The sequence below is a fragment of the Streptomyces sp. NPDC048514 genome, from assembly GCF_043199955.1.
GTDB lineage: Bacteria > Actinomycetota > Actinomycetes > Streptomycetales > Streptomycetaceae > Streptomyces.
In genome coordinates, this window is sequence record NZ_JBICWT010000011.1 from 285859 (window position 1) to 395903 (window position 110045).

The 110045-nt window shown below is 72.3% G+C and carries 89 protein-coding genes, 11 tRNA genes, 1 other RNA gene and 1 riboswitch (1 of these 102 running past the window's edge); of the genes, 51 read left to right on the forward strand and 50 right to left on the reverse strand.

The features are described 5' to 3' along the window. Both ACGFT2_RS25415 and ACGFT2_RS25420 read right to left on the reverse strand, forming a co-directional pair. Window positions 1-563, reverse strand: the 5' portion of a protein-coding gene (locus tag ACGFT2_RS25415) for a hypothetical protein (protein WP_393282047.1). 58 nt of this gene lie to the left of the window's left edge; the window shows 563 of its 621 coding nt (coding positions 1-563); the start codon lies at window positions 561-563; its stop codon lies off the left edge, out of view. Window positions 564-1103: 540 nt separating this feature from the next. Continuing rightward, complete coding sequence (locus ACGFT2_RS25420) at window positions 1104-1595, reverse strand: MarR family transcriptional regulator (RefSeq protein WP_393282049.1); 492 nt, start codon at window positions 1593-1595, stop codon at window positions 1104-1106. Window positions 1596-1677: 82 nt separating this feature from the next. Here ACGFT2_RS25420 and ACGFT2_RS25425 point away from each other — a divergent pair, with 82 nt between their 5' ends. From ACGFT2_RS25425 to ACGFT2_RS25460, 8 genes are all read left to right on the forward strand, one after another. After that, entirely contained in the window at window positions 1678-2052 is a 375-nt protein-coding gene (locus ACGFT2_RS25425) for an HGxxPAAW family protein (protein ID WP_393282050.1), read from the forward strand. A gap of 190 nt (window positions 2053-2242) precedes the next feature. Then, entirely contained in the window at window positions 2243-3145 is a 903-nt protein-coding gene (locus tag ACGFT2_RS25430) for a DUF2797 domain-containing protein (RefSeq protein ID WP_393282052.1), read from the forward strand. 278 nt (window positions 3146-3423) lie between these two features. Continuing rightward, entirely contained in the window at window positions 3424-4164 is a 741-nt protein-coding gene (locus ACGFT2_RS25435) for a response regulator transcription factor (protein ID WP_393282054.1), read from the forward strand. After that, window positions 4161-6032, forward strand: coding sequence for an ATP-binding protein (locus ACGFT2_RS25440; RefSeq protein WP_393282056.1), 1872 nt, complete (start codon window positions 4161-4163; stop codon window positions 6030-6032). The genes ACGFT2_RS25435 and ACGFT2_RS25440 overlap by 4 nt, the downstream gene beginning before the upstream one ends. Before the next feature lie 14 nt (window positions 6033-6046). Next, window positions 6047-7462 carry a glycosyltransferase gene (locus tag ACGFT2_RS25445; RefSeq protein WP_393282057.1) on the forward strand — a complete coding sequence of 472 codons (1416 nt, stop codon included), beginning with the start codon at window positions 6047-6049 and terminating at the stop codon, window positions 7460-7462. Further along, entirely contained in the window at window positions 7459-9873 is a 2415-nt protein-coding gene (locus ACGFT2_RS25450) for an ArnT family glycosyltransferase (protein ID WP_393282059.1), read from the forward strand. Before ACGFT2_RS25445 ends, ACGFT2_RS25450 begins: the two co-directional genes overlap by 4 nt. 210 nt (window positions 9874-10083) lie before the next feature. Continuing rightward, complete coding sequence (locus ACGFT2_RS25455; RefSeq protein ID WP_393282060.1) at window positions 10084-11469, forward strand: MFS transporter; 1386 nt, start codon at window positions 10084-10086, stop codon at window positions 11467-11469. Between the two features lie 155 nt (window positions 11470-11624). Next, window positions 11625-12383 (forward strand): TetR/AcrR family transcriptional regulator, encoded by a 759-nt coding sequence (locus tag ACGFT2_RS25460; RefSeq protein ID WP_393282061.1) that lies wholly within the window; start codon window positions 11625-11627, stop codon window positions 12381-12383. 136 nt (window positions 12384-12519) lie between these two features. Here the strand turns inward: ACGFT2_RS25460 and ACGFT2_RS25465 are convergent, their stop codons facing one another. Continuing rightward, window positions 12520-12990: a PPOX class F420-dependent oxidoreductase gene (locus ACGFT2_RS25465; protein WP_393282063.1), complete on the reverse strand. Its 471-nt coding sequence runs from the start codon at window positions 12988-12990 to the stop codon at window positions 12520-12522. A gap of 259 nt (window positions 12991-13249) precedes the next feature. Between ACGFT2_RS25465 and ACGFT2_RS25470 the strand changes: the two genes are divergently transcribed. Next, window positions 13250-13900 carry a GAF and ANTAR domain-containing protein gene (locus ACGFT2_RS25470; RefSeq protein ID WP_393282064.1) on the forward strand — a complete coding sequence of 217 codons (651 nt, stop codon included), beginning with the start codon at window positions 13250-13252 and terminating at the stop codon, window positions 13898-13900. On the opposite strand, the gene ACGFT2_RS25475 is transcribed toward ACGFT2_RS25470, so the two are convergent. From ACGFT2_RS25475 to ACGFT2_RS25485, 3 genes are all read right to left on the reverse strand, one after another. After that, window positions 13897-14718, reverse strand: a complete 822-nt coding sequence (locus ACGFT2_RS25475; protein WP_393282065.1) for a YceI family protein — start codon at window positions 14716-14718, stop codon at window positions 13897-13899. The two genes, ACGFT2_RS25470 and ACGFT2_RS25475, sit on opposite strands and share 4 nt — an antisense overlap. Before the next feature lie 103 nt (window positions 14719-14821). Beyond that, entirely contained in the window at window positions 14822-17365 is a 2544-nt protein-coding gene (locus ACGFT2_RS25480; protein ID WP_393282066.1) for an MFS transporter, read from the reverse strand. Between the two features lie 13 nt (window positions 17366-17378). Further along, a complete protein-coding gene (locus ACGFT2_RS25485; RefSeq protein WP_393282067.1) occupies window positions 17379-17882 on the reverse strand; it encodes a MarR family winged helix-turn-helix transcriptional regulator in 504 nt (167 codons plus the stop codon). A 205-nt stretch (window positions 17883-18087) separates the two neighbouring features. Between ACGFT2_RS25485 and ACGFT2_RS25490 the strand changes: the two genes are divergently transcribed. After that, the gene (locus tag ACGFT2_RS25490) at window positions 18088-18288 is read left to right on the forward strand and encodes a hypothetical protein (RefSeq protein ID WP_393282069.1); all 201 of its coding nucleotides are present in this window, start codon (window positions 18088-18090) and stop codon (window positions 18286-18288) included. Window positions 18289-18306: 18 nt separating this feature from the next. On the opposite strand, the gene ACGFT2_RS25495 is transcribed toward ACGFT2_RS25490, so the two are convergent. The 9 genes from ACGFT2_RS25495 to ACGFT2_RS25535 form a co-directional block, all read right to left on the reverse strand. Next, window positions 18307-19083 (reverse strand): hypothetical protein, encoded by a 777-nt coding sequence (locus ACGFT2_RS25495; protein WP_393282071.1) that lies wholly within the window; start codon window positions 19081-19083, stop codon window positions 18307-18309. 113 nt (window positions 19084-19196) lie between these two features. Beyond that, window positions 19197-20138, reverse strand: a complete 942-nt coding sequence (locus ACGFT2_RS25500; RefSeq protein WP_393282073.1) for an RNA polymerase sigma factor SigF — start codon at window positions 20136-20138, stop codon at window positions 19197-19199. A gap of 368 nt (window positions 20139-20506) precedes the next feature. Continuing rightward, a complete protein-coding gene (locus ACGFT2_RS25505; RefSeq protein ID WP_393282220.1) occupies window positions 20507-21367 on the reverse strand; it encodes an RNA polymerase sigma factor SigF in 861 nt (286 codons plus the stop codon). 174 nt (window positions 21368-21541) lie between these two features. Further along, window positions 21542-21835, reverse strand: coding sequence for a Dabb family protein (locus ACGFT2_RS25510; protein ID WP_393282075.1), 294 nt, complete (start codon window positions 21833-21835; stop codon window positions 21542-21544). Window positions 21836-21845: 10 nt separating this feature from the next. Next, window positions 21846-22025, reverse strand: coding sequence for a hypothetical protein (locus tag ACGFT2_RS25515; RefSeq protein ID WP_393282077.1), 180 nt, complete (start codon window positions 22023-22025; stop codon window positions 21846-21848). 311 nt (window positions 22026-22336) lie between these two features. Beyond that, window positions 22337-22421 (reverse strand) — tRNA-Ser (locus tag ACGFT2_RS25520). Between the two features lie 45 nt (window positions 22422-22466). Then, on the reverse strand, window positions 22467-22898 hold the full coding sequence (tadA, locus tag ACGFT2_RS25525; protein ID WP_393282222.1) for a tRNA adenosine(34) deaminase TadA: 432 nt from the start codon (window positions 22896-22898) through the stop codon (window positions 22467-22469). 65 nt (window positions 22899-22963) lie between these two features. After that, a complete protein-coding gene (locus ACGFT2_RS25530) occupies window positions 22964-23497 on the reverse strand; it encodes a hypothetical protein (protein WP_393282079.1) in 534 nt (177 codons plus the stop codon). Window positions 23498-23821: 324 nt separating this feature from the next. Next, a complete protein-coding gene (locus ACGFT2_RS25535) occupies window positions 23822-24004 on the reverse strand; it encodes a hypothetical protein (protein ID WP_393282223.1) in 183 nt (60 codons plus the stop codon). 177 nt (window positions 24005-24181) lie between these two features. Between ACGFT2_RS25535 and upp the strand changes: the two genes are divergently transcribed. Beyond that, a complete protein-coding gene (gene upp, locus ACGFT2_RS25540) occupies window positions 24182-24817 on the forward strand; it encodes a uracil phosphoribosyltransferase (protein ID WP_393282081.1) in 636 nt (211 codons plus the stop codon). 115 nt (window positions 24818-24932) lie between these two features. Here the strand turns inward: upp and ACGFT2_RS25545 are convergent, their stop codons facing one another. Together ACGFT2_RS25545 and ACGFT2_RS25550 are read right to left on the reverse strand one after the other, a co-directional pair. Next, window positions 24933-25580 carry a LytR C-terminal domain-containing protein gene (locus tag ACGFT2_RS25545; protein WP_393282083.1) on the reverse strand — a complete coding sequence of 216 codons (648 nt, stop codon included), beginning with the start codon at window positions 25578-25580 and terminating at the stop codon, window positions 24933-24935. 98 nt (window positions 25581-25678) lie between these two features. Next, complete coding sequence (locus ACGFT2_RS25550) at window positions 25679-25975, reverse strand: type II toxin-antitoxin system VapB family antitoxin (protein WP_003986294.1); 297 nt, start codon at window positions 25973-25975, stop codon at window positions 25679-25681. Window positions 25976-26089: 114 nt separating this feature from the next. Here ACGFT2_RS25550 and ACGFT2_RS25555 point away from each other — a divergent pair, with 114 nt between their 5' ends. After that, entirely contained in the window at window positions 26090-27652 is a 1563-nt protein-coding gene (locus tag ACGFT2_RS25555; protein WP_393282085.1) for a helicase HerA-like domain-containing protein, read from the forward strand. Between the two features lie 27 nt (window positions 27653-27679). Here ACGFT2_RS25555 and ACGFT2_RS25560 read toward each other — a convergent pair whose 3' ends face one another. The 5 genes from ACGFT2_RS25560 to ACGFT2_RS25580 form a co-directional block, all read right to left on the reverse strand. Further along, window positions 27680-27805, reverse strand: coding sequence for a hypothetical protein (locus ACGFT2_RS25560; RefSeq protein WP_393282087.1), 126 nt, complete (start codon window positions 27803-27805; stop codon window positions 27680-27682). Window positions 27806-27855: 50 nt separating this feature from the next. Further along, complete coding sequence (locus ACGFT2_RS25565; RefSeq protein ID WP_393282089.1) at window positions 27856-28176, reverse strand: hypothetical protein; 321 nt, start codon at window positions 28174-28176, stop codon at window positions 27856-27858. Window positions 28177-28307: 131 nt separating this feature from the next. Continuing rightward, the gene (locus tag ACGFT2_RS25570) at window positions 28308-29048 is read right to left on the reverse strand and encodes an HdeD family acid-resistance protein (protein WP_393282090.1); all 741 of its coding nucleotides are present in this window, start codon (window positions 29046-29048) and stop codon (window positions 28308-28310) included. A gap of 65 nt (window positions 29049-29113) precedes the next feature. Beyond that, on the reverse strand, window positions 29114-29707 hold the full coding sequence (locus ACGFT2_RS25575; protein ID WP_393282092.1) for an HhH-GPD-type base excision DNA repair protein: 594 nt from the start codon (window positions 29705-29707) through the stop codon (window positions 29114-29116). A 151-nt stretch (window positions 29708-29858) separates the two neighbouring features. After that, a complete protein-coding gene (locus ACGFT2_RS25580; RefSeq protein ID WP_393282094.1) occupies window positions 29859-30137 on the reverse strand; it encodes an SIP domain-containing protein in 279 nt (92 codons plus the stop codon). Window positions 30138-30216: 79 nt separating this feature from the next. Here ACGFT2_RS25580 and ACGFT2_RS25585 point away from each other — a divergent pair, with 79 nt between their 5' ends. The 8 genes from ACGFT2_RS25585 to ACGFT2_RS25620 all read left to right on the forward strand — a co-directional run bounded on the left by ACGFT2_RS25585 (window position 30217) and on the right by ACGFT2_RS25620 (window position 39658). Next, entirely contained in the window at window positions 30217-32391 is a 2175-nt protein-coding gene (locus ACGFT2_RS25585) for a penicillin acylase family protein (protein WP_393282096.1), read from the forward strand. After that, a complete protein-coding gene (locus tag ACGFT2_RS25590; RefSeq protein WP_393282098.1) occupies window positions 32384-32998 on the forward strand; it encodes a GNAT family N-acetyltransferase in 615 nt (204 codons plus the stop codon). Before ACGFT2_RS25585 ends, ACGFT2_RS25590 begins: the two co-directional genes overlap by 8 nt. Window positions 32999-33161: 163 nt before the next feature. Next, a complete protein-coding gene (locus ACGFT2_RS25595; protein WP_393282100.1) occupies window positions 33162-33647 on the forward strand; it encodes a cupin domain-containing protein in 486 nt (161 codons plus the stop codon). Continuing rightward, on the forward strand, window positions 33644-34405 hold the full coding sequence (locus tag ACGFT2_RS25600; RefSeq protein ID WP_393282102.1) for an SDR family NAD(P)-dependent oxidoreductase: 762 nt from the start codon (window positions 33644-33646) through the stop codon (window positions 34403-34405). The genes ACGFT2_RS25595 and ACGFT2_RS25600 overlap by 4 nt, the downstream gene beginning before the upstream one ends. 150 nt (window positions 34406-34555) lie before the next feature. Continuing rightward, a complete protein-coding gene (locus tag ACGFT2_RS25605) occupies window positions 34556-36589 on the forward strand; it encodes a copper resistance protein CopC (RefSeq protein ID WP_393282104.1) in 2034 nt (677 codons plus the stop codon). A 391-nt stretch (window positions 36590-36980) separates the two neighbouring features. Then, window positions 36981-37808, forward strand: coding sequence for an alpha/beta fold hydrolase (locus tag ACGFT2_RS25610; RefSeq protein WP_393282105.1), 828 nt, complete (start codon window positions 36981-36983; stop codon window positions 37806-37808). 133 nt (window positions 37809-37941) lie between these two features. After that, a complete protein-coding gene (locus tag ACGFT2_RS25615; RefSeq protein WP_393282107.1) occupies window positions 37942-39282 on the forward strand; it encodes a DUF1254 domain-containing protein in 1341 nt (446 codons plus the stop codon). A gap of 28 nt (window positions 39283-39310) precedes the next feature. After that, window positions 39311-39658 (forward strand): YidH family protein, encoded by a 348-nt coding sequence (locus ACGFT2_RS25620; RefSeq protein WP_393282108.1) that lies wholly within the window; start codon window positions 39311-39313, stop codon window positions 39656-39658. Window positions 39659-41089: 1431 nt separating this feature from the next. Here the strand turns inward: ACGFT2_RS25620 and ACGFT2_RS25625 are convergent. After that, window positions 41090-41177, reverse strand: a tRNA-Ser gene (locus ACGFT2_RS25625). Between the two features lie 96 nt (window positions 41178-41273). Between ACGFT2_RS25625 and ffs the strand changes: the two genes are divergently transcribed. The 6 genes from ffs (at window position 41274) to ACGFT2_RS25655 (ending at window position 50578) form a co-directional block, all read left to right on the forward strand. Further along, window positions 41274-41372: signal recognition particle sRNA small type (ffs, locus tag ACGFT2_RS25630), an RNA gene on the forward strand. Between the two features lie 68 nt (window positions 41373-41440). Continuing rightward, entirely contained in the window at window positions 41441-43834 is a 2394-nt protein-coding gene (locus ACGFT2_RS25635; RefSeq protein ID WP_393282110.1) for a DNA polymerase III subunit gamma and tau, read from the forward strand. Between the two features lie 403 nt (window positions 43835-44237). After that, window positions 44238-45488: a phosphoribosylamine--glycine ligase gene (gene purD / locus ACGFT2_RS25640; RefSeq protein ID WP_393282112.1), complete on the forward strand. Its 1251-nt coding sequence runs from the start codon at window positions 44238-44240 to the stop codon at window positions 45486-45488. Window positions 45489-45787: 299 nt separating this feature from the next. Then, complete coding sequence (locus ACGFT2_RS25645; RefSeq protein WP_393282114.1) at window positions 45788-47815, forward strand: hypothetical protein; 2028 nt, start codon at window positions 45788-45790, stop codon at window positions 47813-47815. A gap of 268 nt (window positions 47816-48083) precedes the next feature. Beyond that, window positions 48084-49586: a N,N-dimethylformamidase beta subunit family domain-containing protein gene (locus ACGFT2_RS25650; RefSeq protein ID WP_393282116.1), complete on the forward strand. Its 1503-nt coding sequence runs from the start codon at window positions 48084-48086 to the stop codon at window positions 49584-49586. Between the two features lie 92 nt (window positions 49587-49678). Continuing rightward, window positions 49679-50578: a phosphoribosylaminoimidazolesuccinocarboxamide synthase gene (locus ACGFT2_RS25655; protein ID WP_393282118.1), complete on the forward strand. Its 900-nt coding sequence runs from the start codon at window positions 49679-49681 to the stop codon at window positions 50576-50578. A gap of 42 nt (window positions 50579-50620) precedes the next feature. Here the strand turns inward: ACGFT2_RS25655 and ACGFT2_RS25660 are convergent. From ACGFT2_RS25660 to ACGFT2_RS25695, 8 genes are all read right to left on the reverse strand, one after another. Continuing rightward, window positions 50621-50696 (reverse strand) — tRNA-Gly (locus tag ACGFT2_RS25660). 23 nt (window positions 50697-50719) lie between these two features. Beyond that, the gene (locus tag ACGFT2_RS25665) at window positions 50720-51334 is read right to left on the reverse strand and encodes a response regulator (protein ID WP_393282120.1); all 615 of its coding nucleotides are present in this window, start codon (window positions 51332-51334) and stop codon (window positions 50720-50722) included. After that, window positions 51331-52740 (reverse strand): sensor histidine kinase, encoded by a 1410-nt coding sequence (locus tag ACGFT2_RS25670; RefSeq protein ID WP_393282225.1) that lies wholly within the window; start codon window positions 52738-52740, stop codon window positions 51331-51333. The genes ACGFT2_RS25665 and ACGFT2_RS25670 overlap by 4 nt, the downstream gene beginning before the upstream one ends. A 17-nt stretch (window positions 52741-52757) precedes the next feature. Beyond that, window positions 52758-53567: an ABC transporter permease gene (locus ACGFT2_RS25675; protein WP_393282122.1), complete on the reverse strand. Its 810-nt coding sequence runs from the start codon at window positions 53565-53567 to the stop codon at window positions 52758-52760. Between the two features lie 215 nt (window positions 53568-53782). After that, window positions 53783-54721, reverse strand: coding sequence for an ABC transporter ATP-binding protein (locus ACGFT2_RS25680; protein WP_393282123.1), 939 nt, complete (start codon window positions 54719-54721; stop codon window positions 53783-53785). A 127-nt stretch (window positions 54722-54848) separates the two neighbouring features. Further along, window positions 54849-54921, reverse strand: a tRNA-Gly gene (locus ACGFT2_RS25685). A gap of 79 nt (window positions 54922-55000) precedes the next feature. Further along, window positions 55001-55072: transfer RNA gene (locus tag ACGFT2_RS25690), tRNA-Gly, on the reverse strand. A gap of 166 nt (window positions 55073-55238) precedes the next feature. Next, the gene (locus tag ACGFT2_RS25695) at window positions 55239-55556 is read right to left on the reverse strand and encodes an Lsr2 family protein (protein WP_145488531.1); all 318 of its coding nucleotides are present in this window, start codon (window positions 55554-55556) and stop codon (window positions 55239-55241) included. A gap of 310 nt (window positions 55557-55866) precedes the next feature. On the opposite strand from ACGFT2_RS25695, the gene purS reads away from it, so the two are divergent. The 7 genes from purS to purM all read left to right on the forward strand — a co-directional run bounded on the left by purS (window position 55867) and on the right by purM (window position 63424). After that, the gene (gene purS / locus ACGFT2_RS25700) at window positions 55867-56139 is read left to right on the forward strand and encodes a phosphoribosylformylglycinamidine synthase subunit PurS (protein ID WP_067056252.1); all 273 of its coding nucleotides are present in this window, start codon (window positions 55867-55869) and stop codon (window positions 56137-56139) included. Then, a complete protein-coding gene (purQ, locus tag ACGFT2_RS25705) occupies window positions 56136-56816 on the forward strand; it encodes a phosphoribosylformylglycinamidine synthase subunit PurQ (protein WP_393282126.1) in 681 nt (226 codons plus the stop codon). The genes purS and purQ overlap by 4 nt, the downstream gene beginning before the upstream one ends. Then, a complete protein-coding gene (gene purL, locus ACGFT2_RS25710) occupies window positions 56813-59071 on the forward strand; it encodes a phosphoribosylformylglycinamidine synthase subunit PurL (protein ID WP_393282128.1) in 2259 nt (752 codons plus the stop codon). The genes purQ and purL overlap by 4 nt, the downstream gene beginning before the upstream one ends. A 195-nt stretch (window positions 59072-59266) precedes the next feature. Next, window positions 59267-60064: a sterol carrier family protein gene (locus ACGFT2_RS25715; protein WP_393282130.1), complete on the forward strand. Its 798-nt coding sequence runs from the start codon at window positions 59267-59269 to the stop codon at window positions 60062-60064. A gap of 35 nt (window positions 60065-60099) precedes the next feature. Continuing rightward, window positions 60100-60552: an META domain-containing protein gene (locus ACGFT2_RS25720; RefSeq protein WP_393282132.1), complete on the forward strand. Its 453-nt coding sequence runs from the start codon at window positions 60100-60102 to the stop codon at window positions 60550-60552. A 202-nt stretch (window positions 60553-60754) separates the two neighbouring features. Beyond that, window positions 60755-62284 carry an amidophosphoribosyltransferase gene (purF, locus tag ACGFT2_RS25725; protein WP_393282134.1) on the forward strand — a complete coding sequence of 510 codons (1530 nt, stop codon included), beginning with the start codon at window positions 60755-60757 and terminating at the stop codon, window positions 62282-62284. A gap of 42 nt (window positions 62285-62326) precedes the next feature. Then, window positions 62327-63424, forward strand: coding sequence for a phosphoribosylformylglycinamidine cyclo-ligase (purM, locus tag ACGFT2_RS25730; protein WP_393282136.1), 1098 nt, complete (start codon window positions 62327-62329; stop codon window positions 63422-63424). Window positions 63425-63490: 66 nt separating this feature from the next. Here purM and ACGFT2_RS25735 read toward each other — a convergent pair whose 3' ends face one another. Together ACGFT2_RS25735 and ACGFT2_RS25740 are read right to left on the reverse strand one after the other, a co-directional pair. Next, a complete protein-coding gene (locus tag ACGFT2_RS25735) occupies window positions 63491-63745 on the reverse strand; it encodes a DUF3073 domain-containing protein (RefSeq protein WP_393282138.1) in 255 nt (84 codons plus the stop codon). 290 nt (window positions 63746-64035) lie between these two features. Then, window positions 64036-65142 carry a Leu/Phe/Val dehydrogenase gene (locus ACGFT2_RS25740; RefSeq protein WP_393282139.1) on the reverse strand — a complete coding sequence of 369 codons (1107 nt, stop codon included), beginning with the start codon at window positions 65140-65142 and terminating at the stop codon, window positions 64036-64038. Between the two features lie 223 nt (window positions 65143-65365). Here ACGFT2_RS25740 and ACGFT2_RS25745 point away from each other — a divergent pair, with 223 nt between their 5' ends. Both ACGFT2_RS25745 and bldC read left to right on the forward strand, forming a co-directional pair. Then, window positions 65366-66208, forward strand: coding sequence for a hypothetical protein (locus tag ACGFT2_RS25745; RefSeq protein ID WP_393282141.1), 843 nt, complete (start codon window positions 65366-65368; stop codon window positions 66206-66208). A gap of 561 nt (window positions 66209-66769) precedes the next feature. Then, complete coding sequence (gene bldC / locus ACGFT2_RS25750; RefSeq protein WP_003949541.1) at window positions 66770-66976, forward strand: developmental transcriptional regulator BldC; 207 nt, start codon at window positions 66770-66772, stop codon at window positions 66974-66976. 459 nt (window positions 66977-67435) lie between these two features. On the opposite strand, the gene ACGFT2_RS25755 is transcribed toward bldC, so the two are convergent. From ACGFT2_RS25755 to hrpA, 3 genes are all read right to left on the reverse strand, one after another. Then, the gene (locus ACGFT2_RS25755; protein WP_393282143.1) at window positions 67436-67624 is read right to left on the reverse strand and encodes a DUF6274 family protein; all 189 of its coding nucleotides are present in this window, start codon (window positions 67622-67624) and stop codon (window positions 67436-67438) included. Between the two features lie 518 nt (window positions 67625-68142). Continuing rightward, window positions 68143-68217, reverse strand: a tRNA-Asp gene (locus ACGFT2_RS25760). A 96-nt stretch (window positions 68218-68313) separates the two neighbouring features. Next, a complete protein-coding gene (gene hrpA / locus ACGFT2_RS25765; RefSeq protein ID WP_393282145.1) occupies window positions 68314-72279 on the reverse strand; it encodes an ATP-dependent RNA helicase HrpA in 3966 nt (1321 codons plus the stop codon). Between the two features lie 169 nt (window positions 72280-72448). On the opposite strand from hrpA, the gene ACGFT2_RS25770 reads away from it, so the two are divergent. Continuing rightward, window positions 72449-73546, forward strand: coding sequence for an ABC transporter permease (locus ACGFT2_RS25770; RefSeq protein WP_393282147.1), 1098 nt, complete (start codon window positions 72449-72451; stop codon window positions 73544-73546). 230 nt (window positions 73547-73776) lie between these two features. Here the strand turns inward: ACGFT2_RS25770 and ACGFT2_RS25775 are convergent. From ACGFT2_RS25775 to ACGFT2_RS25790, 4 genes are all read right to left on the reverse strand, one after another. Further along, a tRNA-Phe gene (locus ACGFT2_RS25775) sits at window positions 73777-73850 on the reverse strand. Window positions 73851-73874: 24 nt separating this feature from the next. Further along, window positions 73875-73949: transfer RNA gene (locus tag ACGFT2_RS25780), tRNA-Asp, on the reverse strand. Between the two features lie 36 nt (window positions 73950-73985). Continuing rightward, window positions 73986-74058 (reverse strand) — tRNA-Glu (locus ACGFT2_RS25785). An 80-nt stretch (window positions 74059-74138) separates the two neighbouring features. Then, window positions 74139-75710 carry a metallophosphoesterase gene (locus ACGFT2_RS25790; protein ID WP_393282149.1) on the reverse strand — a complete coding sequence of 524 codons (1572 nt, stop codon included), beginning with the start codon at window positions 75708-75710 and terminating at the stop codon, window positions 74139-74141. A 114-nt stretch (window positions 75711-75824) separates the two neighbouring features. Between ACGFT2_RS25790 and ACGFT2_RS25795 the strand changes: the two genes are divergently transcribed. From ACGFT2_RS25795 to ACGFT2_RS25815, 5 genes are all read left to right on the forward strand, one after another. Beyond that, window positions 75825-76175: a metallopeptidase family protein gene (locus ACGFT2_RS25795; protein ID WP_393282151.1), complete on the forward strand. Its 351-nt coding sequence runs from the start codon at window positions 75825-75827 to the stop codon at window positions 76173-76175. 88 nt (window positions 76176-76263) lie between these two features. After that, window positions 76264-76779 (forward strand): hypothetical protein, encoded by a 516-nt coding sequence (locus ACGFT2_RS25800; protein ID WP_393282153.1) that lies wholly within the window; start codon window positions 76264-76266, stop codon window positions 76777-76779. Between the two features lie 369 nt (window positions 76780-77148). Beyond that, window positions 77149-79338, forward strand: a complete 2190-nt coding sequence (locus ACGFT2_RS25805; RefSeq protein ID WP_393282154.1) for a DEAD/DEAH box helicase — start codon at window positions 77149-77151, stop codon at window positions 79336-79338. 315 nt (window positions 79339-79653) lie between these two features. Next, a complete protein-coding gene (locus ACGFT2_RS25810) occupies window positions 79654-81159 on the forward strand; it encodes an amino acid permease (protein WP_393282156.1) in 1506 nt (501 codons plus the stop codon). Window positions 81160-81258: 99 nt separating this feature from the next. Continuing rightward, a tRNA-Lys gene (locus tag ACGFT2_RS25815) sits at window positions 81259-81331 on the forward strand. A gap of 94 nt (window positions 81332-81425) precedes the next feature. Here ACGFT2_RS25815 and ACGFT2_RS25820 read toward each other — a convergent pair. The 3 genes from ACGFT2_RS25820 to ACGFT2_RS25830 form a co-directional block, all read right to left on the reverse strand. Further along, complete coding sequence (locus ACGFT2_RS25820) at window positions 81426-82025, reverse strand: TetR/AcrR family transcriptional regulator (RefSeq protein WP_393282158.1); 600 nt, start codon at window positions 82023-82025, stop codon at window positions 81426-81428. 136 nt (window positions 82026-82161) lie between these two features. Then, a complete protein-coding gene (gene ribA / locus ACGFT2_RS25825) occupies window positions 82162-82833 on the reverse strand; it encodes a GTP cyclohydrolase II (protein ID WP_393282160.1) in 672 nt (223 codons plus the stop codon). A 130-nt stretch (window positions 82834-82963) separates the two neighbouring features. After that, entirely contained in the window at window positions 82964-83494 is a 531-nt protein-coding gene (locus ACGFT2_RS25830; protein ID WP_393282162.1) for a MarR family winged helix-turn-helix transcriptional regulator, read from the reverse strand. A gap of 76 nt (window positions 83495-83570) precedes the next feature. Between ACGFT2_RS25830 and ACGFT2_RS25835 the strand changes: the two genes are divergently transcribed. From ACGFT2_RS25835 to ACGFT2_RS25855, 5 genes are all read left to right on the forward strand, one after another. After that, window positions 83571-84704, forward strand: coding sequence for a dihydrofolate reductase family protein (locus ACGFT2_RS25835; protein WP_393282163.1), 1134 nt, complete (start codon window positions 83571-83573; stop codon window positions 84702-84704). Between the two features lie 89 nt (window positions 84705-84793). After that, window positions 84794-84867, forward strand: a tRNA-Met gene (locus ACGFT2_RS25840). Window positions 84868-85068: 201 nt separating this feature from the next. Next, on the forward strand, window positions 85069-86250 hold the full coding sequence (locus ACGFT2_RS25845) for a PP2C family protein-serine/threonine phosphatase (protein ID WP_393282164.1): 1182 nt from the start codon (window positions 85069-85071) through the stop codon (window positions 86248-86250). A gap of 258 nt (window positions 86251-86508) precedes the next feature. Next, window positions 86509-86678: riboswitch (cyclic di-AMP (ydaO/yuaA leader) on the forward strand. 7 nt (window positions 86679-86685) lie between these two features. Next, entirely contained in the window at window positions 86686-87717 is a 1032-nt protein-coding gene (locus ACGFT2_RS25850; RefSeq protein WP_393282165.1) for a M23 family metallopeptidase, read from the forward strand. Window positions 87718-87915: 198 nt separating this feature from the next. After that, on the forward strand, window positions 87916-88860 hold the full coding sequence (locus tag ACGFT2_RS25855) for an aldo/keto reductase (protein ID WP_393282167.1): 945 nt from the start codon (window positions 87916-87918) through the stop codon (window positions 88858-88860). Between the two features lie 99 nt (window positions 88861-88959). Here ACGFT2_RS25855 and ACGFT2_RS25860 read toward each other — a convergent pair whose 3' ends face one another. The 4 genes from ACGFT2_RS25860 to ACGFT2_RS25875 form a co-directional block, all read right to left on the reverse strand. Next, complete coding sequence (locus ACGFT2_RS25860) at window positions 88960-90273, reverse strand: PrsW family intramembrane metalloprotease (protein ID WP_393282168.1); 1314 nt, start codon at window positions 90271-90273, stop codon at window positions 88960-88962. A 42-nt stretch (window positions 90274-90315) separates the two neighbouring features. Continuing rightward, window positions 90316-91176, reverse strand: coding sequence for a tRNA (guanosine(46)-N7)-methyltransferase TrmB (trmB, locus tag ACGFT2_RS25865; protein ID WP_393282169.1), 861 nt, complete (start codon window positions 91174-91176; stop codon window positions 90316-90318). A 267-nt stretch (window positions 91177-91443) separates the two neighbouring features. Then, window positions 91444-92661, reverse strand: coding sequence for an L-2-hydroxyglutarate oxidase (gene lhgO, locus ACGFT2_RS25870; protein ID WP_393282171.1), 1218 nt, complete (start codon window positions 92659-92661; stop codon window positions 91444-91446). Window positions 92662-92795: 134 nt separating this feature from the next. Continuing rightward, complete coding sequence (locus tag ACGFT2_RS25875) at window positions 92796-94220, reverse strand: MFS transporter (protein WP_393282173.1); 1425 nt, start codon at window positions 94218-94220, stop codon at window positions 92796-92798. A gap of 779 nt (window positions 94221-94999) precedes the next feature. Between ACGFT2_RS25875 and ACGFT2_RS25880 the strand changes: the two genes are divergently transcribed. After that, window positions 95000-97078, forward strand: coding sequence for an asparagine synthase-related protein (locus ACGFT2_RS25880; RefSeq protein ID WP_393282174.1), 2079 nt, complete (start codon window positions 95000-95002; stop codon window positions 97076-97078). A gap of 310 nt (window positions 97079-97388) precedes the next feature. Continuing rightward, the gene (locus ACGFT2_RS25885; RefSeq protein WP_393282176.1) at window positions 97389-100847 is read left to right on the forward strand and encodes a BTAD domain-containing putative transcriptional regulator; all 3459 of its coding nucleotides are present in this window, start codon (window positions 97389-97391) and stop codon (window positions 100845-100847) included. A 7-nt stretch (window positions 100848-100854) separates the two neighbouring features. On the opposite strand, the gene ACGFT2_RS25890 is transcribed toward ACGFT2_RS25885, so the two are convergent. Beyond that, on the reverse strand, window positions 100855-102795 hold the full coding sequence (locus ACGFT2_RS25890; protein WP_393282178.1) for a sigma-70 family RNA polymerase sigma factor: 1941 nt from the start codon (window positions 102793-102795) through the stop codon (window positions 100855-100857). Window positions 102796-103168: 373 nt separating this feature from the next. Then, the gene (locus ACGFT2_RS25895) at window positions 103169-103969 is read right to left on the reverse strand and encodes a TetR/AcrR family transcriptional regulator (RefSeq protein WP_393282180.1); all 801 of its coding nucleotides are present in this window, start codon (window positions 103967-103969) and stop codon (window positions 103169-103171) included. 376 nt (window positions 103970-104345) lie between these two features. Between ACGFT2_RS25895 and ACGFT2_RS25900 the strand changes: the two genes are divergently transcribed. Together ACGFT2_RS25900 and ACGFT2_RS25905 are read left to right on the forward strand one after the other, a co-directional pair. Next, window positions 104346-105725 carry an NAD(P)/FAD-dependent oxidoreductase gene (locus tag ACGFT2_RS25900; RefSeq protein WP_393282181.1) on the forward strand — a complete coding sequence of 460 codons (1380 nt, stop codon included), beginning with the start codon at window positions 104346-104348 and terminating at the stop codon, window positions 105723-105725. Window positions 105726-105855: 130 nt separating this feature from the next. Continuing rightward, complete coding sequence (locus tag ACGFT2_RS25905) at window positions 105856-107520, forward strand: SpoIIE family protein phosphatase (protein WP_393282226.1); 1665 nt, start codon at window positions 105856-105858, stop codon at window positions 107518-107520. 61 nt (window positions 107521-107581) lie between these two features. On the opposite strand, the gene ACGFT2_RS25910 is transcribed toward ACGFT2_RS25905, so the two are convergent. Further along, window positions 107582-108868 carry an MFS transporter gene (locus ACGFT2_RS25910; RefSeq protein WP_393282183.1) on the reverse strand — a complete coding sequence of 429 codons (1287 nt, stop codon included), beginning with the start codon at window positions 108866-108868 and terminating at the stop codon, window positions 107582-107584. Between the two features lie 110 nt (window positions 108869-108978). Between ACGFT2_RS25910 and ACGFT2_RS25915 the strand changes: the two genes are divergently transcribed. Further along, window positions 108979-109527, forward strand: a complete 549-nt coding sequence (locus ACGFT2_RS25915; protein WP_393282185.1) for a MarR family winged helix-turn-helix transcriptional regulator — start codon at window positions 108979-108981, stop codon at window positions 109525-109527. The last annotated feature ends 518 nt before the right edge of the window (window positions 109528-110045 follow it).

The window sequence follows — 110045 nt, forward strand, 5'->3', positions numbered from 1 at the left end:
TCGATGTGGATCTGCTCGCCTGCGGAGATCCGCTGCCGGACCACCGACTGATCACAAGGCACCTTGGCCGGTGTGCCGTTACCCGTCGGCTTGAACCTCAGCTGCGCTGCACCGTGGCCGACGCAGACCAGTCTGAGCTCGTAGGTCTTGCCCGCGTGCAGGCTGGGTTCGGTGTGGATGCCGTCCGTCAGCCGTTCCGCGCCGGACTCGACCGATCTCCCGGATCGAGCGGCGGCGAGGGCAGTCTGGGCCTGCTCGGTCAGGCGCTTCTCCGATGACTCGCCTGCCGTCCGGGCCGAACTCGGAGAGGGCCTCGAGGATGTCCTGGCCGTCTTTCCGTCACCGGCGTCGGACGTGCACGAAGCGAGGAGGAACACCGATGCGGTCACGGTGCATCCAGCGATCCATCGCCGTGCGGTCGCGCGCGTCATGACGAGGTCTCCCAGTACTTCCAGCCGGTCTCGGTCGTGGGAAGCGTGGCGTTTCCATGAGCGAGTTCGACGCGGGTGCCGCAACTCCTGCCGCCAGACCGGTACTTCTTTCAGGTTGTCTTGTAACCCCATGAACCGTACTGCAGGTGGCCGTACTTGTTCCGGGAAATGTTGTGACTGTATTCGTGTCCGGTTGTGACGGTCACACTGCCTTCCGCCTTGACCCTGATAGTGGTCTTGGCCTTTGCCGGGATTGCACCCGTTGACCACTCTCCACTTCCCGCAACCTCAAGCGAGATGGTCCCGCCCTTGGTGACGGAGACCTTTATGGTGCCGCCTATGGCTGCGCGCTTTGGCCGGAACTCCTTGAGTTGGGGGAACTGGTCCAGTGCGGTCGCCGGATCGGTTGTCGCGGTCAGCGAGTAGGGCAGATCAGGGTCTGGGGAATCGTTCTGGAATGCGGCGCTGGGAGTTGATCGCGTCGGCGGAGATGTTCGGGCGGTTCGCCCGGCCCATGGGTCGGCGGGTTGCCGGTTCGGGCTCTGCCGAGTGCGTATCGATCGAATGGCCCGGAGAGATCCGGGGCCCCGGTATGCGGAGGGGTGATCGGGTTCCGGGTTGCGGGGGCAAGACGGTTCCCAGCTCGGGGGGTTGTGGGGTGAGGTCGACGGCTCAGCAGTCCTCTTGCGGGTCGTTCCGGTTCAGTTTCTCCAGATACTCGTGGGCCAGGGACGTGGCCCGGGTGAACCAGTCCGTGATGATCGCCAGCTCCGGCGCGGAGTAGTCGGCGAACAGGGCCGTCAGGCGTGCGTAGTGGCCGGAGTAGACCGCCTCGACGCGCGTGACGGCGTCGGGTACGGCGGCCACCCGCACACGGCGGCGATCGCGGGGATCGGGGCGGCGGGTGACGTATCCGGCGCGCTCCAGGCGGTTGAGGATGCCGGTCACCGCGCCCGTCGTGACGTGGGCGCGGGCCGCGAGGTCGCCGGCCGTGAGCAGATCGTCCCCCGCCTCCAGGACGAAGGCGAAACACGTGAGGTCGGTGACGTTCAGGCCCAACCGCCGGGCCAGCTCCTGCTGGCCGATCAGATGGGCGGCGATGAGGTGGTCCATCGCCGTCAGCGCCTGAGCCGGCGTGGCGGGCGGTCGCGGCGTGCCGTGCATCTTTCGGAATCCCTTAGCTTGTGAGATATTCGGCTTGCAAACTTCTTAGCTCGTGAGGGAATCTGTCCCAGGAGGCGCTTCCATGAGTCTGTACGACGAGGGTCACACGATCGCCGGCTGGACCGGAGTCGGTATCACGGCCGTCGGGGGCAGCGTGGCGGGATGGGGGGTGTGCGTGTCCTCGCCATCCCTGATCGCGACGGGTCTGGCGGTCGTGGCCATGAGCGCCCTAGTGACGTGGGTGCTGCATCTGACCGGCTGGGGCAAGCCGCCGGGAGTGCGGCCCCGGGAGGAGTGGGGGATGCGGGTCCGGGACACGTGGGCCCGGGAGGGGCATCCGGGGTGTGTGGGTTGCCGGCTCGCGGGGCGCGGCCGGCGCGTGTCCACCGTCCCGGAGGCGTCCTCGCCGGCCGGTGACGCGGATGCCGAATCCCGGCTGCTGTCGCCGGTCAAGTGATGCCTGCGGGTGACGCCATGAGTGATGCCTGCGGGTGACGCCGCGGGTGATGGCGGCGAGTGACGCCCTGTGCGTGAGCCCTGTGCGTGACCCCCTGTGCGTGAGTCTGGTGCGTGAGTGTGGTGCGTGACGTCCCGTGCGTGACCTCACCGACCGGCGTTGTCGGACCCGGGTCGTACCCTCGGCGGTGATGGCACGGACATGGAAGTGCTCGGGGCTGCGGTGGTCGTCGGACGGTCCCGTGCTGGTGTGGGACGGCGGGCGGCGCAGCGAGCTGTCCCGGGGGAAGCGGATCGCCTTCGCGGTGCCGGACGGGGGTGCGCGGACCTGCGTGGGGGCGCGAGGGAATCCCTGCCCGGTGCGGGCCCCTGTGCCGGGACGCGGTACGGGCGCCCGGTGCGAGGAGTGCGCGCGGCTGGACCGGGCGCATTCCGTGGCCGCCGACACGATCGCCGACGACCCCCGGCCCTACCACGTGTACGTGGCCTGGTTCGGGCCCGGCATGGTCAAGGTCGGCATCACCGCCGTCGAGCGGGGCTCGGCCCGGCTGCTCGAGCAGGGCGCCGTCTGTTTCAGCTGGCTCGGCAGCGGTCCGCTGATGGCCGCGCGGCGCACCGAGGAACTGCTGCGGGCCGCGCTGCGGGTGCCCGACCGGATTCCGTATGCCGAGAAGCGGGCGGTGCGGTCGCTGCTGTCGGGCACCGAGGCGGAGCGCGCCGCCGAGGTGCGCGAGCTGCACGCGCGGGCCGCGGCGCTCACCGGCTGGCCGGAGTCCCTGCGGCCGGAGCCGTGCCGGGTGACCGACCATGTGGCGGCGTTCGGGCTCACGGGGAGCCCGGCGGCGCTCGGTTACGTCGTGGAACTCGTGCCGGGCGGCACCGTGAGCGGCGAGCTGGTCGCGGCGGCCGGACCCGACCTGCATCTGTCGGCCGGCGTAGGCGGGGACGGCGGCGCAGGCGGGGTGGTCGTCCTCGACACGCGGCTGATGACCGGCTGGGAGCTGTTGCCCGCGGCACCGGACGACGACGGGTTCACCGTGCCGGTGCGAACGTTCAGGCGAGAGGGGGAGAGGGAGCAGGAGGGCCTCTTCTGAGGGGCCGTCGAGAGACCGGGCGTGTTCCGCCGAGCCGGGGCCGCGCCGCCGCCCCCGTCGAACGCTCCGCGCGTTCTCGTGTTCACCCGCGTGACGTGAGCCGCGCCGCCGCCTTCGCCGAACGCGCCCACCGCATCGTCGAGTTCACCTTCGCGGATGGTGCCGGCGGCCCCCCGGCGCGATGCCCAGGCCCTCCCTGAGAGGCGCCTGTGCCTTTCTCAGGGAAATCACAGAGTTCGGCAAGTGTCTTCTCAGAGGGCCCCGAAAGGGTGTCCGGTATGACCACGACCTCGCCCCAGGGGCGTACCGAACTGCTGAGGCCGGACGGGAGCCCCGTCCGGGTGCTTGTGGTGGACGACGAGTTGTCGATCACCGAACTGCTCAGCATGGCCCTGCGGTACGAGGGCTGGCAGATCCGCAGTGCGGGTGACGGGCAGGGGGCGATCCGGACGGCCCGTGAGTTCCGGCCGGACGCCGTCGTGCTCGACATGATGCTGCCCGACATGGACGGGCTCTCCGTCCTCGGCCGGCTGCGCCGCGAACTGCCGGACGTGCCGGTGCTGTTCCTGACCGCCAAGGACGCGGTGGAGGACCGGATCGCCGGGCTCACCGCCGGCGGCGACGACTACGTCACCAAGCCGTTCAGCCTGGAGGAGGTCGTGGCGCGGCTGCGGGGGCTCATCCGCCGCTCCGGCGCCGCCGACCGGCGGTCGGAGTCCGTGCTCGTCGTGGGTGATCTGACGCTCGACGAGGACAGCCACGAGGTCTGGCGGGCCGGGGACTCGATCCACCTCACCGCCACCGAGTTCGAACTGCTGCGCTTTCTGATGCGCAACCCGCGCCGCGTGCTCAGCAAGGCGCAGATCCTGGACCGCGTCTGGTCGTACGACTTCGGCGGACAGGCCAACGTCGTCGAGCTGTACATCTCCTACCTGCGGCGGAAGATCGACGCGGGCCGGGAGCCGATGATCCACACCCGGCGCGGGGCCGGTTATCTGATCAAGCCTGCCGTGTCATGACCGGGCGACGCCGGCCGTGGCCAAGGAGGCGGCGGCCGGGGGAGCCGGGTCCGTGGCCATGGAGGCGGCGGGCGGGGGAGCCGGGTCCGTGGCCCAGGAGGCGGCGGGCGGGACAGCCGCGCACCCTGCGAACCCGGCTCGTCGTCGCCTCGGTGGCGCTGATCGCCGTGGTCTGCGCGGTGATCGGCACCGTGACCACGCTCGCGCTGCGCACCCATCTGTACGACCAGCTGGACGACAAGGTGACCGACATCGCCATGCGGGCGACGGGCGGCCGCCTGCCGAACCCGGGCGGCAGATCACCCGACACCCCCGCCGAACCCGCCTCGCCGTCACCGTCAGAGGGACAGGGGCAGGGGCGCGCACGTAGCAGTGGCACGGCCGCCGAGAAGGTCGGGCGACTCCTCACCACCGGCCCGACACAGGCCGACACCGTCGCGGCGTACCTGGAGCAGGGCTCGGTCACGGCGGCCGCCAAGGCCGTTCAGCTGAGGAACAGTTACGGCGGCTTCCGCACGATGGCCACCGCCGGCCTCGACGCCGCGCAGCGAAGGGCGCTCGCCACGGTTCCCAAGGACGGTGCCGCGCACACGGTGCGGCTGCCCGGTCTCGGCAGCTACCTCGCCAAGTACCGGGCGGGCCCCGACGGCGCCTACTACGTCGCCCTGCCCACCAAGGACGTCGACGACAACATCGACACCCTGATCCTCGTCGAGATCTGTGTCACCGCCGCCGGCCTGATCGCGGCCGGCCTCGCCGGTACCGTCATCGTCGGCATCGCCACCCGCCCGCTCCGCAAGGTCGCCCACACCGCCACCCGGGTCTCCGAACTCCCGCTGCACACGGGCGAGGTCGAGCTGAGCGAGCGGGTCCCGGAGTCCGAGTGCGACCCGCACACCGAGGTCGGCCAGGTCGGCGCCGCGCTCAACCGCATGCTCGACCACGTCCACGGCGCCCTGCACGCCCGTCAGCAGAGCGAGACGCGGGTGCGCCGGTTCGTGGCCGACGCCAGCCACGAGCTGCGTACGCCCCTCGCCTCCATCCGCGGGTACGCCGAGCTGACCAGGCGTGGCCGGGAGCAGGTCGGCCCCGACACCCGGCACGCCCTCGGGCGCATCGAGTCCGAGGCCGGCCGGATGTCCCTGCTGGTCGAGGACCTGTTGCTGCTCGCCCGGCTCGACGCCGGACGGCCCCTGCAGTTCGAGCAGACCGATCTTCTCCCGCTCGTCGTGGACACGGTCAGCGACGCCCGCGCGGCCGGCCTGGACCACAACTGGCGGCTGCACCTGCCCGACGAGCCCGCGCTCGTCTCCGCGGACGCCACCCGGTTGCAGCAGGTGCTGGTCAACCTGCTGGGCAACGCCCGCAACCACACGCCACCCGGTACGACCGTCACCGCGCGCGTGCACCGGCGCGGGCCGTGGACGTGCGTCGACGTCGAGGACAACGGGCCGGGCGTTCCGCCGGAGCTGCTGCCGTGCGTCTTCGAACGGTTCGCGCGGGGCGATTTGGCGCGTTCCCGGGCCACCGGGTCCACCGGCCTCGGGCTCGCCATCGTGCAGGCCGTCGTGACCGCGCACGGCGGTGCCGTGACCGTGGACAGCGTGCCGGGGCGGACCGTGTTCACAGTGCACCTGCCCACGTTGTCCACCACGCACCTGCCCGGGGTCTCCGCCACGCACCTGCCCGGGACGTCCACCGTGCACCTGCCCGGGGTGTCCACCACGCACCTGCCCGGGGTGTCCGCCACGCACCTGCCCGCGCTCGTCCCGGGCGCCGCGCCGTCCGCCTCCGGGACCGGACCGGGACCGGGACCGCACTCACAGGCACAGCACAGGGCCACCACACGGCCGGGACAGGGCGCCTGACGAGAGTCGGTGCCATGCCAACCGACTCTTCTCCCGGCACCCTGCCGGCGCGGGAGCACCTCCCGGCCGGCGATGCCGGTACGCCTGTCCTGGACGTAGTGATCCCGGTCCACAACGAGGAGAAGGACCTCCAGCCGTGCGTCCGCAGACTGCACGAGCACCTCACGCGTACGTTCCCGTACGCGTTCCGCATCACCGTCGCGGACAACGCCTCCACGGACGCCACCCCGCTGGTGGCGGCGCGGCTGGCGGCGGAGCTGCCCGAGGTCACCGGCCTCCGCCTGGAGCAGAAGGGCCGGGGTCGCGCCCTGCGGGCCGTGTGGTCCGCGTCCGAGGCGCCGATCCTCGCCTACATGGACGTCGACCTGTCCACCGATCTCAACGCCCTGCTGCCGCTGGTGGCGCCGCTGATCTCCGGTCACTCGGACCTCGCGATCGGCTCCCGGCTCACCCGTAGCTCCCGGGTGGTGCGCGGCCCCAAGCGTGAGTTCATCAGCCGGACCTACAACCTGATCCTGCGCGGCTCCCTCCAGGCCCGCTTCTCGGACGCCCAGTGCGGCTTCAAGGCGATCCGGCGGGAGGTGGCGCAGGAGCTGCTGCCACTGGTGGAGGACACCGGATGGTTCTTCGACACCGAGATGCTGGTGCTCGCCGAGCGGGCCGGTCTGCGGATCCACGAGGTGCCGGTGGACTGGGTCGACGACCCCGACTCCGCCGTGCACATCGTGAAGACCGCCACCGACGACCTCAGGGGCGTGTGGCGGGTGGGCAGGGCACTGGCCACCGGTTCGCTGCCACTGGACCGGCTGACCCGGCCCTTCGGGGACGATCCGCGCGACCGTGAACTGGCCGGCGTGCCCAGCGGGCTGGCCCGCCAGCTCCTCGGCTTCTGTGTGGTCGGCGCCCTGTCGACCCTCTTCTACCTGCTGCTCTACGGCCTCTTCAGACAGTTCACCGGCCCACAGGTGGCCAACGCGCTCGCCCTGCTGGTCTCCGCGACGGCCAACACCGCCGCCAACCGTCGGCTCACCTTCGGAGTGCGCGGCCGGGGTGGCGCCGTCCGGCACCAGGCACAGGGCCTGGTCGTCTTCGGTATCGGGCTCGCCCTGACCAGCGGCTCCCTGGCCGCCCTCGGCGCGGCGACCGACCACCCCGCGCACTCCACCGAGCTGGCGGTGCTCATCGCCGCCAACCTCGCGGCGACGGTCCTGCGGTTCCTGCTCCTGCGCGCCTGGGTCTTCCCGGACCGGCCGTCGTCCGAGCAGGCCCACCCACACCAACAGCCGCACCCTCAGCAGCGGCCGTATCGGCGGCTGTACCCGAACACCCAGGTCCGCGCCGGTGAAGCCGCGGACGGCGACCGGAGGGACGTCACCCTGCACCTGCAGCCGGTACTCCCTCACGACACCGACCCGGGGGACCCCCGATGACCACCCAGCACGACCCGTCGGCACAGCAGAGCGGCACCGGCGAGCAGAGCGGCAGCGGCGGCGGTGCGGCCGACTGGGACCCGCCCCAGGCCACTCCCCAGGCCCCTCCGCAGGCCACTCCCCAGGCCCCTTCGCAAGCCACTCCCCCGTCCCCGGCCGCCACCGCCCCCGTCACCGCGGCGGCGACCGCCGCTCCGGCCGCTCCCTCCGCCCCCGGGGCCGGTGAGCCTCGGCTGCCGTTCGTGCGCAGACCGTGGCGCGGCCGTGCCGAGGACCCGCGCTGGGTGCGCCCGGCCTTCCTCGGCCTGCTGGCCGCCACCCTGCTGCTCTACCTGTACAACCTGAGCGCCTCCGGTTACGCCAACTCCTTCTATTCGGCGGCCGTGCAGGCGGGCAGCACGTCGTGGAAGGCGTTCTTCTTCGGCTCGCTGGACGCGGGCAACGCCATCACCGTCGACAAGCCACCGGCCTCGCTGTGGCCGATGGAGCTGTCGGTGCGGATCTTCGGGCTCCACTCGTGGGCGATCCTGGCGCCCGAGGTGCTGATGGGCGTGGCGGCCGTTGCCGTCGTCTACGCAGGTGTGCGCCGCCGGTTCAGCCCCGCGGCCGGTCTGATCGCGGGCGGGGTGCTCGCGCTCACCCCGGTCGCGGCGCTGATGTTCCGGTTCGACAACCCGGACGCGATGCTCGCGTTGCTGATGGCCGTGGCCTGCCACCTGGTGGTCCGGGCCGTGGAGGACGGGCGTACGAGGTGGCTGGTGTGGGCCGGGGTCGCGATCGGCTTCGCGTTCCTCGCCAAGACTCTCCAGGCGTTCCTGATCCTGCCGCCGCTCGCGCTGGTGTACGCGGTCTGCGCTCCGGTGCCGCTGAGGAAGCGCTTCGGGCAGCTGGCGGCGGCGACGCTGGCGCTGGTCGTCTCGGGCGGCTGGTGGGTCGCGGTCGTGGAGCTGTGGCCGGCTTCCTCCCGCCCGTACATCGGCGGATCGCAGAACAACAGCTTCCTGGAGCTGACCTTCGGCTACAACGGGTTCGGCCGCCTGAACGGCGACGAGACCGGCAGCGTCGGCGGTGGCGCCGGTCGTGGCGGTGGCGGCACCGGGATGTGGGGCGAGACCGGCTGGGACCGGATGTTCAACCCCGAGATCGGCGGCCAGATCTCCTGGCTGCTGCCGGCCGCGCTGATCCTGCTGGTGGCGGGTCTGGTGGCCACCCGCAAGTTCGGGCGGACGTCCGTCACCCGTGCCTCGTTCCTGGTCTGGGGCGGCTCGCTGCTGATCACCATGGCCGTCTTCAGCTATATGGCCGGCATCTTCCACCAGTACTACACGGTGGCCCTCGCCCCCTACCTCGCCGCCGTGACCGGCATGGGCGCCGGGACGCTGTGGGAGAGGCGGCGCGAGCTGTGGGCGGCGATCACCGTCGCCGCCGCCGTGGTCGCCGCGGCGGCCTGGGGTTACGTCCTGCTCAACCGCACCCCCGACTACCTGCCCTGGCTGAGGTGGCTGGTCCTGGTCGGCGGTCTGGCGGCGGCGCTCGGCCTGATCTTCGCCGGCCGGCTGCCCCGGCGGGCTGCCCTCGGGGCGGCGGCGGTGGGCCTCGTGGCCGCGCTGGCCGGCCCGACCGCGTACACGCTGAGCACGCTTCAGCAGGGCCATGCCGGTTCGATCGTCACGGCCGGTCCGGCGGGCGCGAGCGTGATGGGCGGCCGGGGCGGCGGTCCCAGTGGCGGCATGCGCGGCGGCTTCGGCGGCGGCATGCCGGGCGGCCAGGGCCCGCAGAACGGCAACGGAGGAGGCACCCAGGGCCAGAACCAGCAGGGGCAGCAGAATCGGCAGGGACAGCAGGGACAGCAGGGACAGCAGGGACAGCAGGGACAGCAGAACGGCAACGGCTTCCCGGGCGGCGGCGGCTTCGGCGGGGGTCTGCCGGGTCAGCAGAACGGCAACGGAAACACCCGCAACCAGCAGAACGGCAAGGGCTTCCCCGGCGGCGGACGCGCGGGTGAGGGCGGTTGGGGCGGCGGCGGTGGCGCCGGCGGCCTGCTGAACGGCGCGAGCGTGTCCGCCGAGGCCGAGAAGCTGCTGGAGAAGAACGCGTCCGCCTACACCTGGGTCGCCGCGTCCGTCGGCTCCCAGAACGCGGCCGGCTACCAGCTCGCCACCGGCGACCCGGTGATGGCCGTCGGCGGCTTCAACGGCACCGATCCGTCTCCGACACTGGCGCGGTTCAAGCAGTACGTGGCGGCGGGACGCATCCACTACTTCATCGCCGGCGGTGGTATGGGCGGCGGAATGGGCGGAGCGGACAGCGGCACGTCCGCGCAGATCAGCTCATGGGTCCAGAGCAACTTCAAAGAGGTGACGGCCGGTTCGGCCACCTTCTACGACCTCACACGGAAGACGAGCGGCTGAGGAGCGAGCCGCGGAAAGGCGTGCGCCGGGGAGGGTGCGGACGGATCGACGAGTACCGGAGAGACGAGGGCCGCTCGCCTCTCCACCGCTCACCATCTGACGCGCGCTCTTCTGGCGCGCGGCCTTCTGACGCACGGCCTTCTGGCGCGCGAGCCGCTGAGCCGAGAACCGCGTTGTACACCGTATAGCCATCGCTATACGGTGTACGGCATGTCCTCCTCCCACGGTCATCCGCGACGCTGGCTGATCCTCGGCGTCATCTGCCTCGCCCAGCTCACCGTGCTGCTCGACAACACGATCCTGAACGTGGCCATCCCCTCGCTGACGCGCGAGCTGCACGCGGCCACCTCCGACGTCCAGTGGATGATCAACGCGTACTCCCTGGTGCAGTCCGGCCTGCTGCTCACCGCGGGCAGTTCCGCCGACCGCTACGGCCGTAAGAAGATGCTGATGGCCGGGCTCGCGCTGTTCGGCGTCGGTTCGCTCGCGGCGGGGCTCGCCGACGGCACCGGCCAGTTGATAGCCGCCCGGGCCGGCATGGGCATAGGCGGCGCGCTGCTGCTGACCACCACGCTGGCCGTTGCCATGCAGATCTTCGCGCCCGAGGAACAGCCGAAGGCGATCGGCATCTGGAGTGCGGTCAACGCGCTGGGCTTCGCGGGCGGCCCGCTGATCGGGGGCTTCGTGCTCGACCACTTCTGGTGGGGCGCGATCTTCCTGATCAACATCCCGGTCGCGGTGCTGGGCCTGCTCGCGGTCGCGGCCCTGGTGCCCGAGTCCAAGGCTCCCCGTGGCGACCGCCCTGATCTGCTCGGCGCGCTGCTGTCCACGATCGGCATGGCCTCGCTCGTGTACGCGATCATCTCCGGCCCGCACCACGGCTGGACCTCGGGGCGCGTGCTCGGCACGGCGGCCGTGGCGCTCGTGGCGCTCGCAGCCTTCGCGTGGTGGGAGAGCCGGATCGAGGAGCCGATGCTCGACCTGCACTTCTTCCGCAACCGGCGGTTCACCGGCGCGGTCGCCGGGGCCGTGCTCATCACGTTCGGCATGGGCGGGGCGCTCTTCCTGCTGACCCAGCACCTCCAGTTCGTCCTCGGCTACGGGCCGTTGGAGGCCGGCCTGCGGATCGCTCCGCTGGCGTTGACCGTGGTGGCGCTCAACTTCACGGGCCTCGCGGCGAAGTGGTCCGCGCGTCTGGGCACGCCGGTGTCGATAGCGCTCGGGATGGTGGTGATGTCGGCGGGGCTGGTGTCCCTCGCCCGGCTCGACACCGAGGGATACGCCGGCACGCTGCTGGGGCTGGTGCTGATCGGTGTGGGATGCGCGGTCGCCAACCCGGCCATGGCGCACGCCGTCATGAGCGCGATCCCCCCGGAGCGGGCCGGGGTGGGCGCGGGGATCAACGGTACGTTGGCCGAGTTCGGCAACGGGCTCGGTGTGGCCGTGCTCGGCGCCGTGCTCAGCTCGTCCGTGGCCTCGGGGCGGACGCTGTCCGCCGGGCTCGGCGCCGGACAGCTGGTGGGGGCGGTCGCCGTGCTGGCCGGCGGGCTGCTGGCGGCGGGACTGCTGCGCCGGGCGGAGCGGGTGGTCGCTTAGCGGTCCGGGGGGTATGGGTATGCGTGCGACCGCGGGCGGGCCGGGGCCGTGCCGTCCTCGTGGAGGCGGCCGCGCGGTGACCCGGAGCCGTGCTCGCCGGATCGCGGCGGTCCTGGCATCTTGATCAGTGGGCGGAATTCGAGGAAGGTGCGCCGATGACGGAGACGGCGGGTCGGTCGGCGCGCAGCAGCGTGTGGCTGGAGGGCAAGGGCCGCCGCGGCGGGCGCGCGGGGCAGCCCTCCGGGCTAGACCGGGAGCGGATCACCGAGGTGTCCGTGCGGCTGCTGGACGCCGAGGGGCTCGAGAAGTTCTCCATGCGGCGGCTGGCCGGTGAACTGAACGTCACCGCGATGTCCCTGTACTGGTACGTCGACACCAAGGACGACCTGCTCGAACTCGCCCTCGACGCGGCCTTCGGCGAGCTGGGGCTGCCGGATCCGGGCGACGCGCGGGAGGACTGGCGGGAGCAGCTGCGGGCGCTGGCCACCGACTACCGGGCGCTGCTGGTGCGCCACCCCTGGCTGTCGCCGCTGGCCGGGCGGTACCTCAACATCGGCCCGAACTCGCTCGCCTTCTCCCGTGTGGTCCAGCGAGTGGTCCGCCGGGCGGGGCTGCCCGCGCACGGGGTGATGGGGGCGATCGCGGCCGTCTTCCAGTTCGTGTACGGCTACGGCACGATCGAGGGCCACTTCTCGGCACGGATCGAGAGCACCGGGCTGAGCCCGGACGAGTACTTCGAGCAGGCCATGACGCTGGCGTCGGAGGATCCGGGGGCCGCCGAGGTCATGGCGGAGTCCAAGGAGCTCATGGCGGCCCGCGGCGGGGACACCGTCGCGGAGATGCTGGAGCGGGACTTCACCTTCGCCCTGGACCTGCTGATCGCCGGCATCGAGGCGATGGTCGCCCGCGGCTGACCGACGGCCGCCGGAGCGAGGCGATCCCGCCCCGGCCGACCGCGAGCCGCCGGTCCCGGGCCGCCGCCCGCCCGCCCGGCTATCGGCCCGGCGCCCGGCTACGGGCCCTCCGCCCGGCTACCGGCCCTCCGCCCGGTTACCGGCCCGGCGCCAGGTGGGCCGGGAAGCCGCCCGTGGCCACCGGGCCCCAGCGTTCCGGGGTCACGCGGATGATCGACTTTCCCTGCTCGGTCATGGCCCGCCGGTACTCGTCCCAGTCGGGGTGCTCGCCGGCGATGTTGCGGTAGTACTCCACGAGCGGTTCCACGGAGTCCGGGATGTCGAGGACCTCGGCCGAGCCGTCGATCTGCACCCAGGGTCCGTTCCACTCGTCGCTCAGGACGACGAGGCCGACCCGGTGGTCCCGCTTGGCGTTACGGGTCTTGGCGCGCTCGGGGTAGGTGGAGACCACGATGCGGCCGGAGTCGTCCACGCCACAGGTCAGCGGGGAGGCCTGCGGGCTGCCGTCGGCGCGCCGGGTGATCAGCAGGGCACGGTGCCGGGGGCGTACGAACTCCAGCAGCTCGTCCAGCGATACACGGGTGTTGGTCGCGATGTTCGGTGCCATGAACGCAGCCTAGGGTCGACGCCGTGCGTTCGGCGTCACCCCGCCGGGCGCGGGCTCACCCGTGTCCGCGCCCGCGGGATCGCCGTTGGTGCCGTCTGCCGGTCATGGCTCAGCCGAAGGTCACTTCACCGCAATAGAGCAGCTAAAGTGCTGATGTCCTGTGCTCGCAGTCGGGAATGTGCTGCGGAGCTCTCCTGTGCACGGCCATACGGTCGTGCCATCCGAGAGGTTCGTGGTGGATACGTCCGAATTTTCCGATGTGACCGGGTTCCCGGTCGGCTTCGAGCTGGCCGAAGCGCTCACGGCAGCGGCGCGTGAACTGCACGAGTCGACGACCTTGGACGCCACCCTGGACGCGGCCGTCCGGCTGGCGGTGCATCTGCTGCCCGGCGCCGAGCACGCCGGCGTCTTCGAGATCGAGGGCGGTGACTCGCCGCGCACGGTAGCCTGGACCGACGACATCGTGCGCGAGGCCGAGACCGCGGACCGGCCGCACTGGCAGCGGCTGTGGACGTCACCGGTGGTGCGCGTGACCGACAGCGACGGCGAGGACGGTGCGCGGCCGGAGCTGCGCTCGGTGCTGTCCATGCGGCTGCGGGCCGACAAACGCCGGCTGACCGTGCTGACGGCCTACGCCCGCGCGCCGCACGCCTTCGACGAACAGGCCGCCCGGCTCGGCCGGCTGTTCACCGCGCATGTGAGCCTCGCCCTGAACTCGGTGACCGTACGCGAGCAGTTGACGGAGGCCATGCGCACCCGGGACCTGATCGGACAGGCCACGGGCGTCCTGATGGAGCGCCTCGACATCGATGCGGCGGCGGCCTTCGCGAGCCTGGTCCGTGCCTCCCAGCGGGAGAACATCAAGCTCCGCGACCTGGCCCGCCGCATCGTCGGATCCGTCGAGGACTAGACGGCGGGCAGCGCGTCGCCCTGGACCGCCTGGATGTCCAGCTCCACCTTCAGGGTCGTGCCGACGGCGGCGATGCCCGCCTGGAGGACCTGGTTGTAGTTCATCGCGAAGTCCTCGCGGTGCAGTTCCGCGGTGGCCCGGAACGCGGCCCGGGTGCCGCCCCACGGGTCGGCGCCGCTGCCGAGGTAGGCCAGGTCCAGATCGACCGGCCGTACCACTCCGTGCATCGCCAGCTCGCCGTGGACCGTCCAGCGGTCCGGACCGGCCTGGACCAGACCCGTCGAGCGGTAGGTGATCTCCGGGTGCCGCTCGACGTCCAGGAAGTCACCGGACTTCAGGTGCGTGTCGCGCATGCCGTTGCCCGTGTCGATGGAGGCGGCCCGGATGACCGCTTCCACACGGGACTTGGCGACGTCGTCCGGCGCGATCTCGATCGTCCCGCCGAACTCCGTGAACCGGCCGTGCACGCTGGAGATCCCCAGGTGCTGGGCGACCGCGGCGACGGAGGAGTGCACCGGGTCGATGGTCCAGGGGCCGGGCGGCGGCAGTTCGGTGCCGCCCTGCCGGGCCAGCGTGACCGTGCCGACCTCGGCCCGGCCGCTCGCGGTGACGATCGCGCTGGACGCGGCGGGCGCGTACCCGACGGCCGTCACGATCACGGTGTACGCCCCGGGCGTCAGCTCCGTGGCATCCCGTACGGCCCCCTCGGCGTCCGTCTCGGCGCGCAGCACCTGCGTACCGGTCATGTCGGTCACCGTGACGACCGCGTGCGAAACGGCCCATCCGTCCCGCGTACGGATCTTCGCGGTCAGTCCCATCCCGTTTTCTCCCTGGAAAGCCTTACAAAATGGTCGTATGGAACCGGCCCGTGGGGCGCGCCGCACCTGTGGGAGCGGCGCGCGCCACGGGCCGTGGGTCGAGCTACTCGCCGGGGTGGGCGAGCGTGATGTCGTGGCCGTCGGCTCCGGCGCCGGAGACGGTCAGGGCCGTCGCCACCGGCGGGTAGCCCGTCGCGATGACGGTGTACTCGCCGCTGTCCAGGTCGGTGAAGGCGTACGCCCCGTCCGAGCCGGTGGTGGCCGTGCCGACCACGTTGCCGGCCTGGTCGACCAGCGTCACCCGGGCGTCGGCCAGCGCACCGTGCGGGGCCCGCACGACACCCTGCAGCCGGGCACCGGCGTCCAGGTCGACCTCGATCCGGGTGACCCCGGTGGCGCCGACCTCGACCGGCAGCGCCCGCGGCCGGAAGCCGCTCGCGTTGACCGCGACGGTCACCACGCCGGGCACCAGCTCGGTGAAGGCGAACTCGCCCTGCTCCCCGGTGGCGGCGGTGGCCAGCAGGTCACCGCGCACGTCGGTGACGATCACCATCGCGTCCTTGACCGGCAGCGCGCTGCCCACGGCCCGCACCACACCGGTCAGCCCGCTGGTGCCGCTGAGCAGGATGTCGTAGGACAGCGGCTCCTCGCCCACCACGACGGTGGAGGCCTGCGGCTGGTAGCCGTCGGCGGACGCGATCAGGACGTACGACCCGGTGCCCGGGGCGGCCAGCGCGTAGGAGCCGTCGGCCTGGGCGACCGAGCGGCCCAGCTGGCGGCCGGACAGCGAGATCAGGGTGACCGCGGCCTGCGGGACCGGGGCGCTCTCGGCGCCTCGGACGAAGCCGTGCACCGGGGTGCCGCCACCGGTGCCGGGCTCGGCGGCCGTGGCGACGGCCGTCACCGGCAGGGTCGCCGTGGCCGTGCCGCCGGACGTCGTGCCCTCGGACAGCGGGGCGGCGGCGACCGCGGCCGGGACCGGCTCGGCGGCCGGGGCCTGCGCCTCGGCGACGGCGGGAGCGGCGGCCGGATCGGTCACGGGGGCCTCACCCTCGGCGCTCTGCGCGAGCGCGCCCTTGGTCTTCAGCGGGACCTCCTTGATGAACAGCGTGATCAGGAAGGCGAGGGCGGCGAGGCAGCCGGCGATGAAGAAGACGTCGGCGATGCCGTGGCCGTAGGCGCTCTCCAGAAGCGTCCGGATCGGGGCCGGCAGCTTGTCCATGTCCGGGATGCTGTCGGTGGAGCCGGAGCCCCCGGCCAGGGCGGCCTGGTACTTGGGGCTGAGGGTGGAGACGCCGTCCTCGACGTAGTCGGTGATCTTGTGGGACATCACGGCGCCGAGCGCGGAGACGCCGACCGCACCGCCGAGGGAGCGGAAGAACGTGACCGTGGAGCTGGCCGAGCCGAGGTCGGAGGGCGCCACCTGGTTCTGCGTGGCGAGCACCAGGTTCTGCATCATCATGCCGATGCCGAGACCCAGCAGGGCCATGTAGATGGCCATCTTCCAGTAGTCGGTGTCGTACCGGATGCCGCCGAGCAGCAGCAGGCCGGCCGTCACCAGGACGCCACCGCTGACCAGCCACGCCTTCCAGCGGCCGGTGCGGGTGATGAACTGACCCGAGACGGTCGAGGAGACGAACAGACCGCCGATCATCGGGATGGTCATGACGCCCGACATGGTCGGGGACTTGTCGCGGGCCAGCTGGAAGTACTGGCTGAAGAAGACGGTGCCGGAGAACATCGCGACACCGACGAACAGCGAGGCGAGCGACGCGAGCGTGATCGTGCGGTTCCTGAACAGGCGCAGCGGGATGATCGGCTCGCTCGCCTTGGACTCGACGAGCACGAAGAGCAGGCCGAGGACGATCGAGCCGCCGACCATCGCGTACGTCTGCCACGACACCCAGTCGTACTTGTCACCGGCGAAGGTGACCCAGACCAGCAGCAGGGAGACGGCGGCGGATATGAGGGTCGCGCCGCCCCAGTCGACCTTGACCTCCCGCTTGACCACGGGCAGGTGCAGGGTCTTCTGCAGCACGATCAGCGCGATGATGGCGAAGGGGACACCGACGTAGAAGCACCAGCGCCAGCCCAGCCAGGAGGTGTCGGTGATGACACCGCCGAGCAGCGGGCCGCCGACGGTGGCGACGGCGAACGTGGCGCCCAGGTAGCCGGAGTAACGGCCGCGCTCGCGCGGGGAGATCATCGCGGCCATGACGATCTGCGCCAGGGCGGACAGACCGCCGACGCCGATGCCCTGGAACACCCGGAAGGTGATCAGCATGCCCGGGTTCTGCGACAGGCCGGCCGCCATCGAGGCGACGACGTAGATGATCAGGGCTATCTGGACGAGAGCCTTCTTGCTGTACAGGTCGGCGAGCTTGCCCCACAGGGGAGTGGCCGCGGTCATCGACAGCAGGGCGGCCGTGACCACCCAGGTGTAGGCGGACTGGCCGCCGCCCAGGTCCCCGATGATGTGCGGCAGGGCGTTGGAGACGATCGTGGACGACAGGATCGCCACGAACATGCCGAGCAGCAGCCCGGACAGGGCCTCCATGATCTGCCGGTGGGTCATCGGGGCGTCGCCGTGGGAGCCTCCCCCGTGCTTGGCGTGAGCCCGCACACCGGCTGGTGTGGTCGTTGCCATGGGCTTCCTTTTCTTACGTGCTTGCGGGTGTACGGGTGGTCTCTTCGAATGCGGGGGCGGGCACCGCGGCCTGCCGGACCGGGGCGGAGCGGCAGTCGCCGAAGGACGCGCGCAGGCGGGACATCAGCCCGATCAGCTGGCCGACCTCGTCGTCGGTCCAGTCGCCCAGCCGCTCGGCGAGCAGCTGCGAGGTCCGCCGGGACAGCTCGTCGAGCTGCCGGATCCCCTCGGGCGTCAGGCGCAGGATGCGCGAGCGCTTGTCGGCGGGGTCCGGGGACCGTTCGATCCAGCCGCGGTCCGCCACGTGCGCGACATGCCGGCTGGTCACCGACATGTCCACGGCGAGCAGCTCCGCGAGCTTGCTCATGCGCATGTCGCCGTGGCGCCCGAGCAGGGTCAGCACGGCGGCCGAGCCGGCCGGGCAGTCGGGTGGCAGGATCCGCCCCATGTCCCGTTTCACGGCGCCGACGGCACTGAGCTGACGCGCCAGCTCTTCGAACTGCGCCTGCTCGGCCATCACACCTCCCGTATTCGTTGCTTGGGGCAACCATACGGGTGTTTGGTTGCTGCAGGCAAACAACTGGGGCTCCGGCAGCGCAAAAACTTGGCAAAGGCAAGTATTGCGAATGTAAATACGCAGGTGGTCGCGGGTGGCGTGCCCCCGTCTGTCCCGGTGGCCCCGCACTTGGGTCGGCCACCCGGATTCGCTAGGGTCTCGGGACATGGCTAACACCCAGGGCCCGCAGGGCAATTACGACCCCGCCGGCAGCACCCAGATGTTCCGCGCGTTCGTGGACGAGGCTCCCCAGGGACGGCAGCAGCAGGCCGCCCCCTCCTCCTCCGGTCCGCGCGTCGGCCTGATCATCGGCGTCATCGTGGCCCTCGCCGTGGTGGCGGGAGTCGCCTGGCTGGCGCTCAAGTAGGCGCCGCCCGGGCAGGCTCTACTTCCAGCGGACGGACACGTCCCGCGTCTCGATGTGCATGCCGAGCGGTACGCGCCAGGCGTCCACGCACACCGTCCAGGCGTGGTCCGTGCGGGCCCCCGCCGCGATCGGCACCGGCAGCTCCCCGGTCGTCTCGACCGTCGCCCAGTCGATGCCGAGCGCGCCGATGACGTGCGTCCCGAAGGTCACCGCTCCCGAACGCACCGGCTGCCCGCCGGAGTTGCGGAAGGAGACGGTGACCTTCTGACACCAGCGGCGGTCCGTGCCCTCGGTCGCCGGGCCGCCCCAGGAGAGGTCGGCCGGCGAGGCCGGAGGGGCCGTGCCGCGGCCGGGGGGCGTGGTGGGCGGGACGGGCCTCGTGGTGGAGCCGGGCTGGCCGCCGCCCGCGTCACCCGAAGGAGATCCGGCATCGGAAGGGTCCGCGGTGCCGGGAGGGCCCGCGGTGCCGGAAGGACCCGCGGTGCCCGGGGAGGCGGCCTCGCCCGGCCCCGAGGCATGGCCCGGCGCGGACCGCCCCGCGCCGCCGGACCGCGCGTGCCCGTCGGCGGGTCCGGTGCCGGCCGTCGTGGACCCGCCACCGTCCCGGCCGCCGACCGCCGGCCGCCCGCCGTCCAGGGGGGTCAGGCTCACCGGCCCCGTCGGAGCGGTGGCCGTGGGGCCGCGCCCCGGGCCGTCCCCGGCGCCGACCGCTGCGTAGCCGCCGCCCGGACCGCCGCCCGCGCACGCGGCCAGCGCCCCGCCCAGACAGACGACGGCCGCCGACGCTGCCGTCACGGCGCCTCGGCGGCCACGAGTCCAGGTCGTGCGCGTCGCCCCTGCGGTCCTGTTCCGCCCCGTCGCTCGCAGCATCGGGCCAGTGTCGCTGACGGAGTGTCAGAACAGAACCCTCAGTCCGAGATCAGGCCCTCCCGTAGCTGGGCCAGCGTCCGGGTCAGCAGCCGGGAGACGTGCATCTGGGAGATGCCGACCTCCTCGCCGATCTGCGACTGGGTCATGTTGGCGAAGAAGCGCAGCATGATGATCCGGCGCTCCCGGGGCGGGAGTTTGGCCAGCAGCGGCTTGAGGGACTCGCGGTACTCCACGCCCTCCAGCGCGGTGTCCTCGTAGCCGAGGCGGTCGGCCAGCGAGCCCTCGCCGCCGTCGTCCTCGGGGGCCGGGGAGTCCAGGGAGGACGCGGTGTAGGCGTTGCCGACCGCGAGGCCGTCGACCACGTCCTCCTCGGAGACGCCGAGCACCGCGGCCAGTTCCGTCACCGTCGGGGAGCGGTCCAGCTTCTGGGAGAGTTCGTCACTGGCCTTGGTGAGGGCCAGGCGCAGTTCCTGCAGCCGGCGGGGGACCCGCACCGACCACGAGGTGTCGCGGAAGAACCGCTTGATCTCGCCGACGACCGTGGGCATCGCGAAGGTCGGGAACTCCACGCCCCGTTCGCAGTCGAAGCGGTCGATCGCCTTGATCAGGCCGATGGTGCCGACCTGGACGATGTCCTCCATCGGTTCGTTGCGGGAGCGGAACCGCGCGGCCGCGTAGCGGACCAGCGGCAGGTTCAGCTCGATCAGCGTGTCCCGGACGTAGGCCCGCTCGGGACTGTCCTCGCCGAGGGTGGCGAGCCGCAGGAAGAGGGAACGGGACAGGGTACGGGTGTCGATGTCCGCCGGTGCCGGCAGGGCCACGACGGCCTCCGCGGGCACGGCGGCGGCGGCGTCGGCCGGGGCCGGCACGGCGTCGAGGGCCGTGACGTCGTCGAGGACGTCGAGAGCGTCGAGCTCTTTGGGCGCTGCCTCGCTCAGCGTGGGCGTCAGCACCTTCGAGCTGCCCTGGTCTGCGGACATGCCACCCCCTTTGGGTCGCGGGACGGTCGCGGCGGTGCTGCCTTTCGAGCAACGCAGCCTTCACCTGAATACCGGAGCCGGAGCCACGGCAAACGCGCTTCCCGCAGAATGTCACATGTCGGCAACGCGCTGTAGTGACATGTCGACATGCAAGATGCGAATCGGCCCTGCAAAGACGGGGTCTGACGCTATTTCGGGCGCAACTTACGGGAACGGCGCTGGTGAGCGATTCGCTCGTGCCGGTTAACGATCGCTCGGGCTTGCGATGCAGTGCTGTTCGGGCCGTGCTTCCGTGCGCCCGCTATGCATCGGGCGAACGCCCGCTGTGCATCGTTGCGGCTTGCGGCTTGCGGCTTGCGGCCGTGGGGTTATGCGTCGATCCGATTCGCGGAGCGCAGCCGCTGGAAGCTTCGGGCGAGCAGCCGCGAGACGTGCATCTGGGAGACCCCGAGTTCCGCGCTGATCTGAGACTGGGTGAGATTGCTGTAGTAGCGCAGCAGAAGGATTCGCTGTTCGCGCTCGGGGAGTTGGACGAGGAGGTGGCGGACCAGATCGCGGTGTTCCACGCCGTCCAGGGCCGGGTCCTCGTAGCCGATCCGGTCCAGCAGCCCGGGCAGCCCGTCGCCCTCCTGAGCCGCCTCCAGCGAGGTGGCGTGGTACGACCGCCCCGCCTCGATGCAGGACAGCACCTCCTCCTCGCTGATCCGCAGCCGCTCGGCGATCTCGGAGGTCGTCGGTGAGCGGCCGAAGGCGGTGGTGAGGTCCTCGGTCGCGCTGTTGACCTGCACCCACAGCTCGTGCAGCCGGCGCGGCACGTGGACCGTGCGGACGTTGTCCCGGAAGTACCGCTTGATCTCGCCCACCACGGTCGGCATGGCGAAGGTCGGGAACTGCACGCCCCGCTCCGGGTCGAAGCGGTCGATGGCGTTGATCAGGCCGATCGTGCCGACCTGGACCACGTCCTCCATCGGCTCGTTGCGGGAGCGGAAGCGGGCGGCCGCGTAGCGCACGAGCGGGAGGTTCGCCTCGATCAGCGCCCCCCGTACCCGGTTGTGCTCCGGCGTGCCCGGCGTGAGCTGCTTCAGCTCGGCGAAGAGCACCTGGGTCAGGGCTCTGGTGTCGGCGCCGCGGCGCCGCTCGGGAGCCGGAGGAGCCTCGGCGGGCGCCTCGGTGGGTGCTTCCGCGGGTGCCTCCTCCTGGGGCGGCGCAGTACTGGCCGACACGGTCAACGCCACCTCTTCATCGGTCAATCATCCGTCAAAAGCGGTCATAGCATCACAAGACATGTGCACTGTGTGCAAGCACCGCATAACACCGTGTTGTACTCAAACGTCGACAAGTTGGGGCCCAAGTCACACGAAAGCCCCCCGCCGTTGCGGCGGGGGGCTGCTGAGCGGAGGGGCTCAGAACTCGTAGTCGGCGATCACCCACGTGGCGAACTCGCGCCACAGTGCGACACCGGCCTGGTGGGCCGGATGCTCCAGATAGCGCTTCAGGGCGTCCGGGTCCTCGACGGCCGAGTTGATCGCGAAATCGTAGGCGACCGGCCGGTCGCTGATGTTCCAGGCGCACTCCCAGAAGCGCAGCTCCTCGATCCGGCCGCCGAGGGCGCGGAAGGCCTCCACGCCCGCCACGACCCGCGGATCGTCGCGCTCGACGCCCTCGTTGAGCTTGAACAGGACCAAGTGGCGGATCATGGGGTGTACCTCAGTTCTTTCCTCCGTTGGCGACCCAGGTCATGAAGTCGCCGATGGCCTTGGCGGCGTCCGATATGCCCTCGAAGCCTATCTGGACGTAGTCGGCCGCCTTGGCCGGATCCGTGATGATCAAGTACAGCGCGAAGACCACGAGCACGTATACGGCGATCTTCTTGGCGTTCACCGCCACCGCGGCCTCCCCTGTGCCTCTGCCTCGTGATCCCTGCTGCCGGCGGCGAGTGTAACCTTCACGTCTTTTACCGGGACCAACGGCCCGCCGCCCCGGGCCCTTTGCCGGGTCCGTGCAAGCGGCGCCGGGCGCGGGGCGAAAAGCGCACATGGCGGATACGGCGGGGATCCGCGGGGCGCGGAAGGCTCGCGACGGCGGAGTGCGCGCCGTGGCATCCGCCCGTGGCGGGCGCGCACTTGGGGGGCCTTCCCCGCATGCGTCCCCGAGGATGCACGAAAGGGCCCCATCCTGAGACGGGGCCCTTTCCAGAGCGGTAGCGGAGGGATTTGAACCCTCGGTGACTTGCGCCACACTCGCTTTCGAGGCGAGCTCCTTCGGCCGCTCGGACACGCTACCGAGGGAGACCTTACAGCACGGTGGGGCAGGGTTCTAAATCGGTATTCAGCGGTCCCGGAAAAACTCCGTGAGGAGCCGGGCGCAGTCCGCCGCGAGAACGCCCTCGACGACCTCCGGCCGGTGGTTGAGCCGGCGATCGCGGATCACGTCCCACAGGGAGCCCGCCGCGCCCGCCTTGTCGTCCCGGGCGCCGTAGACCACCCGGTCGACCCGGGACTGCACGATCGCGCCCGCGCACATCGTGCACGGTTCCAGGGTGACCACCAGTGTGCAGCCGGTCAGCCGCCACTCCCCGAGCCGCGCGGCGGCCCGCCGGATCGCGAGCACCTCCGCGTGGGCCGTGGGGTCGCCGGTGGCCTCGCGCTCGTTGTGCCCGGCCGCGAGCACCGTCGTGCCGTCCGGGGACAGTACGACGGCGCCGACGGGGACGTCGCCGCCCCGGCCGGCCCGTTCCGCCTCGGCCAGGGCGAGCCGCATCGCGTCTCGCCAGCGGTCGCGCACGGGGTCCGGAGGGCCGGCCGTGCCGCCGGTGTCCCCGGCGGTCAGCGGACGGTCTCCAGCACCTCCGAGGCGCCCAGCGCCTCGGCGATCGAGTTGAGCGCGTCGTCGGCGTCCAGGGCGCGCAGCTCCTTCACGCCGATGCCGAGGTCGTCGAGGATCTGGCTGTCACCCACCGGGCTGTGCGGCACCGCGTCGTCCTCGGCGCCGTCCTCCTCGTCCTCGTCCTCGGACTCACCGTCCTCCGTGCCGTCGAGGTCCAGCGCGTCCAGGTCCGGGCCGTCGTCGGCGCCGGGCTCCCGGCCGAGCAGTTCGTCGGTGAGCAGCAGCTCACCGTAGGCGCTGCGGGCTGCGGCGGCGGCGTCCGAGACGTAGATGCGGGGGTCCTCCTCGCCGTCCACGCGGACGACGCCGAACCAGGAGTCCTCCTGCTCGATCAGCACGAGCACCGTGTCCTCGTCGGGAGAGGCTTCCCGGGCCAGGTCGGCCAGATCCGACAGGGTCTCCACATCGTCGAGCTCTGTGTCGCTCGCTTCCCACCCGTCTTCGGTGCGCGCGAGCAGTGCGGCGAAGTACACCGTGACTCTCCCACTGGTCTTAGGCGTGCCGGTTGGGGGTCCCCCCGGCGGAGGTACGTGGGCGGAGAGAGCCTGGGCTCCGAGTCCCACCCACTCGGAATCGTGGCAGAAACAAGGCGTTCAGGGGACGTCTTCGGCTCCCTGTGTCTGGCTGTTTCGATCGTGGATCGGTCATCGACCCAGCAGCGCGCTCGTTGCCGCCACGTGCGGATCGTACGCGGCTTTTCGCGGCGTCCACGCACGCCCCACCTGGCCAACACCGGCACGCGCGTGGATCTTCCCGGTCGCCTGCTCGCTCACCAAGTGCTGCTCACAGCCGCCTCCCTACGAGCGGAACGTTCGCATCCGCATAGCGCGGCGCAGCCGTGCGGCCTTGGCGCGTCGCGGCTGGACGCGGGCGCGCAACGCACGGGCCTCGGCGAGTTCGCGCAGGAACTGGGCGCGCCGCCGGCGGCGCTCCGCGTCCGTCTCGGGGGGCGGCGGAGCGGCGGCCGCGGAACCGGCCACGGCGGACTCGGCCGGGACCCCGGCGCCCTCGGGCGCGTCCTCGGCGTCCTTGGGAAGGTCAGGAAGGTCAGGCAGGTCAGGCACGTCACACCCCCAGTCCGTCCTTACCGCCTTCCCCCGGACGGGCGGTTTGACGCCAGCACCGAGTTGGTGCGGAGCGCAGGTACGGTTATGGGCATGCGTCTCCACGTCGTCGACCACCCCCTGGTCGCCCACAAGCTCACCACGCTGCGCGACCGGCGCACGGACTCCCCGACCTTCCGCAGGCTCGCCGACGAACTGGTCACCCTGCTCGCCTACGAGGCCACGCGGGACGTGCGCACCGAGGCGGTCGACATCCAGACTCCGGTGGCCGCCACCACCGGCGTCAAGCTCGCCCGGCCCCGGCCGCTGGTCGTGCCGATCCTGCGGGCCGGCCTCGGCATGCTGGACGGCATGGTGCGGCTGCTGCCGACGGCCGAGGTGGGCTTCCTGGGCATGATCCGCAACGAGGAGACCCTGGAGGCCTCCACGTACGCCACCCGTATGCCCGAGGACCTCTCGGGGCGCCAGGTGTACGTCCTGGACCCGATGCTGGCCACGGGCGGCACGTTGGTCGCGGCGATCCGTGAGCTGATCAAGCGCGGTGCCGACGACGTGACCGCCGTGGTCCTGCTGGCCGCCCCCGAGGGCGTCGCGGTCATGGAGCGCGAGCTGGCGGGTACTCCGGTGACCGTCGTCACCGCGGCGGTGGACGACCACCTCAACGAGCACGGCTACATCATCCCGGGCCTCGGCGACGCGGGCGACCGCCTGTACGGCGCGGCGGAGTAACCCCCGGAGGGCCGACGCCCCGAGGCCGGAACCCCCGGGGCCCGGCGCCCCGTCAGGGGCGCGGGGAACCGCGCGACCGGCCACAGACCGTCCGGCGCCCGGCACCGGCGCCGGCTCAGCAACCCTTCTGCGGGGCATCCGCCGAAGGCGACGGCGCCGGCGCGCTCAGCGCGCTGAGGGCCCGTGCGGCGGTGGCCGGCTGGGCCAGCCCCTTGAACCCGTCACCGATGATCAGATCGACGTCGGCCCCCTTGCGCCCCGCGTCGGTGCGGCGCTCGGCCCCGCCCAGCTGGGTGGCGAGCACCGGCAGCGAGCTGTCCAGCGCGGTGGCCGGACCGAGCAGCACCCCGGTCCCCTTGACCTTCTTGTCGAAGTCCTTGGACGCGTTGCCGACCGCACCGATCCGGAAGCCGCGCTTCTTCAGCTCGTCCGCGGTCTGCTTGGCCAGCCCGCCGCGCTTCGTGGCGTTGTAGACGTTCACGGTGATCCGGCCCGGCGCGGGCACGTTCTTCGCCCGGGCCACGGTGGCGGCGGCCTGGGTCCGGCAGTGCGCCTTGCGGCCGGCCGCCGTGGTCTTCATGCCGCCACCGGTGAAGACGTCGATGAGCTGCAGGGTTCCCCAGCCGACGAGGCCGAGCACGGCGACGGAGGCCACTACGGCGGCCACGAGCCTGGCACGGCGCCGGGGCGGTCGCATCCGAGGGTATTTGTCCCCCGTGATCCGGTACTTGCCGCCCATGCCCGGGGGAGTCAGCATGCTCATGGGCGCAGCGTAGTGCGCCCGAGCGGCGATGCCTATCAGATGATCAGCTGATGCCGCTCAGCGGAACCCGAAAGGGTCAACGATCGTGTCGCGCCGGGTCAGCCGAGTTCGAGCACGCGCGCGTGCAGCACCTGGCGCTGCTGCAGGGCCGCGCGGACCGCGCGGTGCAGGCCGTCCTCCAGGTACAGGTCGCCCTGCCACTTCACGACGTGCGCGAAGAGGTCGCCGTAGAACGTCGAGTCCTCCGCCAGCAGCGTCTCGAGATCGAGCTGCTGCTTGGTGGTCACGAGCTGATCGAGGCGGACCGGGCGCGGCGCGACGTCCGCCCACTGCCGGGTGCTTTCCCGGCCGTGGTCGGGGTACGGCCGGCCGTTTCCGATGCGCTTGAAGATCACACGGAAAGCCTACCGGCCCAGACGTTCCGGGCGCAGCCATGGCGGCGGAGTGCGACGCTTGAAAAGGTGCCATGAAACGCCCATATGGGCTATTACAGCGAACAGGGGCCGGAGATGAGCGACAGCGAGACCGTGCCGTCCACCGCACCTCAGGGGCCTGACGCGCTCCCCGGCGAGGCGCAGAAGATCGCCTCCGGCTACGCCTTCACCGGCCCCGCGCTCGACCTGGGCGCCCTGCTGTGGGACGGGCGGTGCCACGCCGACGCGCCGGTGCGCATCCCGCTTCCCATGCTCAACCGGCACGGCCTGGTCGCGGGCGCCACCGGCACCGGCAAGACCAAGACCCTCCAGCTGATCGCCGAGCAGTTGTCGGCGCAGGGCGTGCCGGTGTTCCTCGCGGACGTGAAAGGGGACCTGTCCGGCATCGCGCGCCCCGGACGGCCGGACGACCGGGTGCGGGGGCGGGCCGCCGAGGTGGGCCAGCGGTGGGACCCGGCCGGCTTCCCGGCGGAGTTCTACGCGCTCGGCGGTCTCGGGCACGGCATCCCGGTCCGCGCCACCGTCACCAGCTTCGGCCCGGTGCTGCTGTCCAAGGTGCTCGGCCTCAACCAGACCCAGGAGCAGTCGCTCGGGCTGATCTTCCACTACGCCGACACCAAGGGCCTGGAGCTGATCGACCTGAAGGACCTCCGGGCGGTCGTCGCCTTCCTCACCTCCGACGAGGGCAAGGCGGAGCTGAAGAACATCGGCGGCCTGTCCGGTGCCACGGCCGGGGTGATCCTGCGCTCGCTCACGGCCTTCGAGACACAGGGCATGGCGGACTTCTTCGGCGAGCCGGAGTTCGACACGGCGGACCTCCTGCGGACGGCCGGGGACGGCCGCGGAATCGTCTCCGTCCTCGAACTCCCCGCCGTACAGGACCGGCCGCTGCTGTTCTCCACGTTCCTGATGTGGCTGCTGGCCGACCTCTTCCACGACCTGCCCGAGGTGGGCGACGCCGACAGGCCGAAGCTGGTGTTCTTCTTCGACGAGGCGCATCTGCTGTTCGACGACGCGTCCAAGGCGTTCCTGGAATCGATCACGCAGACCGTGCGGCTGATCCGCTCCAAGGGGGTCGGCGTCTTCTTCGTCACCCAGACCCCGAAGGACGTGCCCGCCGACGTGCTCGGCCAGCTCGGCAACCGCGTCCAGCACGCCCTGCGCGCCTTCACCCCGGAGGATCAGAAGGCTCTGCAGGCCACCGTGCGGACCTTCCCGAGGTCGGCGTACGACCTGGAGGAGCTGCTGACCGGCCTCGGCACCGGGGAGGCCGTGGTGACCGTGCTCAGCGAGAACGGCGCGCCCACCCCGGTCGCCGCCACCCGGCTGCGTGCCCCGCGGTCCCTGATGGGGCCGGTGGACGCGGCCGAACTGGACCGGGCGGTCGCCGATTCCCCGCTCCACGGCCGTTATGCACAGGCTGTGGACCGCGAGTCGGCGTACGAGAGGCTGAGTGCGCGGCCCGCGGAGCGGCCCGCCCGGCAGGAACCGGCCGGCAGGGCGCCCGAGGGGGAGCCCTCACTGGTCGAACAGGTCGTGGGCAGCGGGATGTTCAGGTCCCTGGCCCGCTCGGTCGGCACCCAGCTCGGTCGCGAGATCACCCGCTCCCTGTTCGGTACGGCCCGGCGGAGACGGTAGCGCGCCCCCGCCGGTTCCGCTTCCGGTTCAGCGTTCCCACTCCTCGGGTGGCCGTGGCGGCTGCGGGCGTCGATGGTCCGGCTTCGTCGCCGCACCGCGCCGGGCCTCCGCGCGCAGCAGGGCGCGCAGGACGGCGTACGGGTCCATGGGCATGGGTGTGCTCCTTGCGTCGTGCCGACTGACCTGTGCGGGGCGCGGGTCTGTCAGCAGCGCAGGACCACCGTGCGCGGCACGGGCGGGGCGTACGGCGCCCTCGGCGCGGCGAGGCTCGGGTGGGGCGCCGGCGTGCCGGACGCCGGGTCGGGCAGGGGAGCGGGCCGCTCGGGTACGTCGGCCCGGTGCAGGGTGCGGGAGGGCGGCCGCAGGGCGGTGTCGAGGCCGTCGTGCTCGGCGGTCTCACCGGCCGCGGTCAGGGCGGGGGCCACGTCGGCCTGGACATGGGCGCCGGGCACCCACAGGGCGACGAGCAGCACGAGCACCCGCAGCCAGGTACGGCCCCGGAGGATGCTCGTGGTCCCGCTCACGGCAGGTCTCTGCCCGGGACGGACGGGGAACGCAGCACATGCGACCCGAGATTCCCCTGCTCGGCCGAGCCGTGGTCCCCGCAGCCGACGCCGGCCCCGTGTCCGGTGACGTGGGTGCGCGCCGTCGGCACTCACACCGTCCGCGGGAGCCGATCGGCCCGGCCGCGGACGCGGAACGCGGTGATGATCTCCACGATCCCCACCGCGATCAGCCAGATGCCGCCGACGAGGGTCAGCACGGCGACGGACTCGAAGGGCGAGTCGATGAGCACGATGCCGGCGATGAAGGTGAGGATCCCGAGGAAGATCTGCCAGCCCCGGGCGGGCATCCGGGGGTCGTGCACGGCGGCCAGCGTCTGGGTGATCCCGCGGATCAGCCAGCCGATGCCGATCCACAGGGCGAGCAGCAGGATCGACTGCATGGGCCCGCGGAAGCAGAACAGGCCCAGCACGATCGACAGGGCGCCGCTGATGAAGGCGAGGACGCGCAGCGAGGTCGTCCGGTGCGTGCCGAAGGCGGAGGCCAACTGGAAGACGCCGCTGATGAGCAGGTAGAGGCCGAACAGCACACCGGCCGCGCGCAGGGAGGCGCCGGGCCAGACCAGCACCAGGACGCCGAGGATCAGCGACGCGATCCCGGTGAGCAGGACGGTCTGCCAGGCGGCCTTGGACAGGCTGTGCAGGGGGCCTTCGAACGGCGGCTCGGGTTCGTGGGCACCGGCCGGCCGGGCGGCAGGCGCCCGGGTGCCCGGCGGTTCGATGCCCGGCGGCTCCGCGCCCGATGGACGCGTGCCGGGCGGCTGGGCCGCATGGGCGTGCCGGTCGTCGTACGCACGGTCCCGTTCGGGGCCGCTGTTCGGTGCCTCGGTCATGGTCCATGCTGGGAACGCGGCATCCGGCCGCGCCACCCGGGTGGGCCGCCCGGGGGTATGCGCCCTCAGGCGCCCGCGGCCTTGGCGGCCTTCGCCGCGGCCTTCGCCTCCTGCTTGTGGGCGCGCACCTTGGCCAGGGACTCCGGGCCGGTGATGTCGGCGACGGACCGGAAGGACTGCGCCTCGCCGTACGCGCCCGCGGCCTCACGCCATCCCCGGGGCGCGACCCCGAGCTGCTTTCCCAGCAGCGCGAGGAAGATCTGCGCCTTCTGCCGGCCGAACCCGGGCAGGTCCTGGAGCCGCTTCAGCAGCTCGGCACCACTGCCGACGCCCCGCCAGACGGCTTCCGCGTCCCCGTCGTAGTGCTCGGCGAGGTACTGGCACAGCTGCTGGACGCGCTTGGCCATCGAACCCGGGTAGCGGTGCACGGCGGGCTTGTCGGAGAGCAGCGCGGCGAAGGACTCGGGGTCCATGGCCGCGATCTCGTGCGCGTCCAGGTCCTCGGCGCCGAGCCGGTCGGCGATGGTCCGGGGCCCCTTGAACGCCCACTCCATCGGCACCTGCTGGTCGAGCAGCATTCCCACCAGCGCGGCCAGCGGAGAGCGCCCGAGCAGCGCGTCGGCCTGTGGGTCCTGGGCCAGATGCAGAGTGACGTCCATACGCCGATGATCCCGCGCCCCCATCCGCCGCGCGCGCCCACCCACGCACCACCCGGCCCGCCCACGCACCACCCGGCCCGCCACGGCCCACGCCCGTGCGCCGCGACCACGGCGCGCCCCAGGACCGTCCGCACGTCCCGTGCGGGTCCGCTCAGTCCGCGCGCCAGTAGCCCAGGGCGTGCATGCGCTGTTTCGGTACGCCGAGTTCCTTGCGGACGTAGCACGCGAGTGCCCGGGTGGTCGCCGTGTCGCAGGCGATCCAGACGCAGGGGTCGGGGACGCCGTCGAGCACGGCGGGCAGTTCGCCGTCGCTCAGCCGCAGCCTCCGGTAGTGCGGGGTGACGTCCTCGGCCCCGGTCACGGTGAACACGAAATCCCTGGCGCGCAGCAGCCTGAGGACCGCGCCCTCCCAACCCCGGCCCCGTCCCAAGACCCCTCCCCCGTTCGCGTACGATTCCTGGACCAAAGACTTAGGCAAGGCTAACCTAAAACGAGAGGGGCTCCCGCGGGTGACCACCGAGACCTACCGTGACGCCTGGGGCGTCCCCCATCTTCGCGCGTCCACCGCCCGCGAACTCGCCCACGCCCAGGGCCGGGTGACCGCCCACGACCGGGCCTGGCAGCTGGAGGTCGAACGCCACCGCGCGCAGGGCACCTCGGCGGCCTTCCTCGGCGCCGGCGCCCTCTCCTGGGACGTCCTCGTCCGCCGGGCCCGCCTCGACGACACCGCCCGCCGCTGCTTCGCCGCACTGGAACGCCGGGACCCCGAGACCGCCGACTGGGTCCGCGCGTACGCCGAGGGCGTCGACGCGGGCCTGGCCGCCGGCGCGCGCCGGGCACCCGAGTTCGCCCGTGCAGGCCTCACCCCCGGCCGCTGGCAGCCCTGGACACCGCTCGGCGTCTGGCTCTCCACCCACATCCTCTTCGCGGGATTCCCCGCCAAGCTCTGGCGCGAGCAGGCGGTACGGCACCTCGGACCCGACGCCGTCGGCCTGTTCGCCACCGACGGCCCCGGCTCCGCCGGCAGCAACGGCTGGCTCGTCGGCGGCGACCGGACCGAGAGCGGACACGCCCTCATCGCGGGCGATCCGCACCGCTACATCGAGGACCCCGGCGTCTATCAGCAGATCCGCCTCGCCTGCCCCGAGTTCGACGTCGTCGGCCTCGCCGTGCCCGGTGTCCCGGGCATCGCCCACTTCGGCCACACCGGCACGGTCGCCTGGGCCATCACCAACGCCATGGCCGACTACCAGGACCTCTACCGGGAGCGGCTGCGCCGTACCGGCGCCGGCGTCGAGGCACTCGGCCCGGACGGCGCCTGGCACCGCGCCACCCGGCACACCGAGACGGTGGAGGTCGCCGGCGAGCCGCCGGTCGAGATCGAGGTCATCGAGACCGGGCGGGGCCCGGTGATCGCCGGCGGCCCGGAGGGCCTGGAGGCGGGAGTCGTGGAGGGGGGCACGGGGGCACTGAGGCCCCGGCGGCTCGCCCCCGAGGACGAACCGCAGGCCGCCGACAACACGGCCCTGGCCCTGCGTCACCCGCCACGCGTCACGGAAGACCTCGGCTTCGGCGCGCTGCTCCCCCTCCTGCGCGCCCGCACGGTCGCCGACGTCGACCGCGCCCTGGACGCCTGGACCGAGCCGGTCAACGTCGTACAGGCCGCCGACACCGCCGGCGGCACCCTGCACCGCGTCGCAGGCCGCGTTCCGATCCGCGCCGAGGCCAACCGCATCCACCCGGTCCCCGCCTGGGAACCCGGCCACGAGTGGCACGGCATGCACGAGACGCCGTACGCCGGCGTGACCGACGGCATCGCGGTGATGGCCAACCAGCGCGGCCCCGCAGCCTCGCTGGGCGTCGAGTTCGCCCCGCCGCACCGGGCCGCCCGCATCCGCGCCCTGCTGGACGCGCGCCGCACCTGGACCGCGGACGGCATGCCCGCGATCCACACCGACACCCGACTCGCCTCCGCGGGCCCCCTCCTGGACCACGTCGCCGGTCTCGACGGCCTGAGCCCGCAGGCCTCCCACCTGCGCGCTCGCCTGCTCGCCTGGGACCGCCACATGGACGCCGACAGCACCGAAGCGGCCGTCTACGCGGCGGTGCGCGGCGCGGTCGTACGCCACCTCGCCGCCCAGCCGGTGTTCGCCCCGCTCACCGAGCCCCCGGCCTACCCCGATGTCCTGCTGCCCTGGCTGGGCCTCGTCCCGCGCATCGGGTTCGCCCTCGAACACCTGCTGCGGGCCCAGCAGTTGTGGGGCATCGACCGCGCGGAGATCGTCCGTACGGCCCTGGAGGAGGTGGCCGCCGAGCCGCCCGCCGGCCCCTGGTCGGACACCCACCGGCTGGCGGCGTGGCGGGCCTTTCCGGACCGGCCGGGGGAGTCGTACGCCGAACACGGCCTGGACGCCGAACCCGGCCTGGCCGGCGACCACGACTGCGTGCTGTGCACCTCGGCGGTCCCCGGCCTCACCGACCGCGCCGCCCGTGGACCGGCCGCGCGCTACGTCTGGGACCTCGCCGACCGCGCGCGCAGCGGCTGGGCGGTCCCGTTCGGCGCCGACGGTGTGCCCGGCGCCCCGCACCACCACGACCAGCTGCCTCTGTGGCTCAAGGGCGAGCTGGCGCCCGTCGTCACCGACTGGACCTTGCTGGAACGCACGGAGGAGTCCGATGACTGACCTGTACGAGGAGCACGTTCCCGACTACGGCACCGTGCGGGTGCGCCCCCTGGACCCGGAGGCGGACGCGGACGTGATCCACGCCTGGGCGAGCGAGGAGCGCGCCGTGTTCTGGGGCATGTACGGCCGTACCAGGGACGAGATCGCCGGGATCTACGCCCACCTGGCCACCCTCGACACCCACCACGCCCACCTGGTCACCAAGGACGGCGAACCGGCCGCCCTGCTCCAGACGTACGAACCCGCCGCCGACCGGGTGGGGGAGTGCTACGACGTGCGTCCCGGCGACCTCGGCCTCCACCTCCTGCTCGCCCCCGCCGGTACCGAGGGCCACCGTCCGGGATGGACCGGCAAACTGCTGACGGCGATCGCCTCGTACGCGCTGATCGCCCTGGACCGGCGCCGGATCGTGGTCGACCCGGACGTCGCCAACACCAGGGCGATCGCCCGCTTCGAACGCCAGGGCTTCCGGTGCGGTCCGGTGGTCGTCCTGCCCGAGGTGGTCCTGCCCGAGGTCCACCTGCCCGAGAAGCACGCTCAACTGGCTTTCCTGGACCGGGAGGTAGCCTTCGCGGGTGACGAGGCACGACGACACATCGACGCCTGACGGAACTGCGCCCGCCGGATCCGCCGCCGACCCGACGGGGCCCGGTGGGTCCGAAGTCGATGCGACGGGGCCCGGTGGGTCCGAAGCCGACGGGGCGGTGGGTGGCGGGTTCGAAGCCGACGGGGCGGTGGGTGGCGGGTCCGCTTCGGCAGCCGGTGTGACGGTGCCCGACGGGACGACGCCGCAGGAGCTGATCGACCACTTCGGGCTCGAACCCATCCTGCGCGAGGGCGGTCTCTTCCGGCGCACCTGGGTGGGGCCCGAGCGGCCGGACGGCCGGCCCGAGGGCTCCGCCATCGTCGCGCTGCTCACCGCCGGCGACTTCTCCGCCCTGCACCGCCTGCCCACCGACGAGGTGTGGCACCACTACCGGGGCGACCCGCTCCACCTGCTGCTCCTCGCCCAGGACGGCACCACCCGTACCGCCGTCCTGGGCCCCGACCTGCGGCACGGTCAGCACGTCCAGCTGACCGTGCCCGCCCGCACCTGGATGGGCGCGCGCGTGGCCCCGGGCGGCGGCTGGACGTTGTTCGGCTGCACGATGGCACCCGGATTCACCTACGCGGACTACGAACACGGGAACGCCGAGGACCTCACGGCGCGTTACCCGTCACGGGCCGCCCTGATCCGGGAACTGTGCCGCCCATGAGCCTGCTCGACGGACAGACCGCCCTGGTGACCGGCGCGGGCGGTGGCATCGGCCGCGCCATCGCCCTGCGCTTCGCCCAGGAGGGCGCGACGGTGGCCCTGCACTGCCGTACGGCGTTCGACGCGGCCGGGGAGACCGCCGAGCGCATCCGCGGTCTGGGTGGCGAAGCGGTCGTCCTGCGGGCGGACCTGACCGACGAGGACGCCTGCCACCGCCTGGTCCGCGAGACCGTCGACTGGTCCGGCGGCCGCCTCACCGCCCTCGTCGACAACGCGGCCGTCCAGCCGGTCCAGCCCCTGCCGGACATGACGGCCGCCGAATGGCGCACGGTGGTCGACACCAACCTCACCAGCGTGTTCGCCTGCACCCAGGCCGCCGCGGCGCACATGAGCGCGCACGGCGGCGGCACCATCACCCACATCGCCTCCGTCGAGGCCACCCACCCCGCCCCCGGGCATGCCCACTACAGCGCGGCCAAGGCGGCGGTGGTCGTGCACGCCCGCGCGGCGGCCCTCGAATACGGTCCGGCCGGCATCCGCGTCAACACGGTCTCGCCCGGCCTCATCGAGCGGGAGGGCCTGGCGGAGGCCTGGCCGGAGGGCGTGCGCCGGTGGCTCGCCGCGGCCCCCGCCGGCCGCCTCGGCCGCCCGGAGGACGTGGCCGACGCCTGTGTCTTCCTGGCCTCACCGCTGGCCTCCTGGATCACCGGCCACGACCTCGTGGTGGACGGCGGGGTGACGGCCCGCCCGACGTGGTGAGCGGGGTCGCCGCTGGGCCCCCGTGGTGAGCGTGGTGGCGGGGTCCCCGTCGTGGTGAGAGCGCGGTGGTGGGTGTCCGTCGTGGTGAGCGTGGTTGTCTCCGTCGTGGTGAGAGCGCGGTGGTGGGTCCCCGTCCTGGTGAGTGCCGTGATGGATCCCCGTCGTGGTGAGCGCGGTGGCCGCTCTGTCCGTACGTATACGGAGGACCGCGGGCCGGCGCCGTACCCGGAGCCGGTGCGCGGGGCCGGCGGGCCCGCTCCCGAGCGGGGCGCGAGGTTCCGCGGCGGGCGGTGGATCGGGAGGGGCGAGGTGCGCGACGGACACCGATGGCAGCGGCGGCTCACGCTGCTCGGCGCGGGCCTGCTGCTGGCGCTGTTCGGTGCGGCGGCCCCGGCCTCCGCCCACGCCGCCCTGCGCGAGACCGATCCAGGCGACGGAACCGTCCTCAGGACGGCGCCCCGGCACGTGACCCTCACCTTCACCGAATCGGTCGGCCTGCTCACCGACTCCTTCCGGGTCTACGACCCCGACAACCACCGCGTCCGCACGGGCACCGCCGACCACGCCCCCGGCCGCTCCGACACGGCCCGCGTCGCCCTCCCCGCCAAGCTCGCCCGGGGCACCTACACGGTCGCCTGGCGCGTGGTGTCGGCCGACAGCCACCCGGTGTCCGGCGCGCTCACCTTCTCGGTCGGCGAACGGACGGCCGGCACGGCGAGCCCGGTCCCGGACCGCACGGAGAACCCCGTCACGACGGCCCTGTACAACATCGCGCGCTATCTCGCCTATCTCTCCGTGGCCCTGCTCCTGGGAGCGGCGGCGTTCGTGGCGTACTGCCGCCCGCCCTCGGCGGCTCCGCTGCGCACGCCCGCCCTGGCCGCCGCGGGCACGCTCGCCGTCTCCTCGGCGGCCCTGATGCTGCTGCGCGCCCCGTACGAGGAGGGGACCTCCCCCGCCGGCGCCCTCTCCCGCTCCGCGCTGGCCCACACAGCGACGACCCGCACCGGCGAACTGCTGCTGCTCCGCCTGGCGTTGCTGCTGACGGCCGGCGCCCTCGCGGTGCTGCTGCACAAGCGCCGCACGACTCTGCCCCGGCGTGCCACCCTGGCGATGGCCGGGATCCTCTCCGTGGCCCTCTGCCTGACCTGGGCGGCGGCCGAGCACGCCTCGGTGGGCATCCAGGTCCCGCTGGCGATCACCTCGGCCACCCTGCATCTGCTGGCCATGGCCGCCTGGCTCGGCGGGCTGGCCGCCCTGCTGCGCACGCTGCGCCGCACCTCGCCCGCCTCCACCCCCGTTCCCATCCCCGTCACCGTCCTCACCCGCTTCTCCCGCCTGGCCTTCGCCTCCGTGACGGTGCTGGTGCTGACCGGCGTCTACCAGTCCTGGCGGGGTCTCGGCTCCTGGCAGGCGCTGACGGACACGACGTACGGCCGCACGCTGCTGGCCAAGCTGGCGGCGGTGGCCGCGCTGCTGCTGGCGGCGGCCTGCTCGCGCACCTGGACAGGCCGCCTGGCCCGGGCGGGCGCGACCAGGACGGCGACCCCCGTCCGCGTCCCCGAGCCGGCCACCGGCCCTCCGCTCCCGCCGGAGCCGTCCCCGCCGCCGGCGCCGGAAGCGTCCTCGCCGCTCCCACCGGAGGAGTCCCGCCCACTCCCACCGGGGGCGTTCCCGCCGCCGGCCCCCACGGCCTCGCTCCACCTGCTGCGCCGCACGGTGCTGGCGGAGGCGGCGGTGAGCGTGCTGGTCCTGGCCCTGACGACGCTGCTGACCAGCACGCCGCCCGGCCGTGCCGCCACCGAGGCGGTGGACTCCGGCACGGCGGCGGCTGCCGGCATCCCGACGACGTCCGTCACCACCGTCCCGTTCGCCGTCGGCACCCCCGGTGACCGCGGCAAGGTCCAGATCACCCTGGACCCGGGCCGGGTCGGCCGTAACTCCGTCCAGGCGGTGGTCTACGGCCCCGACGGCGGCCTGGCCGCGGTCCCCGAACTCCGTGTCTCCCTCATCCTGCCCGCGCAGCGGATCGGCCCCCTGGACACCAAAATCACCGACCGCGGCGGCTATTGGGCCGCCGACTCCCTCGACCTGCCCATCCCGGGGACCTGGACGATGAAGGTGACGGTACGGCTGTCCGAGGTGGACCAGGTGACGGTGTCGACGCCGCTGCGGGTGACGCGGTGAGGCGCGGCGCCCGCGACCGCCACGCCCCGGACGACCGCTGCCGTCGCCCTGAAGTGACGCTCGCCGAACCGCCGTACATGATCGGCGCCCTGAAGTGACGCTCGCCGAACCGCCGTACATGATCGGCGCCCTGAAGTGACGCCTGCCGAACCCGCCGTGCATGATCGGCGCGCTGAAGTGGCGCTCGCCGCGTAGCGTGGAACGCACGACGTGCTCATCGGCCGCACGTGCGCTGCCGGCCTGCGGCCTCCGGCGCTGCGTCGACCTCCGTCGACCTCCGTCGACGTTCCCGCGTGTCCGCCGCCGGTCGTGGCGCGACCTTCCCACCGCGGCCGGGGCACCGGGTTTTCGCCGCACGCGGATTTCCGGACTAGTGCTAGAGGGGCGAAATATGGCCTTTGCCACTACCAAGGACGGCACACGGATCTACTTCAAGGACTGGGGCTCGGGCCAGCCGGTGGTCTTCTCCCACGGCTGGCCGCTGACCGCGGACGCGTGGGACCCGCAGCTGAAGCTGATGGCGGACAACGGCTTCCGCGCCATCGCCCACGACCGGCGCGGGGGCGGCCGCTCCGACCAGCCCTGGGAGGGAAACGACCTGGACACCTACGCCGACGACCTGGCGGCGGTCGTGGAGGCTCTCGATCTCCACGACGCCATTCTGGTCGGCCATTCGACCGGCGGCGGAGAGGTCACGCGCTACATCGGCCGGCACGGGTCCGGCCGTGTCGCCAAGGTCGTTCTCCTCGGCGCGATCCCCCCGCTGATGCTCAAGACGGAGGCTAACCCGGAGGGGCTGCCGGTCGACGTCTTCGACGAGATCCGCAAAGGCGTGCTGACCGACCGCTCCCAGTACTACAAAGACCTCAGCGCCTCCTTCTACGGTGCCAACCGGGAAGGCTCGACCGTCTCCCAGGGGACCCGCGACGAGTTCTGGCTCTGGAGCATGACGGTAGGCATCAAAGGCGCTCACGACTGCGTCAAGGCCTTCTCCGAGACCGACCTCACCGAGGACCTGAAGAAGTTCGACGTGCCCACGCTGATCGTGCACGGCGACGACGACCAGATCGTGCCCATCGTGGCCGCCGGGGAGAAATCATCGAAGATCGTCGAGGACGCGGTCTTCAAGGTCTATCAGGGGGCTCCGCACGGCCTCTCGATGGTCCCCGAGTACGCGGACCGCTTCAACGCCGACCTCCTCGACTTCGCCCGCGGCTGACGCGGCTGACGCGGCTGACCGCGGGGGTGTGCGGGGGACGCGGGAAGAGCGGGCAAGCGGTGCTGCGATGCGGCGGAGGTGGCCGGACCGCAGCGAGGACGTGGGGGTTCTTCGACCACCGAGGGAGAGTCCGATGACGACCCAATCACTCGAGCAACTGGCCGCGGAAGCCTGGATCTACGGGTATCCGTTGGTGACGGCTGCCGTGACCAAGGAACACATGACGGCGGTCCCGGCACGCGACGACGACCGGCGCGCGGCACCGGTCAACCAGTTCGTCTACATGCGCCGCACCCCGGACGCCTCCTTCACCGAAGTGGTCTCCCCCAACGCCGACACCCTCTACTCCAGTGCGTGGCTGGACCTCTCCGAAGGACCGCTCGTGCTGACCCTGCCGGACTTCGGTGACCGGTTCTGGATGGTTCCCATCCTCACCGCCTGGTCCGATGTCTTCGCGGTTCCCGGCAAGCGTCACAACGGTTCGACCGCCGGCCCGTTCCTGATCGCCGGGCCGTCCTGGTCGGAGCCGACCCCGCCCGGACTGACGTTGCTGCAGTCGCCCACCGCCGTGAACTGGATCGTCGCCAGGTACGCGACCAGCGGTCCGGCCGACTTCCCGGCGGTCCACCGGCTTCAGGACCAGACCCGCCTCATCCCCCTCTCCCAATGGACCGGCGATCCCGACGACTACACCCCGCCCACCGACGTCCCCGTCGCCACCGACGTCGACACCTCGGTCTCGCCCGTCGAGAGAGTCGACTCCATGAGCGGCGAGGAGTACTTCAGCCGTCTCAACCAGCTTCTGTCGGAGAACCCGCCGCACCCGGCGGACGCCGCGTTCCTGGAGCGCCTGGCCACCATCGGTGTCGCGCCGGGGGCGAGCCTCGAAGGGCTGGCACCCGAGACACTGGCCGCCCTGGAAACGGGTGCCACCCACGGCCCGCAGGCCCTGGCCGCCATGATGACGAAGGCGGAATCCGAATCCGAGAACGGCGGCAGCGGATGGACCGTGCACCGCGGTCTCGGTGACTACGGCACCGACTACGCGAAGCGCGCGATCATCGCCCGGTTCGGATACGGCGCCAATCTCGACGCCGACGCCCTCTACCCGCATGCCACCACGGACGCGGACGGCAGGCCCCTGGACGGCACGCACCACTATGTCCTGCACTTCGACGCCGGACAGACACCCCCGGCCAAGGGATTCTGGTCGCTGACGATGATGAACGACGACCAGTTGTTCGTCGACAACCCCCTGGACCGATACGCGATCGGCGACCGCAGCGGCATGCAGCTCAACCCGGACGGCTCCCTGGACATCTACATCCAGCCCGACAGCCCCGGCTCCGACCACGAGAGCAACTGGCTGCCGGCGCCCTCCGACAGCTTCAACGTCTTCCTGCGCCTGTACTGGCCCGATGAGAAGGCCCTCACCGGCGCCTGGACCCCACCGCCCCTCCACCGGACGGACTGACCGCGCACCGCCACCCCGGGAGGGGCATGTGCCTGCGAAGATCCCCCCGGATGCCACCCCGAACACCGGCAGCCGCGCCCGGGACCACCTGGCCAACGAGCGCACCTACCTCGCCTGGCTGCGTACCGGCATCAGCATGGCGGCCCTGGGTGTGGCGGTTGCGAAGTTCGCCCCGCACCGAGGCGTGCACGCGGTGGTCTCCGGTGGCATCCTGCTCCTCGCCGGCCTCCTCATCACCGCCTACGGCACCGCCAGGTACCGCTCCGTGGGCCGGCAACTGGACGCCGACGTCTACGCCCCCGCCCGCTTCGGCCTGATCACGGCGGCCGGCCTGATCACACTCCTCGCCCTGATAGCCGTCCTCGTCCTGCTCTGATCCGGCACGGGTCCGATCAGTGCGAGCAGGGGGCTGCACCCTCTTGAACGGTGAGGGCCGCAGCTGAATGAGACGGAAACTGAGACGAAGGGGATCTGCGATCAGCTGGTGATGCGCTGGAAGCAGGCAGGCAAGCTAGTAAGGAGATTCATGGGATCTCCCAGGGCGCCAAGAACGCAGGTAGTGAAGTCGCCGATCCCGCGCGGGGCGGGCTGGGGCGCGATTGTGGCCGGATCGGCCGTCGCCGGACCGGCTGAAAGGCCGAACAGGACGACAGCGCTGACGGCAATAGCTGTAAGGCGACGCAAGAGATCTCCCCTGCTGGAGGTTCAGTTGAAAGGTGACCGACGCTGATCATGGGCGGTTAACCCGATCTTTCACCGGGCTTCGCAGTGGCGGCCATGCAGATAGTCGGTACACCGAGGAAGATCCCATTCCGGGCGAGTCCTGACCGCCGCAAGCAGCCTAATCACCCGCAGCAGTGACAGATTGCGTCTCAGTAGCCGGTGGTACATCGAGCTGCCGATGCCGAGGACCCTCACCCTCCCTCGCTCCCATCCCGTACGCCGTCGACCCACACATCCGCAACGACGGACCCGCAGCCGGCGACGGCGCCCCCTCCATCCCGGTGCCGGCCGATCCCTCGCCGGAGGCACTGTTGTGACCGCGGCTTGTTGTCCAGGTCTCGACTCGGGGCCGTAGCATGCTGCGGCCCCAGGGTTCGGCCTCCTGCGCCGAAGGCGTGTGGGGGGCCGGGCTCAGGGGCCAGCCCGCGCCTTGCGCGAGCACTTGATGAGGTAGAGAAACCTGCAACGGCTCTAGCTGGCGTGGCTGAGAGCGGTCAGGTGATCGAGGTACTCGCGGCCAGTCGGCTCGGCATGCGAAATCCCGGTTGACGATGGCTGCAAGCTCGCGGCTGACCATGAGCAGGGACGGCAGAGACTGCCGGTCCCCCTCAAGGCCCACTCGCCATAGTTCACCGCCTGGTCCAGGTCGCCCTGGCGGGCAGCAACCACGCCGAGAGTGATCCGTGCCTCCGCCATGCGCATCGGTGACCGTTCGGATCCATCGAAGTCGGTGCCCGCGCGCTGAGCCCGAACACGGACTTCCATGTCTGGAAGCGGCTTCTCCGGGACACGGGCGTACGAGACGGCCGACTCCACGACGCTCGCCACACCGCCGCGGCCGTCCTCCTGATCCTCGGCGTCCCGGATGTCGTGATCGACGCGATCACGGGTTGGGAGCCTGGGGAGCGGCGAGGATGCGGGCCCGGTCATGTGACAGGAGTCATGCTCCGCAAGGTCGCTCAGCAAGTCGGAGACGCGCTCTGGGAGCTGCCCGGCGCCGAAGAAAAATCCGACTGAGACGGACAACGTCGAAGGGCCCCACTGCGAACAGTGGGGCCCTTCGACATCGTGCCCGGTGAGGCACTGGCGGAGGATACGAGATTCGAACTCGTGAGGGGTTGCCCCCAACACGCTTTCCAAGCGTGCGCCCTAGGCCTCTAGGCGAATCCTCCGCTGGGAACATTACATGACCGAGGGGAGTGCTCGCGAACTCGTTCCCGCAGGCCCGGATCGGTTGCTGTCCACCGGTCGCCATCGGGTACTGTGGGCGCAGCCCCTCACGCGGCGCTATCTGACTGAACTCCCCCAGGGCCGGAAGGCAGCAAGGGTAGGTCGGCTCTGGCGGGTGCGTGGGGGGCGCTTGCGTTCCCGGGGTCCAGGGCCCCGCGTCCGAGTGCGGAGCCCGTTGTCGGTGGGCGCCATTAACCTCGTATGCGTGTCGTCTCTCGCGCTGTACCGCCGCTATCGCCCGGAGACCTTTGCGGAGGTCATCGGGCAGGAGCATGTCACCGACCCGCTGCAGCAGGCGCTGCGGAACAACCGGGTCAATCACGCGTACCTGTTCAGCGGGCCGCGTGGCTGCGGGAAGACCACCAGTGCGCGCATCCTGGCCCGCTGTCTGAACTGTGAGCAGGGTCCCACCCCGACGCCGTGCGGGGAGTGCCAGTCCTGCCTGGACCTGGCCAGGAACGGCCCGGGCTCGATCGACGTCATCGAGATCGACGCCGCTTCCCACGGCGGTGTGGACGACGCCCGTGAGCTGCGTGAGAAGGCCTTCTTCGGCCCGGCGAGCAGCCGGTACAAGATCTACATCATCGACGAGGCCCACATGGTCACGTCGGCCGGCTTCAACGCGCTGCTCAAGGTCGTCGAGGAGCCGCCCGAGCACCTCAAGTTCATCTTCGCGACCACCGAGCCCGAGAAGGTCATCGGGACCATCCGGTCGCGGACCCACCACTACCCCTTCCGGCTGGTGCCGCCGGGCACCCTGCGGGACTACCTCGCCCAGGTCTGCGGCCGCGAGGACATCCCGGTCGACGAGGGCGTGCTGCCGCTCGTCGTGCGGGCGGGCGCCGGCTCCGTGCGTGACTCCATGTCCGTCATGGACCAGCTCCTCGCCGGCGCCAAGGAGGAGGGTGTGACGTATGCCATGGCCACCTCTCTCCTCGGCTACACCGACGGCTCTCTCCTCGACCCCGTCGTCGAGGCCTTCGCCACCGGTGACGGGGCCGCGGCCTTCGAGGTCGTCGACCGTGTCATCGAGGGCGGCAACGACCCCCGGCGGTTCGTCGCCGACCTGCTGGAGCGGCTGCGGGACCTGGTGATCCTGGCCGCCGTGCCGGACGCCGTGGACAAGGGGCTCATCGACGCCCCCGCCGACGTCCTGGACCGCATGCAGGCCCAGGCCTCGACCTTCGGCGCCGCCGAGCTGAGCCGCGCCGCCGACCTGGTCAACGACGGCCTGACCGAGATGCGCGGCGCCACCTCGCCCCGCCTGCAGCTCGAACTGATCTGCGCGCGCGTGATGCTCCCCGCCGCCTACGGCGACGAGCGGTCGGTGATGGCCCGCCTCGACCGTCTCGAGCGCGGCGTCGGCTTCTCGGCCAGCGGCGGCGCGCCCGCCATGGGCTACGTCCCCGGCCCCGAGGCACACGGCGGCACCCCCGTGGCCCCCGCGGTCGGCCCCGGCCCCGGTGCTCCCGGCGGCGGCGGCCCCGCTGCGGCTCGCGCGGCGGTGCGATCCGCGGGCGGCTCGGGCGGCTCGGGCGGTGGAGCGGCCGGTCCCGGCGGTGGCGCGACTGGTCCCGGCGGTGGATCCGGTGGCCCGGCCGGGGCGGGAAGCCCCGACGCTCCGGCCGTCCCGGTCCCCTCCCCCGGGGCGTCGACGGCCCCCGTGGCCCCGGCGACCCCCGCGGCGCCGACGGCCCCTGCCGCACCGGTGCCCGCTCCGGCCGCCTCGGCTCCCGCCCCCGACGCGCCTGCCACCCCCGCTGCCCCCACTTCGGCCCCGGCGGCCCCCGCCTCCGCCGCCCCCGGCGCCTGGCCCACCGCCGCTCCCGCCGGTGGCGCACGGCGTCCCGGCGGCTGGCCCACGGCCGCTCCGGCCGGTGCCCAGCAGGGTCAGGCCCAGAGCCAGGCCCCGGCTCCGGCCCAGCCGCAGTCCCAGGCGGCCCCCGCTCCGACCTCGCCCGCGGCACCGGCGCAGGCCGCTCCCCCCGGCGGACCCGACCCCCGCGCGCTCTGGCCCAACATCCTGGAAGCCGTCAAGAACCGCCGCCGCTTCACCTGGATCCTGCTCAGCCAGAACGCCCAGGTGACGGGGTTCGACGGCACCACCCTCCAGGTCGGCTTCGTCAACGCCGGTGCCCGTGACAACTTCGCCAGCAGCGGCAGCGAGGACGTGCTGCGACAGGCGCTGGCCGAGCAGTTCAACGTGCAGTGGAAGATCGAGGCGGTCGTCGACCCGTCCGGCGGGGGGCCGGCTCCGGCGCCGGGTGGCCCGCCCGGCTTCGGAGCCGGCGGCGTGGCCGGAGGCGGCGCTCCCGGCGGCGGCTACGGCGGCGGTGGCTACGGCGCCCCGGCCGCACCCCGCCCCGCGGCACCCCAGTCGGCCCCGCGGACGCCCGCCACCTCGCAGGGCGGCCCCGCTGCCGGCCCTGCCGCCCCCGCGCACCGGCCTCCGGCCGCCCCCGAGCCGTCCCCGGTCGCCCCCGAGGACGACATCCCCGAGGACGACGACCCGGACCTGGACGAGTCGGCGCTGTCCGGCCACGAACTGATCGTGCGGGAGCTGGGGGCGACGGTGATGGAGGAGTTCTCCAACGAGTAGGCCGCGGCGACACCGCCCCGCCGCGAAGGGGGGCCGCGCCCGGGCCCGCCCCGTACGCGACCTGTCCGTGGGCCCTCTTCGAGCATGCCGCGGCGACACAGCTCCGCCGTGGACGGAGCTGCGCCCGGCTTGGGACCGCGGCACCCCCGTTCGCGGCGACACCACCCCGCCGTCGACGGAGCTGCGCCCGGGTTCCTGCCGCGGCATCCCCGTTCGCTGCGACACCGCTCGGCCGTGGACGGAGCTGTGCCCGGGTTCGTACCGCGGCACCCTCCCCCCCCCCCGCGAAGGGGAGCCGCGCTCGGGTTCGAGCCGTACGTGGCCCGGCCACGGGTGTCTTCGTAGGAAAGCCCGAGAAGCCCGGCCCCCGGTCTTCGGCGACCTTGCCAGTAGGCTGGCCCCCGTGAAGGTCCTCGTCATCGGCAGCGGCGCCCGCGAACACGCCCTGTGCCGCTCCCTGTCCCTCGATCCCGACGTCACCGCGCTGTACTGCGCTCCCGGCAACGCCGGCATCGCCGAGGTCGCCGAGCTGCACCAGGTCGACGCGCTCGACGGCGCGGCGGTGGCCCGGCTGGCCACCGAACTCGGCGCCGACCTGGCCGTCGTCGGCCCGGAGGCCCCGCTGGTCGCCGGTGTGGCCGACGCCGTGCGCGCGGCGGGCATCCCGGTGTTCGGCCCGTCCGGGGAGGCCGCCCGGATCGAGGGCTCCAAGGCCTTCGCCAAGGACGTCATGGCCGCGGCCGCGGTGCCGACCGCCCGTTCCTACGTCTGCACCACCGCCGAGGAGGTCGCCCACGCCCTCGACGCCTTCGGCGCTCCCTACGTCGTCAAGGACGACGGACTCGCCGCCGGCAAGGGTGTCGTGGTGACCTCCGACCTGGAGGCCGCCAAGGCGCACGCCGCCGCGTGCGAGCGGGTGGTGATCGAGGAGTTCCTCGACGGCCCCGAGGTGTCGCTGTTCGCCGTCACCGACGGCGAGACGGTCGTCCCGTTGCAGCCGGCCCAGGACTTCAAGCGCGCCCTGGACGGCGACGAGGGCCCGAACACCGGCGGTATGGGCGCGTACTCGCCCTTGCCGTGGGCCGACCCGAAGCTGGTCGACGAGGTGCGGGAGACCGTGCTGCAGCCGACCGTGGACGAGATGCGCCGCCGCGGCACCCCCTTCTCCGGGCTGCTCTACGCCGGGCTCGCGATCACCTCGCGCGGTGTCCGGGTGATCGAGTTCAACGCCCGTTTCGGTGACCCGGAGACCCAGGTCGTGCTGGCCCGTCTGCAGACGCCGCTGGCCGGTGTCCTGATGGCCGCCGCCACCGGCAACCTCGCCGATCTGGAGCCCCTGCGCTGGAGTGAGGACGCGGCCGTCACCGTCGTCGTCGCCTCCCACGACTACCCGGCCGCCCCGCGCACCGGCGACCCGATCACCGGACTGGCCGAGGTGGCCGCCGAGGACGCCCCGCACGCGTATGTGCTGCACGCCGGGACCCGTCGGGACGGTGACGCGGTCGTCAGCGCCGGTGGCCGGGTGCTGTCCGTCACGGCCAGCGGCAAGGATCTCGCCGAGGCGCGCGAGCGGGCGTACCGGGCGGTGGGCCGGATCGGTCTGGACGGTTCGCAGCATCGCAGCGACATCGCGGAGAAGGCGGCGCAGGCGTAGGACGACAGCGGCGGCACACTCAGGAAAGTGCCGGTCGCGCGCACCCTCGCACCTCATCGGGCCCCGGACGGAATCCGGGGCCCGATCTTTGCTGTCTGTCACCCACCTCTGACCAAAGCCATTCCATCGAGTGAGCAATCGCCCATCCGGCTGACGGGGACCGAGGCCCCAACTAGGGTGCCGCGCAAGCGTTCCGGCACTTGGCCCTCCGGCATTGCGATGTCAGTGGCGGGTGCCACAGTGGGGAGTGACAGGACCAGGACGGCACGGCATCGGCAGGGAGGGGGTGAGGTCACCAGGTGAGCGGAATCGGTGTGGAGCTGGGCGCGCAGGCCGCGCGCTCCCGGGCCTTGGCGGTGCTGCGGGTCCGGGCCCGGGCGCTGGCCGTGGCCCTGCTGCCCGCGGGCGCCGCGGTGATCCTGCTGACCGGCGTCCCGACCGGCCATTTCGTCGGCGGGGGCTGGGACGCGGCCCGCTGGATCGTCGGCGTCCTCGCCGTGCTGGTGCTGCTGGCCGCCGCGGGCGTCTCCCTGGTCGTGGCCCGGGCCCGCCCCGCCGTGACGCCCACGGTGCCGGTCCCGGAGGAGTCCGCCCCGGATCTGTACCGGATGGTGCGCGATCTCGCCGACCGGCTGGACGTGCCGGCGCCCTCGGCCATAGCGCTCACCCCGGACTGCGACAGCTGGCTGGAGGACCGCACCCACGTGGCGCACGGTCCGCCACCGCGACCGGCACCCGACGAGATAGCGGGCCCCGGCGTCCGCGCCCAGGGCCGCACCCCCGTGGCACCGGTCCTCGTCATCGGCTCCCCGTTCCTGTGGTGGATGCGGGTCGGCGAGCTGCGCGCGGTCCTCGCCCCGGTCATCGCGGGTACGGGGCCCTCGGCGCACCCCGACATAGCGGCCGCCCGCCGCTTCGTCCGTGGACTGGACGCCGCGGTGGCCGTCGCGTCGGCGCCCGGCAGGCGCCCGCTGAGCCGCGGGTTCCGCGCGGTCCTCGGCTGGGTGGCCCGGCTGCTGCTACGGGGCTGCCGCGAGCACGCGACGCTGATGGAGCGTGGGGTCGCGGCGGCGGCGGCCGAGCGGGCGCAGACGGTGGACTACGGCCTGCGGATCGTCGCCCAGGAGCAGGTCGGCCTCGCCTACGCCGGCTGGGACCGGCTGCTGACCAGGGTGGCGCTGCCCGCCTGGCGCATGGGCCGCTGGCCCTCCCGGCTGGACGCGGGCGTGGTGGCGGCGCTCACCGAGCTGTCCCGGCGCGACCGGCTGGCCGAGGGCTTCGCCTCCCGGCTCGGCGAGCGCCCCGCCTGCGACCTGCTGGAGGAACCGGGCGTGGTGGACGAGGCGGCCTCGCTCCTCGCCGCGCGCCTCTTCCACGGGGGGCCGGCCGAGACCGGCCCCGACTGGGCGCCGGTGGACTGGCAGGCGTATCCGGAGGAGGTGGTGGACCGCACCTGGCGCGCGAACGCCGCCCGGCTGCACCGCGTGCTGGACTTCCTCGGCGTCCGCCCCTCCCTCGACCCCGCCACCCCCGACCACGGCGGCGCCACCCTGGCCCGCGTCATGGACCACCTGACGGTCCCCACCGGAACCGACGCCACGACCCCGGCGGACACGGTTACGACCCCGGCGGACACGGTTACGACCCCGGCGGACACCGCCACGACCCCGGCGGTGACCGGCATCGGGGACACGGTTCCCGGCCCTGCAGTAGCGGCCCCCGACACCGAGGCCAGGGTTCCCAGCCCCGAAGGCACGGCCTCCGGCACCGAGGGCACGGCCTCCGGCACCGAGGGCACGGCCCCCGGCACCGAGGGCACGGCCTCCGGCGCCGAGGGCACGGCCCCCGGCACCGAGGAAGTGGTCACCGGTACCGCCACCACCGACCCGGCCGACGCCTACGACGACGGCGAGGACCCCGATCCCGGGACCGAGCGCAGCGCCGCGCTCGCCGCCGGGCTGAGCGCCGAGCTGGCCCGCGAGGAGGCCCTCGTGCCGAGTGCCGCGAGCACGGCCGGACAGGGCCACGGCAGCGCCCTGTGGGACGGCTGCGACCTGCCCCTGTTCCCGCTGCAGCCGCCCCGCACCGGCCGTGAACTGCTCGCCGACCACGTCACGGCGATGGTGTGCTGCGCGGCCGTCGACACCGCCGGCGCGCTCCCCGCCCTGGACTGGCTGGACGGACCGTCCCTGCTGCTGGGCGGCGAGCGGGCCGCCGATCTGACGCCGCGGGTCCTCAGCCTGATCGAGAGCGGCGACCCCCGCCCGCTGCGCGACTGGCTGACCGCGTCCGGGATACGCCCGGAGAAGCCCGTACGGCTCGTGTGACCCGCGGAGCGCCGCCCCCGGCCTCCGGCCCCGAACCGCCATAACGGAGAGGCGACTTCCACTTCAGGTCAATTCGCAACGACTAGTGACCGGGCCCGTGCGTTATGTGATGTGCTGGGACCGACCACGCCTTTGGCAAAGGCTTGCGACATACGACACCAAGACCCGGGACAGCGCCTTGACCGGACGCTCCGGGCCCGACACGACCGCCGAGCACGCCGAGCACCACCGAGACAGGGACACGGGGGGACCAGGGAGGGGAGCGATCATGGCCTCGGACCACATCCGCCGCTGGGAGTCCGGAGCACTCGCGCACGCCGTCACGGACCCCTTCGGGCAGGGCCCGGTGCCCTGGCTGCGCGGCAGTGAGAACTACTTCGACGACACGGGGCACGTCGTGCCGTGGTACGTCGACCCGAGTCCGCAGCCGCTGACCCCCGCGGGGGGTAAGGGGCGCGTCCCGGCGCCGCGTTCGGGCGGTTCCGGGCCCCGCTCGGCGGACGACGTGCACCGCCAGATCAAGGGCTTCGCCTCCACCGGCGCCGTCACGCCCGGCGAGGCGATCGACTTCCACGTCACGGTCGACCCGCCACAGGAGTTCAGCGTCGACATCTACCGGATCGGCCACTACGGAGGCGACGGCGCGGCCAAGATCACCACGAGCCCGCGCCTGTCCGGCATCGTCCAGCCCCGGCCGCTGACCGCCGACCGCACGGTCTCCTGCCACCACTGGTGGCTGTCCTGGCGCCTGCAGGTGCCCGCCCACTGGAGCATCGGCGCCTACGTGGCCGTCCTGACCACCGCCGACGGCTATCGCTCCCACGTGCCGTTCACGGTCCGCGACGACCATCCCGCCGACCTGCTCCTGCTGCTGCCCGACGTCACCTGGCAGGCGTACAACCTCTATCCGGAGGACGGCCACACCGGCGCCAGCCTCTATCACGCCTGGGACGAGAAGGGCCGGCTGCTCGGCGAGGCCGACGCGGCCACCACGGTCTCCTTCGACCGCCCCTACGCGGGCGCGGGCCTGCCCCTGCACGTCGGCCACGCCTACGACTTCATCCGCTGGGCCGAGCGCTACGGCTACGACCTCGCCTACGCCGACGCCCGCGACCTGCACGCCGGCCGGGTCGATCCCAGCCGCTACCGGGGCCTGGTCTTCCCCGGGCACGACGAGTACTGGTCGGTGCCGATGCGCCGCGCCGTCGAGGACGCCCGGGACCGCGGCACCTCGCTGGTCTTCCTCTCCGCCAACACCATGTACTGGCAGGTGGAGCTGGGGCCCTCCCCGTCGGGCGTGCCGGACCGGCTGCTGACCTGCCGCAAGCGCAAGGGGCCGGGAAAGCCGGTGCTGTGGCGGGAGATCGACCGCCCCGAGCAGCAACTGGTCGGCATCCAGTACGCGGGCCGGGTGCCCGAACCGCACCCGCTGATCGTCCGCAACGCCGGGCACTGGCTGTGGGAGGCGACCGGCGCGCAGGAGGGCGACGAGATCGAGGGCCTGGTCGCCGGCGAGGCCGACCGGTACTTCCCGCGCACCCCGCTGCCCGAGCACGAAGAGCGCATCCTGCTCGCCCACTCCCCGTACACCGACAACGACGGTGCCGTCCGCCACCAGGAGACCTCCCTCTACCGATCCCCCTCCGGGGCCTGGGTGTTCGCCTCCGGCACCTTCGCCTGGTCCCCCGCCCTGGACCGCCCGGGCCATGTGGACCCCCGTGTCCAGCGCGCCACGGCGAACCTGCTGGACCGCATCTGCAAGCGCGACTGACCGCCGAGGACCCCGGCGCTGACCCCTGGCCGAATCCGATCGCCCGGATAAGGGAGAATCGAGGCACTTGGACAGAACCACGGGGAGGAACCGTGTCCGGATTCGTAGAAAAGCCCGAGCCGATCCAGGTTCCGGGCCTGGTGCACCTGCACACCGGAAAGGTGCGCGAGCTGTACCGGAACGAGGCGGGCGATCTCGTGATGGTCGCCAGCGACCGCATGTCCGCCTATGACTGGGTGCTGCCGACCGAGATCCCCGACAAGGGCCGGGTCCTCACCCGGCTCTCCCTGTGGTGGTTCGACCAGCTGCGCGACCTGGCGCCCAACCATGTGATCAGCACCGAGCTGCCCGCGGGAGCCCCGGCCGACTGGGCGGGCCGGACGCTGGTGTGCAAGTCGCTGAAGATGGTTCCGGTGGAGTGCGTGGCCCGCGGCTACCTCACCGGCTCCGGCCTGCTCGAGTACGAGGAGTCCCGGACCGTCTGCGGCCTCGCCCTTCCCGAGGGCCTCGTCGACGGTTCGCAGCTGCCCGGCCCGATCTTCACCCCGGCCACCAAGGCGGAGGTCGGCGAGCACGACGAGAACGTCTCCTACGAGGAGGTGGCCCGCCAGGTCGGCGCGGAGACCGCCGCCCTGCTGCGCCAGGCCACCCTCGCCGTGTACTCCCGCGCCCGGGACATCGCCCGCGAGCGGGGGATCATCCTGGCCGACACCAAGTTCGAGTTCGGCTTCGACGGGGACACCCTGATCCTCGCCGACGAGGTGCTCACCCCGGACTCCTCCCGCTTCTGGCCGGCCGACCGGTGGCAGCCGGGCCGCGCGCAGCCGTCGTACGACAAGCAGTTCGTGCGGGACTGGCTGACCTCCGCCGAGTCCGGCTGGGACCGCAAGAGCGAGCAGCCCCCGCCGCCGCTGCCGCAGAAGGTCGTGGAGGCGACACGGGCGAAGTACGTGGAGGCGTACGAGCGGCTGACGGGCGCCGGCTGGTCCTAGAGACCGAAAAGGCCCCCGGTGGGAACCGGGGGCCTTTCGCCGTGGAGCGGACGACGAGGCTCGAACTCGCGACCTCAACCTTGGCAAGGTTGCGCTCTACCAACTGAGCTACGTCCGCATTGCGCCGTGGCGCGAGAGCAACTATACCCAACCTCGCTCCCGCGCGAGACGCACCGCCGCGTGACGGTTCTCCGCCCCGAGCTTCGTGACCGCCGAGGAGAGGTAGTTCCGCACGGTCCCGGGGGACAGCGCGGCCCGCTCGGCGATCTCCGCGACCGGCGCCCCCTCGGCGGCCAGTTCCAGCACCTCGGCCTCCCGCGCGGTCAGCGGCGAGTCCCCGGCGGAGATCGCGTCGGCGGCCAACTCCGGGTCGATGTAGCGGTTTCCCGCATGCACGGTCCGGATGATCTCGGCGAGGCGCTGGGCGCTGACCGTCTTCGGGACGAATCCGCGCACTCCGGCCGCGAGCGCTCGTTTCAGGTGTCCGGGCCGCCCGTGACCGGTGACGATCAGCACCTGGCAGCCGGGCAGTTCGGCGCGCAGCGAAGTGGCGACCCTCACACCGTCGGCGCCCGGCATCTGGAGATCGAGCACGGCCACGTCAGGTTCGTGCGCCCGGGCCATCGCGAGCGCCTCGGGACCGGTCGCCGCCTCCGCGACGACCCGCAGATCGTCCTCCAGGGAGAGCAGCGCGGCCAGCGCGCCCCGGATCAGATGCTCGTCGTCGGCGAGCAACAGCCGTACCGGACCGGTCATGAGGTGACGTCACTCACTTTCCTCCCCGCGAGCGGCTCCCCGCCGTCGCCCAGCGGCACCTGCGCGACGACCCGGAACCGGCCCCCGCCGACGATCCCGGCCTCCAGGCTGCCGTCCACTGCGGCCAGCCGTTCCCGCAGACCGGCGAGTCCCGAGCCACCGCCGGAGCCCCCGCCCGAACCCCCGCCGGAGCCACCGCCCGAACCGCCGCCGGAGCCCTTGCCCGGGTTGCCGCCAGGGCCGCCGCCGGAGCCGCCGCGAGGGCCACCTGGACCGCCGTCCGGGCCCGCCGTCCGGTCGGCTGTGGGGCCGCCGGGCCCGGTCACCCCGTCGTTCTCCACCGTCAGCACCACGTGCCCCTCCCGCATCCGAAGTCCCACCGCGCACCGGCTCGCGTCGCCGTGCCGCAGTACGTTGGTGGTCGCCTCGCGCACCACCCAGCCGAGCGCGGACTGCACCTGCGCGGGCAGCCCGGTGGTCTCCGCCCGGACCTCGCACTCGATGCCGGCCGCCGTCAACACACCCCGGGCGCCGGCGAGTTCCGCACCGAGGTCGGCCTCCCGATAGCCGCGTACGACGGCTCGCACCTCCCGCTGGGACTCCTGCGCGATGCGCTGCACCTCGATCATCTGCTCCACGGCCTCCGGCCGTCCGCGCCGCGCCAGTTGTACGGCCAGCTCGCTCTTGAGGGAGATCACGGACAGGTTCCGGCCCAGCACGTCGTGCAGATCACGCCCGAACCGCAGCCGCTCCTCCGCGACGGCGAGCCGGGCCTCGATCTCCCGGGCGCGTTCCGCCTCCCAGAGCACGGAGAGGGTCCAGGCGCCGCAGCGGGTGGCGAGCAGGGAGAAGACGGCGGCGAAGACGACGAACGCCCCGGTGGCGAACATGACGGGGCCGCTCGGGCGCACGGCCCCGAACGCGGCCGTGATCAGCACGGCGAGCACCGCCGACCGGCGCAGGAACACCCGGATCGGCACGAGGAACGCGTACGGGAGCCCGAGGGGCAGGAGCGCGGCGGCGACCACGAGCCGGATGCTGAACGGTTCGGCTCCGCCGACGGCCGCGAGCGCCACGGTCAGCGCGAGGGTGAGGCCGAACAGGCACACGGCGGGGCACAGGGCGCGGGCCGGCAGTTCGGCGCGGCCGAGGTAGTGGTCGAGAGCCGGCCGCAGCAGCCGGCCCGCGGCCGCGCACTGCAGCAGGTTCACGGCGATGACCAGTCCGCCGACCACCAGGGGAGTGGGGCGCCGGTCGAGGCCGCCGACGAGCGGCAGCATCAGCCAGCTCAGGGAGAACGTCCAGATGCTGACGTGCCAGGTGATCAGGCTCTGCAGTTCCACCCGCTCGGCCTTGCTCCGCTCCTGCCAGTGCCGCCGCTGCCACCGCCGTACCCGCTCCAGCATCCGCGCGTACTCCTTCCTCAGCGTCGCGGCTCCCACCGGAACCACCGGCGTACAGCAAACACCGCCACGATCGTCCAGGCCAGCGCGGTCGCGAGCGCGCCCAGCGACTCGTACGCGCCCAACTGGCCCGTCCAGCCGGCCCGGACGAGCCGGATCGCGGGGGACAGCGGCAGGAGTTCGCAGACGGAGGCGAGCCGGTCCGGCATGACTTCGGTGGGCACCGTGATCCCGGAGCCGACCATCGACACGAACACCAGGGGCAGCGCGGTCACCTGGGCGCTCTCGACGGTGCGGGTGAAGGAAGCGGTGAGCGCGGCGAGCGCGGCACTGACCACAAGCCCGGCGAGCAGCCCGGGCAGCAGCAGATACGGCGCCTTCGGCGCTCCGGTGTGCAGCAGTGCGGCGCAGCCGGCGCACAGCACGGCGGCCTGGGCGAGGCCCGTGACGGCCGCCGGCAGGGCGGTGCCGGCGAGGATCTCGGGGTCGGAGAGTTCGCCGGTGCGCAGCCGCTTGAGGACGAGTTCCTCGCGGCGGGCGACGTAGGCGCTGACCAGGGAGGTGTAGACGGCGAAGAGGAAGGAGAAGCCGATCGCGGCCGTCAGCAGGGTCGTGCCGACGCTCAGCCCTTCCTTCGCCAGTTCCAGCCGGTCGAGAGCGGGCCGGATGCTGAACGGCAGGGCGAGCGGTACGACCAGCGCCGTGAACACGGCCCCGCGATTGCGCCCGAGAAGGGTCAGCTCGGCCCGAGCCAACGCCCGAACCCGCCGCCCCGCGCCCGCACTCCCGCTCCGGCTCGCACTTCGGCTTCCGCCCGCGGGCCCACCCACGTCCGTGCGTCCGGCGCCACCTACGCGTCCGGCGCCACCTACGCGTCCGGCGCCACCCACGTGTCCGGCGCCACCCACGCGTCCGGTGCCGCTCCCGCTCCCGCCGGCGCTCCCGCCCGCGCCTTTGCTCCCGTGCGCCCCGCCCGGGCCGGACGTGCCGGTGTTCGTCGTGTGGTCTCGGGTCACGGTCCGGACCGCCTTCCGCTCGATTCCGGTCATGCCGCCGTCTCCCGCTCCCGCGCGATGCCGAGGAACGCCTCCTCCAGTGAGGCCGATCGCACGTCCAGGCCGCGCAGCTCGACGCCGGTCCGCTCGGCCCAGGTCAGCACCCCGGTGGCGGTGCGCTGCAGGTGCGTCGTGAGCAGCCGTACGACGCCGCCCTCGCTCTCGTGCCCGCAGACGCCGAGTTCGGGGAGGGAGGGCAGGTCGCCGAGGAGGTAGCCGGCGGGCAGCTCGAAGGACATCCGGGAGGGGCGGCCGGCGGTGACCTCGGCCGGGGTCCCGGACGCGGCGATGCGGCCCTCGTGCAGGATGGCCAGCCGGTCGGCGAGACCCTCGGCCTCCTCCAGGTAGTGCGTGGTGAGCAGCACGGTCGTACCGGCGTCGCGCAGCGCCCGTACCAACTGCCAGGTGTCCCTGCGGCCTTCCGCGTCGAGTCCGGTCGTCGGTTCGTCGAGGAAGAGCACCTCGGGGTCGCCGAGCAGGGCGAGCGCCAGGTCCAGGCGGCGCCGCTCCCCGCCGGACAGCTGCTTGACCCGTACCCCGTGTTTGTCCGCGAGCCCGACCAGCTCCAGCGCCTCTTCCCGCGGACGCGCCCCGCTCGTGCAGTCCGCCCACATGCGGGCGGTCTCGGCGACGGTGAGTTCGGAGGGGAAGCCGCCTTCCTGGAGCATCACACCGGTGCGGGGGCGTACGGCGGCCCGCTCCAGGCAGGGGTCGTGGCCGAGGATCCGGACCCGGCCCCCGGCCGGTGCGGCGAGCCCCTCCAGCAGTTCCACCGTGGAGGTCTTGCCGGCGCCGTTGGTGCCCAGCAGGGCGAAGATCTCCCCACGCGCCACGGAGAAGGTGATTCCGCGTACCGCTTCGAACCCGTCCCCGTAGACACGCCTGAGGTCGGCGACCTCGATCACGTGCTCGTGTTCGTCGTTGTCCATGCCTCCAGCGTCCCGGCGGCCCGGGCGGCGGGGCAGTGCGCGGTGTCATCGCTCGGCATGACAAATGTCAGAGCGGTGTCGGGCAGACGAAAAGACCCCGGTCCAGTGGACCGGGGTCTCATTCCCGAGCGGACGACGAGGCTCGAACTCGCGACCTCAACCTTGGCAAGGTTGCGCTCTACCAACTGAGCTACGTCCGCACTGCTCCCGATCGGCTCCCACCGATCGGTGCGAGCACCAGCCTACCTGATCCACAACAGTGGTCATGACCGGTGCCAGAGCGGGTGACAGGAATTGCACACTGCGCCTTCCCCCTGGAAGGGGGATGTTCTACTACTGAACTACACCCGCACGATCCTCGGGATCCGGCCCTTCGGCCTCGCCCCTCGGCGTGTCCCAGACATTAGCTGATCGGCAGGGGGGTAGCGCAAGTCGGTTCCCCCGGGGCTCCGAAATGCCCCAAGTGCACGGTTCCCAGGGCCCGCTGACGAGCCCTGGGAACCGCCCCTTCGCGGGCTCACTGCGCGGAGCTGAACGCCTCGTAGACCTTCTTGGGGATGCGTCCGCGGGCCGGCACGTCCATCTTGTTGGCCTGGGCCCAGGCGCGGACGGCCGCCGGGTCGGGGGCGACCTCCGTCTGCTTGTACGCCTTGCCGGATCGCGACCTCTTGCGGCCGGCCTCCACGTAGGGCGCGAGCGCCTTGCGCAGTTTCTTGGCGTTGGTTTCGTTCAGGTCGATCTCGTACGACTTGCCGTCGAGTCCGAAGGCGATCGTTTCCGCCGCTTCCGAGCCGTCGATGTCGTCAAAGAGAGTGACCACGACCTTTTGCGCCACGAATATCGGTCCCTTCGTGCGGCACGTCGATACAGCTCAACGGCGATGACGTGCCGAGTATCGGCTATTGCCAATTCATTTGTACAGTGCCCGGCAATGCAAAGTGAAGCCCGACTAAATCCGTCCGCGTGTCCGGGCGCAATAGGGGTTGCGGGCGGTCTCCCGAACTTTCCCAGAACTTTTCACGACGGTCCGGCTTCGACACCCTATCGTGATGCGGCTCACGTACTTTCCTACAACTCTACCCGCGTAGAAATTTTGTGCGGGTAGTCTGAAGGAACCTGCTCAGCACCACACACCGGGAGTGCCAGTGGCACGCGTCGTAGTCGACGTCATGCTCAAGCCGGAGATCCTCGACCCCCAGGGCCAGGCGGTCCAGCGTGCGCTGCCGCGCCTGGGTTTCGAGGGGATCTCGGACGTACGTCAGGGAAAGCGTTTCGAACTGGAAGTTGACGGGCCGGTCGACGAGGCCGCACTCGCCCGCATCCACGATCTTGCGGAATCCTTCCTCGCCAACACGGTGATCGAGGACTTCACCGTCAAGGTGGAAGAGGCGGCGGAAGTCGCGGAGGCCGCGAAGTGACCGCTCGTATTGGCGTCGTCACTTTCCCGGGCAGCCTCGACGACCGGGACACGCAGCGTGCGATCCGTATCGCCGGTGCCGAACCCGTCGCCCTCTGGCACAAGGACAAGGACCTCAAGCAGGTCGACGCCGTCGTGCTGTGCGGTGGTTTCTCCTACGGTGACTACCTGCGGGCCGGTGCCATCGCCCGTTTCTCGCCGGTGATGGACCCGATCGTCGAGCAGGCGAAGGCCGGTCTTCCGGTCCTCGGCATCTGCAACGGTTTCCAGATCCTCACCGAGGCCCATCTCCTCCCGGGCGCGATGCTGGGCAACGACCACCTCCACTTCATCTGCCGCGACCAGAAGCTGCGGGTGGAGAACGCGGAGACCTCCTGGACCGGTGACTACCGCGCGGGCCAGGAGATCCACATCCCGCTGAAGAACATGGACGGCCGGTACGTCGCCGACGACCACACGCTGGACAAGCTGGAAGCCGAGGGCCGGGTCGCGTTCCGGTACGTGGGCTTCAATCCGAACGGCTCGCAGCGGGACATCGCCGGTATCACCAACGAGGCCGGGAACGTCGTCGGCCTCATGCCCCACCCGGAGCACGCCGTCGAGCCGCTGATCGGTACGGGCCGTACCGACGGCCTGCCGTTCTTCACCTCGATTCTCAAGAAGCTGGTCAACGCATGAGCCGGACGCCTCTGGACACGGTCGAGCACGCGGCCGCGACCCCCGACGTCGAGCTGCCCTGGGCCGAACTCGGTCTGAAGAAGGACGAGTACGAGCGGGTGGTGGAGATCCTCGGCCGCCGCCCCACCGGCGCCGAACTCGCCATGTACTCGGTCATGTGGTCCGAGCACTGCTCCTACAAGTCCTCCAAGGTGCACCTGCGCCAGTTCGGCGAGAAGGCGCCCGAGTCGGACGCCCTGCTCGTCGGCATCGGTGAGAACGCCGGTGTGGTGGACGTCGGCCAGGGCTACGCGGTCACCTTCAAGGTGGAGTCGCACAACCACCCCTCCTACGTGGAGCCCTACCAGGGCGCGGCCACCGGTGTCGGCGGCATCGTCCGCGACATCATCGCGATGGGCGCGCGCCCGGTCGCGGTCGTGGACCCGCTGCGCTTCGGCGCCGCCGACCACCCCGACACCAAGCGCGTCCTGCCGGGCGTCGTCGCGGGCATCGGCGGCTACGGCAACTGCCTGGGGCTGCCCAACATCGGCGGCGAGGTCGTCTTCGACGCCTGCTACCAGGGCAACCCGCTGGTCAACGCCGGTGCCATCGGTGTGATGCGGCACGAGGACATCCACCTCGCCAAGGCCTCCGGCGCCGGCAACAAGGTCATCCTGTACGGCGCCCGCACCGGCGGCGACGGCATCGGCGGCGCGTCGATCCTCGCCTCCGAGACCTTCGACGACGCGAAGCCCTCGAAGCGTCCCGCCGTCCAGGTCGGCGACCCCTTCCAGGAGAAGCTCCTCATCGAGTGCACCCTGGAGGCCTTCCGGGAGAAGCTGGTCGTCGGCATCCAGGACCTCGGTGCCGCCGGCCTCTCCTGCGCCACCTCCGAGCTGGCCTCGAACGGCTCGGGTGGCATGCGCGTCACGCTGGACGACGTCCCGCTGCGCGACTCGACCCTGTCTCCTGAGGAGATCCTCATGAGCGAGTCGCAGGAGCGCATGTGCGCGGTCGTGGAGCCGGAGAAGGTCGACCGCTTCCTGGAGATCTGCGAGAAGTGGGACGTCATCGCCACCGTCATCGGTGAGGTCACCGACGGCGACCGGCTGGAGATCTTCTGGCACGGCGGGAAGATCGTCGACGTCGACCCGCGCACGGTCGCCCACGACGGCCCGGTCTACGAGCGCCCCTACGCCCGCCCCGAGTGGCAGGACGCCCTCCAGGCCGACGACGCGAACAAGCTGCCCCGCCCGGGGACCGGCGAGGAGCTGAAGGACCAGGTCCTGAAGCTGGTGGCCTCCCCCAACCAGGCCTCCAAGAAGTGGATCACCTCGCAGTACGACCACTTCGTGCAGGGCAACACCGTCCTCGCCCAGCCGGAGGACTCCGGCATGATCCGCGTGGACGAGGAGAGCGGCCTCGGCGTCGCCATCGCCACGGACGGCAACGGCCGTTACGCCAAGCTGGACCCGTACACGGGCGCCCAGCTGGCCCTGGCCGAGGCGTACCGGAACGTGGCGACCACCGGCGCCAAGCCGCTGGCCGTGTCCGACTGCCTGAACTTCGGCTCGCCCGAGGACCCGGCGGTGATGTGGCAGTTCGCCGAGGCCGTGCGCGGTCTGGCCGACGGCTGTCTGCAGCTGGGCACCCCGGTGACCGGCGGCAACGTCTCCCTCTACAACCAGACGGGCGAGGCGGCCATCCACCCGACCCCGGTGGTCGCCGTCCTCGGTGTCATCGACGACGTGGCCCGCCGCACCCCGGTCGCCTTCCAGGAGGAGGGCCAGCTGCTCTACCTCCTCGGCGACACGCGCGAGGAGTTCGGCGGCTCGGCCTGGTCCCAGGTCGTCCACGACCACCTCGGCGGCCTGCCCCCGCGGGTCGACCTCGAGCGTGAGCGGCTGCTGGCCGAGATCCTGATCTCCGCCTCCCGCGACGGCATGATCGACTCCGCGCACGACCTGTCCGACGGCGGTCTGGTCCAGGCGGTCGTGGAGTCCGCGCTGCTCGGCGGCAAGGGCGCGCGGCTGATCGTCCCGGATGGTCTGGACGCGTTCACCTTCCTGTTCTCCGAGTCGGCCGGCCGCGCGATCGTCGCCGTGCCCCGCTCGGAGGAGGTCCGCTTCAACGACATGTGCGGCGCGCGCGGGCTGCCTGCCACCCGCGTCGGCGTCGTGGACGGCGAGTCGGTGGAGGTCCAGGGCGAGTTCTCCCTGCCCCTCACCGAGCTGCGCGAGGCGCACGAGGGCACGATCCCGGCGCTGCTGGCGTAGCGGCCGACGGCTGTGCGAAGGCCCTGTCCGCGAGGTCGGACGGGGCCTTCGCGCGTGCTGACTTCGGTCCCTGTCCGCCGTGTCCGGCGGCCTGGCCGGCGGCTGGGGGGCCGTGGCTCGAGCCGCGGGACCCTCCCGACCGGACGACGAGCCGGGAGCGGATCGCCAAGGCCCGGTGGGCATAAGGTCGCTTCCATGCCATCGGCCAGGAAGCGCGCCCGCAGCTACGACCCCGCCAGGACCCGCGCAGCGGTCCTCGCCCAGTTCGGAAACGTCCGGGAGGCCGTCCGGGGGCTCACCCCCGAGCAGCTCGCGGTGCCCACCCGGCTCGGCGAGTGGACGGTACGCGAGCTGGTCGCCCACATCGGGATGGCGCTCACGGCCGTGCACCGCGCCCTGGACCTGCCCGCACCGCCCGCACAGGACGTCACCCCGGTCGAGTGGCCCTTCGCGACCGGGCGCCGCGCCCGCGACATCGACGAGTTCACCCGGGGTCTCGGCGCCGCCCACCCCGACCTCGACGCCTACCTCACCGGCGTCGACGACGGCCTGCGCGCCCTGCTCGCCGAGCATCCCGGCAGCCGGCTGCTGGAGACCGGCGCGGGCGCGCTGCCCCTGGACGACTACCTCGTCACCCGGGCCGTCGAACTCGTCGTCCACACCGACGATCTGAACGCCGCCGTCGAGGGTCTCGAGGTCCCGTACGACCGCCAGGCCCTGGCCGCCGCCACCCGGCTGCTCGCCGACGCCCTCGCCGTGAAGGCGCCCGGCGGCTCCACCGAGGTGCGCGTGCCGCCGTACGCCGTCGTGCAGTGCGTCGAGGGGCCCCGGCACACCCGCGGCACCCCGCCCAACGTCGTGGAGACCGACCCGCTGACCTGGGTTCGGCTCGCCACCGGACGCGTGGCCTGGAAGGACGCCGTGGCGCAGGCGAAGGTCAGCGCGAGCGGGGAGCGGGCGGACATCGGGGATCTGCTGCCGCTGATGACATAGCGGAACCGGTCGTACCGCTGGTCCGTCGAACCCGTATGAACCGGCACAAGCAGCGCATGACCCTGATGGTGGCCGCCGCGCTCGTCCCGTTCGCGGTGGCCTGTGGCGGCGGGAAGGCGGAGAGTGGTGCGGTGAGCGTCCAGCAGCCGGTGACCGGGATCGACTGGCGGGTCGACGGTGTCACCGTCGGTGGTACGACCCGGCACGCCCCCGCCACCGCCCGCCTGCGCATCGACGAGGACGGCAGGGCGGCCGGAAACCTCGGCTGCAACCAGTTCAGCGCCCGGGCCACCGTGCACGGCGACCGGATCACCTTCGGTGACCTGCGGACGACCAGGATGGCCTGCGCCCCGGAGCGAATGGACTTCGAGCGCGCCCTCGCCCGCACCCTGACCACCGGGACCCTCCTCGCCGAGGCCGGCAAGGCGAAATTGACCCTCACCGACGGCGAAGGTGACCGCGTCCACCTCAGCCGCGCACCCGATTGATGTGCGACACCTCACTCAGGTACACGGCCAAAGCGGGCCCATGAGGCCCTGCACCGCCGGCCCGAAAGCCGCAGCAGCCCCTAACAAACCGCTCTGACCTCGGGAAACGCGGAATCCACCAAGGTGATCGCCTACACCCGGTCCGGTGGGGGCGCGTATCCCCAATTCGGACCAGTGGTCGATCTCGCCTACACTCGGTGGCGTGCCACGTGGTGACGGTCGACTCAATCACGATCTGCTTCCCGGCGAAAAGGGCCCCCAGGACGCTTGCGGCGTCTTCGGCGTCTGGGCTCCGGGTGAAGAGGTCGCAAAGCTCACGTACTTCGGGCTGTACGCCCTCCAGCACCGGGGCCAGGAATCCGCGGGAATCGCGGTCAGCAACGGCTCCCAGATCCTCGTCTTCAAGGACATGGGCCTGGTCTCCCAGGTCTTCGACGAGACCTCGCTCGGTTCGCTCCAGGGTCATATCGCGGTCGGACACGCCCGCTACTCGACCACCGGCGCCTCCGTGTGGGAGAACGCCCAGCCCACATTCCGTGCCACCGCGCACGGCTCCATCGCGCTCGGCCACAACGGCAACCTGGTCAACACGGCGCAGCTCGCCGAGATGGTCGCCGAACTGCCGAACGACAACAACAGCCGCTCCACCAGGGTCGCGGCCACCAACGACACCGACCTGCTGACGGCGCTGCTGGCCGCCCAGGTCGACGAGGACGGCAAGCCGCTGACCATCGAGGAGGCCGCGCACGCGGTGCTCCCGAAGGTGAAGGGCGCGTTCTCCCTCGTCTTCATGGACGAAGGCACCCTCTACGCCGCCCGCGACCCGCAGGGCATCCGCCCGCTGGTCCTCGGCCGGCTGGAGCGCGGCTGGGTCGTCGCCTCCGAGTCCGCCGCCCTCGACATCTGCGGCGCCGCCTACGTCCGCGAGATCGAGCCGGGCGAGTTCATCGCCGTCGACGAGAACGGGCTGCGTACCTCGCGATTCGCGGAAGCGAAGCCCAAGGGCTGCGTCTTCGAGTACGTGTACCTGGCCCGCCCGGACACCGACATCGCCGGCCGCAACGTGTACCTGTCCCGCGTGGAGATGGGCCGCCGCCTGGCGAAGGAAGCCCCCGTCGAGGCCGACCTGGTCATAGCGACCCCGGAGTCCGGCACGCCGGCCGCCATCGGCTACGCGGAGGCGTCCGGCATCCCCTTCGGTGCCGGCCTGGTGAAGAACGCCTACGTCGGGCGCACCTTCATCCAGCCCTCGCAGACCATCCGCCAGCTGGGTATCCGCCTGAAGCTGAACCCGCTGAAGGAAGTCATCAAGGGCAAGCGGCTGGTCGTCGTGGACGACTCGATCGTCCGCGGCAACACCCAGCGGGCCCTGGTCCGCATGCTCCGCGAGGCGGGCGCCGCCGAGGTCCACATCCGGATCTCCTCGCCACCCGTGAAGTGGCCCTGCTTCTTCGGGATCGACTTCGCCACCCGCGCGGAGCTGATCGCCAACGGGATGACCATCGAGGAGATCGGCACGAGCCTCGGCGCCGACTCCCTGGCCTACATCTCCATCGACGGCATGATCGAGGCGACCACGATCGCCAAGCCGAACCTGTGCCGCGCCTGCTTCGACGGCGAGTACCCGATGGAGCTGCCGGACCCCGAGCTGCTCGGCAAGCAGCTGCTGGAGACCGAGCTGGCCGCCGGGCCCGCCGCGACGGCCGCCGCCGACGCGATCCGTCGCCCGTAATTCCCGCTGTTCACGCGGTACGACACGAAAGTTCTCAAGGTCATGTCTTCTGCCGATTTTGATCAGCGTGCCCCGCACACGGGTACCGGTGCCAGCTACGCGAGCGCGGGCGTCGACATCGAGGCGGGCGACCGCGCGGTCGAGCTGATGAAGGAGTGGGTGAAGAAGACCCGGCGGCCCGAGGTCCTGGGCGGCCTCGGCGGCTTCGCCGGGCTCTTCGACGCTTCCGCCCTCAAGCGCTACGAGCGCCCGCTGCTCGCCTCCGCCACGGACGGCGTCGGCACGAAGGTCGACGTCGCGCGCCGGATGGGCGTCTACGACACCATCGGCCACGACCTGGTCGCCATGGTCATGGACGACATCGTGGTGTGCGGTGCCGAGCCGCTCTTCATGACGGACTACATCTGCGTCGGCAAGGTCCACCCCGAGCGTGTCGCGGCCATCGTCAAGGGCATCGCGGAGGGCTGTGTGCTGGCCGGCTGCGCCCTGGTGGGCGGCGAGACCGCCGAGCACCCCGGCCTGCTGGGCGAGGACGACTTCGACGTCGCGGGCGCCGGTACCGGTGTCGTGGAGGCCGACCGGCTGCTGGGCGCGGATCGCATCCGCAAGGGTGACGCGGTGATCGCCATGGCGGCCTCCGGTCTTCACTCCAACGGGTACTCCCTGGTCCGCCACGTCCTGCTGGACCGCGCGGGCCTGGCCCTGGAGACGGAGATCGCGGAGCTGGGCCGCACCCTCGGCGAGGAGCTGCTGGAGCCCACGAAGATCTACTCGCTGGACTGCCTGGCGCTGACCCACACGGCCGAGGTGCACGCCTTCAGCCACATCACGGGCGGCGGGCTCGCGGCCAACCTGGCCCGGGTGATCCCGGACGGCCTGCACGCCGTGGTCGACCGGACCACCTGGACCCCGGGCGCGATCTTCGACCTGGTCGGGAAGACCGGGAACGTGGAGCGCCTGGAGCTGGAGAAGACCCTCAACATGGGCGTCGGCATGATGGCGATCGTCCCGGAGGAGTCCACCGAGGTGGCCCTCGCGACCCTGGCCGACCGCGGCGTCGACGCCTGGGTGGCCGGCGAGATCACGGACCGGGACGGCAAGGAGACCGGCGCGGAGCTGGTGGGGGACTACGCCCTCTGACCGTGCTGACAGCACAGAAGCCGGTCGGTGGCTGTGCCACCGACCGGATATGTGTTCAGTACAAGGTCAAGCGCCGCGACGGTGTTGTGAGGGACGACCTTCGTCCTCATCCTCGTCGTCGTCCTCATAGAGGTCGGCGTATCGAGAGTAAAGATCGTCCTCATCGTTCTCATCGTCCTCGAACGGCTCGCCGTTCGGCGGCTGGTTCGAAGTCGATGCGCCCAGTTCACTGGCCAGACGTGACAGGTCAGTCCCACCGCTGTTGTACTTCAGCTGGCGGGCGACCTTTGTCTGCTTGGCCTTGGCCCGGCCGCGCCCCATGGCTCGACCCCCTCGGTGACGGGGCTCGGTGGCCCCAGAGTCTGACACGCGTTCATGATCCGGAACGGACCCTCCGCAGAGAGGCCGGTCCGTAGGGCTTCCACGGTACCTGAGCCCGCGCCCATACGGTACGTCGCCCGCAGCACGCGCGTGTGCACAGGACCCTCGAGGCGCCCCGTCCTCGCTGGTCAGTGGCGATTTTAACCACTTATCGGGGTGCGACCCGCCGGTGGAAGTGAGAGTTCTCTCGAAGTTCCCACCGGCGGGTACCGCTCAGGTGCGCGATCGGTTCACCGCGCCGCGTGCCCGGCGCGGGCTTCGGCCATCCGCTGCTCGGCGATCCGGTCGGCCGCCGCGGCCGGCGGAATCCCGTCTTCCTTCGCACGTGCGAATATGGCCAGCGTGGTGTCGAAGATCCTCGCCGCCTTCGCCTTGCACCGCTCGAAGTCGAACCCGTGCAGCTCGTCCGCCACCTGGATGACCCCGCCGGCGTTCACCACGTAGTCCGGCGCGTAGAGGATCCCGCGGTCGGCGAGGTCCTTCTCCACGCCCGGATGGGCGAGCTGGTTGTTGGCCGCGCCGCACACCACGCGGGCGGTGAGCACCGGCACGCTGAGATCGTTCAGGGCACCGCCGAGGGCGCAGGGGGCGTAGACGTCGAGCCCCTCGAACCGGATCAGCGCCTCGGTGTCGGCGACGGCCGTCACGCCTTCGGGGTGCTGGTCGAGGATGCGCCGGACGGCGTCCTCGCGCACGTCCGTGATCACGACCTCGGCGCCCTCGTCCAGCAGATGCCGGACCAGGTGGTGACCGACCTTGCCGACGCCGGCGATGCCGACCTTGCGGCCCCGCAGCAGCGGGTCGCCCCACAGGTGCTGGGCGGAGGCCCGCATGCCCTGGTAGACACCGAAGGCGGTGAGCACGGAGGAGTCGCCGGCGCCGCCGTGTTCGGGGGAGCGGCCGGTGGTCCAGCGGCACTCGCGGGCCACCACGTCCATGTCGGCGACATAGGTGCCGACGTCGCACGCGGTGACGTAACGCCCGCCGAGGGAGGCCACCATGCGCCCGTAGGCGAGCAGCAGTTCCTCGGTCTTGTCGCGCTCCGGGTGGCCGATGATCACGGCCTTGCCACCGCCGTGGTCCAGCCCGGCCATGGCGTTCTTGTACGACATCCCGCGCGCGAGGTTGAGCGCGTCGCCGACGGCCTCGGCCTCGGTCGCGTACGGATAGAAGCGAGTGCCGCCGAGGGCAGGACCCAGGGCGGTGGAGTGGATGGCGATCACGGCCTTCAGGCCGGTCACGCGGTCCTGACAGAGCACGACCTGCTCATGGCCGCCCTGGTCCGAGTGGAACAGGGTGTGCAGGACATCAGCAGGTGCGCCGGTTACGTCGGTCACTGTGGTGACTCCTGTGTAAATAGCGGCGGGTGGGACGGGCCCCCTGAGGGTCCTCCCACGCTTGTGGCAGGGAGGGCGGCGGGGCGCTGGCATGAGCGTAGAGCCTGTCCCCCGCCACCATCTGTGCAGTGTTCAGGATCACTCTCGCGCGCCTCTCGTGCACGCATGACCGTGGGACGATTTGCCGTGGTTTCGAGCCGGGTCCGATGGGGAGTGAGCAGGCGTGTCCAAGGTGTCCTCCGTGGTCGTCCCTTACGCCGCGTATCTGCGCGTGTACGAGCCGCTGGGCGCCTTCCCGGAGCCTGAGCGCGAGCACTGGGCGCGGTACGCCCGCCGTCCCGAACGCCCGTCCTATCAGGACGAACTGCGCCGTTCGCTCGCCGACCTGCTGCCCACCCCGCCGATCGCGGTGCCGGTGCACGAGAGCGGGGACGCCTTCGTGCTGGAGATCGACGGGGTCACCTGCGTGTGCCCCTGGCGGACCCGGCTGCGCGGCTGGCGGGCCCTCGGCGAGATCGAGGGGGAGCTGCCCCCGACCGTGCTGGACGCGGTGCTGCCGCCGGTGGTGCGCGACCAGGCCGCCCAGGACTACGAGCGCTGGCTCGCCCGCAACCCCGACGCCCGCCCCTGGATCCGCACGGCGACCTGGCAGGTGCCGCTGAACTGGTTCGTGCTGGTCTCGGACGAGGAGCGGCGGTACGACAAGGGGACCGCGGAGGTCCCGCCCGTGCTGCGCTACCGCACGCCGATGGTGCAGGCCAGGCGCCGGGTGGCGCGGGCGCTGCGCACACTGAAGGACACCGTCGAGGAGAGCCCGCTGATCGACGGCCTGGTGGACGTCGGCCGCTGGCTGGAGGAGTTCCACCCGCGCTCCCTGGTGGAGCTGGACTACGGCGGACTGGTGCATGTGCTGCCGGCCGGTGAGCTGGAGGGCGATCACTCGGCGGCGGACGTGGCCGGCGGCATCGAGGCGCTGCGCCGGGGCGACGGAGCGGCGGCCGGAGCGGCCTACGGCCGGCTCGTGGAGCGCTGGCGGTCGGTTCGGGACCGGCGATCGGCCAACTGACGAACTGACGTTTCAACAGAAACGCCGAGATAGTGACCTGGCTCACGGCTGAGATGTCGTCGAACAGCGTACGGTCAAGGGCACTTCACCAGCTGATGGGACGTTGGTCCCGATCCGGGCTTTTGTGTCAAGGATGGCTGAAGCGTGATGGACCGCACGTACTGGGCCCTTGCGCCTCTTGCCCCTCCTCGTGCCAAAATAGGACAAGGAGTCCGGGGAGGACTCTGTTCGCCCAACTGTGTTGCAGTGTGGGCGAAATCTCAGCATTGCACGCTTTGGGGGGTCTGGTGACTCCTGATCGCCCTGTGACTGATCGTCACAGTGGCGTGACTGTCCGCTATGGCATGGTCCATCGGCATCCGTCGCTGATGAACACCTGGGAGGGCAATTCCATCGGTTTGGCCGACGCGGCTGGACAGATGGTGTAGTTGTAGTGCCGAGGACAAGCCGTTCGTCCTATAACCGACTCGACTCGCGTCCGCCATTTCGGGCAACGCGGGTCAAGGTGCAGAATTTAGAGGAAAGAACCGAGAAGGTTCGGTTCTCCCGAGGAGGCCGCTCATGACCGCTCGCACCCCTGATGCCGAGCCGCTGCTGACCCCGGCTGAGGTCGCCACCATGTTCCGTGTCGACCCCAAGACGGTGACGCGGTGGGCGAAGGCCGGCAAGCTCACGTCCATCCGTACGCTCGGCGGGCACCGCCGCTACCGCGAGGCGGAGGTCCGTGCTCTGCTCGCGGGCATCCCGCAGCAGCGCAGCGAGGCCTGAACAACCGAATATCGGGCGAAACGGCTGGTCCCCCAACCTGCCGAGGCGCCCGGACCCTAGCTCCGAGCGACGCGGGACCTGCCCCAACAGGGCCCACGCCCAAGCCGAAGAGAACGTTGTAGGCAGCGACACAGGGTGCGTCGTAGATCGCGCTGGACTCCGCCGGGTCCAGCGCGATCTTTTTTGTGCGCTCGTCGCGGCTGTGCGGGTGCCTGCGTGAGCGGGCCTGTCGGAGTCTGGGGAGGGGTGTCGGAAGAGCCCTGCATGACCTCTGGTCGAAGTGCAATTGCACATATTAAATTGACCAGTTGTATGACCGGGGTAAGTGCCGCACTTTCAAAAATCCATGCGGTGACTCCCGTCACACACGGAGCGCCTTGTTGCCCTCGGCACCGGTGAGTTATTGGACCTGCGCGCTCCAGCGTGCCACGCCTCGGCCGGCGTAGGCGTGGGCATCGGTCACGCGCTGCGGGGACTTTGGTCCTGTGCTCCGCCGCTCGTGTCCTCGGGCCGGGGGCCGGTGTCCATCGCCAGCCGCAGCAGGCGATGACAGATGGGGCAGTGGCGGGTGAGGTGCCGATACCCCGAGGCGGCCGACAGGTGGGCCCGCAGGAGCGCCCGCGTCTCATGCCTCGCCGATGCCGCCATACGCCACCTCCGGAGCCGCACAGGGGAAACGGGCCCTGCAATCTGGGTACCGAGCGGATGTGACGTCGTCAAGGGCGCGGGGGCTCACACGAGCCGAACGGGCGGCGCGGAGGCCCGGACGCCGCACAGGAAGGCGCACCCTCGTTCTGCACCGTGGTGCGGATGAGGCACACGTCCCTCACGGGCGCGGCCTTCGGTCTGTGGCGGAGGGTGGGGGTACGACTGAGGCCCGCTGCCTCTCACGGGCGCGGGCCTCACTCGTACTGCGGTCCTGACGGGATTTGCCGTGTCTGATTGCGGCTTCGCCGCGGGCGCGGCCTTCGGTCTGTGGCGGAGGGTGGGGGTACGACTGAGGCCCGCTGCCTCTCACGGGCGCGGGCCTCACTCAACTGCGGTCCTGACGGGATTTGCCGTGTCTGATTGCGGCTTCGCCGCGGGCGCGGCCTTCGGTCTGTGGCGGGGGGTGGGGGTACGACTGAGGCCCGCTGCCTCTCACGGGCGCGGGCCTCACTCAACTGCGGTCCTGACGGGATTTGAACCCGCGGCCTCCACCTTGACAGGGTGGCGAGCACTCCAAACTGCTCCACAGGACCAGGTTTCGCGGCGTTCGACTTGCCGTCTTGCGCTGCGAGAAGGACTGTACAGGAGGTGAGCCCGCCTGGTCGAACTCACCCTCCGTGCACGGGTGATTACGGTGCGACGGCGTCGATCGCCTTCACGATCCGCTTGTCGGAGACGGGGTACGCGGTGCCCAGCGCGTGGGCGAAATAGCTCACCCGCAGCTCCTCGATCATCCAGCGGATGTCCAGTACCGCGGCGGGGACCGGGCGGCCCTGGGGGAGCTGTTCCAGGAGCCAGGCGTACTCGTCCTGCATCTCGTGGACCTTCTCCATCCGCGTGGTGTCCCGCTGGACGCCCGTCGGCATCTGCTGCAGGCGCCGGTCGGCGGCCACGAGGTAGCGCACGAGGTCGGGCAGGCGCCGTATCCCCGCCCAGGTGATGAATCCGGGCTTCACGAGGGCGTCCAGCTGCTTGCGGACGTCCGTCAGGTTGGCGAGCAGCACGGGGCTGCGCACGCCCTTCAGGCGCCGCTCACAGGCCTGCCAGGCCGCGAGGACCTGCTGGGCCTGGCCGACCGTGCGGACCGTCGTGTCCACGATCTCCGCGCGCACCTTGTCGTACAGCTTCCGGTACGACTCCTCGTCCCACGCCGGTCCGCCGAAGTCGCCGATCAGTTTGTCGGCCGCGGCCATCGCGCAGTCGTCGAACAGGGCCTGGACGGAGCCGTGCGGGTTCGCCGACAGGCCCAGCTTCTGCTGGTTCGTCAGCTTCTCCGATGCGAACTTCGCCGGGTTCACCGGGATGTTCCGCAGGATGAGCCGCCGCGTGCCCTTCCACATGGCTTCCGCCTGCTCGGCCTCCGTGTCGAAGAGCCGGACGGAGACCGTGTCGCCGTCGTCCACCAGCGCCGGGTACGCCTTGACCGGCTGGCCGGCCCGGCGGGTCTCGAACACGCGGGTGAGCGAGCCGATCGTCCAGTCGGTGAGGCCGCTCCGTTCCAGGGACTCGCCGCCCTCCCGGGACGCGGTCGCGGCGGCCGCCTGGGAGAGGGCCTGGCGCGCCTTCGGCTTCAGGCGCAGCTTCAGCGCCTCGAGGTCCTTGTCCTCGGCCAGCTTGCGGCGCCGCTCGTCCACGATCCTGAAGGTGATCTTCAGGTGGTCCGGGAGCCTGTCCCGGTCGAAGTCCTCCGCCTCGAAGGGCACGCCGACCATGCGCTTCAGCTCGCGGGCCATGGTGACCGTCAGCGGCTCCTGCTGGGGCACCGCACGCTCCAGGAAGGCCTTCGCGTAGTTCGGCGCGGGCACGTAGTGGCGGCGGATCGGTTTCGGGAGCGTGCGGATCAGCTCCGTCACGACCTCCCCGCGCAGGCCCGGGATCTGCCAGTCGAAGCCCTCGTCGGTGACCTGGTTGAGGACCTGGAGGGGGATGTGCACGGTCACGCCGTCGGCGTCGGCACCGGGCTCGAACTGGTAGGTCACCCGGAACTTGAGCTGCCCCTGCCGCCAGGTGTCCGGGTAGTCGGCCTTGGTGACCGCCTCCGCCGACTCCCGGATGAGCATCTCCCGCTCGAAGTCCAGGTGGTCCGGCTGCTCGTGCCGCTTGTGCTTCCACCAGGAGTCGAAGTGCGCACCGGAGACGACGTGTTCGGGCACCCGCTGGTCGTAGAAGTCGAACAGCGTCTCGTCGTCGACCACGATGTCCCGGCGCCGGGCGCGGTGCTCCAGCTCCTCGACCTCGCTGAGGAGCCTGCGGTTGTCGCCGAAGAACTTGTGGTGGGTGCGCCAGTCACCCTCGACCAGCGCGTTGCGGATGAACAGCTCGCGGCTGACCTCGGCGTCGATCCGGCCGTAGTTCACCTTCCGCTGGGCGACGATCGGGACGCCGTACAGCGTGACCTTCTCGTACGCCATCACGGCCGCCTGGTCCTTCTCCCAGTGCGGTTCGCTGTACGTCCGCTTCAGCAGGTGCCCGGCGAGCGGTTCGACCCACTCGGGCTCGATTTTGGCGTTGACCCTGGCCCACAGCCGGGAGGTCTCCACCAGCTCGGCCGACATCACGAACTTCGGCTGCTTCTTGAACAGCGCCGAGCCCGGGAAGATCGCGAACTTGGCGCTGCGGGCGCCCAGGTACTCGTTCTTGTTGCCGTCCTTCACGTCCTTCATCCCGATGTGGGAGAGCAGGCCGGCGAGGAGGGAGACGTGGACGCGGTCGGCTGGGGCGTCACTGCCCTCGGAAGGCTCCCCGAGGTGGATGCCCATCTGCTTGGCGACCGTGCGCAGCTGGGAGTAGATGTCCTGCCATTCGCGAATGCGCAGGAAGTTCAGGTACTCCTGCTTGCACATCCGGCGGAAGGAGCTGGAGCCGCGCTCCTTCTGCTGCTCGCGGACGTACCGCCACAGGTTCAGGTAGGCCAGGAAGTCGCTGGTCTCGTCCTTGAAGCGGGCGTGCTGCTGGTCGGCCTGGGCCTGCTTCTCCGCCGGGCGCTCGCGCGGGTCCTGGATGGACAGCGCGGCGGCGATGACCATGACCTCGCGGACGCAGCCGTTCTTGTCGGCCTCCAGGACCATCCGGGCCAGGCGCGGGTCGACGGGCAGCTGGGCCAGCTTGCGGCCGGTGTCGGTGAGGCGCTTGCGGGCGTCCTTGGCCGCCGGGTCCAGCGCGCCCAGCTCCTGCAGCAGCTGCACACCGTCGCGGATGTTGCGGTGGTCCGGCGGGTCGATGAAGGGGAACTTCTCGATGTCGCCGAGGCCGGCCGCGGTCATCTGCAGGATGACGGAGGCCAGGTTGGTGCGGAGGATCTCCGCGTCCGTGAACTCCGGCCGGGCGAGGAAGTCGTCCTCGCTGTACAGCCGGATGCAGACGCCGTCGGACGTACGGCCGCAGCGGCCCTTGCGCTGATTGGCGCTGGCCTGGGAGATCGGCTCGATGGGCAGCCGCTGGACCTTGGTGCGGTGGCTGTAGCGGCTGATCCGGGCGAAGCCGGGATCGATGACGTACTTGATGCCGGGCACGGTGAGGGAGGTCTCGGCGACGTTGGTCGCCAGAACGATCCTGCGTCCGGTGTGCGGCTGGAAGACGCGGTGCTGCTCGGCGTGCGAGAGGCGTGCGTACAGCGGCAGCACCTCGGTGAATCTGTACTTCTTCTTCTCCAGCGCGTCGGCCGTGTCGCGGATCTCCCGCTCACCGGAGAGGAAGACGAGGATGTCGCCCTTCCCCTCGCCCATCAGCTCGTCGACGGCGTCGGTGATGGCGGTGATCTGGTCGCGGTCGGCGTCCGCCGAGTCGTCGGAGGCCTCCTCCAGCAGCGGCCGGTAGCGCACCTCCACCGGATAGGTGCGGCCGCTGACCTCGACGATGGGGGCGTCGCCGAAGTGCCGGGAGAAGCGCTCGGGGTCGATGGTCGCCGAGGTGATGACGACCTTCAGGTCCGGCCGCTTCGGCAGCAGCTGGGCCAGGTAGCCGAGCAGGAAGTCGATGTTGAGGGACCGCTCGTGGGCCTCGTCGATGATGATCGTGTCGTAGGCGCGCAGCTCGCGGTCGGTCTGGATCTCGGCGAGCAGGATGCCGTCCGTCATCAGCTTGACGAAGGTCGCGTCCTGGTTCACCTGGTCGGTGAAGCGGACCTTCCAGCCCACGGCCTCGCCGAGCGGGGACTTCAGCTCCTCCGCGACCCGCTCGGCGACGGTGCGGGCGGCGATGCGCCGGGGCTGGGTGTGGCCGATCATGCCGCGGACGCCGCGGCCCAGCTCCAGACAGATCTTCGGGATCTGGGTCGTCTTTCCGGAACCGGTCTCGCCGGCGACGATGACGACCTGGTGATCGCGGATGGCGGCCGCGATCTCGTCCTTCTTCTGGCTGACGGGAAGTTGCTCGGGGTAGGTGACCACGGGCACGCGGGCGTGCCGCTCGGCCATCCGGGCCTCGGCCTTGCCGATCTCGGCGTCGATCTCGGAGAGGACGGCGGCGCGGGCTTCCGGCTTGCGGATCTTGCGCGCGCCCTCGAGCCGCCGGCCGAGCCGCTGCGCGTCGCGCAGTGACAGTTCGGTCAGGCGGGGGGCGAGGGTGCCGAGGGCGGGGGCGGGATGCGTAGACATACGCGATCCAGGATCTCACCCCCCGCGAAAAACGCGCGAACGATTTGACTGCGGGCCCCGCCCGCGAAAACGCGCGAACGATCTGACTGCGGGCGCCGCGGCCGGTGATGCGCTCCCCCGGGTGCCTATAACGAGAGCGGTGTGCACTTATTGATCTAGCGTGACCTCTATGTCCGATTCGCCGCACGGAGAGCACGGCCGGCCCCCGACCCGTGCGGAGCGCTTCGCGGCGTTCCGGGCCTCGCCGTTCCTGCCCGCGTCGGTCCTGCTGCTGATCCTCGCCGCCGCTGCCGGCCTCTTCGCCGGGTCCTACACCTACGCCATGGCCAACCCGACCCCGCACAGCATTCCCACCGCCGTGGTCGGCCGCTACGACGAGCCGGCGGCCCGGCGCTTCATCGGGGGCATGGAGCGGGCCCTGGGCGCCTCGCTCAAGCTGCACCCGTACGACAGCAGACGGGCGGCGGTGCGCGCGGTGGAACGGCAGAGGGAGTTCGCGGTGTTCGAGGTGCCACCGGCCGGCCGGGCCATCGGGCTCGATGTGTCCGGGGCCTCCGGGGCGACGGTCGCCCAGGTGCTCACCGAGGCGGCGGTGAAGGTGGGCGAGGCCACGGGCACGCCCGTGGTGGTGCACGATCTCAGGCCGCTGCAGAAGGGTGATCCGAGAGGGCTGGCGATCTTCTACATCTCGCTCGCCGCCGTGATCATCGGCTTCGTCGGTGCCATCCAGCTCAGCGTGCACGCCCGGGAGCTGAACCCGCTGGAGCGCATCGCCTTCACCCTCGCGTACTCGCTGCTGGGCGGGTTCGTGATCGCCGCGGTGGTGGACTGGCTGCTCGGCGCGCTCAGGCTGCCGTTCGCCGAGTCCTGGCTGATCCTCGCCCTGACGATGTTCACCTCGGGCATGGTGTTCACGATGTTCAACACCCTCTTCGGCCGCTGGGCCATGCTCCCGACGTGGGGCCTGATGGTCCTGCTGGGCAACCCCTCGTCCGGCGGCGCGGTCTCCTGGCCGCTGCTGCCGTCCCCGCTCGGCACGATCGGCCGCTGGCTGCCGCCCGGTGCCTCGGTGAACGCCCAGCACACGGCGGTGTACTTCCGGGGATACCAGCACGCCTTCCCGTTCCTGGTGCTGGCGGGCTGGCTGATCGTCTCCTGCGGGGTCTTCCTGATCTGGCGCCATCGGCATCCGGGCGGCCGCCCGGTCGGTGCCGCCCACGCCGCCCGGGGGGTGGGCCGGGCGGGCGGCGGTCCGATCTCTCAGTGACCGTGGCGGCATGCCGTCCTACTGCGGCGCGGTGAAACCGCCGTGCTGGTGTACGACGTTCCAGTCCGGTCCGGGAAAGCCGCTCATCAAGTCGATTTCCGCGGAAGTTCAGCAGCAACGAGACTTGAGAACCAATGACCACTGCTTATTTGAATCGGTGTGAACCGTCATACAGAAGAGCCCCTCTCCAGAGAGATGGAGAGGGGCTCAGCCCCTGTACAGGGCGGCTGTGGCTGGGGCCGGGGTCGAACCGGCGACCTTCCGCTTTTCAGGCGGACGCTCGTACCAACTGAGCTACCCAGCCACGGTGTTTCACGTGAAACACCAGCGGTCCTGACGGGATTTGAACCCGCGGCCTCCACCTTGACAGGGTGGCGAGCACTCCAAACTGCTCCACAGGACCAAGCTTGTGTGCAACAGTGTCGCACACGATCTTGCGTGCCCCCAACGGGATTCGAACCCGTGCTACCGCCTTGAAAGGGCGGCGTCCTAGGCCGCTAGACGATGAGGGCTATCGGCCCGCCTGGGCGCTTCGCAGCGCGTCGGGGACGTGAGAAGCATATGGGATGGCGGGTGGGATCGCCAAAACGGTTTACGGAGAGCGTCGGGACGGCCGCCCGGACGGGGTGGCGGAGGGCGTACCGGCCGGGGCCGTCTCGGGACGGTTCTCGTCCGCCAGATGGCGGCTGACCTCGGCCGTTGTCAGCCCCAGCCCGCCCAGCTCGATCGCGTCCCAGGCCTGGAGACGGCGGCTGCCGCGGTCGAAGTAGAGGATCGACGCCTGGACGGGAGCGGGGTACTGGTGTTCCACCGCGCGCAGGCCGCTGCCGCCCGTCGAGCCCTCCCTGCGCAGCCGGGTGCCGTGCTTCAGCATCTCGGTGCCCTCGTGGTGCAGATGCCCGCACAGCACCAGCGGGACCGCGCCGTCCGTCTCCCGGGCCGCCGTCGGCTCGTGGACCATCGCCACGTCCACCGGCGTGCCGACCGCCCGCTGGTCGCGCAGAGAGCTGGCGAGCCGGTCGCCCGCCAGCTCCTCGGAGGCCTCGCTGCCCGGCACGACCGAGCGGTCGGGGGTGAACTGCGGGTCGCCGATGCCCGCGAAGCGCAGGCCGCCGACGGTCTCCGCCCGGCCGTCGTCCAGGACGTGCACGTTCTTCATGTGCTCCAGGTAGCGCTGGGTGCTCGCGGAGTCATGGTTGCCCCGTACCCAGACGTACGGCGCTCCGAGGTCCGCGATCGGGTCCAGGAAGCCGTTCTCCGCCGCCGAGCCGTGATCCATCGTGTCCCCGGAGTCGACGATCACGTTCACCTTGTACTGCTGCACCAGCGAGGCGATGATCTTCCAGCTCGCCGGGTTCAGATGGATGTCGGAGACGTGCAGGACCCTGATGGTGGAGGGGTCGGGCCGGTAGGCCGGGAGCGTGGACGTGACGTCGTAGAGCTTGGTCACGTTCGTCACCAGGCGCGCCAACTCCTTCTGGTAGACGTCGAACTCGGTGACGATGCTGCGGGCGTTGCCGACCACGGACGGCGCCGAGCTGAGCAGCCCGGAGAACCTCGGCTCCAGGACCGACTTCGGGTTCCAGGTGGCGTACGCGGTCGCGCCCGACGCGGCCAGCAGGGCCAGGGCCAGACCGCCGGCCGCGAGGGCCCGGCGCGGGCGGCGGTAGACGGCCAGGCCGAGTGCCGTGGCGCCGGCGACGACGGCCACGCAGGAGCGCACGGCCAGGTCGCGGGTGCCGCGCTCGACGTCGCCGGTGACCTCGTCCTGGAGACCGGAGAGCCGCTCGGGGTGGTCGACCAGGGCCTGTGAGCGCACCGGGTCCAGCTGGTCGACGTTGACGTCCAGCCGGACGGGGGCGGCATGGCTGTCCAGGCTCAGCGCGCCGAGCGGCGAGATGTTGATCTTCGTGCCGCCGGTGAGAGAGGGGCGCAGGGCCATCGTCGTGTTCATGGGTCCCACCGGGGCCCGTACGCTGCCGACGATCAGCAGGCCCAGCCAGGCACCGGCGAGGACGACCGCCGTGAGGCCGAGGGCGCGGAGCCAGGGCCGGGGGCGCTCGGCCGGCTCCAGGGCGGGCGGTGCCGGCTCGCGGCTGCGGCGTATGCGGTTCGAGATCCGGTTCGGCAGGTGGGTCAGGGCTGCGACGGGGACGCGGGCCATTGGTCCCGTATGCCCACGTCCGTGCGCGGATATGCGACGGCAGGTGTGTACCCCGGCCTTGATCACACGCGTACGGGCCCCGCTCATCGGCCCCGCGTGCCGGACAATGAGCCTGTGCTGGAGATGACGCGCGAGGAGTTCGAGGAACTGGTCGCCGAGGCGCTCGACCGGATCCCGCCGGAGCTGACGCGGCTCATGGACAACGTGGCGGTGTTCGTCGAGGACGAACCTCCCGCCGACGACCCCGAGCTGCTCGGGCTCTACGAGGGGACCCCGCTGACCGACCGGGGCGAGTGGTACGCCGGGGTCCTGCCGGACCGGATCACCCTCTACCGGGGGCCGACGCTCAGGATGTGCGAGACCCGCGAGGACGTCGTCGCGGAGACCGAGGTGACCGTGGTGCACGAGATCGCCCACCACTTCGGCATCGACGACGCGCGCCTGCACGCCCTCGGCTACGGGTGAGTGCCGATTCGAACGCGGCGCGTGTCCTCCTGCGGGCGGCTGGAGTTGGGGAGGTTGACTCCTTTCCTTGTCCCCGGAGGTGGCCGCCGTGCGCCCCAGTTACGTACCTGTCCGTCTGGTCGTCACGGTGCTCGCTGTCACGGCGGTGGCCGGCTGTGTGAACGTGGGGGACGACGCGGGCCGGGCCAGGCCCTCCCACTCGGCCGGACGGCACGGCGGTGAGGCCCCGGACGGCGGGCCGGTGTGGGGTGAGGGCGGCCGGGGGCACGGCGGTGCGCGGGGTGACGGCAAGCACGGGCGCCGCGGCAAGACGAAGCCGGGGGAGTCGGCCTCGGCATCGGCCACGCCGTCGGGGCCGGACAGCGCTTCCGCGGCTCCGACGAAGCCCGGCGGGACCGTCGACCCCGGGGATCCCGCGCCGACCCAGGACCAGCCGGAGCCGCCGCCCATCTCGGCGCCGCCCGAACCGCCCGCCTCTCCGCCGCCACCGCCCGCCTCGGAGCCACCGTCGGCCGAGCCGTCCTCGTCGGCCCACGAGGAGACGGGGCCGCAACTGGTCCAGCGCGAGCCGGTACCGGCGCCCGCGGCGGGCATCCCGGTGTGACGCCCGCCGGGCTTCCGGCCGCCGGCGTGGCCGTCCGCCGATGCGCGGGAAGTGAGCGGTATCACCGGGCCGCCGGGGCGCGGCGGGCGCGGTCTTCGGGGCGTGGTGAGCGGCGTCGATGGGCTGCTCGGCGCTGCCGGGGTGCGGGGGGAGGGGGTCCGGCCTGCGGTTATGAGGTCGGTTTGCCTTCAGGGGTGGTGGGTGCGTATGGTGGTAGATCGTTTGATCCCATTTGCCCGGCGCCATCACAGAGCGCGCCGTGTGGCGCGTACTCTCCTTTGCCGTGGCGGACCGCATTGAGGCGGTCGTGAGCGAATCACGGAGTTGACGGGCGCGTGCCGAAGAGACTCCGGAAGGTTTCGCATTCGCATGTCCGTGTCCAGTACTGACCAGATCGTCGTGTCCGAGAACGACAACGAACTCACCGACGTGACGACCGAGGTCACCGAGGCCCCCGAGGCCACTGACACCCCTCAGTCCCCCCAGATCACCTTCGCCGACCTCGGCCTCCCCGAGGGCATCGTGCGCAAGCTCGCACAGAACGGCGTGACGACCCCCTTCCCGATCCAGGCCGCGACCATCCCGGACGCCCTGGCCGGCAAGGACATCCTCGGCCGTGGCCGCACCGGCTCCGGCAAGACCCTCTCCTTCGGTCTGCCGACCCTGGCGCGGCTCGCCGGCGGCCACACCGAGAAGAAGAAGCCGCGCGCCGTCATCCTCACGCCGACCCGTGAGCTGGCCATGCAGGTCGCCGACGCGCTGCAGCCCTACGGCGACGTCCTCGGCCTCAAGATGAAGGTCGTCTGCGGCGGTACGTCGATGGGCAACCAGATCTACGCCCTGGAGCGCGGCGTCGACGTCCTCGTCGCCACGCCGGGCCGGCTGCGCGACATCATCAACCGCGGCGCGTGCTCCCTGGAGAACACCCAGATCGCCGTCCTCGACGAGGCCGACCAGATGTCCGACCTGGGCTTCCTGCCCGAGGTCACCGAGCTGCTCGACCAGGTCCCGGCCGGCGGCCAGCGCATGCTGTTCTCGGCCACGATGGAGAACGAGATCTCCACGCTGGTCAAGCGCTACCTGACCGACCCGGTCACGCACGAGGTCGACAGCGCCCAGGGCAACGTCACGACCATGTCGCACCACATCCTCATCGTGAAGCCCAAGGACAAGGCGCCGGTCACCGCCGCGATCGCCTCCCGCAAGGGCCGCACGATCATCTTCGTCCGCACGCAGCTCGGCGCCGACCGCATCGCGGAGCAGCTCCGCGACGCCGGTGTGAAGGCCGACGCGCTGCACGGCGGCATGACGCAGGGCGCCCGCACCCGGACGCTGGCCGACTTCAAGGACGGCTACGTCAACGCGCTCGTCGCCACCGACGTCGCCGCCCGGGGCATCCACGTCGACGGCATCGACCTGGTCCTGAACGTGGACCCGGCCGGTGACCACAAGGACTACCTGCACCGCTCCGGCCGTACCGCTCGCGCCGGCCGCACGGGCACCGTGGTGTCCCTGTCGCTGCCGCACCAGCGGCGCCAGATCTTCCGCCTCATGGAGGACGCCGGCGTCGACGCCGGCCGTCACATCATCCAGGGCGGTGCCGCCTTCGACCCGGAGGTCGCCGAGATCACCGGCGCCCGGTCCATGACCGAGGTCCAGGCCGAGTCCGCGGGCAACGCCGCCCAGCAGGCCGAGCGGGAGGTCGTCCAGCTCACCAAGGAGCTGGAGCGCGCCCAGCGCCGTGCGACCGAGCTGCGCGAGGAGGCCGACCGGCTGGTCGCGCGCGTCGCCCGCGACCGCGGCGAGGACCCGGAGACCGCGGTGGCCGAGGCCCAGGCGTCCGCCGCCGAAGCCCTGGCCGAGACGGCCGTCGCCGAGCAGCCCGCGGAGCGTAGCGCCGCGCGCGAGGAGCGCCCGGCGGCCTCGGCGCCGTATGAGCGCAAGGAGCGGCGCGGCTTCGAGCGCCGTGACGACCGTGGCGAGCGTGGTTTCGAGCGTCGTGACGACCGTGGTGACCGTGGTGGCCGTGGTTTCGAGCGTCGTGACGACCGTCGTTCGTTCGACCGTGACCGCGGTGAGCGTGGTTTCGAGCGTCGTGACGACCGTGGTGACCGTGGTGGCCGTGGTTTCGAGCGTCGCGACGACCGTCGTTCGTTCGACCGTGACCGCGGTGAGCGTGGTTTCGAGCGTCGTGACGACCGTGGTGGCCGTGGTTTCGAGCGTCGCGACGACCGCGGTGACCGCGGTGACCGCGGTGACCGTGGTGGCCGTTCCTTCGAGCGCCGCGACGAGCGCCGTCCGTTCGACCGTGACCGCGGTGGCCGTCCCTTCGAGCGCCGCGACGACCGTGGCGGCTTCCGCCGGGACGAGCGCGGCGGACACCGGGGCAGCGACCGTCCGTTCAACCGCGAGCGCCGCGACGACCGTCCGGGCTTCCGCCCCGGTGGCCACGACCGCCCCGGTGGCCACGACCGTCCCAACGGCCGTCGTGACGACCACCGTGGCACCGGCTCCTTCGGCCGCCGCGACGACAAGCCGCGCTGGAAGCGCAACGGCTGACGCCCACTGAGGCGAGGAAGGGGCCGCCCGCCCCCGGGCGGGGGGGGGGGGGGGGGGGGGGGGGGGGGGGGGGGGGGGGGGGGGCGGCGGGGGGGGGGGGGGGGGGGGGGGGGGGGGGGGGGGGGGGGGGGGGGGGGGGTCCGCGCGCCCCCCCCCCCCGGCCCGGCCCCCCCCCCCCCCCCCCCCCCCCCCCCCCCCCCCCCCCCCTCCGCCGTTCCGGGTGCGCGAGCGGCCGGGCCCGCAAGGGGCTTTTCCGGCCACATGGAGTCGACTCGTGACGCATGTCACGCCCCCGGCGAGGGAATTGCTGGGGGCATGACAGATGACGCGAGAGTGGGCGGCTTGTCGGACGAGGAACGACTGGCCCAGCTCGGTTACACCCAGGTCCTCGCCCGCCGGATGTCGGCGTTCTCGAACTACGCCGTCTCCTTCACGATCATCTCGGTGCTGTCCGGCTGTCTCACCCTGTACCTGTTCGGAATGACCACCGGCGGCCCGGCGGTGATCACGTGGGGGTGGGTCGCGGTCGGCCTGATGACCCTGTTCGTCGGCCTCTCGATGGCCGAAATCTGCTCCGCCTACCCGACATCGGCCGGTCTGTACTTCTGGGCCCACCGGCTGGCCCCGCCGCGCTCGGCGGCGGCCTGGGCGTGGTTCACGGGCTGGTTCAACGTGCTGGGCCAGGTCGCGGTGACTGCGGGCATCGACTTCGGCGCGGCCTCCTTCCTGGGCGCGTACCTGAACCTCCAGTTCGGCTTCGAGGTGACCCCGGGCCGCACGGTGCTGCTGTTCGCGGCGATCCTCGTGCTGCACGGCCTGCTGAACACCTTCGGCGTCCGGATCGTCGCCTTCCTGAACAGCGTGAGCGTGTGGTGGCACGTCCTCGGCGTCGCGGTCATCGTCGGCGCCCTCGCCCTCGTCCCCGACCATCACCAGTCGGCGTCCTTCGTGTTCACGCACTTCGTCGACGAGACGGGCTGGGGCAGCGGCCCGTACGTCGTCCTGCTCGGCCTGCTGATGGCCCAGTACACCTTCACCGGTTACGACGCCTCGGCCCATATGACGGAGGAGACCCACGACGCGTCCACGGCCGGGCCCCGGGGCATCGTCCGGTCCATCTGGACCTCCTGGATCGCCGGCTTCGTCCTGCTGCTGGGCTTCACCTTCGCCATCCAGTCCTACGACAAGGAGCTGGCCTCCCCCACGGGCGCCCCGCCGGCCCAGATCCTCCTCGACGCCCTCGGCGCCACGACCGGCAAACTCCTGCTGCTGGTGGTGATCGGCGCCCAGCTGTTCTGCGGCATGGCCTCCGTCACCGCCAACAGCCGCATGATCTACGCCTTTTCCCGGGACGGCGCACTGCCCTTCTCGCACGTCTGGCACACCGTCAGCCCACGCACCCGCACTCCGGTGGCGGCGGTCTGGCTGGCCGCACTGGCCGCCCTCGCCCTGGGCCTGCCCTACCTCATCAACTCGACGGCCTACGCGGCGGTGACCTCGATCGCGGTCATCGGCCTGTACATCGCGTACGTCATCCCGACCTTCCTGCGGATCCGCAGGGGCGCGGCCTTCGAGCGCGGGCCCTGGCACCTGGGTCGCTGGTCGCAGACCATAGGGGTCGTCTCGGTGCTCTGGGTCGCCGTGATCACGATCCTCTTCATGCTCCCGCAGGTCTCCCCGGTCACCTGGAAGACCTTCAACTACGCCCCGGTCGCCGTCCTGGTCGTCCTGGGCTTCGCCGCCGCCTGGTGGCTGGCCTCGGCCCGTCACTGGTTCCTCGCCCGGACCCCGGCCCCCATGCCGGAATCCGCCGAAACGTGACCAACGCCCCGCTCCGTCCCTCCCCGACGCGGCCGGTGTCCCGATACCCGATCGGAGACCCGGCCTCGTCCCGCTATGCTCGGACAGGCAACATCGCCCGGGCCCTTAGCTCAATTGGCAGAGCAGTGGACTTTTAATCCATTGGTTGTGGGTTCGAGTCCCACAGGGCCTACGGCTGCGGGAGGAGGGGTCACCCCCTCCGACCTGCCGTACAGCGCCCGAGCCGGCTTCGGCCGACTCGGGCGCTGTGGTGTTTCCACAGGCGGTCAGGGCGGCCCGCAGCGGGACGCGGGGTCCGCGACGATCCGCTCGACCGCGGCCGCGACCAGCTCGTCGCGCTCCGCCTCGGTGAGGACGTCGGGCAGGGTGAGCTGTTCGACGATCAGCCAGTTCAGGGTGAGGTACAGCAGTTTGACGGCCATGGCGTCGCCGGGGAGCCCGGAGGCCTCGTGGTAGGCCACGTTGGCGTCCAGGTCGGCGCGGACGCGCTCGGTGAGGACGGCGCGCAGCCCGGGGCGGCGGGTGGCCTCGAGGCGCAGTTCCAGCAGCGCGAGGTAGCCGGTGCGGAAGGCGGAGACACGGCCGACGAGTTCCCGCATCAGCAGCGTGTACGTGGCCCGGTCGCGGTCGGCGGTCCGCTGGCGGGTGACGGTGGCCTCGTCGGGCCGCAGCCGCTCGTAGACCCGGGCGCCGGCCTGGGTGAGAAGGTCGTCGCGGTCGGCGAAGTAGTTGGAGGCCGTGCCGAGCGGCACGGCGGCCTCGGCGTCCACCGACCGGAAGGTGAGCCCCCGGGCGCCTTCCCTGGCCAGCACCTCGATCGCGGCGTCGACGAGCGCGGCGCGCCGCCGGTCGTTCCGTCTCACCATGGGCCGCGACTCCGGTGCGCTGTTGGGGACTTGGCAGGGACCACTTCGGGCACAGTACTGCAGGCGAAGTGATCGGTGCCGTGCGAGAGCTCTTCCTCCGCGCCACGCCCGCGCCACGCCCGCGCCGTGCCCGTGCTCAGCCCACGATCGGTTCCGGCAGCCCGGTCACCCCGTGCCCGCCGTTCACTCCGTTCAGCTCGGCGAGCGGCAGCGTGTGCTGGGTCTGGAGGACCTTCGCGCGCAGGTAGCGGACGTTGTGGGCCGTGGTGAAGACACCGGTCGGCACCCGGTCCCGGACGGCGGTGCCCAGCGCGCGGAGCTGCTCGGCCTTGTCGGGGTTGTTCGACAGGAGGTCCAGTTCGCCGATGCCGAGCGCGGCGAGCATCTGCGCGGCGGCGGTGTAGTCGCGGGCGTCCTCCGGCAGGCCGAGCGCGGCGTTCGCCTCATAGGTGTCGAGGCCCTGGTCCTGGAGGGCGTAGGCGTCGAGCTTGTTGTAGAGGCCGATACCGCGGCCCTCCTGGCGCAGATAGAGCAGCACGCCGCCGCGGTCGGCGATGCGCTCGACCGCCTCGCGCAGCTGGGGCCCGCAGTCGCAGCGGGCGGAGCCGAACACGTCGCCGGTCAGGCACTCGGAGTGCAGCCGCACCAGCGGGACCGGGCCGGGGTCGCCGAGGACGACGGCGATGTGCTCCCGGCCGTCGGCGAGACCGTGGAAGGTGACGAGCTCCGCGTCGGCGCCGTAACCGTCGTGGAAGCGCAGCGGTACCCGGACGCGGGCGCGCGGGGTGGCGGCGGGGGTGTCGGGCATGCGGATCTCCGGGATCTGTCCGTACTATCTGCTTCAGTTTTGAAGCAGATGCCAAGATCCGGACCCTATCCCATGCTTTAAAGTTGAAGCAATGAACGGCGAGGCCTTCGTGCGAACTGCCCCGGCCGGCTCACTCGTCGGTGGTGCCCGAACACGGCGACGAGCGCCGGCGCCACGGCACGTCCTCCACGGCCGCCTGCGCCTGGCCCTCCCCCTCCAGCCCTCGGGCGATCCCCGTGCAGATGTCCTCCAGCTGCCCCACCTGCTCCGGGCCGAGCCGGTCGAACAGGACACTGCGTACCGTCCCGACGTGGCCGGGTGCCGTACGCTCCAGCACGGTCATGCCCTCGTCCGTCAGCACCGCGAGACTGCTGCGCCTGTCCCGGCGGCAGTCCTCCCGGCGCACCAGCCCGTCCCGCTCCAGCCGCGTCACCACGTACGTCAGCCTGCTGCGGGTGATCTTCAGCGTCTCCGCGAGGTCGGTCATGCGCAGCCGCCGGTCGGGTGCCTCGGAGAGGTTGGCCAGTACCGAGTAGAACAGGTGGGGCATGCCGCCCTCCTGCTGGAGCTGCCGGTCGATCGCGTCCTCCAGCAGCCGGGAGGCGGCGAGGTAGGCGCGCCAGGCGCGCTGCTCCTCGGGGGTGAGCCAGCGGGTCGTCATGCCGCCAGTGTAAGTTTGTTTCAAACTTGAACCAAGATTCGGTGAGTCCGCCGGGTCGCCGCGAGGGAGTGCGCCGATGCCTTTGCCGTACGTGCTGCTGTCCGCCGCCGTCTCCCTCGACGGCTACCTGGACGACACCGGCCCCGAGCGGCTGCTGCTGTCGAGTCCGGCCGACTTCGACCGGGTGGACGAGGTGCGGGCCGGCGCCGACGCGATCCTCGTCGGCGCCGGCACGATCCGCGCCGACAATCCGCGCCTGCTGGTCAACTCCGCCGAGCGGCGCGCGGCCCGGCTGGCGGAGGGCAGGCCCGCGTACCCGCTGAAGGTGACCGTCACCGCCTCCGGTGACCTCGACCCCGACGCCCACTTCTGGCACACCGGCGGCGAGAAACTCGTCTACACGACCGACGACGGCGCCGAACGGGCCCGCCGCCTCCTCGGCGGCACCGCCGACGTCGTCCCGCTCGGCCCCGGCATCGACTGGCGGCTCCTGCTGGAACACCTGCACGAGGTGCGCGGGGTCGCGCGCCTGATGGTCGAGGGCGGCGGGCAGGTGCACACCCAGCTCCTGCGGCAGGGGCTCGCCGACGAACTCCAGCTGGTCCTCGCCCCGCTCTTCGTGGGCGACCCGGCGGCCCCGCGCCTGTTCGGGCCGGGGCCGTACCAGGGCGGCCGGCTGCGTCTGGTCGAGACCCTCCGCATCGAGGACGTCGTCCTCATGCGCTACGAGCCCACGGCTCCCGGTGCCGGTGCCGCCCCCACGGCCGCCGACCGGCACTGGCTGCGCACCGCCTGTGAACTCGCCGCCCTGTGCCCGCCCTCGGAGACGGCCTTCAGCGTCGGTGCCGTCGTGGTCGCCGCCGACGGCACCGAACTGGCTCGTGGCCACTCCCGGGAAGGCGGCGACCCGGTGGTCCACGCCGAGGAGGCGGCGCTGGCGAAGCTCGACACGGCCGATCCAAGGCTGGCCGGTGCCACGGTCTACAGCAGCCTGGAGCCCTGCGCCCGCCGCGCCTCCCGGCCCGTGCCCTGCGCCGAGCTGATCCTGCGGGCCGGGGTGCGCCGGGTGGTCACCGCCTGGCGGGAGCCGGACACCTTCGTCGCGGGGGCCGACGGCACCGGCCTGCTGCTGGGCAGCGGAGCCGAGGTCGTCGTACTCCCCGAGTTCGAGGCGCCGGCCAAGGCGCCGAACGCGCACCTGCCGAGCTGAGCGGCACCCCCGGAGCCCCGGTGATCGGGGCCCGGAGGAAACCGGTGTGCAACCACTCCTTCGCATGGCGTATGCTTGAGACACAACGACGCGGGGTGGAGCAGCTCGGTAGCTCGCTGGGCTCATAACCCAGAGGTCGCAGGTTCAAATCCTGTCCCCGCTACTGAAGACTCAGGGCCGGAATCCAGTACTTGGATTCCGGCCCTGAGTGTTTGTCCGGCGCCGTCCCGCCGGAGAGGGCGGTCACGGCGATCGGGGCCACGTGGCGTACGTCACAGTCGATCATCCGGTCGGTCCACACCGGTCGCCCCGCGTCCCGGGGCCCGCAACCCTGGACCTACGTCGGACACGTGGGAGACATGCGGTGCGCCCTGGTGAGCTGGAGGAGAACGCGTACGCCAGGGCCGGCGGCAGGCTCCCCGGCGACCTCGTGCCGGACCCGGGTATCGGTGACGAGCCCGCACCCGTGCGAAGGTCCCGCCGCCCCGGCCCACGCGCCCTGGCCCGCGCCCTGCCCGCCCTCCTCGTCGCGGGCGGTGTCCTCTACGGCCTGCTCACACCTGAGGGCTTCACCGCCGTCCCGTTCTTCACCGCCGCCCCGCTGATCGCGGCGCCCCTGTCCGCACTGCGCACCACGGTCCTGACCGGCCTGGCCGCCCTCGCCGCCGCGTACGCCGTGAACGCCCAGGCCGGCGGCCACTCGGCGCCGGCCACCGTCACCGACGGCGTGACCGTCGCCACGGTCGCCCTGCTGGCCGTCGCCATCAACCGCGCCGTCCGCCTCGGCGACCGGCGGCTGGCCTCCGCCCGGGAGATCGCCGAGGCCGCCCAGCGGGCCGTCCTGCCCCAGCCCGCCGAGCGGATCGGCGGCTTCGAGATCGCCGCCTGCTACGAGGCGGCGCGCCGGGACGCGTCCATCGGCGGCGACCTGTACGCGGTGCAGGACAGCCCGTACGGCGTGCGGCTGGTCGTCGGGGACGTGCGCGGCAAGGGCTTGAGTGCGGTCGCCGCCGTCGCCGTGGTGATCGGGGCGTTCCGGGAGGCGGCCGAGCAGGAGGCCACGCTGGAGGCGGTGGCTCAGCGCCTGGAGCGGGCGCTGGCCCGCGAGGGCACCCGGCGGGACGGTATCGACGCGTTCGAGGGCTTCACCACCGCCGTGCTCGCCGAACTCCCGCACGGTGACGGCGTCGTACGGGTCGTCAACCGCGGCCATCCGGCGCCGCTGGTGCTGCACGCCGACGGCTCCCTGCGGACCCTGACCGGGCACGAACCGGCGCTGCCGCTCGGCATGCGTGACCTCGGCGGCTGGCCCGACCGGGCACTGGAGACCCGTTTCCCGAGCGGGGCCACCCTGCTGCTCTACACCGACGGCCTGTCCGAGGCCCGGGACGCCCACGGCCGCTTCTACGAACCCGAGCGGCGGCTGGCCGGCCGCGTCTTCCCCGGCCCCGGCGCGCTGCTGGGCCGGCTCGCCGCGGAGGTGCGGCGGCACTCCGGGGGCGGGATGGCGGACGACATGGCGCTGCTCGCCGTACGGCAACCGTGAACGGCTCGCCGTACGGCGGTCGTGACCGCCCTCACCGTCGGTGACCGCACGACCCCCGTCCGCAGGACACCTGAGTCACCATCAAAACCTCTGTGACTCCTGAATCTCGGTCAACTCGCCCGATTTGCAGCGGACTGCAGGGTAAGTCCATGGCCGGGAACATTAATGATCAAGCCGAACGGCTTGGAAACCACCTGCCGGGTCTATTAACGTTCGATAACGCAGCGCGGTCGTCCCAGCCGTCACAAGAGACGGCTCCGTGCGCACGCGCCGAATCCCGCGAGGGAACCGGGGAACCACCACCTTTGGGGTGAATCACGCGAAAGCCGTCGTGAACTCGCTGAGTCCACGTCCGGTTTACGCGCGTAGGAGACCTTCCTGCTCCGAACCCGTCAGCTAACCCGGTAGGCGGCGGAAGGAAAGGAGCGCGCCCGCGTGGCGTCCAACCGGCCTGCCCCAGAAGCCCCGTTCATACCGGCACCGTCCGAGCCCGAGACCTTCGGGTACGGCTCCTACAGCGCCGAGGAGGGCCCCTGGGAGGAGTGGAATCCCACCGAGGAGTCCATCACCCCGGTTCGCGGCCGGCACCGCGTCGCCAAGCAGCGCGGCGGATTCGCCCGCAGCTCCACCGTCCTCGGCGTCGGCGTGATCGCCGCGGTCGGCGCGGGCGGCATGGCCAGCGCCAACACCGGCAAGCCGCCGGTGTCCATCTCCCTGCCGGACCTGCCCTCCATGGGTTCGCTGTTCGAGGACGGCTCCTCGCCGGCGCCCGAGGCGAGCACCACCGCGCTCAGCGACGTCGGCGTGACCTCCGCGGACACCGAGCAGCACACCGACGCGGGCGAGACCCTGCGCAACCGGATCATGGCCCAGGCCGAGCAGCAGCAGAGCAAGGCCGACAGCAGGGCCACCGCCGCCGCGCTGGCCACCGCCGAGAAGCAGAGCGCGGAAGCCGCCGCCAAGGCGGAGAAGGAGGCCGCGGCCAAGGCCGCCGCCGCCAAGGAGAAGGCGGAGGCCGACGCCGAGAAGGCGGCCGAGGCGAAGCGGCTGGCCGAGCTGGCCAAGCAGTACACGCTGCCGACGTCCTCGTACACGATCACCTCGACCTTCGGCCAGGCCGGTTCGATGTGGTCCTCAGGCCACCACACCGGCCTCGACTTCGCCGCCCCCACGGGCACCCTCATCAAGGCCATCCACGGCGGCACGATCACCCAGGCGGGCTGGGCCGGCTCCTACGGCTACCGGACGGTCCTCACCCTCGACGACGGCACGGAGCTGTGGTTCTGCCACCAGTCCTCGATCAGTGTCTCCGTCGGCCAGAAGGTCGGCACGGGCGACGTCATCGGCCGCGTCGGCGCCACCGGCAACGTCACCGGCCCGCACCTGCACCTGGAGGTCCACCCGAACGGCGACGCCACCGGCATCGACCCGATGGCGTGGCTGCAGGGCAAGGGCATCAACCCCTGACCTTCGCTGCGCGGGACCGCGGGGTGCTCGTCGGCGGAAGACCTGCCGGCGTCCGGCTTCGCGGAAGCCCCCGTGGCGTCCGGCTTCGCGGAAGCCCCGGTGGCGTCCTCCTGTACGGAGCCCTGGGGCGCCCGCCTTTGCGGGAACTTGGCGCCGATGGCGGAATGGGATCATCCGCTGTCGGTGTTGACGCGAAGTATGACTTCTCCGCGCAAACTCGGTTCCTCCGACCTCGAGGTCTTCCCGCTCGCCCTCGGCGGCAACGTCTTCGGCTGGACCGCCGACGAGCAGGCCTCCTTCGCCGTCCTCGACGCCTACACGGCCGCCGGTGGCAACTTCCTGGACACCGCGGACAGCTACAGCGCCTGGATCGAGGGCAACCAGGGCGGTGAGTCCGAGACGATCATCGGCAAGTGGGTCAAGGCCCGCGGCAACCGCGCCGACGTCGTCATCGCCACCAAGGTCAGCCAGCACCCGGAGTACCAGGGTCTGAGCGCCGCCAACATCAAGGCGGCCGCCGACGCCTCGCTCCGCCGGCTGGGCACCGACCACATCGACCTCTACTACACCCACTTCGACAAGCCCGAGGTGCCTGTAGAGGAGATCATCGGCGCGCTGGACGAGCTGGTGAAGGCCGGCAAGGTCCGGCACATCGGCGCCTCCAACATCACCCCCGAGCGCCTGAAGGCCTCGCTCGACCTCTCCGACCGCGAGGGCCTGGCCCGCTATGTCGCCCTCCAGCCCCACTACAACCTGGTCTCCCGGGACACCTACGAAGGCCCGCTGCAGGACCTGGCAGACCGTGAGGGCCTCGCGGCCGTGCCCTACTTCTCCCTCGCCTCGGGCTTCCTGACCGGTAAGTACCGTCCCGGCGCGACCGTCGACAGCGCCCGGGCCGACGGGGCCGCCAAGCACCTCGAGTCCGAGCGCGGCCGGCGGGTCCTGGCGGCCCTGGACGAGGTCGCCGAGGCCCACCGGGTCCCGGTCGCGACGGTCGCCCTGGCCTGGCTCGCCGCCCAGCCGACCGTCGTGGCCCCCATCGCCTCGGCCCGGACGGTGGACCAGCTCCCGGCGCTGCTGCAGGTGGCCGGGCTGACCCTGCCGGACGAGGACCTGCAGAAGCTGACGGACGCGTCGGCGTAGCGCGGCCGCACCCGGCCGGGTGGCGTGCCACGCGGCCGCACCCGGCACGCGAAAGCGCGCTGGTCTGGGCGATACAGGTGGGGCGCGGGAGTGCGGGAGTCAGGGCCGATACGAGTGGTACGCGGGGTACGGCACCGTCGGGTAGCCGTACGGCGGCGGGGTCCAGTACACCGGAGCCGCCGGCGCCGGAGCCGGCGCGGAGGCCCTGGCCGCGTAGTCCAGGGCCGGCCGTGCGACCGCCCTGCGCTGCCACAGCTCGGTCAGCAGTTCCCGCTCGCGTACGACGAAGTCCGCCCCGGCCCGCCCCCGCCGCCCCCGGTGCCGCAGGAACGCGAGCGAGGTGGCGTACGCCTCGTACTCGGCCACCGTGCGCGCCGCCGGCCGGCCCCCGAAGTGGTGCCGGGCGTACTCCCGGGCCATCCGCCGCGCCCGCATCGACCCGAGCGCGATCGGCTCGGCCGGCCCCAGCCATCCGGCCAGCACGTACGCCGGCAGTTCCGTCTGCACGGTCCGCAGCTCCCGCTGCCTCGTCCAGACCGCGAGCCAGGTCAGCAGGGCGAACACGGGCACCATGAACCCGCCGTAGACCGCGAAGAACCCGTACTGCCCGAAGGTGGAGGACCCGTTCCAGAGGGCGTGCATGGTCATCGCGAGCAGCAGCCCGCACACCGGCAGCAGTGCCCGCCGAAGCCGCTGCCGCTCACCGGACAGCGCGGCGAGGCCGAAGCCGATGCCGGTCAGCACGGTGAACAGGGGGTGCGCGAACGGGGACATCACGATGCGCACGAAGAACGTCGCGGCGGTGACGGAGGCGATACCGCGGTCACCGCTCAGCTGGTCGGTCCCGAAGGCCGTGCCGAGATAGAGGATGTTCTCGGTGAACGCGAACCCGGTGGCGGTGATCCCGGCTATCACCACCCCGTCCACGAGCCCGGTGAAATGACGTCTGCGGAAGAGGAAGACCAGCAGTACGGCCGCGGCCTTGGCGGACTCCTCGACGACCGGGGCTATCACCGTGGCGCCGAGGGTGTCGGCGCCGGCCGGGTCTGCGGTGGCGGTGGCTATCCACTTGGTCGCGAAGGTGTTGGCGACGATGGCCATCAGCGCCGCCGCGCAGGCACCCCAGGCGAAGGCGAAGACCAGGTTCCGCCAGGGGCCCGGCTCCACCCGGTCCAGCCAGCGGAAGGCGGCCGTCAGCCAGGGCACGGGCAGCACGGCCAGGCCCAGCCCCACCAGAAGCCCCTCGGTGCCGGTCTGCCGCCGCACCAGCGCGAGGATCACCAGCCCGGACAGCACCAGCAGGGTGATCAGTGCTCCGTACCTGACCCACCCGCGCTGCCACCAGTGCGGGTGCCGGAGCAGTCCGGTGCCGGGGCCGGCGGGGGGAGTCGGAAACGGAGCACTGGTGGCCACGGCATCGACCCTAACGGTGACGGGACGAGGGTCTGGAGCGGTTTACCGGCCCGTCCGCAGAACCTGCGGTCCGGGTGGCTGGCCGTTCCGGTGCGGTACGCGCCGGAACAGCAGATCGTTCACGACATGACCCTTGTCCAGTCCCTGTCCCTCGAAACGGGTCAGCGGCCGGGACGCCGGGCGAGCCGCGAAACCGCCCTCGGCCTGCGTGTTCTCGAAGTCGGGATGCGCGCCGAGCACCTCGAGCATCTGTTCGGCGTACGGCTCCCAGTCGGTCGCGCAGTGCACGAGCGCGCCGGGCTTCAGCCGGGTGGCGGCGAGCGTCAGGAACTCGGGCTGGATCAGCCGCCGCTTGTGGTGCCGCTTCTTGGGCCAGGGATCGGGGAAGTAGACGCGCAGCCCGTCCAGCGAGTCGGGCCGGAGCATCTCGCGGAGCAGGATGATCGCGTCACCGTTGCCCACGCGGATGTTGGAGAGCCCGTTGTGGTCGGCGAGGTTGAGCAGATTGCCCTGCCCGGGGGTGTGCACGTCGACCGCGAGGATGTTGGTGCCGGGGTCGGCGGCGGCCATCTGAGCGGTGGCCTCCCCCATCCCGAAGCCGATCTCCAGCACGACGGGGCCGTCGTTCCCGAACAGCTCGGCCGGATCGATGACCTGCCGGCCGTCTATGTCGAACCCCCACTTGGGCCACAGCCGCTGCAGCGCGTCGGCCTGCCCGGCCGTCACTCGGCTGCGCCGCGGCTGGAAACTGCGGATCCGCCGCTCGAAGTGCGATCCGGCCGGATCGGCCTTGGGCCCGTCGGGGAACCGGGGCTCTCCCTTGGTCCGGGTGTGCCGGACGGACACACCGGGGGCGTGCGGGGCCGACGGCGGGACTTCGGGGGTGTTGAGGAAATCAGACACAGTGCCACCGATTTTACGGGCCCGCGCGGGTACGCCCCGTCGGCCGGCGGGGGGGGCTCCGCGCGGGCGCCCTGTCGCCGGCGGCCCCCGGCGGCCACCGGTGTGTGGTGCCGGCCGGGGTCTGGTGTGCGGTGCCGGCCGACGTCCGGTGTGTGGTGCCTGCCGGGGTCTGGTGTGCGGTGCCGGCCGACGTCCGGTGTGTGGTGCCTGCCGGGGTCCGGTGTGTGGTGCCTGGCGGGTCCGGTGGCGGAGCCGCCGGTGTGGCCGCTACAGCGAGCCGAGCAGATCCAGTACCCGGCGCCCGACCTCCCTGCCGATCGGGAGGGACGCGGTGGCCGCGGGAGACGGCGCGTTCAGCACGTGCACCGCCCGCACCCCCTCCCGGATCAGGAAGTCGTCCACGAGCGTGCCGTCCCGCAGCACCGCCTGCGCCCGCACCCCGGCGGGGGCCCGCACCAGGTCCCCGGCATCCACCCCGGGCAGCAGTCTGCGCACCGCCTCGAGGAACGCCCCCTTGGACAGCGACCGGTGCAGCTCCCCCGCGCCGTACCGCCAGTGCCGCCGGGCGATCGCCCATGATCCCGGCCACGCCACGGTCCCGGCCAGCTCCCGGGGCCGTACGACCCCCCAGCCGTACCCCTCCCGGGCCAGTGCCGGCACCGCGTTCGGCCCGATGTGGACGCCCCCGTCGATCCCCCTGGTCAGGTGCACGCCGAGGAACGGGAACGCCGGGTCCGGCACCGGGTACACCAGCCCGCGCACCAGCTCAGGCCGCGCCAGCTCGTAGTACTCCCCGCGGAACGGGACGATCCGCACCCCGGGCTCGTCCCCGGTCAGCCGTGCCACCTCGTCGCAGTGCAGTCCGGCGCAGTTCACCAGCACGCGGGCGCGGAGCACGTCCCCGCCGGCGGTGAGGACGGCCACGCCCCGGTCCGGCCGCCGGTCCACCCGGACTACCCGCGCGCCGTAGCGGATCTCCGCCCCGGAGGCCCGGGCCAGCTGCCGTGCGACGCCCACGAAGTCGCACACGCCGGTCGTGCCGACGTGTATCGCCGCGAGGCCGCGCACCTCCGGCTCGTACTCGGCGATCTGTGCGGCTCCCAGCTCCCGGACCGGGATGCCGTTCTCCCGGCCGCGCTGCACGAGCCCGTGCAGCCGCGGCAGCTCCTCCCGCTCGGTGGCGACGATCAGCTTGCCGGTGACGGCGTGCGCGATGCCGTACTCGGCGCAGAACTTCACCATCTCGGCGGCGCCCCGCACCGCGTACCGCGCCTTGAGCGAGCCCGGCCGGTAGTAGATCCCGCTGTGGATGACCCCGCTGTTGCGACCCGTCTGGTGCCGGGCCGGGCCCGGCTCCTTCTCCAGCACGGTCACCCGCGTGCCCGGCGCGCTCCGCGTGATCGCGTACGCCGTCGACAGGCCGACGATCCCCCCGCCGACCACGAGCACGTCACAGTCGTACGCCCCGACCGGCACCTGCACCACCTCCCACCTCGATAGTGCACTGCGCCACTGACAGTGGCTTCAAACGCCGGAGAGTGCGGCGCCGGCAAGGGGCGGGAAGGTCTCGCCGCCTCCGCACCGGGGCCATCAGCGGGGGAGGAAAGGTCTCGCCGCTGCTACGCCGGGGCCATCAGCAGGGGCCGGGCCCGCTCGCGCAGCTCCACCACCCGCGGCTCGTCCCCGTACGGCTCCAGCCGGTGCAGCAGGTCCTTCACGTACTCCGTCGTCCGCGCCGACGAGATCCGACCGGCCACCTCCACGGCCCGTACGCCCTGCTCGCAGGCCGCGTCCAGATTCCCGGACTCCAGCTCGGCCACCGCCGAGACGACCAGCCGCAGCCCGTGCGACCGCACGAACTCCTCCGTGGGCTTCGACAGCGCCTGCTCGGTGAAGCGCCGGACCTGCCGCGGCGCCTTCAGGTCCCGGTAGCACTCGGCCGCGTCGGCGGCGAAACGGTCGTATCCGTAGAAACCGAGCCAGGTCGGGTCGCTGTCGCCCTCCCGGGACCGCTCGAGCCAGCCCTCGGACGCCTTCAGCGCCGCGCCCGCCGCCTGCGCGTCCCCGGCGCGCGCGTGGGCCCGCGCCTCGACCAGCCGGAAGAAGCTCATGGTGCGGGCCGTCGCCAGGCCCCGGTTGCGCTCCAGTGCGGCCTGCGCCAGATCGACCCCCTCGTCACCGAAGCCACGGTAGGTGGCCTGCAGAGACATGGAGGCGAGGACATAGCCCCCGAGCGGCACGTCGGCCGCCGCGCGCGCGAGTCGCAGCGCCTGGATGTAGTACCGCTGCGCGGCCTCCTGCTGTCCGGTGTCGAAGGCCATCCAGCCGGCGAGCCGGGTCAGTTCCGCTGAGGCCCCGAACAGGGCGCGGCCGACCTCGTCGGAGTAGGAGCCGAGCAGCAGCGGTGCCGCCTCCACCCGCAGGCACTCCGGCACCATCGACGAACGCCAGTCACCGCCCCCGTACTTGGAGTCCCATCGCCTGGCGTCCTCGGCGGCCTCCCGCAGCTTCTGCACATCGCTGTGGCCGACTTTGATCGGTGCGCCCGAGTCCTCGGCGGAGCCCGCCTCCCGCGCGACCGAACTGTCGGCGGGGGTTATCAGCCATCGTGAGGCGGGCGTTGCGTATGCGCTCACTGCGAACGATCCGGCGAGGGACTGCCAGATGCCGCCGGAGCCGGCCCGGCGCCCGGCGAGGTCGAGACGGTACAGCTCCGTCGCCGACTTCACCGCCTGTGCCACGTCTCTGGGGAAGGCGAGTCCCACTTCGGGCGCGGGGTCGGCGTCCGCCAGGCCGATCTCGTGGAGCGGCACCGGGCGGCCGAGCTTCTGCCCGATGGCGGCCGCGATGAGGTGCGGCGCCGCGCCCTGCGGCACCATGCCCTTCGACACCCAGCGCGCCACGGAGGTCTTGTCGTAGCGAAGCGTCAACCCGCGTTGTGCGCCGAGGTCGTTGACGCGCCGCGCGAGTCCTGCGTTGCTGATTCCCGCGAGGGCGAGAACGGCGCCGAGTTTCTCGTTCGGCCCGCGTTGCTCCCTGGACATGAGCCACCCCTCGACACAGACGGCTGTCGCGCTGGCATAAGCACGCGGCATTCGTAAACCCAGCGTAGTTCGCCGCATCCCAAGCGTTAAGGGGCATTGTTCCGGTTGGCGGGATTGTGGTCCGTACGAAGCGGCGGCCCTGTACGCACCGTGCACGGCCTGCCGCCGCGTGCCCCTGCCCGTGTGGCCGTGCGCCCGTCCGTGCGCTCTTCTCCGGCCATCCGGGGAGCGGTTCCATGGCTCTTGCGTGGGTCGGCCCGCTGTACTGGATCCAGCGGGCTGGGGGACACCGCCACCTACATCCCCGCGGGTGGCGGACCGGTCCGGGAGGCGATGCCCGCCTCCCGGACTGTGCGCGTGTGCATTCCGCCGCGCGTTCCGCAGGCCTGTACGGAGAGTGCTCGAAGCCGGCCGCTCGCCGCGTATTTGGCCGAAAATCGATCCCGGCCCATGCGATTGTTTCGCGCTGCGACCTTGCAACTTGGCGGCGCGAAAGGCGTTTTAGGGAGCGTACAGGGGGCGCATTCGCGTCGCCCGTCGGGGGCCACCGCACCCCGGAACACCACGCCGCTCGCCAACTCTCCGGCCGTCCATGCCGACTTGCCGCAGACGTCCGCGCCGGTCCCGCCGCGGGTCCCCGCGCGGCGCTCGCGCGGTGGCCGCTGGATTTTCCCTCGATCGAAGGCGGCGCCACCGCCCCTCTCCGGCACGTCCTTCATGGCAGCATGGGGACCCGGTTCATGCGGTGCACTGGTGGTCCACAGCCTGTGGAGGCGTCGATGCGGTGGTTGGTGGGTTGGAGCAGCACCGCCACGGGCGTCGCCGGGACGAGCGCCGGGGGCGCGCTGGGCTACGACGGCGAGTCCCTGCACCCGGTCGGCTCCCAACTCCTGTGGGGCGACCCGGATCCGCTGTGGGCGGTGGGCGACTGGCGCCCGGACGAGGTGCGCCTGGTGCACGCCGACGGACAGAACCGGATCGCCGTCCTCGGTATCTGCGGCGCCTCCGACGAGGAACTGCGCCGCGCGCTGTTCACCGCGCGCGGGGGCGCACTGCGCCACCTGACGACCTGGGCCGGCAGTTACACGGCCGTCGTCCAGGTGGGCCGGCGCGTCACCGTCTGCGGCGACCTCGCGGGCGCCCGCCCGGTCTTCCACACCCCCTGGGCCGGCGGCACGGCCTACGCCACCGCGGCCCTGCCCCTCGCCGACCTCGTCGAGGCCAACCTCGACTTCGGCCACCTGGCCGCCCTGCTCGCCGCCCCCGACGTACCGGCCGCGCTGCGTGACACCACTCCCTACGACGGCGTACGGCGCATTCCACCGGGGCATGCGCTGGTGCTGCGCGCCGGAGCGCGCGAGATCGCCGGGTACGAACAGGTCGCCTCCCTGGCCGTGGCCGCGCCCCCGGCCGACCCCGGTCGCTCCGTGGACGCCGTACGGGACGCCCTCGTGGAGGCGGTCCGCACCCGGCTGTCGGCCCCCCGGCACGTGCCCGATCTCGACCCCGGGCCGGTGCCCGGCATGGGCCCCGCCGAGCGGCGGGCCGCGCGCGGGATGCCGGTGCCCGGTATCGGCGCCGACCTGTCCGGCGGCCCGGCCTCCGGCACCCTCGCGCTGCTCGCCGCCGGACTGCCGGGCCGGCCCGGCACGCTCCTCGGCCACGGCACGGGCGCGGGCGAGCGCCTCCTCGCCGTCACCTTCAACGACCTCGCCGTGGGCGGTCGGGAAGCCGAACTCGAACGTGCCGGCACCCTCGCCGCCAACCCCCGCCTGCACCACGTCGTGGTCGCCGGCGGCGAGGAGACGCTGCCCTACGCCGACCTCGACGGCCCCCTCACCGACGAGCCGGGGCCCTCGCTGGTCTCGGCCGGCCGGCACCGCGCGCGGCTCGCCGCCGGCAGCGCCGACCACTTCACCGGGCACGGCGCCCGCCAGGTCCTGGACGCCCACCCCGCCCGCCTCGCCGACCTGCTGATGGACCGCCGGCGCCGGTACCTGGTCCGGCCGGTCGCCGCCCTCGCCCGGGCGGACGGTTCGGTGATGGTCCCCGCGCGGGTGTACGGCGCGGCCCGGCGCCTCGCCCGCACTCCGTACCGCGCGGGCCTGGAGGCGCTGGCCGAGCGGCTGATGCGGCGCCGCTTCGACGAGCCCAAGGGGGCGGTCGGCGCTTCCCTCGCCGCGCTGACCTGGGCCAGACCCGGGCCGGCGGCGCGCTGGCTGACGGGAGAGGCACTGGCTGAAGTATCGGTTCTGCTGGGGACCGCGGCGGAACGCTCCACCACCGGTCCGGACCGGCGCCCCGGCGACCACCGCGCGCGTGCGGCGCTCGCCCGGTACGCCGCCGATCTGCGCGTCCTGGAACAGGCCGCCGAGGTCCGCTCCCAGCGCCTGCACGCGCCCTTCCTCGACAACCAGGTCGTCCGGGCCTGCCGCGACCTGCCGGAGGCGATGCGGGTCCAGCCGGGCGCCCGCGCGGCCATCCTCCGTACGGTCCTGGAAGGCGCCGGCGTCACCGGCCTCCCGGCCGGCTGGGGCGCCCCCTCCCACGCGTCCTCGGCGGCCGCCGCGCGCGCGGGCCTGCGGGTGTCGGCCGACGCCCTGATCGACCTCTTCTCCACGCCGCTTCTCGCCGACGCCGGTCTGGTGGAGGCGCGCGTCGTCCGCAAGGCGCTGCGCGCGGCGGCCGCGGGGGAGCCGCTTCCGCTGGACGGCCTCGCCGACCTGGTCTCCCTCGAACTGTGGCTGCGGCGGCTTCTCTCCCGCCGAGGTACCTGCTGGACCGGAACCCCGGCCCGCGCCCGTGCGGTTCCCTCAGGCATCCAGCCGAGGCGCAGCGCGCTGACGCCGGGGGTGTGAGGGCCGCGTTCCCGGTGGGCGCGCGGGTGGGGGTCCGGTGCGTCGGGGTGGCGGCCCGGTGCGGTGACGAGTGGCCGCCCGTCGTGTTCCCGGGTGGCGGCTCGCCGTTCTCGCCCGCGGGTGGTCCGTGGCCGGTCGCGCGGTTCCCCGCGCCCCCAGGGGGTTGCCGGGCCGTGGGTTCGTGGGGTGGGCGGGGCTGTGGCTCCCGGCAGTTGCCGGGCCGTGGGTTCGTGTGGGGGGTGCCCGGGGTGCGGGTGGTGCGGCTGGGAAACCCCGTGGCCCTTTTCGCGGTCCCCGGGACAATGGGCGGGTGCGGTACGGAATTCTGGGTGCGGCCCAGGTCACGGACGATCAGGGCGTCGTCCTGCCCATCGGCGGCCGGCGCCTCCGTACGCTTCTCGCCGCTCTCGCTCTCCGTCCCGGGCGCACCGCCACCGCCGAGTCCCTCGTCGACGAGATCTGGGCGGGCGAGCCGCCCCAGGACGCCCCCGCCGCCCTCCAGGCCCTGATCGGCCGTCTGCGCCGCACCCTCGGCCGGCACGCCATCACCTCCACACCCGGCGGCTACCGCCTGGAGGCGACCGAGGACGACGTCGACCTCCACGTCTTCGTGCGGCTCGCCCACACCGGCATCGCGGCCCTCGCCGACGGCGACCCGGCCACCGCCCACCGCGACCTCACCCAGGCCCTCGCCCTCTGGCACGGCCCGGCCCTCACCGACCTCCCCGACCGCACCGCCGCCGCCCGCCCGGAAGCCCTGCGCCTGGAGGCGACCCGCGCCCGGGCCGACGCCGCCCTCCGCCTCGGACGCGCCCAGGACGTCGTACCGGAGCTGAGGGAACTGACCGCGGTCCACCCGTACGACGAACCCCTGCACGGCCTGCTCATCCGGGCCCTGCGCGGCGCGGGCCGCCCGGCCGACGCCCTCGCGGCCTACGAGTCGGTCCGCCGTACCCTCGCCGAGACCCTCGGCACCGACCCGGGCCCGGAACTGAGGTCCCTGCACGCCTCGTTGCTGGAGCCGCGGGAGGGGGAGCCGCGGGAGCTGGGGCCACGGAAGGCGGCGCCGTGGGAACGGGAGTCGCCGGTACGGGAGCCGCGGAAACGGGAGCCGCTGGAACGGGAGCCGCGGGAGCTGGAGGCGCGGGACACGGCGCCGTCGGAGACCGAGCCGCGGAAGCCACGCCGTTCACCGGACGCGCCGGCCCCCGTCCAGCCTCCCGAGCGCACCGGGAATCTGCGCCCCCGGCTGACGTCCTTCGTCGGCCGGGAACCAGAACTCGAAGCGATTCGTTCCGACCTGCACAGGGCCCGCCTGGTCACGCTCACCGGACCGGGCGGCTCCGGAAAGACCCGCCTCGCCGAGGAGGCCGCCGCAGGCCTCTCCCAGGCATGGCTGGTCGAGCTGGCGCCGCTCGACCACCCGGAGGCGGTGCCGGGCGCGGTGGTCAGCGCGCTCGGTCTGCGCGAGACCGTGCTGCTGGGCGGCGAGCTGGCGGCCGGTCCGGCCGACCCCACGGCCCTGCTGATCGAGTACTGCGCCCCGCGCAGCAGACTCCTGATCCTCGACAACTGCGAACACGTCGTCGGCGCGGCAGCCGCCCTCGCCGAGACCCTGCTGACCCACTGCCCCGGGCTCACGATCCTCGCGACCAGCCGTGAACCCCTGGGCGTCCCCGGTGAGTCGGTGCGCCCGGTCGAGCCGCTCGTGCCGGAGCAGGCGCACCGCCTCTTCGCCGAGCGCGCGAAGGCCGTCCGTCCCGACGCCGGAGCGATGCTCGCCGACACCGAGGCCGTGGCGGAGATCTGCCGCCGTCTGGACGGGCTGCCGCTCGCCATCGAGCTGGCCGCCGCCCGGCTCAGGCTGCTGACCCCGCGCCAGATCGCCGACCGGCTCGACGACCGCTTCCGCCTGCTCACCAGCGGGAGCCGCACCGTACTGCCCCGCCAGCAGACCCTGCGCGCGGTCGTCGACTGGTCCTGGGAACTGCTGGACGAGCGGGAGCGCACGGTCCTGCGCGAGGTGTCGGTGTTCGCCGGCGGCTGGGATCTCACGGCGGCCGAGGCCGTGTGCACCGGCCCCGCGGCGGACCTGATCGGGGCGCTCGTGGACAAGTCCCTGGTCGTGGCCGCCCCACCCGGACCGGAGGGCGACCGCGGCCCGAGCGGCATGCGCTACCGCATGCTCGAGACCATCCACGAGTACGCGGGCGAGCGCGCGGCCGAGGTCCCCGGCCTGCGCGCCGCGGCCGAGCGCCGGCACCGCGCGTGGGCGCGGGCCCTGGCCGAGGAGGCCGAGCCGCTGCTGCGGTCCGCCGCCCAGCTGCCCTGGATCGCCCGGCTGGAGACCGAGCTGGACAACATCCGGGCGGCCCTGGACCGTGCCGTGTGCGCCGGCGACGAGCCGGAGGCGGCCGCGATCGTCCTCGCCATGGGCTGGTTCTGGTGGCTGCGCAACTACCGCCTGGAGGCGGCGGCCTGGGCCCGGCTGGTGCTGCGCCTGGGAGTGGCCCTGGACGGTCTGCCCGCCGGGGCGCCGGCCGCCGCCCTCGCGGACCGGGTGCGGTCCGCGGACCCGGTGGGCGTCTTTCTCGCCGCCCCCGACGGCGAGGCCGGTCACCCGCTGCGCGAGGTGCGCATGGACCTGCGGATGCTCGACCTGTTCCTCACGTCGGAATCGAGCACGCTCCACCTCGGGACCGACGAGCGGGCCCCGCGGTACATCGCGCTGGTGCGCGCCGCCTACGAGCACGCCGGTCCGCCGGCCGCCCGGCTCCCGGGCCTCGTCTGGCCGCTGACCCTGTACTACCTGGGCGGCCCGGCGGACCTCGGCCCGGACATGACCGCCTCGGTCGCCAACTGCCGCGAATTCGGGGGTGACTGGGAGATCGGCGTCGCCCTGATGTACCGCACCCACGTCATCGTCGACTCACCGGGCAACCTGCACGGAGTGGACGAGGACCTGGCCGAGCTGCGGACGCTCAGCCGGCGCGTCGGCGACCGCTGGATGTGGGCCCAGGTGTGCAGCGCGGCCGGCGAGGCGGCCATGGCCCGCGGCCGGTTCGACGAGGCACGCGGCGAGTACGAGGAGGCACTGCGCCTCGCCTACGAGGTCGGCGCGTACGCCGAGTCGCCGTTCCTGATGGCGCGCCTCGCCGAGATCGCCTACCGCTCGGGGGACCGGGACGGCGCGCTGGCCTCCCTGGCCGAGGCCGGGGACGCCGCCGACCGGTACGCCGTGCCGGAGTCACGGGCGTTCGTGCTGCTGATGCGCGCCCGGATCGCGCTGCACGACGGCCGGCCGTCGCGGGCCCGCGAGCTGTACGAGACCACCTGCGAGGTGATGCGGCAAGGCACCCCGCCACCGCAGTTCACGGCGGCCGTGCGGACGCTCGAGGCGCTCCTGGCGGCCGCCGAGTCGGGCCCGGCGCACGGTCTTCCGGTGGTCGCCGAGGCGCTGGGCGACGCCGTGGCCCAGCGCTGCTCCGAAGCGATCACGGCGGGACTGGTGGACGTCGCGGCCGGCCTGCTGGCCCGGCTCGGCGATCTGCCGGGGGCGCTCAGGCTGTTCGCCGCCGCCGACCACTGGCGGGACGGCCGTCAGCGCCCCGAGCCGGAGCGCGGTGAGGCCGCCCGGGTGCGGGCCGATGCCCGTGCGGCCCTGCCGGCCGAGCGCATCGCCGCCGAGTGCGCCCGGGGCGCGACCCTCGACGCGGCGGGTGTCCTGGGCGAACTGGGCGCGAGGACGGCGGCCGCCGACGGCCGGTAGGGGCGCGCTACCGGCAGGTGAACCGGGACTCGGCCCAGTCCGCCGGCACCGCCCGGCCGAAGAGGCCGCCGAGCGGTTCCACGACGAGCCGCACGGACTTGTGCCCGGTCAGGTCCACATGGACGGGGACGGCCCGGTCCCGGCCGTCGACCGTCCCGGACCGCCACAGCCGTACCCCGTCGGCCCACACGGAGAAGGAGACCCTGCCGAGGCCGAGCAGCATGTCGTCCACGCCGGCCAGCGCGTCGTAGGCGGTGCACGGGCGGTTGAGGGCGATCGTGACGGACGACGCGCTGTGGACGGTCACCCCGCGCCCGTACCGCTCGCCACCGATCGACATGCCGTGGCGCTGCCACACCCAGCTGCTGCCGCGCAGCTCGATCTCCGGCCGCATACCGTCGCCGTCGACGTCGTACCGCAGATCGCTCAGCTCGTAGACGGCGGGTGCCGGCGGGGGAGGGGGCGGTGGGGTCGGTCTCGGCGTCGGCTTCGGTGCCGGCGGCGGTGCCGGTGCCGCGGTGCGCGTCGGCTCGGGCGCCGGCTTCGGGGTGGGCGCCGGCCTGGGCGTCGGAGTGGGCGTGGGCGTCGGAGTGGGCGTGGGCGTCGGGGTCGGCTCGGGGGCGAGCCGCACCGGCCTCGGTGCGGGTTTCCGCTCCGGTGGCGGCGCGGGCGAGGGCGCCCCGGGCCGTACGACCCGTGCCGACGGCGACGGCCTCGCGACCTCCCTCACCGGGTGGCCGTCGTTCACCAGGGCCAGTGCGACCGCGGCGACGGCCACCGCGACGACACCGGCCGCGATACCCGCCTTCACCGGCGCCCCGAGCCCCTCCGAGACCGCCGCGCCGCCCGCACCCCCGGACGATCCGCCGGCCGCGGCGGCGGCACCCGCGGCGCCCGCTCCGGCGCTGCCGGCCGCGATCCCGAGCGCCTTGGCGTACCCGGCTGCCCCGAACCAGCCGATGACCGCGACCGGGACGACGCCGGGGATACCGTCCGCCACCTCTTCGATCTGGGCCGCGGCCAGCCGGCACCTGGCGCACTCCTCCAGGTGCTTGCGCAGGCCCCGCTCGGCGCGGACGCGCAACTTGCGGCGGGCGTAGGTGCCGAGCTGGTCGGCGTAGCGGGCGCACTCCTCGTCGTCGGCGAGGGCGGCGCTGACGTGTGCCTGGAGGTAGGCCTGCTTCAGGCCCTCGCGGGCCCGGCTGGCCAGTACCCGGGTGCCGTTGGCGTCCAGTCCGAACAGCACGGCCACCTCGCTCGGCGACTCGTCCTCGACCTCGGTGTGCCACAGCACGGCCTGCCAGCGTTCGGGCAGCGAGCGGAAGGCCCGCATCGCCATGGACTGCTCGGCCTCGTGCAGGGCTCGCACGTCGGCACCCAGCTCAAGCCCCGCGCCGAAGGAGCCGGCGGACGTGCTGTCGTCGGACACCTCGGCGGCCCGCGCGGTCTGCTGGGCGAAGGCGGCGAAGTCGTCGACGAGCTGCTCGCGGCGGGCGGACCTGGCCCAGTGTGCGGCCACGCGTCGTACACAGGTCAGCAGGTAGGCGCGGACGGCGTGTTCGGGTCCCGAGCCGCCGCGCACGGCCTGCAGCATCCGGGCGAAGACCTCGGCCGTGAGGTCGTCGGCGGTGTGGCCGTCCCGGCAGCAGGTCCGCGCATAGCGCCGTACGGCGTCCGCGTGCCGCCGGTACAGCTCGGCGTAGGCGGAGTTGTCACCGCCGCGCATCCGGTCGATCAGCTCACCGTCGGCGGGAGGCGCCTCCCGGGGCGGCGGGAGCACACTGCCCTCACGCTGGGCCGGCACGCTCTGCTCCGGCGGAACGCGGGAGGGCGGCGGTGCGCCGGGGACGGCCCGGCCGCCGCCCTGACTCGGCACCTGGGGCGAGGCCTGCCCGGTGGCCTCCGGGGCACCGTCACCGCGGGACTCGTCCCACCCGTCAACGCTCATCGCGTAAAGCCCCCGACGCCGGCCCGGCCCAACCCCTCACCGGCTCAGAGTGCCACACCGCGGTTTCCCGGAGACCCGTCGTTCGCGGCATCCACTCGTCCGAGCGGACTTGGCACCACCCCATCCGGAAGCCCACCCGAACGAGCTACCGAAAAGGCCGTGACCGGTGCTTCCCGGGCCCGGTATCCACGCGCCTCCGGCCGTGACCGGTGCTTCCCGGCCCGGTGCCCACGCGCCTCCGGCCGTGACGGCCGCACGGTGCCGCGGGCGGTACCCGGGGCTCGCCGAGGCGCCCCGCGGGTACCCGGGGCTCGCCGAGGCGCGCGGTGCCGGTCACGCGGGGTTCCGGGGCACCGAAGGCGCGCGGTGCCGGTCACGCCGGCCGGGAACGCAGGCCCTCCAGCAGGATGTCCAGCAACCGCGAGGACGCGGCCGCCTGCTGGTCGGGGTCCGGCAGCGAGGGCGCCGCCGTGGCGATCACCAGCAGTACGTCCGACACGGACACGTCCGGACGCAGCTCACCCGCCGCCCGCGCCCGCTCCACCAGTTGCCCGACGACCTCGAGCAGCGCCCCGGCCCCGGTGTCGTCGACCGGCACCGCGCCCCCGTCAGCCACCAGCCGCAGTTCACCGGCTCCCGGCTGCAGCCGCTGCTGCGGCACCCGGGCACCGTCGACCGCACCGACCGCACCGACCGCACCGACCGCACCGACGGAGCCGTCCGAATCCTCCGGGCCGGTGGAGCCCACCCGCAGCACCTGCGGCGGGAGCAGCCGCCCCGCGCCCGACGCCACGGACGTCCGCAGGAACCGGGACAGCGCCGACCACGGCTCGTCCTCCTGCCCGAGCGCGGTACGCGCCTGCTCCGTCAGCCGCGCGGTCTCCTCCTCGGCGATCCGCCGGACCAGTACGTCCTTGCTGGGAAAACGCCGGTACACCGTGCCGACACCGACCCGCGCGCGCCGCGCCACATCCTCCATCGGCGCGCCGTACCCCAGCTCGCCGAACACCTCACGCGCCGCACGCAGCACGTGCTCCAGATTGCGCTGTGCGTCCACGCGCAGCGGCGTCGTACGCACCCCGTCCGTGCGTCCGCCGTCCGTCGCCGCGCTCACCGCGGCGCCACCGGGCGCGACGACGGTGGCAGATGACCATTGCTTGTCCTGAACATGCATGTGTTCCCCCGGTAATGACGTCTCCCCCCGGAGACTCTCCCCACCTGAATTCCGGAGTGTGCGGAACGGGCATCGGTCCCGACCGGACCCGCCCGTCGCGGACCCGTTCGACCACATTCCCTACACCCCGTCGACACACGAACATAGTTGAGAGGGAGTCAATTCAGAAGGGGCAGGTTCCGCACAGTGCGCCCCCCGATCGGAGTACGGGTCATATACGCACCGATTGCACACCTTCGTACCGTCTCGTCCGCCCCTACTGACCTGGCCCCTTTCGTCCTGGCCCGACGCCGCCTCCGGCCCCGCGCACACCCGGCCGCCGGTCACACAAATTGCCGGGGCTGTGGACAAACAACAGCGCCGGGTGCGTCATGGGATGGTGAAGGAACGTGCGCGCATTCTGGTTGTCGGCGGCGGCTACGTCGGGATGTACACGGCCCTGCGCCTCCAGCGGAAGCTGAAGGCCGAGCTCAAGCGGGGCGAGGCCGACATCACGGTCGTCACCCCCGATCCCTACATGACGTACCAGCCGTTCCTGCCCGAGGCGGCCGCGGGCTCGATCTCCCCCCGTCATGTCGTCGTACCGCTGCGCCGCGTCCTCGACCGCTGCCATGTCGTCGTCGGCGAGGTGACCTCCATCGACCACGCCGTGCGCACCGCCGCCGTCACCACGCTCGCCACCGCCGAGGAGGGCAGGCCCGCCGAGCTGATCGGGTACGACGAACTGGTGCTCGCCCCCGGTTCGGTCTCCCGCACACTGCCCGTCCCCGGCCTCGCCGAGTACGGCATCGGCTTCAAGACCGTCGAAGAGGCCATCGGACTGCGCAACCACGTCATCGAGCAGATGGACATCGCCTCCTCCACCCGCGACCCCGCGATCCGCGACGCGGCCCTCACCTTCGTGTTCGTCGGCGGCGGCTACGCGGGCGTGGAAGCACTCGGCGAACTGGAGGACATGGCCCGCTACGCCGCGCGCTACTACCACAACGTCCGCCCCGAGGACATGAAGTGGATCCTCGTGGAGGCCTCCGACCGCATCCTCCCCGAGGTCGGCGAGGAGATGGGCCGCTACACCGTCACCCAGCTGCGCCGCCGCAACATCCAGGTGCTGCTGAACACCCGCCTGGACTCCTGTTCCGGCCGCGTCGCCGTCCTCAGCGACGGCCAGCGCTTCCCGACCCGCACGCTCGTGTGGACCGCCGGCGTCAAACCGCACCCGCTGCTCGCCGCCACCGACCTGCCGCTCACCGGCCGCGGCCGCCTGAAGTGCACCGCCGAGCTGACCGTCGACGGCGCCCCGCACGCGTGGGCCGCGGGCGACGCCGCCGCCGTCCCCGACGTCACCGCCGGCCGGCCCGGCACCGAGACCGCCCCCAACGCGCAGCACGCCGTACGGCAGGCCAGGGTCCTCGGCGACAACATCGTCCACGCCCTGCGCGGGGAGCCCCTCCGGACGTACGCGCACGCGTACGTCGGCTCCGTGGCCTCCCTCGGCCTGCACAAGGGCGTCGCCCAGGTCTACGGGCGCAAGCTGAAGGGCTACCCTGCCTGGTTCATGCACCGCGTCTACCACCTCAGCCGGGTGCCCACCGTCAACCGAAAGGCCCGGGTGCTCGCCGAATGGACCCTCGCCGGGCTGTTCAAACGGGAGATCGTCTCGCTCGGCTCGCTCGAACATCCGCGAGCGGAGTTCGAACTCGCGGCCGGGGGAAAGCCTCCTCACAGCCCCTCCGACGACCCGAAGGGGTCGACCTGACCGGACCGAGGAACTGTACGGACCGCCGAGGCGTCTGACGGATGTCGCCGCGGCCCGCCCCTGCCAGACTGCCCCATGTCCTCGGACGGCCCACCCGCCCGCCCTCAGCACCCACGAGGCCTTGCCCACAGTGAACTTCACCCGCTGGAGCGCCCGGCTCCCCGGAACGCAGCGCCGCGCCGCAGCGCGGACCGAGACCGCGGTCTCCCCGGACCGGCGGGGGGAAGGCTCCGTGCCCGCGGCCCGCGCCGAGCAGCAGCCCGACGGGGCCCAGCCGGGGACCCATCCGGTGCCGGCGGTCGACGAACTGGCCGCGCGCGACGTCCTCGACCGCGTCCCGGCCCTCGTCGCCCTGGTACACGGCCCCGACCACCGCATCGCCTACGTCAACGACGCCTACACGGCCGCCTTCGGCACCCGCTCCCCGGGCACCCCCGCGCACCAGGCGCTGCCCGAACTCGCCGCACTCGGTCTGCTCCCGCTCCTCGACCAGGTGCTGCGCAGCGGCAAGCCCCGCACGCTGAAGTCCCGCAAGGCGGTCGACGGCCGCTCGTACACCTTCACCTGCACCCCCGTGGCGGAGGACGGCGACCGCGACGGCGGCGTACTCCTCTTCGCCACCGACGTCACCGACCACGCCGAGGCCGCCGAGCGGCTGCGCGCCAGCGAGCGCCGGCAGCGCGAGACGGCGGTGACCCTCCAGAGATCCCTGCTCCCGCAGGAGCTGGAGCAGCCCGACGACCTGCGCATCGCCGCCACCTACCAGCCCGGCGGCACGGAGGCCGCGGTGGGCGGCGACTGGTACGACGTCATCACCCTCGGCGGCGGCCGCACGGCCCTGGTCATCGGCGACGTCATGGGCCGGGGGGTGCGGGCGGCGGCGGTCATGGGCCAGTTGCGCACCGCCGTGCGCGCCTACGCCCGGCTCGACCTGCCTCCGCACGAGGTCCTGCAGCTCCTCGACGGCCTCGCCACCGAGATCGACGCCAACCAGATCGCCACGTGCGTCTACGCCGTCCACGACCCCAACGAGGGCCGCCTGGTGTACGCGTCCGCCGGGCACCTGCCGATCCTGGTCCGCGACGAGAGCGGCACCGTCTCCCGCGCCGACGAACCCACCGGCCCGCCGCTCGGCACCGGCGGCTGGATCCACGCCTCGGGCTCCATCGCCCTGGGCCCCGGCGCCACGGCGGTCCTCTACACCGACGGTCTGGTCGAGCGCCGCGACCAGGATCTGGACGAGGGCATCGCCGCGCTCGAACGAGCCCTCGCGGGCGCGACCGGCACCCCGCAGGTCGTCTGCGACCGTCTGGTCCGCTCGGCCGGCGTCACCGCCGACCACGACGACGACGTGGCCGTCCTCGTCCTCCAGCACCCCGCGCGCACGGGCCCCGAGAGCGACCTCTTCCGCAACGCGGCCCTGGAACTCCTCGGCGGTGTGGAAGCAGCCCCGCGCGCCCGCGCCTTCGCCTCCGGCGTCCTGACCAGCTGGCGCTTCCCCGCCGAACTGCACGACCTGGGCGTCCTCGCCACCAGCGAGCTGGTCGCCAACAGCCTGCAGCACGGCATCCCGCCCATGCGGCTGCGGCTGCGCCGCACCGACCGCCGCCTGATCATCGAGGTCACCGACGGCGACGACCACCTCCCCCGCCGGCGCCGCGCGGAGCCCGGCGACGAGTCCGGCCGGGGCATCGCCATCGTGGCGACGATCGCGTCCGGCTGGGGCTGCCGCAGAACGCCGGGCGGCGGCAAGGCGGTGTGGTGCGAGTTCGTCCTGCCGAAGGGAAAGCACTGACCGGGCCCGGTGGACGGGCCTGCGGGCCGCGCCCCCGCGGGGGCGCGGCGGAGCGCCCGGCTCAGGCCTCCACGGTGACCGGCTCCGCGGCTCCCCGGGCCACCACCCGGCTTTTGGCGGCAGCCGCCCACGGCTGGTCCTGAGCGGCGGTGAGCCGCCGCCCGAGCCGCAGCGCCAGCCAGGTGATGCCCAGCGAGAACAGCAGGAAGGTCACGACGTACGGCGCGTGCAGCGAGGCACCCATGGGCCCGCCCACGGCCGGTCCGACGGCCAGTGCCAACTGCTTGACGAGGGCGAACGCCGAGTTGTACTGCCCGGCCATGCCTTCCGGCGCCAGATCGGCGACCAGTGGCGCGACCGTCGGCGACAGCATCGCCTCACCCAGCCCGAACAGGGCGTACGTCGACACGAACGCGGCCGTGGCCATCTCCTGGCTGCCGTGGCCGAGCCCCGCGTACCCGGCGGTCAGCCAGGCGACGGCCCAGATGAGCCCGACCCCGGCTATGACCCGGGACCGCCGGCGCCGCTCCACGAACCTGAGCACGGCGAACTGGGCGACCACGATCATCAGTGTGTTCGCGGCCAGCGCCGTGCCCAGCGCGGAGGTGGATATCCCGGCCGCCTCCACGCCGTACGCGCTCAGCCCCGACTCGAACTGGCCGTAGCAGGCGAAGAACAGCACGAAGCCCAGCACGGACAGCTGCACCATCGCCCGGTTCCCGAGCAGCTGCTTCCAGCCGCCCCGCGCCGATCCCGCGGGCGCGTCCTCGATGCGCGGCGAATGCGGCATCCGCACCGTCGCCATCACCACGACCAGCAGCAGGAACATCGCCGCCTCGATCGCGAACAGGAGCGTGAACGAGGACACGCGCGTGGTGTCGACGAGATGACCGCCGATGAGACCGCCGACTCCGAGGCCCAGGTTCTGCAGGAAGAACTGCATCGCGAAGGACCGTGACCGGGTGTCCGCCGTCGAGCAGTCCACGATCATCGTCGCCAGCGCCGGCTGCATCACGGCCTGCCCGGCACCGAGCGCGGCCGCGGACAGCAGCACGGTCGTCGAACCGCCCGCGAGGCCGAGGCTCAGCGCGCCCAGAGCGGCGGTCCCCAGGGCGGCGAGCAGGACCGGCAGCGGGCCGCGCCGCACGATCGCCCTGCCGGCGAACGGCAGCACGATCAGCGCGGCCACGGCGAAGACGGCGAGCACCAGTCCCGCCGTCATGGCCCCCAGGTCCCTCACCTGCGCCACGTAGACGTACAGGTAGGGGACCGTGAAGCCGAGCCCGAAGGCGCTGAGTGCGTTGCCCACGTGGATCCGGCGCATCGCTGCGCCCATCGCCCTGGTCACGTTCACCTCTCTCACTAGTTAGGCCTGAAGACTTCAAAGCTAAAGTTCGAAGCTAAAGACTACACAGTGAAGGACTTCAAGGCAAAGGGGTCGCGTGCCATACTGCGGCCATGGCCGACACCCCCGGCGTCCCGGAGCCGACACTCGAAGAACAGATCGCCGCCTACCAGCGCGAGTTCCAGGACCTCGACCCGCAGGTGGAGAAGGTGGTGTCGGCGCTGTCCCGGCTGAACCGCCGCATGAACGTCGCCTACGGCCGCCAGACCGCCGAGCTCGGTATCAGCAACGCCGAGTGGGAGGTCCTCAAGGCACTGGTCCTCTCGGGCGCCCCCTACCGGATGGGCCCGGGTGAGCTGGCCAAGCGCCTCGGCCTCACCCCGGCCGCCATGACCCACCGGATCGACCGCATGGTCACCGAGGGCCTGGTGACCCGGGAGCGCGACGAGTCCAACCGGGTGCGGGTCATCGTCGAGCTGACACCCGGGGGCCGCGAGAAGTGGCTGGAGGCGATGCGCCTGGCGACCGTCTTCGAGGAGGACCTGCTCCAGGACCTGACGCCGGCGGAGCGCTCTGTGCTCGGCGAGGTGCTGACCCGGCTCCTGCGCAGGGTGGAGCACGCGCAGCCCGACGCCGGCGGCCGGCTCAGCGACCTCGACTGACCGTCGACCCCGGCGCCCGCTGCCGGCGTACCCAAAAGATGTTGACAGGGGATGGTTGACACGCCCCTGGTGGTTCCGTAGAGTTCTTCGGGTTGCCGCCGAGCCGTAACGGTTCTCCGGCAGCGCCTCAGCCGCCTCGAGCGGCACCCCTCACACCATCAGCACGATCTCCTGACCGAGTTGATTTCGGCGTGCCCGAATTCAATTCGAATTGGGACTCGGCGGCCCGATTGGGAATCGCCGGGCGGATCCGCTAAGGTTTGAGACGTCGGAACGGCCCAAGGGCCGGGAAGACAAACCCCCCTGACTGGGAGTCAGACGCCGAAAGGATCTGATAGAGTCGGAACCGCCGGAAAGGGAAACGCGAAAGCGAGAACCTGGAAAGCACCGAGGAAATCGGATCGGAAAGATCTGATAGAGTCGGAAACACCGAAGGGAAGCCCGGAGGAAAGCCCGAGAGGGTGAGTACAAAGGAAGCGACCGTTCCTTGAGAACTCAACAGCGTGCCAAAAATCAAC

Excerpts from the sequence above, each read along its gene's own strand:
- ACGFT2_RS25420 (WP_393282049.1), bottom strand. The coding sequence starts at position 1,595 with ATGCACGGCACGCCGCGACCGCCCGCCACGCCGGCTCAGGCGCTGACG.
- ACGFT2_RS25425 (WP_393282050.1), top strand. The coding sequence starts at position 1,678 with ATGAGTCTGTACGACGAGGGTCACACGATCGCCGGCTGGACCGGAGTC.
- ACGFT2_RS25430 (WP_393282052.1), top strand. The coding sequence starts at position 2,243 with ATGGCACGGACATGGAAGTGCTCGGGGCTGCGGTGGTCGTCGGACGGT.
- ACGFT2_RS25435 (WP_393282054.1), top strand. The coding sequence starts at position 3,424 with ATGACCACGACCTCGCCCCAGGGGCGTACCGAACTGCTGAGGCCGGAC.
- ACGFT2_RS25440 (WP_393282056.1), top strand. The coding sequence starts at position 4,161 with ATGACCGGGCGACGCCGGCCGTGGCCAAGGAGGCGGCGGCCGGGGGAG.
- ACGFT2_RS25445 (WP_393282057.1), top strand. The coding sequence starts at position 6,047 with ATGCCAACCGACTCTTCTCCCGGCACCCTGCCGGCGCGGGAGCACCTC.
- ACGFT2_RS25450 (WP_393282059.1), top strand. The coding sequence starts at position 7,459 with ATGACCACCCAGCACGACCCGTCGGCACAGCAGAGCGGCACCGGCGAG.
- ACGFT2_RS25455 (WP_393282060.1), top strand. The coding sequence starts at position 10,084 with ATGTCCTCCTCCCACGGTCATCCGCGACGCTGGCTGATCCTCGGCGTC.
- ACGFT2_RS25460 (WP_393282061.1), top strand. The coding sequence starts at position 11,625 with ATGACGGAGACGGCGGGTCGGTCGGCGCGCAGCAGCGTGTGGCTGGAG.
- ACGFT2_RS25465 (WP_393282063.1), bottom strand. The coding sequence starts at position 12,990 with ATGGCACCGAACATCGCGACCAACACCCGTGTATCGCTGGACGAGCTG.
- ACGFT2_RS25475 (WP_393282065.1), bottom strand. The coding sequence starts at position 14,718 with ATGGGACTGACCGCGAAGATCCGTACGCGGGACGGATGGGCCGTTTCG.
- ACGFT2_RS25480 (WP_393282066.1), bottom strand. The coding sequence starts at position 17,365 with ATGGCAACGACCACACCAGCCGGTGTGCGGGCTCACGCCAAGCACGGG.
- ACGFT2_RS25485 (WP_393282067.1), bottom strand. The coding sequence starts at position 17,882 with ATGGCCGAGCAGGCGCAGTTCGAAGAGCTGGCGCGTCAGCTCAGTGCC.
- ACGFT2_RS25490 (WP_393282069.1), top strand. The coding sequence starts at position 18,088 with ATGGCTAACACCCAGGGCCCGCAGGGCAATTACGACCCCGCCGGCAGC.
- ACGFT2_RS25500 (WP_393282073.1), bottom strand. The coding sequence starts at position 20,138 with ATGTCCGCAGACCAGGGCAGCTCGAAGGTGCTGACGCCCACGCTGAGC.
- ACGFT2_RS25510 (WP_393282075.1), bottom strand. The coding sequence starts at position 21,835 with ATGATCCGCCACTTGGTCCTGTTCAAGCTCAACGAGGGCGTCGAGCGC.
- tadA (WP_393282222.1), bottom strand. The coding sequence starts at position 22,898 with ATGCGGCTCGCCCTGGCCGAGGCGGAACGGGCCGGCCGGGGCGGCGAC.
- upp (WP_393282081.1), top strand. The coding sequence starts at position 24,182 with ATGCGTCTCCACGTCGTCGACCACCCCCTGGTCGCCCACAAGCTCACC.
- ACGFT2_RS25545 (WP_393282083.1), bottom strand. The coding sequence starts at position 25,580 with ATGAGCATGCTGACTCCCCCGGGCATGGGCGGCAAGTACCGGATCACG.
- ACGFT2_RS25555 (WP_393282085.1), top strand. The coding sequence starts at position 26,090 with ATGAGCGACAGCGAGACCGTGCCGTCCACCGCACCTCAGGGGCCTGAC.
- ACGFT2_RS25560 (WP_393282087.1), bottom strand. The coding sequence starts at position 27,805 with ATGCCCATGGACCCGTACGCCGTCCTGCGCGCCCTGCTGCGCGCGGAG.
- ACGFT2_RS25570 (WP_393282090.1), bottom strand. The coding sequence starts at position 29,048 with ATGACCGAGGCACCGAACAGCGGCCCCGAACGGGACCGTGCGTACGAC.
- ACGFT2_RS25575 (WP_393282092.1), bottom strand. The coding sequence starts at position 29,707 with ATGGACGTCACTCTGCATCTGGCCCAGGACCCACAGGCCGACGCGCTG.
- ACGFT2_RS25590 (WP_393282098.1), top strand. The coding sequence starts at position 32,384 with ATGACTGACCTGTACGAGGAGCACGTTCCCGACTACGGCACCGTGCGG.
- ACGFT2_RS25600 (WP_393282102.1), top strand. The coding sequence starts at position 33,644 with ATGAGCCTGCTCGACGGACAGACCGCCCTGGTGACCGGCGCGGGCGGT.
- ACGFT2_RS25605 (WP_393282104.1), top strand. The coding sequence starts at position 34,556 with ATGGATCCCCGTCGTGGTGAGCGCGGTGGCCGCTCTGTCCGTACGTAT.
- ACGFT2_RS25610 (WP_393282105.1), top strand. The coding sequence starts at position 36,981 with ATGGCCTTTGCCACTACCAAGGACGGCACACGGATCTACTTCAAGGAC.
- ACGFT2_RS25615 (WP_393282107.1), top strand. The coding sequence starts at position 37,942 with ATGACGACCCAATCACTCGAGCAACTGGCCGCGGAAGCCTGGATCTAC.
- ACGFT2_RS25650 (WP_393282116.1), top strand. The coding sequence starts at position 48,084 with ATGGCCTCGGACCACATCCGCCGCTGGGAGTCCGGAGCACTCGCGCAC.
- ACGFT2_RS25665 (WP_393282120.1), bottom strand. The coding sequence starts at position 51,334 with ATGACCGGTCCGGTACGGCTGTTGCTCGCCGACGACGAGCATCTGATC.
- ACGFT2_RS25670 (WP_393282225.1), bottom strand. The coding sequence starts at position 52,740 with ATGCTGGAGCGGGTACGGCGGTGGCAGCGGCGGCACTGGCAGGAGCGG.
- ACGFT2_RS25680 (WP_393282123.1), bottom strand. The coding sequence starts at position 54,721 with ATGGACAACGACGAACACGAGCACGTGATCGAGGTCGCCGACCTCAGG.
- purL (WP_393282128.1), top strand. The coding sequence starts at position 56,813 with ATGAGCCGGACGCCTCTGGACACGGTCGAGCACGCGGCCGCGACCCCC.
- ACGFT2_RS25715 (WP_393282130.1), top strand. The coding sequence starts at position 59,267 with ATGCCATCGGCCAGGAAGCGCGCCCGCAGCTACGACCCCGCCAGGACC.
- ACGFT2_RS25720 (WP_393282132.1), top strand. The coding sequence starts at position 60,100 with ATGAACCGGCACAAGCAGCGCATGACCCTGATGGTGGCCGCCGCGCTC.
- purM (WP_393282136.1), top strand. The coding sequence starts at position 62,327 with ATGTCTTCTGCCGATTTTGATCAGCGTGCCCCGCACACGGGTACCGGT.
- ACGFT2_RS25735 (WP_393282138.1), bottom strand. The coding sequence starts at position 63,745 with ATGGGGCGCGGCCGGGCCAAGGCCAAGCAGACAAAGGTCGCCCGCCAG.
- bldC (WP_003949541.1), top strand. The coding sequence starts at position 66,770 with ATGACCGCTCGCACCCCTGATGCCGAGCCGCTGCTGACCCCGGCTGAG.
- ACGFT2_RS25755 (WP_393282143.1), bottom strand. The coding sequence starts at position 67,624 with ATGGCGGCATCGGCGAGGCATGAGACGCGGGCGCTCCTGCGGGCCCAC.
- hrpA (WP_393282145.1), bottom strand. The coding sequence starts at position 72,279 with ATGTCTACGCATCCCGCCCCCGCCCTCGGCACCCTCGCCCCCCGCCTG.
- ACGFT2_RS25770 (WP_393282147.1), top strand. The coding sequence starts at position 72,449 with ATGTCCGATTCGCCGCACGGAGAGCACGGCCGGCCCCCGACCCGTGCG.
- ACGFT2_RS25790 (WP_393282149.1), bottom strand. The coding sequence starts at position 75,710 with ATGGCCCGCGTCCCCGTCGCAGCCCTGACCCACCTGCCGAACCGGATC.
- ACGFT2_RS25805 (WP_393282154.1), top strand. The coding sequence starts at position 77,149 with ATGTCCGTGTCCAGTACTGACCAGATCGTCGTGTCCGAGAACGACAAC.
- ACGFT2_RS25810 (WP_393282156.1), top strand. The coding sequence starts at position 79,654 with ATGACAGATGACGCGAGAGTGGGCGGCTTGTCGGACGAGGAACGACTG.
- ACGFT2_RS25820 (WP_393282158.1), bottom strand. The coding sequence starts at position 82,025 with ATGGTGAGACGGAACGACCGGCGGCGCGCCGCGCTCGTCGACGCCGCG.
- ribA (WP_393282160.1), bottom strand. The coding sequence starts at position 82,833 with ATGCCCGACACCCCCGCCGCCACCCCGCGCGCCCGCGTCCGGGTACCG.
- ACGFT2_RS25830 (WP_393282162.1), bottom strand. The coding sequence starts at position 83,494 with ATGACGACCCGCTGGCTCACCCCCGAGGAGCAGCGCGCCTGGCGCGCC.
- ACGFT2_RS25835 (WP_393282163.1), top strand. The coding sequence starts at position 83,571 with ATGCCTTTGCCGTACGTGCTGCTGTCCGCCGCCGTCTCCCTCGACGGC.
- ACGFT2_RS25855 (WP_393282167.1), top strand. The coding sequence starts at position 87,916 with ATGACTTCTCCGCGCAAACTCGGTTCCTCCGACCTCGAGGTCTTCCCG.
- ACGFT2_RS25875 (WP_393282173.1), bottom strand. The coding sequence starts at position 94,220 with ATGTCCAGGGAGCAACGCGGGCCGAACGAGAAACTCGGCGCCGTTCTC.
- ACGFT2_RS25880 (WP_393282174.1), top strand. The coding sequence starts at position 95,000 with ATGCGGTGGTTGGTGGGTTGGAGCAGCACCGCCACGGGCGTCGCCGGG.
- ACGFT2_RS25890 (WP_393282178.1), bottom strand. The coding sequence starts at position 102,795 with ATGAGCGTTGACGGGTGGGACGAGTCCCGCGGTGACGGTGCCCCGGAG.
- ACGFT2_RS25895 (WP_393282180.1), bottom strand. The coding sequence starts at position 103,969 with ATGCATGTTCAGGACAAGCAATGGTCATCTGCCACCGTCGTCGCGCCC.
- ACGFT2_RS25900 (WP_393282181.1), top strand. The coding sequence starts at position 104,346 with ATGGTGAAGGAACGTGCGCGCATTCTGGTTGTCGGCGGCGGCTACGTC.
- ACGFT2_RS25915 (WP_393282185.1), top strand. The coding sequence starts at position 108,979 with ATGGCCGACACCCCCGGCGTCCCGGAGCCGACACTCGAAGAACAGATC.